The 114,377-nt window shown below is 68.8% G+C and carries 103 protein-coding genes and 1 rRNA gene (1 of these 104 running past the window's edge); 36 read left to right on the top strand and 68 right to left on the bottom strand.

Annotation, left to right across the window (positions count from 1 at the left end):
• Positions 1 to 1,432, bottom strand: the 5' portion of a protein-coding gene (locus tag ACIA8G_RS07330) for a discoidin domain-containing protein (RefSeq protein ID WP_396417429.1). It extends 272 nt beyond the left edge of the window; the window shows 1,432 of its 1,704 coding nt (coding positions 1-1,432); the start codon lies at positions 1,430 to 1,432; the stop codon falls past the left edge of the window.
• A gap of 305 nt (positions 1,433 to 1,737) precedes the next feature.
• Between ACIA8G_RS07330 and ACIA8G_RS07325 the strand changes: the two genes are divergently transcribed.
• The gene (locus ACIA8G_RS07325) at positions 1,738 to 2,574 is read left to right on the top strand and encodes a DUF1996 domain-containing protein (RefSeq protein WP_396417428.1); all 837 of its coding nucleotides are present in this window, start codon (positions 1,738 to 1,740) and stop codon (positions 2,572 to 2,574) included.
• Positions 2,571 to 3,029, top strand: coding sequence for a hypothetical protein (locus tag ACIA8G_RS07320; protein ID WP_396417426.1), 459 nt, complete (start codon positions 2,571 to 2,573; stop codon positions 3,027 to 3,029). Before ACIA8G_RS07325 ends, ACIA8G_RS07320 begins: the two co-directional genes overlap by 4 nt.
• Before the next feature lie 4 nt (positions 3,030 to 3,033).
• Here ACIA8G_RS07320 and ACIA8G_RS07315 read toward each other — a convergent pair whose 3' ends face one another.
• Genes ACIA8G_RS07315 through ACIA8G_RS07305 form a run of 3 tightly spaced genes read right to left on the bottom strand, consistent with a single transcriptional unit; the run spans position 3,034 to position 4,930 of the window.
• Complete coding sequence (locus ACIA8G_RS07315; protein ID WP_396417425.1) at positions 3,034 to 3,693, bottom strand: hypothetical protein; 660 nt, start codon at positions 3,691 to 3,693, stop codon at positions 3,034 to 3,036.
• A complete protein-coding gene (locus ACIA8G_RS07310) occupies positions 3,690 to 4,565 on the bottom strand; it encodes an ATP-binding cassette domain-containing protein (protein ID WP_396417424.1) in 876 nt (291 codons plus the stop codon). The genes ACIA8G_RS07315 and ACIA8G_RS07310 overlap by 4 nt, the downstream gene beginning before the upstream one ends.
• The gene (locus tag ACIA8G_RS07305; RefSeq protein ID WP_396417423.1) at positions 4,565 to 4,930 is read right to left on the bottom strand and encodes a GntR family transcriptional regulator; all 366 of its coding nucleotides are present in this window, start codon (positions 4,928 to 4,930) and stop codon (positions 4,565 to 4,567) included. Before ACIA8G_RS07305 ends, ACIA8G_RS07310 begins: the two co-directional genes overlap by 1 nt.
• Positions 4,931 to 4,994: 64 nt before the next feature.
• On the opposite strand from ACIA8G_RS07305, the gene ACIA8G_RS07300 reads away from it, so the two are divergent.
• Positions 4,995 to 5,813, top strand: coding sequence for a hypothetical protein (locus ACIA8G_RS07300; RefSeq protein WP_396417422.1), 819 nt, complete (start codon positions 4,995 to 4,997; stop codon positions 5,811 to 5,813).
• Positions 5,810 to 6,490 carry an SDR family oxidoreductase gene (locus ACIA8G_RS07295; RefSeq protein ID WP_396417421.1) on the top strand — a complete coding sequence of 227 codons (681 nt, stop codon included), beginning with the start codon at positions 5,810 to 5,812 and terminating at the stop codon, positions 6,488 to 6,490. Before ACIA8G_RS07300 ends, ACIA8G_RS07295 begins: the two co-directional genes overlap by 4 nt.
• On the opposite strand, the gene ACIA8G_RS07290 is transcribed toward ACIA8G_RS07295, so the two are convergent.
• The 9 genes from ACIA8G_RS07290 to ACIA8G_RS07250 form a co-directional block, all read right to left on the bottom strand.
• On the bottom strand, positions 6,480 to 6,674 hold the full coding sequence (locus tag ACIA8G_RS07290; RefSeq protein WP_396417420.1) for an MbtH family protein: 195 nt from the start codon (positions 6,672 to 6,674) through the stop codon (positions 6,480 to 6,482). The two genes, ACIA8G_RS07295 and ACIA8G_RS07290, sit on opposite strands and share 11 nt — an antisense overlap.
• 13 nt (positions 6,675 to 6,687) lie before the next feature.
• On the bottom strand, positions 6,688 to 7,947 hold the full coding sequence (locus ACIA8G_RS07285) for a lysine N(6)-hydroxylase/L-ornithine N(5)-oxygenase family protein (RefSeq protein ID WP_396417419.1): 1,260 nt from the start codon (positions 7,945 to 7,947) through the stop codon (positions 6,688 to 6,690).
• A 210-nt stretch (positions 7,948 to 8,157) separates the two neighbouring features.
• Positions 8,158 to 9,492: a GH1 family beta-glucosidase gene (locus ACIA8G_RS07280; protein ID WP_396417418.1), complete on the bottom strand. Its 1,335-nt coding sequence runs from the start codon at positions 9,490 to 9,492 to the stop codon at positions 8,158 to 8,160.
• Positions 9,485 to 10,441 (bottom strand): ABC transporter ATP-binding protein, encoded by a 957-nt coding sequence (locus ACIA8G_RS07275; RefSeq protein ID WP_396417417.1) that lies wholly within the window; start codon positions 10,439 to 10,441, stop codon positions 9,485 to 9,487. Before ACIA8G_RS07275 ends, ACIA8G_RS07280 begins: the two co-directional genes overlap by 8 nt.
• On the bottom strand, positions 10,438 to 11,256 hold the full coding sequence (locus ACIA8G_RS07270) for an ABC transporter permease (protein ID WP_396417416.1): 819 nt from the start codon (positions 11,254 to 11,256) through the stop codon (positions 10,438 to 10,440). The genes ACIA8G_RS07275 and ACIA8G_RS07270 overlap by 4 nt, the downstream gene beginning before the upstream one ends.
• A 7-nt stretch (positions 11,257 to 11,263) precedes the next feature.
• Positions 11,264 to 12,244, bottom strand: a complete 981-nt coding sequence (locus tag ACIA8G_RS07265) for an ABC transporter permease (RefSeq protein WP_396417415.1) — start codon at positions 12,242 to 12,244, stop codon at positions 11,264 to 11,266.
• The gene (locus ACIA8G_RS07260) at positions 12,241 to 13,146 is read right to left on the bottom strand and encodes an ABC transporter ATP-binding protein (RefSeq protein ID WP_396417414.1); all 906 of its coding nucleotides are present in this window, start codon (positions 13,144 to 13,146) and stop codon (positions 12,241 to 12,243) included. The genes ACIA8G_RS07265 and ACIA8G_RS07260 overlap by 4 nt, the downstream gene beginning before the upstream one ends.
• On the bottom strand, positions 13,147 to 14,790 hold the full coding sequence (locus tag ACIA8G_RS07255; RefSeq protein ID WP_396417413.1) for an ABC transporter substrate-binding protein: 1,644 nt from the start codon (positions 14,788 to 14,790) through the stop codon (positions 13,147 to 13,149).
• Between the two features lie 107 nt (positions 14,791 to 14,897).
• Positions 14,898 to 15,893 (bottom strand): LacI family DNA-binding transcriptional regulator, encoded by a 996-nt coding sequence (locus ACIA8G_RS07250; protein ID WP_396417412.1) that lies wholly within the window; start codon positions 15,891 to 15,893, stop codon positions 14,898 to 14,900.
• A 265-nt stretch (positions 15,894 to 16,158) separates the two neighbouring features.
• Here ACIA8G_RS07250 and ACIA8G_RS07245 point away from each other — a divergent pair, with 265 nt between their 5' ends.
• Positions 16,159 to 16,698: an MOSC domain-containing protein gene (locus ACIA8G_RS07245; RefSeq protein WP_396417411.1), complete on the top strand. Its 540-nt coding sequence runs from the start codon at positions 16,159 to 16,161 to the stop codon at positions 16,696 to 16,698.
• Between the two features lie 6 nt (positions 16,699 to 16,704).
• On the opposite strand, the gene ACIA8G_RS07240 is transcribed toward ACIA8G_RS07245, so the two are convergent.
• Positions 16,705 to 17,439 (bottom strand): alpha/beta fold hydrolase, encoded by a 735-nt coding sequence (locus ACIA8G_RS07240; RefSeq protein WP_396417410.1) that lies wholly within the window; start codon positions 17,437 to 17,439, stop codon positions 16,705 to 16,707.
• Between the two features lie 384 nt (positions 17,440 to 17,823).
• Between ACIA8G_RS07240 and ACIA8G_RS07235 the strand changes: the two genes are divergently transcribed.
• From ACIA8G_RS07235 to ACIA8G_RS07225, 3 genes are all read left to right on the top strand, one after another.
• Complete coding sequence (locus tag ACIA8G_RS07235) at positions 17,824 to 18,723, top strand: anti-sigma factor RsbA family regulatory protein (RefSeq protein ID WP_396417409.1); 900 nt, start codon at positions 17,824 to 17,826, stop codon at positions 18,721 to 18,723.
• 61 nt (positions 18,724 to 18,784) lie between these two features.
• Positions 18,785 to 20,074 (top strand): wax ester/triacylglycerol synthase domain-containing protein, encoded by a 1,290-nt coding sequence (locus ACIA8G_RS07230; protein WP_396417408.1) that lies wholly within the window; start codon positions 18,785 to 18,787, stop codon positions 20,072 to 20,074.
• Positions 20,075 to 20,095: 21 nt separating this feature from the next.
• On the top strand, positions 20,096 to 20,803 hold the full coding sequence (locus ACIA8G_RS07225; RefSeq protein ID WP_396417407.1) for an HAD family hydrolase: 708 nt from the start codon (positions 20,096 to 20,098) through the stop codon (positions 20,801 to 20,803).
• A gap of 217 nt (positions 20,804 to 21,020) precedes the next feature.
• On the opposite strand, the gene ACIA8G_RS07220 is transcribed toward ACIA8G_RS07225, so the two are convergent.
• The 4 genes from ACIA8G_RS07220 to ACIA8G_RS07205 all read right to left on the bottom strand — a co-directional run bounded on the left by ACIA8G_RS07220 (position 21,021) and on the right by ACIA8G_RS07205 (position 24,695).
• Positions 21,021 to 22,265 (bottom strand): protein kinase, encoded by a 1,245-nt coding sequence (locus ACIA8G_RS07220; RefSeq protein WP_396417406.1) that lies wholly within the window; start codon positions 22,263 to 22,265, stop codon positions 21,021 to 21,023.
• A 69-nt stretch (positions 22,266 to 22,334) separates the two neighbouring features.
• On the bottom strand, positions 22,335 to 23,573 hold the full coding sequence (locus ACIA8G_RS07215; protein ID WP_396417405.1) for an ATP-grasp domain-containing protein: 1,239 nt from the start codon (positions 23,571 to 23,573) through the stop codon (positions 22,335 to 22,337).
• A 97-nt stretch (positions 23,574 to 23,670) separates the two neighbouring features.
• On the bottom strand, positions 23,671 to 24,288 hold the full coding sequence (locus ACIA8G_RS07210; protein WP_396417404.1) for a ScbR family autoregulator-binding transcription factor: 618 nt from the start codon (positions 24,286 to 24,288) through the stop codon (positions 23,671 to 23,673).
• Positions 24,285 to 24,695, bottom strand: a complete 411-nt coding sequence (locus tag ACIA8G_RS07205) for a nuclear transport factor 2 family protein (protein ID WP_396417403.1) — start codon at positions 24,693 to 24,695, stop codon at positions 24,285 to 24,287. Before ACIA8G_RS07205 ends, ACIA8G_RS07210 begins: the two co-directional genes overlap by 4 nt.
• A gap of 253 nt (positions 24,696 to 24,948) precedes the next feature.
• On the opposite strand from ACIA8G_RS07205, the gene ACIA8G_RS07200 reads away from it, so the two are divergent.
• The 4 genes from ACIA8G_RS07200 (at position 24,949) to ACIA8G_RS07185 (ending at position 30,603) form a co-directional block, all read left to right on the top strand.
• The gene (locus ACIA8G_RS07200; RefSeq protein WP_396417402.1) at positions 24,949 to 25,257 is read left to right on the top strand and encodes a helix-turn-helix transcriptional regulator; all 309 of its coding nucleotides are present in this window, start codon (positions 24,949 to 24,951) and stop codon (positions 25,255 to 25,257) included.
• Between the two features lie 151 nt (positions 25,258 to 25,408).
• The gene (locus ACIA8G_RS07195; protein ID WP_396417401.1) at positions 25,409 to 25,939 is read left to right on the top strand and encodes a lamin tail domain-containing protein; all 531 of its coding nucleotides are present in this window, start codon (positions 25,409 to 25,411) and stop codon (positions 25,937 to 25,939) included.
• Positions 25,940 to 26,075: 136 nt separating this feature from the next.
• Positions 26,076 to 26,711 (top strand): lamin tail domain-containing protein, encoded by a 636-nt coding sequence (locus ACIA8G_RS07190; protein ID WP_396417400.1) that lies wholly within the window; start codon positions 26,076 to 26,078, stop codon positions 26,709 to 26,711.
• Between the two features lie 175 nt (positions 26,712 to 26,886).
• On the top strand, positions 26,887 to 30,603 hold the full coding sequence (locus tag ACIA8G_RS07185; protein ID WP_396417399.1) for a S8 family serine peptidase: 3,717 nt from the start codon (positions 26,887 to 26,889) through the stop codon (positions 30,601 to 30,603).
• A 7-nt stretch (positions 30,604 to 30,610) separates the two neighbouring features.
• On the opposite strand, the gene ACIA8G_RS07180 is transcribed toward ACIA8G_RS07185, so the two are convergent.
• Positions 30,611 to 31,567: a helix-turn-helix domain-containing protein gene (locus tag ACIA8G_RS07180; RefSeq protein WP_396418665.1), complete on the bottom strand. Its 957-nt coding sequence runs from the start codon at positions 31,565 to 31,567 to the stop codon at positions 30,611 to 30,613.
• 150 nt (positions 31,568 to 31,717) lie between these two features.
• Between ACIA8G_RS07180 and ACIA8G_RS07175 the strand changes: the two genes are divergently transcribed.
• From ACIA8G_RS07175 to ACIA8G_RS07160, 4 genes are read left to right on the top strand one after another with little or no spacing between them, the layout of a single operon-like run.
• Positions 31,718 to 33,142, top strand: coding sequence for a glycoside hydrolase family 28 protein (locus tag ACIA8G_RS07175; RefSeq protein WP_396417398.1), 1,425 nt, complete (start codon positions 31,718 to 31,720; stop codon positions 33,140 to 33,142).
• A 13-nt stretch (positions 33,143 to 33,155) separates the two neighbouring features.
• Entirely contained in the window at positions 33,156 to 34,544 is a 1,389-nt protein-coding gene (locus tag ACIA8G_RS07170) for a glycoside hydrolase family 28 protein (RefSeq protein ID WP_396417397.1), read from the top strand.
• Positions 34,541 to 36,916: a TIM-barrel domain-containing protein gene (locus ACIA8G_RS07165; RefSeq protein ID WP_396417396.1), complete on the top strand. Its 2,376-nt coding sequence runs from the start codon at positions 34,541 to 34,543 to the stop codon at positions 36,914 to 36,916. The genes ACIA8G_RS07170 and ACIA8G_RS07165 overlap by 4 nt, the downstream gene beginning before the upstream one ends.
• Before the next feature lie 49 nt (positions 36,917 to 36,965).
• Entirely contained in the window at positions 36,966 to 37,781 is an 816-nt protein-coding gene (locus ACIA8G_RS07160) for an intradiol ring-cleavage dioxygenase (RefSeq protein WP_396417395.1), read from the top strand.
• A gap of 7 nt (positions 37,782 to 37,788) precedes the next feature.
• Here the strand turns inward: ACIA8G_RS07160 and ACIA8G_RS07155 are convergent, their stop codons facing one another.
• The gene (locus tag ACIA8G_RS07155; RefSeq protein ID WP_396417394.1) at positions 37,789 to 39,861 is read right to left on the bottom strand and encodes a peroxidase family protein; all 2,073 of its coding nucleotides are present in this window, start codon (positions 39,859 to 39,861) and stop codon (positions 37,789 to 37,791) included.
• Positions 39,862 to 39,982: 121 nt separating this feature from the next.
• Positions 39,983 to 41,254, bottom strand: a complete 1,272-nt coding sequence (locus tag ACIA8G_RS07150; RefSeq protein WP_396417393.1) for a PucR family transcriptional regulator — start codon at positions 41,252 to 41,254, stop codon at positions 39,983 to 39,985.
• Between the two features lie 81 nt (positions 41,255 to 41,335).
• On the opposite strand from ACIA8G_RS07150, the gene gabT reads away from it, so the two are divergent.
• Both gabT and ACIA8G_RS07140 read left to right on the top strand, forming a co-directional pair.
• Positions 41,336 to 42,619: a 4-aminobutyrate--2-oxoglutarate transaminase gene (gene gabT, locus ACIA8G_RS07145; protein ID WP_396417392.1), complete on the top strand. Its 1,284-nt coding sequence runs from the start codon at positions 41,336 to 41,338 to the stop codon at positions 42,617 to 42,619.
• Positions 42,616 to 43,926, top strand: a complete 1,311-nt coding sequence (locus ACIA8G_RS07140) for an aldehyde dehydrogenase family protein (protein ID WP_396417391.1) — start codon at positions 42,616 to 42,618, stop codon at positions 43,924 to 43,926. Before gabT ends, ACIA8G_RS07140 begins: the two co-directional genes overlap by 4 nt.
• Here ACIA8G_RS07140 and ACIA8G_RS07135 read toward each other — a convergent pair.
• Positions 43,923 to 44,582, bottom strand: a complete 660-nt coding sequence (locus ACIA8G_RS07135; protein ID WP_396417390.1) for a S1 family peptidase — start codon at positions 44,580 to 44,582, stop codon at positions 43,923 to 43,925. The two genes, ACIA8G_RS07140 and ACIA8G_RS07135, sit on opposite strands and share 4 nt — an antisense overlap.
• 167 nt (positions 44,583 to 44,749) lie before the next feature.
• On the opposite strand from ACIA8G_RS07135, the gene ACIA8G_RS07130 reads away from it, so the two are divergent.
• The 3 genes from ACIA8G_RS07130 to ACIA8G_RS07120 all read left to right on the top strand — a co-directional run bounded on the left by ACIA8G_RS07130 (position 44,750) and on the right by ACIA8G_RS07120 (position 47,806).
• On the top strand, positions 44,750 to 45,712 hold the full coding sequence (locus ACIA8G_RS07130) for a LacI family DNA-binding transcriptional regulator (RefSeq protein ID WP_396417389.1): 963 nt from the start codon (positions 44,750 to 44,752) through the stop codon (positions 45,710 to 45,712).
• Positions 45,713 to 45,778: 66 nt separating this feature from the next.
• The gene (locus tag ACIA8G_RS07125) at positions 45,779 to 46,909 is read left to right on the top strand and encodes a glycoside hydrolase family 105 protein (protein ID WP_396417388.1); all 1,131 of its coding nucleotides are present in this window, start codon (positions 45,779 to 45,781) and stop codon (positions 46,907 to 46,909) included.
• A gap of 381 nt (positions 46,910 to 47,290) precedes the next feature.
• On the top strand, positions 47,291 to 47,806 hold the full coding sequence (locus ACIA8G_RS07120) for a CAP family protein (RefSeq protein WP_396417387.1): 516 nt from the start codon (positions 47,291 to 47,293) through the stop codon (positions 47,804 to 47,806).
• Between the two features lie 18 nt (positions 47,807 to 47,824).
• Here ACIA8G_RS07120 and ACIA8G_RS07115 read toward each other — a convergent pair whose 3' ends face one another.
• On the bottom strand, positions 47,825 to 48,295 hold the full coding sequence (locus ACIA8G_RS07115; RefSeq protein WP_396417386.1) for a hypothetical protein: 471 nt from the start codon (positions 48,293 to 48,295) through the stop codon (positions 47,825 to 47,827).
• A gap of 111 nt (positions 48,296 to 48,406) precedes the next feature.
• Between ACIA8G_RS07115 and ACIA8G_RS07110 the strand changes: the two genes are divergently transcribed.
• Positions 48,407 to 49,732: an amino acid permease gene (locus ACIA8G_RS07110; protein WP_396417385.1), complete on the top strand. Its 1,326-nt coding sequence runs from the start codon at positions 48,407 to 48,409 to the stop codon at positions 49,730 to 49,732.
• Here the strand turns inward: ACIA8G_RS07110 and ACIA8G_RS07105 are convergent.
• Positions 49,686 to 51,689 (bottom strand): NPCBM/NEW2 domain-containing protein, encoded by a 2,004-nt coding sequence (locus tag ACIA8G_RS07105; RefSeq protein WP_396417384.1) that lies wholly within the window; start codon positions 51,687 to 51,689, stop codon positions 49,686 to 49,688. The genes ACIA8G_RS07110 and ACIA8G_RS07105 overlap by 47 nt on opposite strands.
• Positions 51,686 to 54,544, bottom strand: a complete 2,859-nt coding sequence (locus tag ACIA8G_RS07100; RefSeq protein WP_396417383.1) for a glycosyl hydrolase family 95 catalytic domain-containing protein — start codon at positions 54,542 to 54,544, stop codon at positions 51,686 to 51,688. Before ACIA8G_RS07100 ends, ACIA8G_RS07105 begins: the two co-directional genes overlap by 4 nt.
• A 240-nt stretch (positions 54,545 to 54,784) precedes the next feature.
• Here ACIA8G_RS07100 and ACIA8G_RS07095 point away from each other — a divergent pair, with 240 nt between their 5' ends.
• Positions 54,785 to 57,085 carry a transketolase-like TK C-terminal-containing protein gene (locus ACIA8G_RS07095; RefSeq protein ID WP_396417382.1) on the top strand — a complete coding sequence of 767 codons (2,301 nt, stop codon included), beginning with the start codon at positions 54,785 to 54,787 and terminating at the stop codon, positions 57,083 to 57,085.
• Here the strand turns inward: ACIA8G_RS07095 and ACIA8G_RS07090 are convergent.
• From ACIA8G_RS07090 to ACIA8G_RS07080, 3 genes are all read right to left on the bottom strand, one after another.
• Positions 57,082 to 57,339 (bottom strand): helix-turn-helix domain-containing protein, encoded by a 258-nt coding sequence (locus tag ACIA8G_RS07090; protein ID WP_396417381.1) that lies wholly within the window; start codon positions 57,337 to 57,339, stop codon positions 57,082 to 57,084. The two genes, ACIA8G_RS07095 and ACIA8G_RS07090, sit on opposite strands and share 4 nt — an antisense overlap.
• Before the next feature lie 277 nt (positions 57,340 to 57,616).
• Positions 57,617 to 58,255 (bottom strand): UdgX family uracil-DNA binding protein, encoded by a 639-nt coding sequence (locus ACIA8G_RS07085; RefSeq protein WP_396417380.1) that lies wholly within the window; start codon positions 58,253 to 58,255, stop codon positions 57,617 to 57,619.
• Positions 58,233 to 58,412 carry a CsbD family protein gene (locus tag ACIA8G_RS07080; RefSeq protein WP_319971400.1) on the bottom strand — a complete coding sequence of 60 codons (180 nt, stop codon included), beginning with the start codon at positions 58,410 to 58,412 and terminating at the stop codon, positions 58,233 to 58,235. The genes ACIA8G_RS07085 and ACIA8G_RS07080 overlap by 23 nt, the downstream gene beginning before the upstream one ends.
• Positions 58,413 to 58,629: 217 nt before the next feature.
• On the opposite strand from ACIA8G_RS07080, the gene ACIA8G_RS07075 reads away from it, so the two are divergent.
• Entirely contained in the window at positions 58,630 to 58,974 is a 345-nt protein-coding gene (locus tag ACIA8G_RS07075; protein ID WP_396417379.1) for an ANTAR domain-containing protein, read from the top strand.
• On the opposite strand, the gene treZ is transcribed toward ACIA8G_RS07075, so the two are convergent.
• From treZ to ACIA8G_RS07035, 8 genes are all read right to left on the bottom strand, one after another.
• The gene (treZ, locus tag ACIA8G_RS07070; protein ID WP_396417378.1) at positions 58,893 to 60,581 is read right to left on the bottom strand and encodes a malto-oligosyltrehalose trehalohydrolase; all 1,689 of its coding nucleotides are present in this window, start codon (positions 60,579 to 60,581) and stop codon (positions 58,893 to 58,895) included. The genes ACIA8G_RS07075 and treZ overlap by 82 nt on opposite strands.
• Positions 60,578 to 62,656, bottom strand: coding sequence for a malto-oligosyltrehalose synthase (treY, locus tag ACIA8G_RS07065; protein WP_396417377.1), 2,079 nt, complete (start codon positions 62,654 to 62,656; stop codon positions 60,578 to 60,580). The genes treZ and treY overlap by 4 nt, the downstream gene beginning before the upstream one ends.
• Positions 62,656 to 64,761 (bottom strand): glycogen debranching protein GlgX, encoded by a 2,106-nt coding sequence (gene glgX / locus ACIA8G_RS07060; protein ID WP_396417376.1) that lies wholly within the window; start codon positions 64,759 to 64,761, stop codon positions 62,656 to 62,658. The genes treY and glgX overlap by 1 nt, the downstream gene beginning before the upstream one ends.
• Positions 64,762 to 64,796: 35 nt before the next feature.
• Positions 64,797 to 66,218: an IS607 family element RNA-guided endonuclease TnpB gene (gene tnpB, locus ACIA8G_RS07055; RefSeq protein WP_396417375.1), complete on the bottom strand. Its 1,422-nt coding sequence runs from the start codon at positions 66,216 to 66,218 to the stop codon at positions 64,797 to 64,799.
• Positions 66,219 to 66,359: 141 nt separating this feature from the next.
• On the bottom strand, positions 66,360 to 66,662 hold the full coding sequence (locus tag ACIA8G_RS07050; RefSeq protein ID WP_396417374.1) for a hypothetical protein: 303 nt from the start codon (positions 66,660 to 66,662) through the stop codon (positions 66,360 to 66,362).
• Between the two features lie 95 nt (positions 66,663 to 66,757).
• Positions 66,758 to 68,584 carry a 4-alpha-glucanotransferase gene (locus tag ACIA8G_RS07045; protein WP_396417373.1) on the bottom strand — a complete coding sequence of 609 codons (1,827 nt, stop codon included), beginning with the start codon at positions 68,582 to 68,584 and terminating at the stop codon, positions 66,758 to 66,760.
• A 104-nt stretch (positions 68,585 to 68,688) separates the two neighbouring features.
• Positions 68,689 to 69,114, bottom strand: coding sequence for a RidA family protein (locus tag ACIA8G_RS07040; protein WP_396417372.1), 426 nt, complete (start codon positions 69,112 to 69,114; stop codon positions 68,689 to 68,691).
• A gap of 5 nt (positions 69,115 to 69,119) precedes the next feature.
• A complete protein-coding gene (locus tag ACIA8G_RS07035) occupies positions 69,120 to 70,034 on the bottom strand; it encodes a LacI family DNA-binding transcriptional regulator (protein ID WP_396418664.1) in 915 nt (304 codons plus the stop codon).
• Between the two features lie 31 nt (positions 70,035 to 70,065).
• On the opposite strand from ACIA8G_RS07035, the gene ACIA8G_RS07030 reads away from it, so the two are divergent.
• Positions 70,066 to 70,530, top strand: a complete 465-nt coding sequence (locus ACIA8G_RS07030) for a peroxiredoxin (RefSeq protein WP_396417371.1) — start codon at positions 70,066 to 70,068, stop codon at positions 70,528 to 70,530.
• On the opposite strand, the gene ACIA8G_RS07025 is transcribed toward ACIA8G_RS07030, so the two are convergent.
• From ACIA8G_RS07025 to ACIA8G_RS06970, 12 genes are all read right to left on the bottom strand, one after another.
• Positions 70,517 to 71,011 carry a hypothetical protein gene (locus tag ACIA8G_RS07025; protein WP_396417370.1) on the bottom strand — a complete coding sequence of 165 codons (495 nt, stop codon included), beginning with the start codon at positions 71,009 to 71,011 and terminating at the stop codon, positions 70,517 to 70,519. The genes ACIA8G_RS07030 and ACIA8G_RS07025 overlap by 14 nt on opposite strands.
• Before the next feature lie 41 nt (positions 71,012 to 71,052).
• Positions 71,053 to 71,622, bottom strand: coding sequence for a TetR/AcrR family transcriptional regulator (locus ACIA8G_RS07020; protein WP_396417369.1), 570 nt, complete (start codon positions 71,620 to 71,622; stop codon positions 71,053 to 71,055).
• Position 71,623: 1 nt separating this feature from the next.
• Complete coding sequence (locus ACIA8G_RS07015; RefSeq protein WP_396417368.1) at positions 71,624 to 72,574, bottom strand: LLM class F420-dependent oxidoreductase; 951 nt, start codon at positions 72,572 to 72,574, stop codon at positions 71,624 to 71,626.
• A 53-nt stretch (positions 72,575 to 72,627) separates the two neighbouring features.
• Positions 72,628 to 73,821: a cytochrome P450 gene (locus ACIA8G_RS07010; RefSeq protein WP_396417367.1), complete on the bottom strand. Its 1,194-nt coding sequence runs from the start codon at positions 73,819 to 73,821 to the stop codon at positions 72,628 to 72,630.
• A gap of 3 nt (positions 73,822 to 73,824) precedes the next feature.
• On the bottom strand, positions 73,825 to 74,481 hold the full coding sequence (locus tag ACIA8G_RS07005; protein ID WP_396417366.1) for an O-methyltransferase: 657 nt from the start codon (positions 74,479 to 74,481) through the stop codon (positions 73,825 to 73,827).
• Between the two features lie 13 nt (positions 74,482 to 74,494).
• Positions 74,495 to 75,253 carry an L-tyrosine 3-hydroxylase gene (locus ACIA8G_RS07000; protein ID WP_396417365.1) on the bottom strand — a complete coding sequence of 253 codons (759 nt, stop codon included), beginning with the start codon at positions 75,251 to 75,253 and terminating at the stop codon, positions 74,495 to 74,497.
• Positions 75,250 to 76,773, bottom strand: a complete 1,524-nt coding sequence (hutH, locus tag ACIA8G_RS06995; RefSeq protein WP_396417364.1) for a histidine ammonia-lyase — start codon at positions 76,771 to 76,773, stop codon at positions 75,250 to 75,252. The genes ACIA8G_RS07000 and hutH overlap by 4 nt, the downstream gene beginning before the upstream one ends.
• Before the next feature lie 180 nt (positions 76,774 to 76,953).
• On the bottom strand, positions 76,954 to 77,679 hold the full coding sequence (locus ACIA8G_RS06990; RefSeq protein ID WP_396417363.1) for an SDR family NAD(P)-dependent oxidoreductase: 726 nt from the start codon (positions 77,677 to 77,679) through the stop codon (positions 76,954 to 76,956).
• Positions 77,679 to 79,181 carry an AMP-binding protein gene (locus tag ACIA8G_RS06985; protein ID WP_396417362.1) on the bottom strand — a complete coding sequence of 501 codons (1,503 nt, stop codon included), beginning with the start codon at positions 79,179 to 79,181 and terminating at the stop codon, positions 77,679 to 77,681. Before ACIA8G_RS06985 ends, ACIA8G_RS06990 begins: the two co-directional genes overlap by 1 nt.
• A gap of 52 nt (positions 79,182 to 79,233) precedes the next feature.
• The gene (locus ACIA8G_RS06980; protein ID WP_396417361.1) at positions 79,234 to 80,004 is read right to left on the bottom strand and encodes a M23 family metallopeptidase; all 771 of its coding nucleotides are present in this window, start codon (positions 80,002 to 80,004) and stop codon (positions 79,234 to 79,236) included.
• Positions 80,005 to 80,464: 460 nt separating this feature from the next.
• The gene (locus ACIA8G_RS06975; RefSeq protein ID WP_396417360.1) at positions 80,465 to 82,546 is read right to left on the bottom strand and encodes a transglycosylase domain-containing protein; all 2,082 of its coding nucleotides are present in this window, start codon (positions 82,544 to 82,546) and stop codon (positions 80,465 to 80,467) included.
• Between the two features lie 131 nt (positions 82,547 to 82,677).
• Positions 82,678 to 83,706, bottom strand: a complete 1,029-nt coding sequence (locus ACIA8G_RS06970; RefSeq protein WP_396417359.1) for a carbohydrate kinase family protein — start codon at positions 83,704 to 83,706, stop codon at positions 82,678 to 82,680.
• Between the two features lie 69 nt (positions 83,707 to 83,775).
• On the opposite strand from ACIA8G_RS06970, the gene ACIA8G_RS06965 reads away from it, so the two are divergent.
• Positions 83,776 to 84,480, top strand: coding sequence for an alpha/beta fold hydrolase (locus ACIA8G_RS06965; protein WP_396417358.1), 705 nt, complete (start codon positions 83,776 to 83,778; stop codon positions 84,478 to 84,480).
• Here the strand turns inward: ACIA8G_RS06965 and shbA are convergent.
• The 5 genes from shbA to ACIA8G_RS06940 form a co-directional block, all read right to left on the bottom strand.
• Positions 84,443 to 85,045: an RNA polymerase sigma factor ShbA gene (gene shbA, locus ACIA8G_RS06960; RefSeq protein WP_396417357.1), complete on the bottom strand. Its 603-nt coding sequence runs from the start codon at positions 85,043 to 85,045 to the stop codon at positions 84,443 to 84,445. The genes ACIA8G_RS06965 and shbA overlap by 38 nt on opposite strands.
• A gap of 230 nt (positions 85,046 to 85,275) precedes the next feature.
• Positions 85,276 to 86,508, bottom strand: coding sequence for a class I SAM-dependent methyltransferase (locus ACIA8G_RS06955; protein ID WP_396417356.1), 1,233 nt, complete (start codon positions 86,506 to 86,508; stop codon positions 85,276 to 85,278).
• A complete protein-coding gene (locus tag ACIA8G_RS06950) occupies positions 86,505 to 87,185 on the bottom strand; it encodes a DUF1365 domain-containing protein (protein ID WP_396417355.1) in 681 nt (226 codons plus the stop codon). Before ACIA8G_RS06950 ends, ACIA8G_RS06955 begins: the two co-directional genes overlap by 4 nt.
• Entirely contained in the window at positions 87,182 to 88,474 is a 1,293-nt protein-coding gene (locus ACIA8G_RS06945) for an NAD(P)/FAD-dependent oxidoreductase (protein WP_396417354.1), read from the bottom strand. The genes ACIA8G_RS06950 and ACIA8G_RS06945 overlap by 4 nt, the downstream gene beginning before the upstream one ends.
• Complete coding sequence (locus ACIA8G_RS06940; RefSeq protein WP_396417353.1) at positions 88,413 to 89,084, bottom strand: alpha/beta hydrolase; 672 nt, start codon at positions 89,082 to 89,084, stop codon at positions 88,413 to 88,415. The genes ACIA8G_RS06945 and ACIA8G_RS06940 overlap by 62 nt, the downstream gene beginning before the upstream one ends.
• A 300-nt stretch (positions 89,085 to 89,384) precedes the next feature.
• Here ACIA8G_RS06940 and ACIA8G_RS06935 point away from each other — a divergent pair, with 300 nt between their 5' ends.
• From ACIA8G_RS06935 to ACIA8G_RS06925, 3 genes are all read left to right on the top strand, one after another.
• The gene (locus ACIA8G_RS06935) at positions 89,385 to 90,512 is read left to right on the top strand and encodes an IS30 family transposase (protein WP_396418663.1); all 1,128 of its coding nucleotides are present in this window, start codon (positions 89,385 to 89,387) and stop codon (positions 90,510 to 90,512) included.
• Between the two features lie 130 nt (positions 90,513 to 90,642).
• Positions 90,643 to 91,467 carry an alpha/beta fold hydrolase gene (locus ACIA8G_RS06930; protein ID WP_396417352.1) on the top strand — a complete coding sequence of 275 codons (825 nt, stop codon included), beginning with the start codon at positions 90,643 to 90,645 and terminating at the stop codon, positions 91,465 to 91,467.
• 36 nt (positions 91,468 to 91,503) lie between these two features.
• Positions 91,504 to 92,079: an NTP transferase domain-containing protein gene (locus ACIA8G_RS06925; protein ID WP_396417351.1), complete on the top strand. Its 576-nt coding sequence runs from the start codon at positions 91,504 to 91,506 to the stop codon at positions 92,077 to 92,079.
• Here ACIA8G_RS06925 and ACIA8G_RS06920 read toward each other — a convergent pair.
• Positions 92,054 to 92,662, bottom strand: a complete 609-nt coding sequence (locus ACIA8G_RS06920; RefSeq protein ID WP_396417350.1) for a C39 family peptidase — start codon at positions 92,660 to 92,662, stop codon at positions 92,054 to 92,056. The genes ACIA8G_RS06925 and ACIA8G_RS06920 overlap by 26 nt on opposite strands.
• 225 nt (positions 92,663 to 92,887) lie before the next feature.
• Between ACIA8G_RS06920 and ACIA8G_RS06915 the strand changes: the two genes are divergently transcribed.
• Positions 92,888 to 93,835 carry an ArsR family transcriptional regulator gene (locus ACIA8G_RS06915; protein ID WP_396417349.1) on the top strand — a complete coding sequence of 316 codons (948 nt, stop codon included), beginning with the start codon at positions 92,888 to 92,890 and terminating at the stop codon, positions 93,833 to 93,835.
• Here ACIA8G_RS06915 and ACIA8G_RS06910 read toward each other — a convergent pair.
• Positions 93,832 to 94,014, bottom strand: a complete 183-nt coding sequence (locus ACIA8G_RS06910; protein ID WP_396417348.1) for a hypothetical protein — start codon at positions 94,012 to 94,014, stop codon at positions 93,832 to 93,834. The genes ACIA8G_RS06915 and ACIA8G_RS06910 overlap by 4 nt on opposite strands.
• A gap of 102 nt (positions 94,015 to 94,116) precedes the next feature.
• On the opposite strand from ACIA8G_RS06910, the gene ACIA8G_RS06905 reads away from it, so the two are divergent.
• The 3 genes from ACIA8G_RS06905 (at position 94,117) to ACIA8G_RS06895 (ending at position 98,085) form a co-directional block, all read left to right on the top strand.
• Positions 94,117 to 94,857 carry an SIS domain-containing protein gene (locus tag ACIA8G_RS06905; RefSeq protein WP_396417347.1) on the top strand — a complete coding sequence of 247 codons (741 nt, stop codon included), beginning with the start codon at positions 94,117 to 94,119 and terminating at the stop codon, positions 94,855 to 94,857.
• A gap of 147 nt (positions 94,858 to 95,004) precedes the next feature.
• Complete coding sequence (locus tag ACIA8G_RS06900; RefSeq protein ID WP_396417346.1) at positions 95,005 to 96,495, top strand: penicillin-binding transpeptidase domain-containing protein; 1,491 nt, start codon at positions 95,005 to 95,007, stop codon at positions 96,493 to 96,495.
• Between the two features lie 390 nt (positions 96,496 to 96,885).
• Entirely contained in the window at positions 96,886 to 98,085 is a 1,200-nt protein-coding gene (locus ACIA8G_RS06895; protein WP_396417345.1) for a DUF222 domain-containing protein, read from the top strand.
• 20 nt (positions 98,086 to 98,105) lie between these two features.
• Here the strand turns inward: ACIA8G_RS06895 and ACIA8G_RS06890 are convergent, their stop codons facing one another.
• The 4 genes from ACIA8G_RS06890 to ACIA8G_RS06875 form a co-directional block, all read right to left on the bottom strand.
• Positions 98,106 to 99,986 (bottom strand): ABC transporter ATP-binding protein, encoded by a 1,881-nt coding sequence (locus ACIA8G_RS06890; protein ID WP_396417344.1) that lies wholly within the window; start codon positions 99,984 to 99,986, stop codon positions 98,106 to 98,108.
• A 99-nt stretch (positions 99,987 to 100,085) separates the two neighbouring features.
• The gene (locus ACIA8G_RS06885; RefSeq protein WP_396417343.1) at positions 100,086 to 100,901 is read right to left on the bottom strand and encodes an enoyl-CoA hydratase/isomerase family protein; all 816 of its coding nucleotides are present in this window, start codon (positions 100,899 to 100,901) and stop codon (positions 100,086 to 100,088) included.
• 58 nt (positions 100,902 to 100,959) lie between these two features.
• Positions 100,960 to 101,169, bottom strand: a complete 210-nt coding sequence (locus tag ACIA8G_RS06880; RefSeq protein ID WP_030473247.1) for a helix-turn-helix domain-containing protein — start codon at positions 101,167 to 101,169, stop codon at positions 100,960 to 100,962.
• 175 nt (positions 101,170 to 101,344) lie between these two features.
• The gene (locus ACIA8G_RS06875; protein ID WP_396417342.1) at positions 101,345 to 102,973 is read right to left on the bottom strand and encodes an ABC-F family ATP-binding cassette domain-containing protein; all 1,629 of its coding nucleotides are present in this window, start codon (positions 102,971 to 102,973) and stop codon (positions 101,345 to 101,347) included.
• Between the two features lie 147 nt (positions 102,974 to 103,120).
• Here ACIA8G_RS06875 and ACIA8G_RS06870 point away from each other — a divergent pair, with 147 nt between their 5' ends.
• Positions 103,121 to 103,885, top strand: a complete 765-nt coding sequence (locus ACIA8G_RS06870; RefSeq protein ID WP_396417341.1) for an SDR family oxidoreductase — start codon at positions 103,121 to 103,123, stop codon at positions 103,883 to 103,885.
• A gap of 1 nt (position 103,886) precedes the next feature.
• Here the strand turns inward: ACIA8G_RS06870 and ACIA8G_RS06865 are convergent, their stop codons facing one another.
• The gene (locus tag ACIA8G_RS06865) at positions 103,887 to 104,762 is read right to left on the bottom strand and encodes a LysR family transcriptional regulator (protein ID WP_396417340.1); all 876 of its coding nucleotides are present in this window, start codon (positions 104,760 to 104,762) and stop codon (positions 103,887 to 103,889) included.
• A gap of 79 nt (positions 104,763 to 104,841) precedes the next feature.
• On the opposite strand from ACIA8G_RS06865, the gene ACIA8G_RS06860 reads away from it, so the two are divergent.
• Positions 104,842 to 105,720 carry an EamA family transporter gene (locus ACIA8G_RS06860; protein WP_396417339.1) on the top strand — a complete coding sequence of 293 codons (879 nt, stop codon included), beginning with the start codon at positions 104,842 to 104,844 and terminating at the stop codon, positions 105,718 to 105,720.
• Here ACIA8G_RS06860 and ACIA8G_RS06855 read toward each other — a convergent pair.
• From ACIA8G_RS06855 to ACIA8G_RS06835, 5 genes are read right to left on the bottom strand one after another with little or no spacing between them, the layout of a single operon-like run.
• Positions 105,714 to 106,178: a GNAT family N-acetyltransferase gene (locus tag ACIA8G_RS06855; protein WP_396417338.1), complete on the bottom strand. Its 465-nt coding sequence runs from the start codon at positions 106,176 to 106,178 to the stop codon at positions 105,714 to 105,716. The genes ACIA8G_RS06860 and ACIA8G_RS06855 overlap by 7 nt on opposite strands.
• Before the next feature lie 49 nt (positions 106,179 to 106,227).
• Positions 106,228 to 106,707 carry a hypothetical protein gene (locus ACIA8G_RS06850; RefSeq protein ID WP_396417337.1) on the bottom strand — a complete coding sequence of 160 codons (480 nt, stop codon included), beginning with the start codon at positions 106,705 to 106,707 and terminating at the stop codon, positions 106,228 to 106,230.
• Positions 106,707 to 107,210, bottom strand: coding sequence for a SigE family RNA polymerase sigma factor (locus ACIA8G_RS06845; RefSeq protein WP_396418662.1), 504 nt, complete (start codon positions 107,208 to 107,210; stop codon positions 106,707 to 106,709). Before ACIA8G_RS06845 ends, ACIA8G_RS06850 begins: the two co-directional genes overlap by 1 nt.
• A 10-nt stretch (positions 107,211 to 107,220) precedes the next feature.
• Positions 107,221 to 107,622, bottom strand: a complete 402-nt coding sequence (locus tag ACIA8G_RS06840) for a hypothetical protein (RefSeq protein WP_396418707.1) — start codon at positions 107,620 to 107,622, stop codon at positions 107,221 to 107,223.
• Between the two features lie 31 nt (positions 107,623 to 107,653).
• Complete coding sequence (locus ACIA8G_RS06835; protein ID WP_396417336.1) at positions 107,654 to 108,334, bottom strand: acVLRF1 family peptidyl-tRNA hydrolase; 681 nt, start codon at positions 108,332 to 108,334, stop codon at positions 107,654 to 107,656.
• Between the two features lie 376 nt (positions 108,335 to 108,710).
• Between ACIA8G_RS06835 and ACIA8G_RS06830 the strand changes: the two genes are divergently transcribed.
• On the top strand, positions 108,711 to 109,613 hold the full coding sequence (locus tag ACIA8G_RS06830) for a hypothetical protein (protein ID WP_396417335.1): 903 nt from the start codon (positions 108,711 to 108,713) through the stop codon (positions 109,611 to 109,613).
• A gap of 68 nt (positions 109,614 to 109,681) precedes the next feature.
• Here ACIA8G_RS06830 and ACIA8G_RS06825 read toward each other — a convergent pair whose 3' ends face one another.
• The 3 genes from ACIA8G_RS06825 to rrf all read right to left on the bottom strand — a co-directional run.
• Positions 109,682 to 112,474 carry a S8 family serine peptidase gene (locus tag ACIA8G_RS06825; protein ID WP_396417334.1) on the bottom strand — a complete coding sequence of 931 codons (2,793 nt, stop codon included), beginning with the start codon at positions 112,472 to 112,474 and terminating at the stop codon, positions 109,682 to 109,684.
• 146 nt (positions 112,475 to 112,620) lie between these two features.
• The gene (locus ACIA8G_RS06820) at positions 112,621 to 114,162 is read right to left on the bottom strand and encodes a deoxyguanosinetriphosphate triphosphohydrolase family protein (protein ID WP_396417333.1); all 1,542 of its coding nucleotides are present in this window, start codon (positions 114,160 to 114,162) and stop codon (positions 112,621 to 112,623) included.
• Between the two features lie 117 nt (positions 114,163 to 114,279).
• Positions 114,280 to 114,377: ribosomal RNA gene (gene rrf / locus ACIA8G_RS06815) — 5S ribosomal RNA — on the bottom strand; the annotation flags it as partial.

The following is a 114,377-nucleotide window of genomic DNA, read 5'->3' as shown; positions in this document are numbered from 1 at the left end:
GCCCGAACCCGCCCGCGCCGTTGTACGCGGGCGCGTGCAGGGTCGAGTACACCCGGTTCGGCTCGCGGCCGACGTGCTCCATGACGTCGATCTCGCCGCAGTTGGGCCACGGCGTGCGCTTGTCGAAGAAGTCCGCGCCCAGCAGCCAGAACGCGGGCCACAGGCCCTGGCTGGTGGACACCTTGATCCGCGCCTCGACCCGGCCGTAGGTGAAGCTGAACTTGCCGTGCGTGTTGAGCCGCGCCGACGTGTACTGGCACGTGGTGCTGCCGCTGATCGGGTCCGGCGGGCAGGCACTTCCCGGGGTCACCTCCCGGCGCGCCTGCAGGACCAGGTTGCCGTTGCCGTCGTGCCGGGCGTTGTTGTTGTTCGTGTAGTACTGCAGTTCGTTGTTCACGCCCGGTCCGGTTTCCGGTTGCCACTTCGCGGCGTCCGGTCCGCTGCCCGCGGGCGCGTTGAACTCGTCCGCCCACACCAGCCGGCCGGGGAACGACGGGTTCGGCGGCAGTGGCGGTGCCGGTGTCGGGTTGCCCCCGGTGCCGTAGACCTGGAACTCCCACAGCGAATAGCCGTAGCCGTTCGACCTGGCCGTGCCGAACATCCGCACGTACCGGCCGGTCCCGCTGACCGTGAGCGTTTCCTTGAAGCCGCGTCCCGTCGTGGTCTGGTAGAGCTGGCGCCAGTTCGCGTTGTCGTCCGACACCTCGAGCCGGTACGCGGTGGCGAACGCCGGATCCCACTGCAGCACGACCTTGGAGATGGTCGCGGGCGCGCCGAGGTCGACGGAGATCCAGCCGGGATCGACCCAGCCGGTCGTGGAGCTGGTCGCCCAGCGGGTGGCCGGGTCCCGGTCGAACGCCTTGGCCGGCAGGCACTGGCCGCAGTTCGCGTCGTCCTGGGAGGTCGACGCCGCTCCTGCCTTGCCGTACGAGAGCAGGGTTTCGGCGTTCCCGCCGTCGCGGGTGCCGAACACCTGGAACTCCCACAGCGAGTAACCCCACTGAGTCGCCCGCGCGGTGAGGTCGAGCCGGACGTACCGGCCCGTGCCGGTGACCGGGAGCGTCTGCGTGCCGCCGGGACCGGTCGTGGTGCTGTGCAGGTCCTGCCAGGTGTTGCCATCCGCGGAGATGCGGAGGGTGAACGATCTGGCGTGCGCGGTTTCCCACGCGAGGGTCACCTGGTCGACCCTGGCCGAACCGCCGAGGTCGATCTGGATCCACTGCGGGTCACCGAACGCGCTGGACCAGCGGGTGCCGAGGTCGCCGTCCACCGCCGCGGCCGGCACGAACACGGCGTTCTCGCTGGTGGAGGCGGTGACCGGGCGGTTCTGGGAGAGCAGTGGACCGGCGGCCAGGGCCGGCGTGATCGTGGCGGCCGCGAGGACCGCGGCGACGAGGAGTGGGAGTCTTCCGCGTTGAAGGCTTCCTGACATGGGTGCTCCTGGGGCTGGAGAACGGACGGCGTAAGAGCGCTCTCTCCCCTTGGGGCACGACCGAGCGTCGCCGCAGCAAGCCTGCCGTGTCAAGAAAACCGGTACTACTGAACGTTTCTTGCGGATTGACTGCAGATTGCGGCCTGGGCCATGCTCGAATTGCGTGAGAGCGCTCTCCCAGACCCCTGCATTCCCGGTCCGCCGCCCGAGGGTCCTGTCTCCACCTCACCGCGGGCCGAAGGCGTCCGTGCGTACCGCGGTTGGGCGGTACGCACGGACACCCCAACAGCGGAGAGGAAGCTTCAATGAGGAAGCCTCTGTTCCACATCACGGCCGCCATCGCGCTGACAGCGGGAATGCTCAGCATTCCCGTTGCGGCGCAAGGAGAACCAGTTCGGGTCGCCGAGTTCCTCGCGGAGTGCCCGCTCAGCCACCGGCTCCCGGACGACCCGATCGTCCTGCCGAACCTGGCCGGCGCCTCGCACCTGCACGACTTCTTCGGCAACCACTCGACGAACGCCCGCTCCACCCAGCAGTCTCTGGAGGGCCAGACGGGCAACTGCAACCCGGTCTCGGACATCTCCTCGTACTGGGTGCCGACGCTGTACCGGAACAACACGGCGATCGCCGCGACCGGGGTCACCTTCTACTACCTCGGTGAAGGCGTGAACAACCCGGGAGCGATCCAGCCGACGCCGTACGGGCTGAAGATCGTCGCGGGCAACTCGAAGGCCACGGGTGATGCCGACAGCATCGCGCGCTGGTCGTGCCTGCACGCGGGGCACGTCAACCCGTCGAAGAACTTCGTGGTGTGCCCGGCCGGCACGATGCTGGAGACCTACCTGGACTTCCCGCAGTGCTGGGACGGCCGCAACCTCGACTCGGCCGACCACAAGTCCCACATGACCTACCCGGTCGCGGGCGGCTGCCCGTCGAGCCACCCGGTGTCGGTGCCGAAGCTGCGGATGGTGCTGCGGTATCCGGTGAACGGCAGCACGGCCGGACTCAGGTTGTCCTCCGGCACAGGACAAACGATGCACGGCGACTTCTTCAACGTGTGGCCGCGCGCCGAGATGGAGCGCCGCGTCCGCAACTGTCTCAACGTGGTGATCAAGTGCGACCACGCCGGCAATCACGGGTGACAGTCCTCCTGCTGGCAGGCCTTCTCGCGGCCTGCCAGCAGGAACCTCCCCCGGCCGCATCACCTCCGCAGGCCCAGAACTCCTACGGCGCAACGGAACGCGCGTTCGTCGAGCTGGCGATCGCCACCGACGAGCAGGCGCTCAAGCTGCTGGAGCACGCGGGCAGGCCGGAGCTCACCGCGAACCGGAACACCGAGCTGGCGGAGTTGCGCAAGCTGCTGGACGCGCCGTACGTGAACCAGCACGCCGGGCACGACATGCCGGGCATGCCGACCGACGCGGAGATCCAGCTGGCGGCGACCAGCCCGGACGCGCTGGACCAGTTCGTGCGCACGCATCTCACCGAGTCGCTGGAGGTCGTCCGTTCCGCCCGCACTGCGATCACGCACCCACCTACCGCCGAGGTCGTGGCGCTGATGGAACGTCACCGCACCGCGGAGCTGGCGGGCAGCTGACCTGTCACGCGGCTCGGGCACGAATCGGCATGTCCCGTGCGATCGCCCACGTCCCCGCCAGCGCGACCAGCCAGGCCAGCAGCGACACCGCGTACCACCCGGTGCCGAGCACGGCCGGAATGGTGCGGATGAACGGCAGCTCGCCCGACCCCGGGATCAGCACGCCCGTCGTGACCACCAGCACCAGGCCGATCGGCACCGACAGGAGTCCGCCCGCGCCGAAGCGGTCGAACGCCGCCGCGATGAACGCGCCGACACCGCACCACACCAGGAACATCAGGAAGATCCCGGCCAATGAGCCGTGTTCGTCGGCACGCCAGTCCATCAGCGCGTAGAGACCGCCCTCGACGACGAACCCGAGCCACGCGAGGAGCGCCATCGCCGCGGCGACCACGACGGTGAAACCCGCTGTGGCGGCCAGGAACTCGCGGCGGGTGCGGCCGTGCGCGACGGCGATCGGCAGCACGTTGTGGATCACGTAGACGCCCACGAAGAGGAGATACCAGCGGGCGATCTGCGCGATGACCAGGTTCCAGGCGCTGATCTCGATGCCGCGGAAGGCCGAGACGGCGAACGTGACCACGAGGGCGAACACGAACACCCCGGCCGCGACCATCGCGCTGAACAGGACGAGCGACGCGGTCAGCAAGCGGAAGATCTTCACCGCAGTCCCCCAACAGGTTCGGTGAGGTGCACGAACAGGTCCTGCAGCGCGATCGGGCCGAGTTCGAGCCCGAGCTGCCGGGCGCGGATCACCTGCGCGTCGCCGAGCGCGCCGTAGACCATCGCGGCTTTGGTGCCGCCCAACGACTTGTGGCTCAGCACCGTCAGCCCCGCGGTGAACTCGTCCACATCGGACGCCGGGCCGGTGACCTCGGTGCCCCGCGACCGCAACGTGTCCGCGTCCTCCTGCAGCACCAGCCGGCCCTGGTCGATGATCACGACCTCCTCCAGCAGGGAGCCGAGCTCCTCGATGAGGTGGGTGGAGATCAGGATCGTGCGCGGGTGCGCCATGAAGTCGTGCAGCAGCGTGTCGTAGAACGCGTACCGGGTCGGCGTGTCCATGCCGAGGTGCGACTCGTCGAGCATCGTCAGCGGCGACCGGCCGGCGAGGCCGATCACGACACCGAGCGCGGACCGCCTGCCCAGCGAGAGCTCGCCGACCTTGCCCTTCAACGGGATCTTGAACAGCTCGGCCAGCTCCAGCGCGTACGCGTGGTCCCAGCTGTCGCGCCACGCTTTGCCGTAGTTCAGCACGTCGCGGACCCGGTCGCCCTTGTCCGCGGCATCGGGGCTGTGCCGGACGAGGCAGACGTTCTGCATCGTGCGCGGGTTCTCGAAGACCGGCTCGCCGTCGACGCGGACCTCGCCGATCGGCCTGCGGAAACCGGCGAGCGCGGACATCAGGCTGGTCTTGCCCGAACCGTTGCGGCCGAGCAACCCGTAGATCTTGTTGCCGGACAGGGAGAAGCTCATGTCGTCGATCGCGGTGACGCTGCCGTAGCGCACCGTTAAACCCTGGACGTCGACGCGCATCACACGGCTCCGTTCTCGTGTTGCTCGATGCGGCGGATGACCTCGGCGAGCGGAATGCCGATGGCGCGCGCCTCCGCGACCATCGGGTCCACGACCTCACCGAAGAAGGTCTCCCTCCCCTGTGCCCGCAGCATGTCGCGAGCCTGCGTGCTCACGAACATCCCGATCCCCCTCTTCTTGTAGAGCACTTCTTCGTCCACGAGCTGCTGAAAGGCCTTCGCCGCGGTGGCCGGGTTGATCCGGTAGTAGGCGGCGTACTGGTTGGTCGACATGACCTGCTCGTCCGCCTTCAACGCCCCGCTGAGCACGTCCGCCTTGATCCGGTCGGCGATCTGCCGGTAGATCGGGCTCCGGTCGTCGAACATGACTTACTTCCTTGGTTCGTTACTCATGTAATGAACCATAGCACCATCGGCGTACGCTGAGCACGTGGTCGGGATCGCGATCCTGTGCGCAGTGCTCGCCGCCGGGTGCAGTGCCCTCGGCGCGATGTGGCAGCACGCCGGCGTGCGTGAGCTGGCCGGCCTGAAGCTGACTTCCGCGTACCGGCTCGTGTCGTCACCGCGGTGGGTCAAGGGGTTCCTGGTGCTGTTCGCGTGCGCGATCCTGCAGATCGTCGCGCTGGCACTGGCACCCGTGTCGGTGGTCGCGCCGTTGAACGCACTGGCCATCCCGATCATCGCGGTGGCGCGGGCGCGCCGGCTCACCGGGCTGCTCGCGGTCGCGGTGCTGGTGGCCACGGCCGGGATCGTGGTGTTCGTGACGATCACCGCCGGCGAGGCCGTGCCGACCGAGGTCTCACCGAAGGTGGCGCTGCAGGCCGGGCAACTCGTGGTCGCGGGCGTGCTGGTGTGCACGGTCGTGGCGACGTTCTCAGCCGGTGCGGTGCGTGCACTGGCGCTCGCCGTGGGCGCCGGAGTCGCGTACGGGCTGGTCGCCGTGCTGGTCCGCGACGTCACGACCACACTGCCCACGATCGAATGGCTCTCCCTGGCCGGGCTGGTGATCGCCTTCCTGGCGGGGGCGTGGTTCATCCAACTCGGCTACGCGGCCGGGCCACCTGATCTCGTGGTGGCGGGGCAGACCGTCGTCAACCCGATCGTCGCGGCCTGGATCGGCATCAAGCTCCTCGGCGAGGGCACCGGGATGAGCGGGCTGAGCCAGGCCGGTCTCGTGATCAGCGCGGTCGCCGCGGTCACCGGAACCGTGGTGCTGGCCTACTACCACCGGATCCGGGTGGAGGTATGACCTTCGTCGTCACGGGCGGCAGCGGCGCACTCGGCCGGCACGTGGTCGCCGCGCTGCCGGGAGCGAAGGCCGTCTCCCGCTCGACCGGCACGGACCTGTTGCGCGGCACGGGTTCGGGCGCGCTGCGGGCGGACGTGGTCGTGCACTGCGCGACGTCGTTCCGCCGCGAGGTCGACATGGCCCGCGCGGTGCTGGCGGCCAAGCCCGCACACCTGGTCTACATCTCGATCGTCGGCTGCGACCGGGTTCCGCTCCCCTACTACAAGCAGAAGCACGCGGCCGAGCGGCTGATCGTGAACTCCGGTGTGCCGCACACGATCCTGCGGGCCACGCAGTTCCACTCCTTGCTGCTGCGCATGTTCGACAACTCGTCGAAGCTGCCGCTGATGCTGGTGCCGGCCTTCCGGTTCCAGCCGGTCGACGAGGCCGAGGTCGGCCTGGAGCTCGCGGCACTGGCTCAGGCCGCACCGGCCGGCATCGCCGGGGAGATGGGCGGCCCCGAGGTCCGCGAGGCGATCGACCTGGCGCGGATCTACCTCGATGCCAAGGGAAAGCGGCGCACGCTGGTGCCGTTGAAGGCACCAGGGGCGACGTACCGCGCCTACCGCGCGGGCGGGAACCTGACTCCCGGCCGCGCGGTGGGAAAGCGCACTTTCGCCGACTACCTCAGCGGATAGACAGCGGCCGCATGTCGGTCCAGTTCGCCTCGACGTAGGACAGGCACGCCTCGCGGCTGTCCTCGCCGAAGACCTTGGTCCACCCGGCGGGCACCTCCGCGAACACGGGCCACAGCGAGTGCTGCTGCTCTTCGTTGACGAGCACGAAGAACCGGCCCTGCGGGTCCTCGAACGGGTTGGTCATGACAGCGGTCCTCTCACTTGATCTTTTCGAGCTCGGGCACCACGTGCCGCTTCGGTGCCACCGCGGGCCTGCGCAGAACGGAGTCCAGGATCTCTCCGACGCGCACCGCGGTGTTCGACAGCAGCGACGACGTGATGCCGTGCGTGTGTTCCGTGCCGCCCTGCAGGTAGATCCCGCCGCGGATCTCCTTGGTCGTGACCACGCGGTAGTCACGGGTCACCTGCAGCCGGCCGTGCTCGTCGCGCTCGCAGTGGGCGGCGAGATCACCGAGCAGCCTGACCGGGTTCGCCGGCCGGTACCCGGTCGCGTAGACGATCACGTCGGCGTCGATCGGCAACTGGCCGCCGTCCGCCAGCGACTCGATGACGCACTTGCCGTCCGGGTTCACGTCCGTGAGCCGGGAAGTGTTGTGCAGCAACAGCCTCTGCTTGCCGAGGACCTTCTCGCGGTACACCCGCCGGTAGAGCTCCTCGATGAGGTCCTGGTCGACCACGCCGTAGTTCGTGTTGGCGTGGTAGCCCATCAACTTGCGCTTGACGTCCTCGGGCGCCTTGTAGAACTCGTCGACCGCCTCGGGGTCGAAGATGCGGTTCGCGAACGAGCTGTCGTCGGCCGGGCTGTACCCGTACCGCGCGAACACCCCGTGCACCTCGGTCTCGGGGAACCGGTCGTGGAAGAACGCCACCGCCTCGGCCGCGCTCTGCCCGGCGCCGACCACGACGACGTGGCGCGGGTCCCGCAGGCTGCCGACGCGCGTGAGCAGGTCGCGGTTGTGCCAGATCCGCTCGCCGGTCTCGATGCCGTCCGGCAGGCTCGCCTCCAGCCCGGTCGCCAGCACCAGGTTGCGGGCCTTGACCCGCTCCTCGCCCACCGTGATCTCGAAGCCGTCGCCGTCGGCGCGAACTTCACCGACCTCGGCGCCGTAGGAGACGTGGTGCCCGACCCGTTCGGCCGCCCACTCGAAGTAGTCGTGGAACTCCTTGCGCAGCGGGAAGAGGTTCTTGTGGTTGACGAAGTCGACCAGCCGCCCGCGGTCCCGCAGATAGCACAGGAAACTGAACGTGCTCGTGGGGTTGCGCAGTGTGACGAGGTCCTTGAGGAACGAGACCTGCATCGTGGCGTCCTCGAGGAGCATCCCCCGGTGCCAGCCGAACCGCGGCTGTTTCTCGAAGAACCGGGCCCGCACCGGCCGCTCGTGCTCCTCGACCGCGATCGCGAGAGCGAGATTGGACGGGCCGAAGCCGATTCCGGCCAGGTCTAACACCGGTTCCATCGCGGTCCTCTCGTGGCACTGGCGGGCGGCGTAAAGTAACCCTAACTTAACTAAGGTATGCCTTAGCTAGTACATTCGGACGTGATCTACGCCGCTGCGGGTCACTCCAGTGCCACTCGAGCCATCACCCCTGGACATGGAACCGGCCCGATCGCTGTGGGGGCGCAGAAATCCACAACGACCGGGCCGGAAGACTTGCGACGAACCGCGTTACAAGCGGGACCTGGTGATGAGCTCCCGGTACCACTGCGCGCTTTGCTTCAGCGTGCGCTCCTGCGTCTCATAATCGACGCGGACGATGCCGAAGCGCTTGTCGTACCCGTAGCCCCACTCGAAGTTGTCCATCAGCGACCAGGCGAAGTACCCGCGCACGTCCGCACCCTTGCGCACCGCCTCGGCGACCGCCGCGATGTGCGTGGTCAGGTAGTCGACCCGATCCACGTCGGCGACGTACCCGTCCTCGACGGCGAGGTCGTCGAACGCCGCCCCGTTCTCGGTGATGACCATCGGCACGCCGTAGTCCTGGTGCAGCCGCACCAGCAACGAGGTGAAGCCCTCGGGCACGATCTCCCAGCCCATCGCGGTGACCGGCAGGCCCTGCGGCACCACCTCGGGCGCGGCCGGGTCATCGGTCGCCTTGAAGACGTGCGAGGAGTAGTAGTTCACGCCGACGACGTCCATCGGCGTCGAGATGATCTCCAGGTCACCGGAGCGGACCGGGATCTCGGCACCGCGCGCGGCGATGTCGACCAGCACGTCCTCCGGATACCGCCCGTGCACCAGCGGATCCATGTAGATCCGCGTGCCGAGGCCATCCGCGCGGCGGGCCGCGTCGACGTCGCGCGGGTCGTCGGAAGCCGGCGTGGACACGCCCATGTTCAGCGTGATGCCGAGCGAGGTGACCCCGCGTGAGCGCAGCTCCTGGGAGGCCAGGCCGTGGGCGAGCAACAGGTGGTGGACGGCGCGCATGGCCTCGCCGAAGTTCTTGCGGCCCGGCGCGTGCCTGCCCGTGTCGTAGCCGAGCATCGCGGAGCACCACGGCTCGTTGAGGGTCGTCCACATCGGCACGCGGTCACCCAGCGCCTCGTGCACCAAGGCGGCGTACTCGGCGAAGCGGTAGGCGGTGTCGCGGTGCGGCCAGCCGCCGGCGTCCTCCAGTTCCTGCGGGAGGTCCCAGTGGTAGAGCGTGAGCCAGGGGTCGACGCCCTTCTCCAGCAACTCGTCGACGAGCCGCGAGTAGAAGTCCAGTCCCTTGGCGTTGGCCGGGCCGCGGCCACCGGGCTGGACGCGGGGCCACGAGATGGAGAAGCGGTACTTGTCGACGCCCAGGCGCGCGATCATCGACACGTCGGAGGGCATGCGGTGGTAGTGGTCGCAGGCGATGTCGCCGTTCTCGCCGTTCGCGACCGCGCCCGGCCGCCGGGAGAACGTGTCCCAGATGGACAGAGTGCGGCCGTCCTCGTCGTGGGCACCCTCGATCTGGTAGGCCGAGGTCGCGACGCCCCAGAAGAAGTCGGCCGGCAGCCCGGCGGTCACCTCAGACATGGGCCTCCTCCAGCCAGCACGCCACGCGACGGCGTGCCTCGACGGAATCGAGCGACGGCATCTCCTGGCCGCAGACGTCCAACGCCTGGGGACAACGGGGGTGGAACGGGCAGCCCGACGGCATCGACCGCAGGTCGGGAGGCGAGCCGGGAATGCCCTTGAGCTCACGGCGCGGGCCGCGCAACGCGGGGAAGGACGACAGCAGGCCCTGGCTGTACGGGTGCTTGGCGGCGCGGTAGATCTCCGCCGCCGGCGCCTCCTCCACGATCCGGCCGCCGTACATGATCGCGATCCGGTCGGAGAACTCGACCAGCAGCGAGATGTCGTGCGTGATGAAGATGATCGAGAAGCCCAGCGTCTCGCGCAGCCTCATCATCTGACCGAGGATCTGCCGCTGCACCACCACGTCGAGCGCCGTGGTCGGCTCGTCCATGATGACGATCTCGGGTTCCAGCGCCAGCGCCATCGCGATCATCACGCGCTGCCGCATGCCGCCGGAGAGCTGGTGCGGGTACGACGACAGCCGGTCGACCGGGATGCCGACCAGAGACAGCAGTTCGCGGCCGCGCGCGGTCCGCTCCTGCCGGTTCATCCCCGGCCGGTGGGTGCGCAGCACGTCGTCGATCTGCGTGCCGACCGAGATCACCGGGTTCAGGGCGTTCATCGCGCCCTGGAACACGATCGCGATCTCGTTCCAGCGCAGCACCTGCAGCTGCTTGTCGGTCAGCGTCAGCAGGTCCTGGCCCTTGAAGAGAACCTCGCCGGACGGCACGCGTCCCGGCGTCTGCAGCAGCCTGGTCGCGGCATAGGCCAAAGTGGACTTGCCGCTGCCGCTCTCCCCCGCGAGGCCGAGGACCTCGCCCGAGTTCAGCGAGAGCGACACGTTGTGCACGGCTCGCAGATTGCCGTAGTCGACCGAGAGATCGCGGATCTCCAGAACCGGGCTCATGCGCGCACCTTCCGCAGCCGGGGATTCGCGTATTCGTCGATCCCGAAGTTGATCAGTGCCAGTGCCGTGCCGAGAAGAGCGATGCACAGGCCGGCGGGGACGAACCACCACCACGCGCCCAGGCCAAGCGCCTGGTTGCTCTGCGCCCAGAACAGGATCGTGCCCCAGTTCCACGTCGACAACGAGATGACGCCGACGAACGAGAGCGTGATCTGCAGCATGACCGCGAAGATCACCGTGCCGACGAAGCCGGAGCCGATGACGGCCAGCAGGTTCGGCAGCACCTCGAACACGATGATGCGCCAGGTCCGTTCACCGGACGCCCGCGCGGCCTCCACGAAGTCCCTGCGCCGCAACGACATCGTTTGCGCGCGCAGAATCCGCGCGCCCCACGCCCACGCGGTCAGGCTGATCACCGCGGCGATCAGGACCGTGTCCGCGGAGGGCAGCATCGAGGCCACGATGATGATCAGCGGGAGCGCCGGGATCACCAGGAAGACGTTGGACAGCATGGACAACGCCTCGTCGGCCGCACCACCGAGGAACCCGGCGGTCACGCCGACCAGGATGGACAGGAAGGTCGCGAGCAGCCCGCAGACCAGCCCGACGACCATCACGCCCCTGGTGCCCACGAGCACCTGGGAGAAGATGTCCTGCCCGGTCATGGTCGTGCCGAACCAGTGCGCGCCCGACGGCGGCGACAGCAGGTCCTCGCTCATCTGGGACGGGTCGTACGGCGCGACCCACTCGCCGATCACCGCGATCAGCGTGAAGAAGGCCAGGATGCCCAGGCCCAGTTTCGTCTTGAAGTTCATCGGAGTCTCAGCCCTCCCGCCGCGTGCGCGGGTCCAGCAGCAGGTAGCCGATGTCCGCGAGCAGGTTCGCCACCAGCACCGCCAGTGTGATCACCAGGAACACGCCCTGCATCAACGGGTAGTCCTTCGCGCCGATGCCCTGGAACAGCACGTATCCGAGGCCGGGGTAGGAGAACACCATCTCGACCAGCAGCGCGCCGCCGACGATGAAACCCAGTGACAGCGCGAAACCGGAGATCGACGGCAGCACGGCGTTGCGCGCGGCATAGGCGAACATGATCCTCTTCTGGGTGAGTCCCTTGGCCCGCGCGACGAGCACGTAGTCCTCGGCCGTCACGGTCACCATCATGTTGCGCATGCCCAGGATCCAGCCGGCCACCGAGCTCACGACGATCGTGACGCCGGGCAGCACGGCGTGCTCCAGGACGCTGCCGATGAACTCGCCGGAGAACTCCGGCACCAGACCCGGCGCGTAGCCGCCGGACGCGGGGAACAGCGGCCACGTCACGGAGAACAGCGAGATCGCGATCAGCCCGAGCCAGAAGTACGGGATCGACGACAGGAACGTCGTGACCGGGATGAGGTTGTCCATCCACGAACCGCGCTTCCACCCGGCGTAGACACCCAGCAGGGTGCCCAGCAGGAACGCGATGACCGTGGTGACGCCGACCAGCCCGAGCGTCCAGGGCATCGACTGCGAGAGCACGTCGGCGACCGGCGTCGGGAAGAACGTGAACGACAGCCCGAGATCGCCGCGCAGCAGCGAGCCCCAGTAGTCGATGTACTGCTCCCAGATCGACTTGTTGTCGTCCAGCCCGAAGAGGATGTACAGGGACGCCATCGCGTCGCTGTTCAGCCGTCCGCCGAGCTTGGTGATCATCGCCTGCACCGGGTCACCGGGAAGCAGGCGTGGCAGCATGAAGTTCGCCGTGATCGCCGCCCAGAGCGTGATCAGGTAGAACACCGCGCGCCGCAGGAGGAACGTCATGCCGCCGCCTCCACGTACAGCCAGCAGGCCGCCCAGTGCCCGTAGGAGTCGACCTCCGTGCGCGGCGGTGCGACGGTCCAGCAGCGCTCCTGCACCTTCGGGCAGCGCGCCGCGAACTGGCACCCGGTCGACACCGCGGCGACCTCCTCCAGCGGGGCGTCCAGCGCGATCACCGACCGTTCCGGGTCGGGCGCGGACTCGATCAGCAGCTGCGTGTACGGGTGCGCCGGCCGTTGCGTCACGGACTCGCTGTCGCCGCCCTCGACGATCTGGCCGCCGTACATCACGAACGTCTCGTCCGCGAAGTACCGCGCCGACGCGATGTCGTGCGTGATGTAGAGGACCGCGAGCTTGAGCCGTTCCTTGAGGTCCAGCAACAGGTTCAGCACGCCGAGCCGGATGGAGACGTCCAGCATGGACACCGGTTCGTCGGCGAGCAGCACCTCGGGGTGAGCCGCCAGCGCCCGCGCGATCGCGACGCGCTGCCGCTGACCGCCCGACAGCTCGTGCGGGTACCGGGCGGCGAAGTCGGCCGGCAGGTTCACCCGCTCCAGCAGCTCCTCCACCGTCTCCGTCCGCTTGTGGATCTTCAGCGGCCGGGTGAGGTGGTAGCGGATCGTGTGGATGGGGTTGAGAGAGGCGAACGGGTCCTGGAACACCATCTGCACGTAGCGCCGGTATTCCCGGACCCGTCGCACCTTCCTGCCATCCAGCAGGATCTCCCCCTCGGTGGGCTCCACCAGCCGCGCCAGCAGCTTCGCCACCGTCGACTTCCCGGATCCCGATTCGCCGACGAGGGCGGTCACGCGCCCGCGGCGCAGGACGATGGAAACGTCCTGCACCGCGCGCACGCGCTTGTAGGTCTTGACCAGACCTTTCGCTTCAAGCGCGACTTCGTTCATTTAGGACCCCGCGGGCTTCAGCTTCATGACGATCTGCAGGGCGTTGGGCAGGGTGGCCTGCGGCGGACCGTACGGGTCCTCCTCGGTCGGCCAGCCGACCCAGCTCTTCGTGCTGTACTCCGCGCCGATCGGACCCGCGGAGGTCGGGATCATCGGCACCTGCTCGACCATGATCTTCTGCAGCACCGCGAGGGCCTTGGCCCGCGCCGCGTCGTCCGCCGCGTTCGCGTACTCGGCCAGCGCCGCGGTCGCCTCGGGGCTGTTGTAGCGCCCGAAGTTGACCGCCGCCGTCTGCCCGACCGGCTTGATCTCCGCGGCGTCCATGATGTTCTGGTACATCTCGTACGGCGTCGCGCCGGTGTTGGTCCAGCGCAACGAACCCTGGAACGCACCGTTCGCGAAGTCGGTCGTCCACGCGTCCGCGGTCTGCGTGCGCACGGTCGCCTCGATGCCGATCTTCTTCAGGTCGCCCTTGATGATGTCGAGCACCGTCAGGTAGTCCGACCAGCCGGACGGGTTCGTGAGCTCGATGGTGACCGGCTTGCCGTCCGGAGCCTTGAGCACGTCGCCTTCGAGCTTGAAGCCGGCCGCGGCGAGCTTCTGCTTCGCCCCGTCCACATCGATCTTGAACTTCGCGTCCTTGTACTCCGGCGCGAGGAAGGAATCACCGGCGGGCAACGGCATGCCGGTCTTCGACTCGAGCTTCGGGAAGAGCTTGGCCTCGCCCTTGACGAAGATCGCCTCGCGGTCGATCACGTCGCTCATCGCGGAGCGCAGCGCGGCGTTGTCGAACGGCGCGATCGTCGTGTTCAGCCACAGACCGTGGATGCCTAGACCGGCCGGGAACCAGAGCTTGTGGTTCGCCGGGTCCTTGTCGACGTAAAGCTTTTGGTAGTCCGGGATGAAGACGTACGACCACTGGCTCGCACCCGACGCCAGCGCGGTGGTCTGCGCCGTGTTGTCGTTGTACGAGGTGTACTGGATCTCCGGAACCTTGGGCAGTTCCTGCCAGTACTCAGCGCGCCGCGCGATCGTGACGGTCTGCGAGGTGAACGACTTCAGCTCGTACGGCCCCGTGCCGACGGGCTTCGGGTTCGTGTAGGTCGTCGGGTCCGGGACGGTGCTCCACACGTGCTGCGGAATCACCATCGCGCTGATGACCTTGTTGCGGTTCACGAACTGCGGGCTCGCGAACGAGACCTCGACCTTGCCGTCCGGCGTCGCCGCCGCGGTCTCGACCTTGAGCGAGTCGCGGTTGTTGAGCGCCGGCCACTTCTTGAGGATCTCGTACGAGAAGGCGACGTCAGCCGCCGTGAGCGGCTTGCCGTCGGACCACTTCACGTTCTCCCGGATCGTGAAGGTGACCTTCTTGTAGTCGGGCGTCCAGTCCCACTTCGTGGCGAGCCACGGCACCGGGTCCTGGGCGGGGCGGGTGTTGTTGACGAACGCGAGCGGCTCGTAGATCTGGTAGCGGTACCCGAGAGAACCCGCTGCCGACGTCGGCAGGAACGGGTTGTGGTTCTCGGTCAGCGGCCCGTTGGGCATGCCGACGGTCAGCACGCCGGCAGCCTTTGTAGCGCCGCCAGACGAGCATCCGGTCGCCGCGAGCGCCAGTGCCAACGCCACGATGACTGTTCTGCGCATGGGGGTATCTCCCGATACGACGGTGTATGAGAGCGCTCTCGTACACGGGTACGGCGAACTCGCCAGACCGCGGGTGCGGCCTGGCGGATCCGTTCAGTTGTGGTGGGTCAGGGCGCGGATTCGCGCACGATCAACGAAGTCGGCAGCACCAGCGGGTGATCCGGCATCGGCTGTCCTTCGAGCGTGGAGAGCAGCATCCGCGCGGCGGCGGCACCCATCTCCTGCAGCGGCTGGCGGATCGTCGTCAGCCGAGGTTCGGTGTGTCCCGCTACCGGGACGTCGTCGAAGCCCACCACGGACACGTCGTCGGGGACGATCCGGCCGGACTCCCGCAGTGCCCGCAGCACGCCGACCGCCGAGAGGTCGTTCTGCGCGAAGATCGCGTCGAACGGGATGCCACTGGCGACGAGCTTGTCGACAGCGACTTCACCACCTTCCGTGGTGAAGTCGCCGTCGACAACGAGGTCCGGGTGCAGCGTCAGGCCCGCTTCCGCCAAAGCGAGCCGGAACCCGTCCAGCCTCGCCTGAGTGCACCCGAAGTGCGGTGGTCCGGTGACGACGGCGAACCTGCGGCGGCCTGCCGCGACGAGATGCCTCGCGACATCTGCGCCTCCCTGCCGGTTCGTCGTCGTCACCGAAGGGAACTCCGGGTGCGAGCCGCGATCGTCGATCATGACGACCGGCAGGCCCGCCCGGTAGAGCGTGGAGATGTAGTGCAGGGCGTCCGGCGGCTCGACGACCAGCAGGCCGTCGAAAGCGTTGGCGGACACGTGGTTCGCGAACTGGTTCAGCGACTCCGGCCCGCGGTTCAGCGTGTAGAGCAGCAGCCCGTACCCGTCGGCCTCGAGCGTGTCGACGATGCCCTGGAGGACCTCGCCCATCCACGGCCACGTGAGCGACGGCGCGAGCATGCCGACCGTGCGGGTACGACCCCGCGCCAGACCGACGGCACGTGCACTCGGCACGTAACCGATCTCGTCGATGACCTTGCGAACTCGCTGCGCGGTGGAGGCGTCCACGTCGGGCTTACCGTTCAGCACACGTGACACGGTCGCTTTGGACACCTGGGCGCGTTGGGCGACCTCCGCGATCGTGACACGCATGCCGAACTTCCTTTCCGCCGCCTCCTGAAACCGGTTTCGGTACCGGTTCCGACGAGGTGTGACGGAGTCAACAGCCTGACCTGAGGATTAGTCAAGAGTCCAGACGGAAGTTCGTGGGAGCGTTTCCACGGTGATGACCATCATCGCAGGTAGGGCCCGATCGGGCGGCCCGAATTGAGATACCCAACCACACATCTGCATGCCCTATCAGCTCCTCCGAACGGAGCAACGACGTGCTGCCGCACCATCCTGCACAATCGGAGGCATGGGGGTTGTCACAGCGGTCAGCCGCAACGAGGAGTACACGTTCACCAAACCGGTCCGTGCCAGCATCACGCTGCTCGCCGGCCTCGGCGTCGAAGGCGATGTGCACCAGGGTGTGACGGTGAAACACCGCTCGCGCGTCGCCCAGGATCCGACGCAGCCGAACCTGCGCCAGGTGCACCTGATGCACGCCGAGTTGTTCGACGAACTGCAGGGCAAGGGTTTCCCCGTCGAGCCGGGTGAGATCGGCGAGAACGTCACCACCCGCGGCATCGACCTGCTCGGTCTGCCCACCGGCACGTTGCTGCACCTGGGCTCCGAGGCCGTGGTCGAGGTGACCGGCCTGCGCAACCCGTGCGTGCAGATCGACAACTTCTCGAAGGGCCTGCTCAAGGAAGTGGTCCACAAAGGTCCGGACGGCGAACTGGTCCGTCGCGCAGGGATCATGTCCGTGGTGCTCGTCGGCGGCGTTGTCCGTCCCGGTGACGAGATCCGGGTCGAGCTGCCGCCGCAGCCTCACAAGCCGCTGGAAAAGGTATAGCCACTGCTACTCGTCGAAGTGGCCGTCGAGGATCACCGAGATCGTGCGCGGTGCCTCGACCACGGCCAGATGGGCGGCGTCGCCCACGATGTAGAGGTCTGAGTCCGGCAGCTCGTCGGCGATGTGGCGCGCGAACTCGGGCGGGGTCGCGTGATCCTGCGCGGCGGCGATCACCACGGTCGGCACGTCGATCTTCGCGAGATCGGCCCGCAGGTCCATGTCGCGGATCGCCTCCGCGCACGCGAGGTACGAGGGCACGTCCACCCGGAGCAGTGACGCGCGGAAGTGGGCGACGACGGCCGGCGAGAAGGCCGGGGTGAACCAGCGCGAGACGATCGTGTCCGCCGCGGGCTCCATGCCGAGCGTGCGCAGCGTGGTGATCCGTTCGTCCCAGCCGGACTTGTCCGGATACCAGGCCGCGGTGCAGATCAGGGCCAGCCGGGAAACGCGGTCGGTGTGCGCGGCCAGCCACATGCCGAGCATGCCGCCGAGTGACACGCCGCAGTAGTACACCTGGCGCAGTTCAAGGTGGTCCAGGAGTTCCACGACATCGGCCGCCAGGTCCTCGATCGTGCAAGGACCCGCTGTGGCGGCAGAAGAGCCGTGGCCGCGGTGGTCGAAGCGCAGCAGCCGGAACGGGAGCGTGAACTCGCGCCACAGTTCGGTGGTCGTGCCGAGGGCGTTGCCCAGCACCAGCACCGGTGCGTCGTCCGGTCCGGTCAGCGTGTAGTGCGGGATCACGGTGCCACCTCCCTCAATGGCGGTACGTTCGACCAGCGCACAGCGACCGGTGCACGCATGATGCGCCGCTGCGCCGACCGCACGCAAGAGCCACTGCGCGCCCGAGTCTGCCTGGCGTTTTGCCGGCCCGCACCCCGAATCCACTGAGGACACGAGAGGCCGCGACCCTGGCCGTCCCGGTGACGAGACGGCGCGAACATCCAGCGGCCCAAACGAGACGCGCGGAGCCGGTGACAGCTGTGTGACAGCCTCCCGGCGCATTTCACGTTCACTTGTGGACGTCCGCGTGTTCGCCGACAAACCACCGGGCTGGCCCCCGCCGAAACGGTGTTACGGGGAGCAGAATGAGGGCTTGCTTCAGCCATCGACCTTTCCGGGAAGCCGATGAACTCCGCTGCTCCGTTCGCGCACGAGGCCCTGTTCTACCGAGATGAGGACGACTTCCTCGCCGGTACGGCCAGATTCGTCGCGGACGGCGTGGACAGAGGCGAGCCCGTGCTCGTGGCTGTGCCGGAGCCGGGCATCGCACTGCTGCGCGAGTCGCTGGGCGACCAGGCCGACCAGGTCCACTTCATCGACATGACCGAGGCGGGCCGCAACCCCGGCCGGATCATCCCCGGCGTGCTGATGGCGTTCAGCGCGAGCACGCCGCAGAGCCGCGTCCGGATGGTGGGCGAGCCGGTCTGGCCGGGCCGCACCGACCTCGAATATCCGGCGTGCGTCCAGCATGAGGCGTTGATCAACACGGCCTTCGAGGGCAGACGTGGCACCCTCATGTGTCCTTATGACGCGAGCGCGCTGCCCGACCACGTGCTGGAGGACGCCAAGCGCACGCACCCGGTGGTGATCGACGGCGCCCAGCGCGTCGCCAGTGAGTGGTACACCGACCCCGCCGGCCTGGCCGACATCTACAACGTGCCGCTACCGCCGCCGCCCGCGAGCTTCGAGGAGCACGGCTTCTCCGTCGGCACGCTCGCGCACATGCGCAAGCTCGTCTCGGCGTACGCGACCTGGCTGCGCCGCGAGCAGGTCGAGGATCTGGTGCTCGCCGTGAACGAGCTCGCGACCAACAGCATCCTGCACGCGTCCGGCCGAGGGGTGCTGCGGATGTGGCGCGAGGGCGACACCGTCGTGTGTGAGGTGAGCGACTCCGGAGCGGGTTTCCCGCCCTCGTTCACCGGCCTGTCCGGCTTCGGAATCGTGATGGTGAACCTGTTGTGTGACCTGGTTCGCACCCACACGAGTCACAGCGGTACCACCGTTCGAGTGTACTTGGGGCGTTAGACAGTCACCGCCATCTCACTGCAATGCGCAGGACACGCGGACCTGGTTGCCTGGCACACCTATGACAGAGCAACTCTCCCCCCTCGACATCGCTTTCCTCGCCATGGAAGGCAACAGCAACCCGCTGCACCTCGGCGCGGTTGCCACGTTCGCACCTACAACGCCGGTGCACCCAGCCCGCATCGCGGCCGTGTTGTGCGAACGCGCACAGGAGATCCCACGCCTGCGCCAACGCGCCCGCACCTCGTTGCTGGGCGGCGCCCGCTGGGTCGAGGACCCCGGTTTCGTGCCTGAGGACCACGTCTTCACGCACCACGTGCGCGGGCGGGATCGGTTCGCCACCTTGGTCTCCCACCTCATGGCGCAGCCGCTCGACCTCGCGCGACCGCCGTGGGAGCTGCACGTAATCACCGGCCTCGCAGGCGGCCGGTTCGCGGTCGTCGCGAAGCTGCACCACTCGTTGTGCGACGGCATGAAGGCCGTTGGCCTGGGACTTCAGCTGTTCGACGCCTCCCGGCTGTCCATTCCGGACGCTCTGCCGGTGCAGGCCAGGTCGATCATCCCGTCGCTGCGCGGGATCAAGGACACGATCGACATCGCGTCCTCGGTGCTGATGAACACCCGCCCGCCGACGTTGAACTCGCCGGTGCTCACCGCCTCGTCCCGGCCACGCCGCGTGGTCATGTCGCGGCTGGATCTCGCGGACGTGCACCGAATCCGGCGCGCGCACGGCGGCACGGTGAACGACGTGCTGCTCGCCCTGGTCACCGGTGCGTTGCGGCACTGGCTTTCCGCGCACGGCAGCGCGGGCCCCGACTCGGTCGTGCGGGCGTTGATCCCGGTTAACCAGCGCTCACGCTCCGGCGACGGCGCCGCGGGCAACCAGATCTCCGGCTTCCTGGTGTCGCTGCCGGTGGGCGAGCCGGACCCGCTGGAACGCCTGCGGTCGGTGCGCGAGCAGATGGAGACGGCGAAGGCGGCCGGCCCCGACCGCGGCGCCGGCGCCCTGCCCTTGCTGGCCGACAAGGTGCCACCGTTCGTGCACCGCCTGGCCGCCCCGGTCGCCTCCCGCTGCGCACCACTGCTGTTCGACACGCTGGTGACGTCGGTGCCGCTGCCGTCCGTACCGCTGTCACTGGACGGCGCCGCGTTGTGCGAGATGTACCCGGTCGCCCCGGTTGCCCCAGGTCACGCGGTGGGCATCGCACTGTCCGTGTACCGCTCGTCGGTGCACGTCTGCCTGAACACCAACCAGTCGTGGATGTCGGACGCCCAGTGGCTCGACGGCGTGCTGCGACGCGAGCTGGCGGCGCTGCAGGACGCCCGCGAGCTGGTGGGTTTGCCGAGGTAGACGACCGGGCAAACCTCGCGCATGAGCAACACCGTGGTGCTGGACGTGGACGGCACGCTGGTCGACACCAACTACCACCACACCGTCGCCTGGCTGAGAGCCTTCCGCAGCGTGGACGTCACCGTCCCCGCCTGGCGCGTGCACCGCGCGATCGGGATGGGCGGCGACAAGCTGGTGGCGGCCGTGGCCGGCGACAAGGTGGAGCAGGACCACGGCGACGAGGTGCGGCAGGCGTGGGAGCGGCACTTCGACGAGATGCTGGACGAGGTGCAGCCCCTGGAGGGCGCGCACCGCCTGGTCCGCGCCGCGACCGACCTGGGCCTGACGGTGGTGCTGGCGAGCTCCGGCAAGCGCAAGCACGTCGAGCACTACCTGAAGCTGATCGATCCCGGAGACATCGCCTGGACGTCGGCGGACGACGTCGAGGACACCAAGCCGGCGCCGGACCTGATCGAGGTGGCGCTGCGGCAGGTCAGGGGCTCTCGCGCCGTGGGTGAGGGCACTCGCGCCGTGGGTGAGGGCTTCCGCGCTGTGGTCGTGGGCGACTCGGTGTGGGACTGCGAGGCCGCGGGCAGGGCCGGGCTGCCGTCGATCGGGCTGCTGACCGGCGGGTTCGGCGAGGACGAGCTGATCGACCGCGGGGCTTCGGCGGTGTACGCGGACCTGGACACGTTGCGGGCCGAGCTGGCGGATCTGCCGTTCGGGGAGGTGGCGGAGCCGAACGCCTGAGGCTGTCGGCCCTGCTCAGTACGATCGAATTTGGGGGTACCCGGCCTGCCCCGTGTGTGTGGTGCGCGCCTGCGGCTTGGGAGCGAGCGACGGACGTGGTACCGAAGCCAGCCCCGGTGTGTGGTGCGCGAAGCCAGCCCCGGTGTGTGTGGTGCGCGCCTACGGCCTGGAAGCGGGGACGGACGCGGTTCCGAAGCCAACCCCGAGTGGCGCGCGCCTACGGCTTAGGAGCAGGCGAGGGACGCGGTTCCGACGACTTCTTCCGATCCTTGTCCCGCTCCTTGCTGGGCCGAGTCGACTCAGTCGGCTCAGCACTCTCCCCCGCGCCCGACGAGGTAGGCGTAACAGACCCGGGCAACACAGCCCCAGGCTGCGGCGCCCCCGGCCCAGCCTCCGGCGTCTGCACCACGGTCACCGTAGAAGGCGTCACCGTGACCACGTGGGTCCGCGGATCCGGCACCACCACGGGCTGGTCAGCGGCCGGAGCCTCTCCCCCGCCACCGCCGAAGTTCGCCACCGCGACAGCCACCGCGGTCACGGCCGCCGCAGCCGCGGCGGAGATCGCCAAACGCTTGCCACGACGTGGCCGCGGCACCTCCGGGTCAGCGGCCACGGCCGCGTCCGGGAGCAGGGCGGGCAGGCCGCGGCTGGCCTCGTAGGCGGCTTGCAACGAACGGGAGCACTGCGCGGCGGTGGGACGGCGCGCGGGATCCATGTCCGTCATCGCTGACAGCAGCGACACCCAGGCCAGCGGCAGGTCGATCGGGATCCGCGGCGACCGGGCCAGGCGGGCCAGCGCGGCCTCGGCGTCGCCGCCGGGGTACTCGGCTCGGCCGGTCAGGCACTCGAGCAGCACCAGGCCCAGCGCGTACACGTCCGCCGCCGGTCCTACGTCCTGGCCGCGGACCTGTTCCGGGGCCAGGTAGCCGGCGGTGCCGACCAGGACTCCGGAGGTGGTCACCCGCGTCACCTCGGCGACCAGTGCCAGGCCGAAGTCCGCCAGGTACGCCTGCTTCTCGGCGTCGTCGAGCAGGATGTTCGACGGCTTGATGTCGCGGTGCACCACGCCGAGGCTTTGCACGTGGTCCAGCACGGCGGCGATCTGGCTGCCGATCCGCGCCACGAACCGGGGCGGCAGGGGCTCGCGCATGCGCTGGCGCAACGTGCCGCCGGTGATCTCCCGCATCACGAAGTACGGCCGGCGCGACACCGTGCCGGACGAGTAGACCGGGATGATGCCGGGGCAGTCGAGCGAGGTCAGCATGGTGGCCTCGCGCTGCAGCCGGAGCTCGTCGTCGGGCAGGCCGGGGCCGGTGAAGATCTTGATCGCGACCGAGGACGTCGTTGACCGGTCGTACGCGCGGTAGACCTCGGCCATGCCACCTGAGCCGATGAGGGTTCCCACGACGTAGCGGTTGTCGATCACCGCGCCGGTCAGGTCGCCGTCCCAGGGCTCGCTCATGGGCCTCCGCTCGTTGCGCAGCAACCTAACGGGTCGCGTGGAATTCCGGCTACCCAGGCGGCCGGAAGATCAAACTACCGTCAGTTCCATTTCGATCTCACGCACCAGTGCCTCATCGCGCTCCAGCTGCTCGAGGTCGGTCGTGGCCAGCACGACGCAGCCGAGCGAGGTCCACAGATCATCCGTGCGCGGCACCGTCGCACCCTCGCGGTACGGCAGCTCGGCGCGCAGGAGGCTCGGAAGCAACGACTCCAGCTCGTCTAGCCGCGCCGCGTTGCCCAGCACACCGGCCGCGGGCGACGACAGGTACACCGACTTCACCTGCTGGTGCTGGGTGTAGCGCGCCACCGACGGGTCGCCATCCACGCGGTGGCGAACCATCCGGGTGATCTGACTCTCCTGCGCGCCCACCAGCGTCAGCTCCTGCTGCTGGGCACCGGCCAGCCGCGCGCCGATCTCGATCAGCCGCGGGCCGTCCTCGGTGATCATGACCTCCACGTGCGCGGGGCCGTTGCGCACGCCGGTCGCGTCCAGCACCTGGCACACGTACTCGAACAGCACGTCCACCACCGGCTCGGACGGCGAGACCAGGGTGTTGGACAGGTAGATGCCGAGCCGGTCGCCGCGGCGTTCCTTGGCGTAACGCCAGACCGCGGACAGGCCGTGCCGGCCGTCGACGGAGTAGGTGTCGACCTCGTACTCGGTGCCGACCGCGAGTTCTTGCACGAGCACCTTGTCGTTGCGAAGGTTCAGCTTGTTAACAGATCCGAAGATCCGGTGGAACTTCTCCCGCCAGTCGTCGCCGGGCATCGAGACGAACACGTCGTCGGTGCCGCCGCTCTCCTGCGGCTTCAGCACGATCGGCGAGTTCTCCAGGCCTTCGCGGCGCAGCCACCCGGCGACCTCGTCGGCCGAGTCGGAGCTGATCTGACGCAGGTGCGGGACGTCGGCGGTGCGCAGGGCCACGGCCATCTGCCACTTGTCGCGCCGCGCGGACGAGAGCGTCAGCACGTTCGACCGGCCCGGCGCGATCAGCTCGGACAACGCCTCGGCGGTCTCGACGCCGGTCTCGGTGCCCGGCACGACGGCGACCGGGTCGTGCTCGGTGAGCTTCTCCGCGAGTTCGTCGAGGCCCGCCAGCACGTGGACCTCGCGGTAGTTGTCCGGGAACCACGTCCTGGCGAGGCCCGCCGGTGGCTCCGGGGTGGTCAGCACCGCGATCGCTTCGACGCCACGCTCGGCGAACGCGGGCGCGATGCCCTTGCCCGCGGAGTAGGGATCCACCACGACGATGCTGCGACCCGCCACCACTGCTCCTCTAGATCGTAAAGTTAATTACCGAACGAGGAGCACAACAGCGCGGCCGCCACCAGGCATTCCTGTCTCGATTGGGTCGAGACGATCGTCACTCGAAACGCAACGTCTCGTAGACGGCAGCTGTCACCAGACAGCCAGAACTGGCCCGCCACACCCGCGCCAGCCGCACGCGCAGGTCGGTGCCGCCGCTGAGCGCCTGCGCCACGAACTGCAGCCCGAGCAGCTCCGCCACGAGCTGCTCGGCCGCGTGCCGCACGTTCACGCCCTTCCTCAGCTCGCCGCGTTCGTCGGCCAGCGCCAGCAGGTCCCGCACGACCGCGACCCAGCCGACGACCTGCGCCGCGGCCGCGACGTCGAAGAACACCGCCTCCCGCAACAGCTTCGCGCTCACCCGGACGGTGAGGTCGGCCTCGAGCCTGCGGGCGAACTCGAACGACATCGCGATCAGCGCCTGCACGGGCGAGGGTTCGACGGCGAGCTGATCGTCGCGCAACCGGTGCCACAGCAGGGACTGCTCCTCGATGATCGCGACGCCGAGGGCCTCCTTCGAGCGGAAGTGGCAATAAAGCGCGCCTTTAGACACCTCGGCCCGCGCGCACACGTCGGTGATGCTCGCTCCCGCGAACCCGTTCCGGTCGAACACCTCGGCCGCCGCACGCAGGAGCCTGGCCCTGGTGTGCGTCGCCCGCTCGCGTTTGACGCTCATCCCTCGGCCCGGGCGGCGCCGGTCGCCACGGCGACGGCGAGCGTGTCCGGCATCTGCCAGTACTGCTCGATCTCCCCCAGGTGCACCGAAAGCACCGCCGAGAAGCGCACGTCCACCGGTTCCTCGGTGGCACGGACCCGCCAGCGCGCCCAGCCGACCACGGCCGCGTCACCTCCATCGACGATCACCTGGCGCACCGAGAGCTGCTCCAGGTCGAACGTGGCGAACAGGATCAGGAACTGGGACTCGACCTCACGGCGGGTGCGCGGGCCGAGCATCCATCTGGCACCGTTGGGGTCGGGCGCCTCCCATTCCACGGTCGGTGCACACAACCGCGCGATGCCGGGTGCGTCCTGCGCGGCGAGTCGGGAGAGGAACACCTGCACCACTTCGACCGTCGAGTACATTTTCCTCACCTTCTCATCCCGGTCATTGCGGCGGCAACGATCCGGTGCAGGTCACACTAGCGACGGGCAGACAAAGGGAGTGCGCACACCCCATTGGCCCAGCTCTGTTTCCCCCAAACATCCGATCGGGCGATTCCAGAGGTACGCGAACTTTCAACGACCGCCGGTATCACCGCAATGCACGGACCGGTGATCCGGGCTTTGCGGCATGGTGGTCGGCACACCCACCTTCACACCGAAACGGAGCAGAACCGTGCTCAAGGCAGTCCAACCAGCCCACGAGCACCAGGATGTGCCGCCCATTACCGCGCTGATTCCGCAGGCGAGGCGAGAGCAGGGCCTCACCCAGCGCGAACTTGCGGACCTGTTGTGCGAGATCTCACAAAACGACAGCGTCACCCGTGAAGAAGTCTCAAGATGGGAACGCGGGAAACGCATTCCCGGCCCCTACTGGCGCGCCTTCCTCAGCACGGCACTCGACGTGCCGCACGCTGCGGTCGACAAGGCGGCGATGATCGCGCGTGAGACACGCAGGGGAACCAGGGAAGACCACTCCGCTTAGCGGAGCGCAGGCGAACTGCAGGGGGCCTGCCCACCGGCCGGGACAGCGGTGCACCGCCCAGACCTCGCGGCCACCGACCTCCCACAAGTCCCAGGCAGAGCGGGCCTTTGGCCCCCTGCGGCAGCCCCCGCGAGCGCGCCAGACTGCGATCGTGACACCCTCAGGAAACACCGTCGCAACGTGTCTGCTCCTCGCCGGCGCCGCGTTCGGCAGCACACCGGGGGTCTCTCCGGTGAAAGTGAACGAGATCACGCTCGGTTCGAGCGGATTCGTCGAGCTGCGCAACACCGGCTCCACCGAGGCAGACGTCGGAGGATGGTCGGTCCAGACCTGTACCGGTCCCACTCCGCGAATCCTCGCCACCATCCCACCGAACACCGTGCTACCTCCGGGTGAATACTTCGTGATAGTCGGTAGCGCGTTCAGCGGAACAGTGCCGAACGGCCTGATTGTGGACACCGTGGACGGAAGTGGCGTAATCGCCAGGAACCGGCACGGCGCACACACCGACAGCGTCGGGCTCACGTCCTCCTCACCCTGCCGGGAAGCCGGTCCGGCGATCCCCTGCCCAAATTCTGGACAAGGTCCCTCGCTCGGCCGCGACAGCGCCTCGCGGGACACCGATCACAACTCGACCGACTTCAGCTGCCAAATTCCTTCTCCCGGAGAAACCAATCAGTAGCGAACATTGAATGGCCCCTTTCGACTCACCGAAAACCGGAGCAAAGTCAGTCCCGACGGCAAGACAGGCCATTGCACGAGGCCACCGGCCGTCTACGAGAAATACCTTGAATTAATCTCTCGAAGGGACTGGAACAATGCGCCGACTGCTGAGCGGAGCCACTGCTCTCGCATTCGCGAGCACCATCGCGTTCGCGGGTCTGGCCGCCGCCGCCGAAGAGCCTCAGGGCCCTGAGGTCATGGCATTGCCGGCCGTGCTCGTCAACGAGGTCTCCACGATGGGGGCGAACGGACCGCTCGACGAGGCGATCGAGATCGTCAACACGACCGACCAGCAGCTCGAGCTCTCCAACTGGGTGATCAAGATCTACAACCAGCAGAACCAGGTCATCCAGTCGATCCCGCTGGTCGACACGACCGGTTCGCCGATCGTGCTGGCGCCCAAGAACAACGTCGGCAGCACCCTCGTGCTGACGGGCGCCGAGTTCTCCGGCACCACCTCCACGCCGCACGTGATGCCGGTGAACTTCCTGGGTGCCGAGGGCATTCCGGTGTTCGGCGGGGTCGCGATCTTCGGCAGCAGCGCGCCGACCGCTTTCAAGATCGACGGTGTCGCGTTCTCGGCGAGCGCGATCACGCCGAAGGAAGGCACGAACGCTGCTCCGGAAACCGCGCAGACCGCCGCGCTCAACGGCTCGAACACGCGCAACATCCTGAGCCAGGACACGAACAACAACCAGCGTGACTTCTCACTGCAGGAACGCACCTTCTAGAGATCCCCACTCCACGGGTGCACCGAGGTGCCCTGGCCGTCGCCCCTCGACGGCCAGGGCACCTCGCCGCGTGTGGCGCGAAGTCGCCAACGGCGACTAACCGCCGCTTCCGCCTGTTTCCCAACGTATTCCGGCCCCTCATCCTGCTGTGAACTGATCACCGGAGGAGGGCGCCGTGATACGACATCTGCTGGCACTCGTCGTCGCCGCAGCAACGCTCGACGCACCACCCACGTCCGCAGCACCCGGGGCACCGCCGGAGCAGACCTCCGAGGCCTCGCACCAGATCACCCTCATCACCGGTGACGTCGTCGACTACACCGAATTTCCGGACGGCCGGAAGCTCGCGCGGATCCACGCCGCGCCAAGGGATGGCGAGCCGCCGATCTTCCACACGATGACGACCCGTGACGGTCTGCACGTCTACCCGTCGGACGCGATCGGGGCGATCACCTCCGGCACCGTCGAACGCACCCTCTTCAACGTCACCGAGCTCGTCCGCACCGGCCAGTCCGACGACCGCGCGGCCGCTGTGCCCGTGCTGATGACCGGTGGCCACTCCGCCCAGGCCCACACCAGGATCAGCAGCCTCAACGCGTCCGGCATCCACGTGCAGAAGGCGCAGGCGCAGGAGTTCTGGCGATCGCTCGACGTCTCGGCGAAGTCCGGGGTGAAGCTGAAGTACGACCGCCCGATCCGCGTCACGCTCGACCAGACCACCCGGCAGATCGGCGCCCCTGCAGCGTGGCAGGCCGGCCTCGACGGCGCCGGTGTCACGGTCGCCGTCGTCGACACCGGGATCGACGCCGGGCACCCGGACGTCGCCGCGAAGCTCACCGCGGTCGAGAACTTCTCCGACGAACCGGACGCGATCGACCGGCACGGCCACGGCACGCACGTCGCCGCGACCATCGCGGGCACCGGCAGCGCGTCGGGCACCAAGTACAAAGGCGTTGCCCCGGCGGCGAAACTGGTGATCGCCAAGGTGTTCAACGGCGCGGGCGAGGCCGACACCTCGCAGGTGCTGGCGGGCATCGAGTGGGCGGCGCGATCCGGCGCGAAGATCGTGAACCTCAGCCTCGGCGGCGACGTCACGGACGGCACCGACGAGCTGAGCACCCTCGTCGACCAGCTCGCCGCCGAGACGGGTGTGCTGTTCGTGGTGGCTGCGGGCAACAACGGCCCGGCGAACCGCTCGATCACCACCCCCGGCACGGCCGCCTCCGCGTTGACCGTCGGCGCTGTCGACCGGCAGAACAAGCTCGCACCGTTCAGCAGCACCGGCCCGCGCATCGGCGACGCGTCGGTGAAGCCCGAGATCAACGCGCCGGGCCTCGGCGTCGTGGCCGCCCGCGCGGCCGGCACGTCCATGGGCGCGCCGGTCGACGACCGCTACACCGCCGCTTCCGGCACCTCGATGGCCACGCCGCACGTCGCGGGCGCGGCCGCACTGCTCGCCCAGCAACACCCGGACTGGTCCGCGCAGACGTTGAAGAACGCGCTCGTGACGAGTGCCGCCGACGTCGGAATGCCGTGGTACCAGCAGGGTGCGGGGCGGCTCGACGTGGCTCGTGCCGTCACGCAGAAAGCCACGGCCACCGCCGCCGCGAGCTTCGGCCGTTATGAGCGCGGCACCGGCGGCACTCTCACCCAGGAACTCAACTACACCAACGACTCCGAAGCGCCCCTGACCCTCGACCTGGCCGCCGCCTTCAAGGGCTGGGACGGCAAACCCACGACCGCGTTCAGCCTCAGCACCACACGCCTGACCATCCCGGCCCGTGCCAAGGCCTCTGCCACCCTCAGCCTCGACCCCGAAGCGGGCCCGGCGGGCGTGTACGGCGGCCTCGTCACCGCCACCGGCCCCGGCACCACCCTGCGCACACCGGTCAGCGTTTACGAGGCACCACAGACCTTTCCGGTGTCGGTCCACGTCCGTGACGTCGCCGGCCGGCCACCGGGCCCGGCGTTCGGTCAGCTGATCGACGACTCCAACGGCAGCGATGACCTCAACGACCCGTTCGACGACACCACCAGCTACTACTTCGACGTCGTGAACGGCGAAGGTGTCGCGAACGTGCCGAGCGGCCGCTACTCCGCGGTGAGCTGGGCGACCGAGAACACCGCCGGAGTGCGCCGCTGGTCCGCACTGGCCGCACCGGAGCTGACCGTCACCGGTGCCGCGGACGTCTCGCTCGACGCGCGCAAGACCGTGCCGGTCGAGGTCGTGCCACCGGGCCCGGCCGAGCAACGCGACCGCACCGTCACCATGCGCCGCGTGCTGCCCGAGGAAGGCGAGAAGCTGCCGCTGATCATCGAGACCGCCGCCGTGCTGGGCGGAGCTCCGTGGGAGGTCCGCGCCACCCCGGCCGCGGCCGCGAAGAAGGGCGCGATCTCGTTGCAGGACAACGTGACCCTGCAGACCGCCACGGTCACGCTGACCGCCGGTGGCCGGACGCTGAAGACCGACGGCGACATCACCGCCCTGACCGCGAAGTGGCCCGGCGAGCTGACCGACGGCATCAAGCTGGTGAAGATCAAGCCGGACACCCCGGCGAACATGGTGAAGGCCGCCAACGCCGCGGCGACCGCGGCGGCACAGGAAGGCAAGAAGGCACTGCTGTCCTATGTGGACGAGCCGAACGCGCTGCCGCTGACCGGGCTCGCGAGCACGGCGTTGCCCTCACTCAGCCTCAGCAACGCAGACGGCCAGTTTGCCGAGAAGAACGCCGTCAAACTCAGCATCAAGCCGGCACCGGAGGCCGTGTTCAACCTGAGCTTCCTGGACGCCAACGGCATTCCGGCGAACCATCGCCAGGTCGTCGATCCGCAGAAGCTGGTCATGCGCAAGACGGCGTACCACGCCGACAAGCCCGGCCTGACCGTGCAGAAGACCTGGTACCCGTACCCGACCGGGCTGTGGCAGTCGCAGATCCTGCGCGGCACCACGTTCACGCCGCCCCAGGCGTGGACCGAGTACATCGGGCCCGGCGACGACCGGATCGTGTGGAAGCGCTCGGTCACGTTGAGCGGCACGGACGCCAAGGGTCAGCGCGCGGCCGTGGCGATGTACCAGGAGAACGTGTTCAGGGCAGGCCAGGCGGCGGCAGTCGAACGCTGGTTCGCGGGCCCGATGCACAGCACGGCGATCGACCTGCCGTCCGACCACCCGGCCCGCTACCCGGCCGCCGGCGGATCGTGGCGCCAGCTCTGCTCGAACTGCCGCACCGGCGACACGTTCGTCCCGGCTCTGCAGTGGACGGACGGCAACCCCGGCCACTACACGAACCCGTACCAGAACAGCAAGTTCTTCACGACGACCAAGGTCAGGCTCTTCCGGGACGACCGGGAGATCCCGGCGGACCAGGACCCGCTCGCGTTCTACCCGACCTTCCCGATGTCCCCCGAACAGGCCACCTACCGCCTCGAAGCCACGGAGACGCACGCTCCGGGAGCGGTGGCGGGCGCGGTCAACGCGGTCCTGTTCACCCTAGCCCCGCGCACCGACACGACGTGGACGTTCCAGTCACGCCGTTCGCTCAACCCACCGCCGCGCGGCTACTCGTGCCACAAGGGCGAAGCCACCTGTCAGTTCCAGCCGCTGATCGCACTCCGGCACGACCTGCCGCTCGACCTCACGAACTCCGCCCCGGCCGGCAAACCGTTCGTCTACCACGTGCACGCGACGAACAGCACGCCCATCACCGTGGTGAAGGTGCAGTGGTCGGCGGACGGCGTGACGTGGCGGCCCGCCCAGATCCAGCCGGCGAACGACCGCTGGCAGGTCACCATCGACAACCCGGCCGGTGAGATCTGGCTGCGCACCGAGGCCAGGGACGGCGCCGGGAACACCGTCACGCAGACCATGCAGAAGGCTTTCCGCACCCGCTGAGCACGCGTCACTGAGACGGAGGCAGCAGCGATCCCGCACCACGAGCCGCGGCGCGCAGACCCGCCTGGAACCGGGTCTGCGCGCCGAGCTCCGCCATCAACCGGTGCAGCCGGCGCTGGTAGGTCCGGTAGCTCAGCCCGAGCTGCTTCGCGATGCTGCGATCCGGCAACCCGGTCGCCAGCAACGCGAGCAGCCGCGCGTCCCCGATCGAGACCTCGTTCGACGCGGGCTGGCCAGGCAACGTGAGCGGCACCGCGTCCTCCCACAGCCGCGAGAACAACGCCCCGAGCGAGTCGAGCAACGCCGAGCGGTGCACGATCACCGCGCTCTCCAGCGCGGTTTCGGTGCTGTGCAACGGGATCAGCCCAAGATGCGCGTCCGCGAGGATCATCTTCGTCGGCGCGACCGCCACCACCCGCGCCTCCTCCCCCAGCGACAGCCCCATCTCCAGGTCGGCCCGCAGGTCGTGCAGCTCCAGCGCCCGGCGCTCGTAGATCCCGCGGAACCGGATGCCGCGGTTCAGCAGCTCCTCCTCCACCGGGTGCAGCGCCGAGGGCGGCGTGGCGTACGGCGGCTTGTCCACGAACCGCACCTCCTGCCGGGCCGTGCGCATCACCTGGTCCACCCGCCGCGAGATCGCCTCGGGCCCGTGCACCACCTCGACCAGGTCCGCGGGGGCCCGCACCCCCGCCGCCCGTTCGTACCGGGCCTGCAACTCCCCCGCCAGCAGCCTGTCCCGCCGCAGTTCGTCCTCGCGGTGCAGGAAGTACGTCGTCAGCGCGACATCGGGTGCCATCGCCGTGTGCAGGCCGTTGATCTGGTGCACGAAACCCAGCTCGGTCAACGACCGCAGCGCCGTGCGCACCGCGCGCTCGGACAGGTCCGTCGCGAGGCACAGCTCCACCACACCCAGTTGGTACGAGTCGACGAGCGTCTCGTACACCGCGAGTTCCGCCGGACGCATTCCGAGCACGGGAGCCAGTATGCCGACTTCGGGCAGGCGTTGACGCGGGGCCGGAAACGGGTGTAGACATCGGTTGAAAAGGTTTACAACCTCTTCTCATTGCCGCCGCCGCAGCTGTTGTAGCAACGCATGCGTGCGAAAGGACGGCCAATGGAGACCAACCGCCGCGACTTCCTCAGGGTCGCCGGTGCCACCGCGGGTGTCACGATGCTGTCCGGGTCGTTCCTGTCCGCGCCGGTCGCGTCGGCGCAGGACCACGCGGCGATCCCGATGGCCGAGTCGCCGTGGGACCAGGTGCCCGCGATCCTCGCGAAGATCGTCCCGCCGACCTTCCCGGCCGCGAAGTTCGACATCACCGCGTACGGCGCCAAGGGTGACGGCAAGACCAAGAACACCGAGGCGTTCCGCAAGGCCGTCGAAGCGTGCAACAAGGCGGGCGGCGGACAGGTCGTCGTGCCCCAGGGCAGCTTCCTCACCGGCGCGATCACTCTGCTGAGCAACGTGAACCTGCACGTCTCGGCGGGTGGCGTGATCAAGTTCTCCACCGATCCCAAGGACTTCCCGCTGGTCTACACCCGGTGGCAGGGAATCGAGTGCATGAACTTCTCGTCGTTCATCTACGCCCGCAAGGCCGAGAACATCGCGATCACCGGCCCCGGCCTGATCGACGGCCAGGGCCCGTCCGGTCCGTGGTTCGACTACGACGGCAAGCGCCAGCCCGACTGGGAACAGCTGCAGAAGTGGGCCGTCGACAACAGGCCGGTGACCGACCGGAAGTTCGGCATGGGCCACTACCTCAAGCCGAACATGATCACGCTCTACGAGTGCCGCAACGTCCTCGTCGAGGGCGTCCAGCTGCGGAACTCCGCGATGTGGAACGTGCATCCCGTGCTGTGCACGAACGTGACGATCCGCGACATCTTCGTCTACAGCCGCGGTGGCATGGTCGACGGCTGCGACCCCGAGGCCTCGCAGTACGTGCACATCACCGGCTGCCGGTTCGACTGCGGCGACGACGGCATCGCGATCAAGGCCGGCCGCGACATCGACGGCCGCCGGATCGGGGTGGCGAGCGAGAACATCGTCATCGAGAACTGCTCGTTCGAGGGCCGCTGGGGTGCGCTGACGGTCGGCAGCGAGATGTCCGGCGGCGTGCGCAACGTCTTCTTCCAGGACTGCACGGTGAAGAAGGGGTCGAGCTACAAGCCGTTCCACGTGCTGTACATCAAGACGAACAAGCGGCGTGGCGGCACCGTGGAGAACATCCACGCCCGGCGCATCAAGGCGACCGACGTCGACCGCGAGGCGATCATGGTGACGCTGAACTACAGCCTCACCGGCCCCGGCTTCGGCCCGATCGTGAACCCCAAGGTGCAGAACATCACCGCCGACGGCTTCACCGTCAACGGGGTCAAGAAGACGGCCGTCACCCTGGACGGCCTGGCCGAGTCGCACATCAAGAACGTCGCCGTCTCCAACAGCACGTTCACCAGCGTCACGACCGCCAAACCGTCGATCAAGAACGCGGACGGCACCACGTTCACGAACGTCACCATCAACGGCAAAAAGGTCTGAGGAGAGCATCCCCGTGTCCTTGTCACGTCGTGATTTCGCGCGTGTGTCCGGCCTGACGGCCGCCGGTCTCCTGCTCCCGGCAGGCGTTGCGGCCGCAGAACCCGCTCTGGGCCGGGACCCGTGGCGTGAGGTGCCTGCGATCCTCGCCCGCATCTGCCCGCCACGCTTCCGCAGGAAGGACTACGACGTCACCGCGTACGGCGCGAAGGGTGACGGCCTCACCAAGAACACCGAGGCGTTCCACCGCGCGATCACGGCGTGCCACCGCGCCGGTGGGGGACGTGTAGTCGTTCCCGCGGGCACGTTCCTCACCGGCGGCATCAGACTTCTGTCCAATGTGGAGCTCCACATCCGTGAGGGCGCCACGCTGAAGTTCTCCACCGATCCCACCGACTACCTGCCGCTCGTGCTCACCCGCTGGGAGGGCACGCTCTGCTACAACTACCAGCCGTTCATCTACGCGTTCGAGCAGCGGAACATCGCCATCACGGGTCGCGGCACCATCGACGGTGACGCGCCCAGTGGCAAGTGGTCGAGCTGGGGCGCCGGTTCCACGGCGTTGCTGCGGCAGTGGGGCGAGGAGGGCAAGCCGGTCGAGGAACGCATCATGGGCCCCGGCAGGAACATGCGGCCGAACATGATCCAGTTCTTCCGCTGCCGGAACCTGCTCGTCGAGGACGTGCTGATCAAGAACCCCGCGATGTGGTCGCTGCACTTCGTGTTCTCGCGCAACATCACCGTGCGGCGGATCGAGATCTACTCGACGAACTCGCAGGGTGACGGCGTCGACCTCGACTCGTCTTCGTACGCCCACGTGCACGACTCGAAGTTCAACACCAATGACGACTGCGTCGTCATCAAGTGCGGTCGGGATGCCGACGGACGGCGGGTCGGCATCCCGTCCACCCACATCGTGGTCGAGCGCTGCAAGTTCTCCGGCCGCTGGGGCGGGATCACGGTCGGCAGCGAGATGTCCGGCGGTGTGTCGAAGGTCTTCTGCCGCGACTGCGAGATCAACGCGCCGGACTTCCCCGGCCGGTACCCGATCAAGCACGCGCTCTACGTCAAGACCAACCAGGACCGCGGCGGTGTCATCGACGGGATCCACCTGCGGAACGTGTTCGGGCAGAACGTCGAGCGCGAGATCCTGTACGTGTCGATGTTCTACCAGAACGGCGGCACGAAGGGCTTCTTCCCGCAGATCAACAACCTGACGATCGACCGGATGCGGATCAACGGCGGCCGGATCGCGGCGACCTTCCGCGGGTTCCCGCAGTCGCACATCAAGAACGTGCTGATCTCCAACTCCACGTTCACCGGGATCACCGAGCCGAACCTGATCGAGAACACCGACAATCTGGTGTTCCGCAACACGACGATCAACGGGGTGGTGCCGGCGTGAGATACCTGCTGGCACTCCTGTTGGTCGCTGCCGGGCTCTCCGCCGGCACCCCGATCGCGACCGCGCACGCGGGTCTCTCGTGGAAAGCCGTGAACAGCCCGTTCTCGCTGGACTTCCAGGACGGCGGGCGGGCGTTGACCGGGCAGCGCGAGACGTTCTACCGGCTCGCCGACGGCGCGCAGCACTCGTTGACGAAGGTTGTTGCGCAGAAACGGGTTCCGCGTGGCGTGCGGTACGTCGTGGCGACCACGGAGGCGTCCAGGACCGCTTCCGTGGTCGTCACGCGGACCGAACGCGGGCTGCGGGTGGGCTGGACGCTGGAGCCTTCCGCCGGTGTCGCGCAGGTTTCGGCGAACCTCACCGGGTCGCTGGAGGAGCACTTCCTCGGCGGCGGCGCGCACACGATGTTCGTCGACGTGCAACGAAAGGTCTTGCTGAACAAGGCTGTGTTCGTCGGCGCGTCGAACTTCGGCAAGTGCAACAAGAACGGCGCGCCTTCGACGTTCTTCATGTCCAGCGCGGGTTACGGCGTGTACGCCGACACTCGGGCGATCGGGCGGACCGCGTTCCCCGGTGCGGTGGCCGACGACCACTGCGCGGACAAACCTGCTCCCTGCCCTGTCGCTGTCGGCGTGCCGGACCGGATCCAGTTGTGCTTCAAGACCTCCCGGCTCGACTACGAGGTCTACGCCGGATCGCCGGAGAAGGTCAACTCGGCGTACTTCCAGCGCGTCGGCACCCCGACACTGCCGCCCGCGCGGCAGTTCGCGCTGACGAAGTGGCGGGACAAGTACAACCACTCCGACGAGATCGTCGAGGACGTCACGCAGTTCCAGGCGCGCGGCGTCCCGCTCTCGACTCTGTGGGTCGACAACCCGTGGGAGCAGGGTCCTGTCGGCGCACGGCCGACTTACGCGTGCATCGGCGCGTTGAAGTTCGACAAGACGATGTACCCGGACGCACAGGGCACGATCGACTGGATGCGCTCGCGTGGCGTCAACCTGGGCGTGTGGGTGGCGCCGTTCCTGAGCAAGATGTCGGACGGCAAGGTGTGCCCGCACGACTACCCCGCCGGGTCCTTCGCCCAGTCGGACCGCACGAACGTGTGGGACATCGACCTCACGAACCCGGTGGCACGAGCCCACTACGAGGCACGGCTCGAAGCCGTGTTCCGGATGGGGGTGAACTTCGTCAAGGGCGACAGGGGCGAGGAGCACAACTTCGAGGAAACGACGTTCGCCGGCGGCCCCGGCACGCTGATCCACAACGAGTACCCGTTGCTGTACGCCGAATCCGTGGTGAAGATGCTGCGGAAGGTGCACGGCGACAACTACACGACGTTGTTCCGCGCGGGCGGCGACGGCATGCCCACGCTCCTGCGCGGGTTCTGGCAGGCCGACGCGGACATGAGCTTCGACGGGCTGCGCCTCACCACCCGGCGGGGCATCAACTCGTGGATCTCCGGCCACCCGGTGCACGGCTCGGACATCGGCGGCTACCGCAACCTCGGCGGCGGCCCGTCGGAGTCGCTGTTCGTGCGGTGGGCGCAGCAGTCCGCGGTGACGCCGGTGTTCCAGGTCGGCAGCTCCGGCCGCAACTCGACGCCGTGGGTGTACGACGCGGCGACGTTCGAGCGGTTCCGGAAAGCCGCGGTGCTGCACTACGAGCTTTTCCCGTACCTCTACGAGCAGGCACGGCGCGCGGCGCGCGACGGCACGCCGATCACGCAGCCGATGGCGTTCCGCTATCCCGGTGAACAAGCCGCGTGGCAGGCGGACCAGCAGTTCATGGTCGGGCCGGACCTGCTCGCGGCTCCCGTGACGGCGGACAGGGCCGAGGCCGACGGTGCCGCCGGCAAACCGACGCCGGTGACCGTGTGGCTGCCTCCCGGCGAGTGGATCGACCTCTACTCCGGAGCACGGGTAACCGGCGGCAGGACCATCACCCGTGAGACCACCTTGGACGAATCCCCGCTGTACCTGCGCGCTTCCTCGGCCATGCCGTTCAACTTCCGCACGCCGGACATCTGGTCCAAGCCGTGGGGTGTGAACGACCTCGACCGCCAGGACCGCAAGGGCTGGCTGGTGTCGCCGGACGCCGACGGCAGGTTCGGCGATCTCCAGGCCGACTCGTTCGGCAACCACCTCCTCGTCCGGCTCCAGGACGCGCCGAAGGAGTCGCAGCTGATGATTCCGGCCGGGGTGAAGCGGGTGGTGATCGACGGGAAGCCGCTGCCGGAGTCGACCGTCGAGGAACTGCGATCCAGGACGACGGGCTGGGCGTCTCTCTCCTCAACGCCCGGCACGTTCGGCGGCACGGTGCTGAAGCTGCTACCTCGACACGGCTCCAGCACCGTGCTGCTAACCCTCTAGACAGCTGTTCCACAGGCGGCTCACAGGAAACGGCCGCAGTCTGGTTCCCATGACGGACAACCACGACCGCGGCCTCCAGTTCGACCTCGCCACGCTGTTCGGGCGCAGGCGGGCGTTGTCGCTGCTCGGCGGCGCGGGCCTCACTCTCGTGGCCTGCACCCCGTCGACCACCACAACCTCGAACTCGACCTCTCCCACCACCGGTTCCAGTTCCACCTCGTCCTCCGCCGCGGCCGGCACCGCGCTGGAGGAGATTCCGCAGGAGACCGCCGGACCGTTCCCCGGCGACGGCTCGAACGGCCCGAACGCGCTCACCCAGAGCGGCATCGTGCGCTCGGACATCCGCTCGAGCTTCGGCTCCTCGACCCGCACGGCCGAGGGTGTGCAGCTCACCATCGAGCTGACCGTCCAGCACCCCGACGGCAAGCCGTACACCGGCGCCGCCGTCTACCTGTGGCACTGCGACATCAACGGCGACTACTCGATGTACTCCGACCGCGTGAAGAACGAGAACTTCCTGCGTGGTGTCCAGGAGGCCGACGCGTCCGGCAAGCTGAAGTTCGTCAGCGTGTTCCCTGGCGCGTATTCCGGGCGCTGGCCGCACATCCACTTCGAGGTCTACCGGAACCTCTCCGAGGCGACCAGCGCCGGAAACAAGATCACCACCTCCCAGCTCGCGTTGCCGGAGTCGACCTGCAAGGAGGTCTACGGCACAACCGGGTACACGCAGAGCGTCCAGAACATGTCGCGGACCTCCTTGAAGAGCGACATGGTGTTCCGGGACGGGGTCGACCGGCAGCTGGCGACCACGTCCGGGAACGTCCAGTCCGGCTACACCGCAGCCCTCACGTTCGCCGTCGAGTAGGCGCCGCTTAGGTGACCAGCCGCCAGAGTGCCGGCGTGACCGGAGGCGTCCAGTCCAGTTGCGACCGGTGCGCCTGGCGGCACACGTAGGTCCGGCCCTGGTAGACGATCACGTCGTCGATGGCGTACGCCGTGGCGTTCGCCCACGAGGGCAGGATCGGGATGTCGGACAGGAACACGTTCGACTCCACTTCAGCCTCGGTGTTCAACTCGATGATCTCGCCCAGGGTGCGCCGGTACGAGATGCCGTACCGGTTCTGGATCTCGGTCAGGGCGGGATCGTTGAGGTAGAAGAACCTGTCGCCGTCGCGGAGGTTCTCGAACTGCTTCTTCCAGATCGCCTCCTGCAGCTCCCCGAGCTCGTGGCCGGGGCGATGCGGTTCGGCGGACATCCCGGTGAACGCGTCGACGCGGTTCACGTCGCTGTAGAGCGCACGCAGCCGGGCTGCGTCGGAAGAGCGGCGGACACCGGTGACGCCCATCGCGTCGGCCGCGGCCGGAACGTCGAGCGGGACCACGTTGCCCGCGCCGTCACGCAGGCGGACGAAGTCCAGGATGTCCGGGTCGTTGATCGGGTCGGCCGGGTTGACCAGCGGGTCGTTCGGGAACGAGCTGCTGGACTCACCGGTTATCGCCGTGAAGCTGGTCTTCGCCGGCAACCCGTACGCACGGCGCAGTTCGTTGTAGTACGGCATGCCGTGATCACGGCCGCGTGCCACGTCGATCGCGCCGAGGTCCGTCACGCCGCGGAAGCACTGCGGCAGCTGCGGACCGTCGAGACAGGCGGGGTTGCCCGGTACCGGAACCTGGAACAGGACGCTGCGCAGCTGGTTGTCGATCTGCGCGTCGTTCTTGTACTCCGGCTCGGCGCCGATGCCCTTGAGCACCGGACCCAGGCCGATGCCCTTGAGCAGGTCCGGGTTGAAGAACGCGACGTTCAGCGGCACGACCAGGACGACCTCGCCGTCCTCGTGCTCGACCTCGATGCCCTGTGCCTCGAAGGCTTCGAGCTGTTCCTCGGTGTAGGTGCCTTCTGGCGCGATCGGCTCGAGCTCACCGTGGATGAAGCTGTGGGCCCGGTAGCCGACAACGGCGAACTCGTTGGACAGCGAGGCGTTCACGTTCGGGTTGTAACCGCGGTACGGCGCGAGCTGCACACCGAGCGCGGGCAGGAACTCCTGATAGGTGATGTACTGCTGCTCCGCTCCTACCACTCGCCGCGCGATCTCGAACGCGGTCTGCGCGGGCAGGGTTCGAGGCAGGGCGTTGACGATCCTGTTGTGCTCCAAGGCGAACAACGCGTGCGTGGAGGTGAGCGCGACGTTCTCGTTCGCCCGCACGTCCCCCGCCACCATCGCCTTGGCGGGGTTTGCCCGGAGGTGGCCGTCCGCGGCCATCACCGGTGCCCTGGCCGGGTCACCACGGGTGTCCCGCCTCGGCAGCAAACCGTTGTCCAGCAACAGACGCGCGCCGTTGTTGGCGAGGTTGCCGTCGACCGGGCCTTCCAGCATCCACTCCAGCCGCGTCGCGTCCGGGCCGTAGACACTGGAACCGTCGATGTAGCTGTCCACGGTGTTGAGCTGCTGGCGCACGGCGTTCCCCGCACCCGTGCCGGGAGCTGCCGGCGTGCGCATGAACCCGATGGAGCCCAGGTCGTTGCGGAACTCCTCCAGCGCGTCAGCTCGGTTGAACGGCAGGGGAGCGTTCTCGCCGCCGGCTTCCTGGCGGAGGCCGAAAGTGTGGTCCATGAACTGGCCCCACACGAACCCCCACTGGGAGACACCGCGTTCGGAGAACAGGTTCTGCGCGGTGTCGTTGAAGAACCGGTTGCTCACGTACCTGGGACTAGGCCCGGATATCGGCCGGGCTATGCCGTCTGCGTAGCGCGCTGGGGCGACGCGCAGATACTCGGTGTTGGTCTTGCCCCACTCGGGATGTGCCAGGTTGTTGCAGCTGCCGTCCAATGTGCGCACAACGGGATTGGTGCACGCCAGAACGTCGATCGGCTTCGCGGCGGAGACGCCTGTCGCACTGGTGAGCACCAGAGCGGCAGCGGCGACCACGGGCAGCCATCTACCCATGTCGAATAGCCTTCTTCCGGTCCCTTCTGTTGTGCGGCGGCTTTTCCGGCCGAGGGGGACTAGCACGGCCAATGACGCAGGTTACGCGCGTCGCGGTGTCCCGGATAAGGACACAAAACTCTTAGGTCCTGCTGAGGGCGAGCCACAGCTCCGCGCGCAGTCCGGGTGAGTCCACCGACCGGCCAAGTGCTTGTTCTGCTTTGCGCACACGGTTTCGCAACGTGTGCCGGTGCACGCCGAGCTCGGCTGCGGCGGGATCCCAGGCGCCGTGATGCGCGAGCCAGACCCTGAGCGTTTCCCGCGTCTCCTGGTCGAGGGGCAGCAGCAACGAGTCGGCGAACCCGTCCGGGAGAGCGAGCCTGCCCGCGAGATCTTCGAACCTCCGGACGCCCGCTTGCCTGGCCTGGCGTGCCTCGCGCAGGCCGCGGGCGATCTCGCTCGTGTCCACTTCGGACGATGCGAAGCCGTCGGCCTCCGCGGCCAGCACCACGACGTCGCCGTCGATCTCGGCGCTGAACGCGTCGCCCGGCGGTTCGTCCACGAGGAACACCCGGAACCGCGGCGGCAGCTCCACGGTCTGGTGCCCGGCCAGCAGCAGGCGGAACTGCCCGGTGCGGAGCTCTCGCTGGGCGGCGTCGACGGCGTCGTTCTGCGCCAGGCCAAGGGCGAGCAGCGAAGCCGCGGTGTTGACGATGCTCAGGTCAGCTGCGTCGAGCGGACCGGCCGTGCCCACCGCGAGCACGCCGCGGGCGCGGCTGCCTAGGGCCTGCATGAACACCTGGCTGCCGTCGATCTCGAACGCCGCGCTGGCAAGGCCTCCGGCGGTCTTCAGCCGGGCCAGCTCGGCGGTGAGGTCCGGGATGTTGCGCGGGTTGTGGGTGTGGGCGGGGTGCCCGGTGGCGTCGAGGAGCACGACCCAGCCGTCGATCCACTGACCGAGCCTGCGGACCACACCGGCGACGCCCGCCCGCACGGCCGCGCGGGTGAGGGCGCGCTGGGCCTCGCTGGTGCGGGTCAGCGCGGCGTACTCGTCGGCGGCGACGGCCTTCGATACGGCCTTGCTGATGGCGATGAACGGGACCTCGCGCGGCACCTCGACCAGGCCGAGGCCGGCGGCTTCGGCGGCTTTCACCAGAGCCGCGGGCACCTTGGCGTGGCCCAGTCCCGTGCCGAAGCCGAGGCCGACGACCCCGGCGCGCACGAGCCGGTCGACGTACGCGCGTGCTTCGGTGACACCGCCCAGCCCCGTGGTCAGCAGCAGCTCGCCTCCCTCCAGGAACGGCGTCGGATCGGCCAGCTCCGTCCCGTGCACCCACCCCACCGGCCGCGACACGTCCCCGGCGAGCACCGGCAACCGCAGCGTCCTGGCGAGTTCCCGCAGCGTGATGGGCATGTGCCAGTTTGTACAACCTGAGGCCCGTAGATCGCCATTTCAGACACTGCGCAGGCCGCTGACCAGGACCATGCTGAGCGCATGACCCGACTGCGCACCGCGATCCCCGGTCCGAAATCGCTGGAACTCCAGGCGCGGCGAAAGCAGGCCGTCGCCGCCGGTGTCGGCTCGACGCTGCCCGTCTACATCGACTCGGCCGACGACGGCCTGCTGGTCGACGTCGACGGCAACCAGCTCATCGACCTCGGCTCCGGCATCGCCGTGACGAACGTCGGCAACCCGGCGCCGGCGGTGGCCGAGGCGGTGCACGCGCAGATCGACAGGTTCAGCCACACCTGCTTCATGATCACCCCGTACGAGGGCTACCTCGAGGTGTGCGAGGAGCTCAACGCCCTCACGCCGGGCGACCACGAGAAGCGGTCGGTGCTGTTCAACTCGGGTGCGGAGGCCGTGGAGAACGCGGTCAAGATCGCGCGGCACGTCACCGGCAGGCAGGCCGTCGTGGTGTTCGACCACGGCTACCACGGCCGGACGAACCTCACGATGGCGTTGACCGCCAAGAACATGCCGTACAAGCACCGGTTCGGGCCGTTCGCGCCCGAGGTCTACCGGGTGCCGACGTCCTACCCGCTGCACGACGGCCTGACCGGCGCCGAGGCCGCGCAGCGAGCCATCGCGGCGATCGAGAAGCAGGTGGGCGCGGACAACACCGCCGCCGTCGTGATCGAGCCGATCCAGGGCGAGGGCGGGTTCATCGCGCCCGCCGAGGGGTTCCTGCCCGCGGTCGCCCAGTGGTGCCGTGAGCGTGGCGTCCTGTTCGTGGCCGACGAGATCCAGACCGGCTTCTGCCGCACCGGTGACTGGTTCGCCTCCGACCACGAAGGCGTCGTGCCCGACCTGATCACCACGGCGAAGGGCATCGCGGGCGGGCTTCCGCTGGCCGCCGTGACGGGTCGCGCCGAGATCATGGACGCCGTCCACATCGGCGGGCTCGGCGGCACCTACGGCGGCAACCCCGTCGCCTGCGCCGCTGCTCTCGGCGCCATCCGCACGATGCGCGAGCGCGACCTCAACGCCGCCGCGCGCCGCATCGAGGAGACGGTCCTGTCGCGCCTGCGTGCCATCGCCGAGAAGACCGACATCATCGCGGACATCCGCGGCCGCGGCGCGATGCTCGCGATCGAGTTCACCGAACGCACCCCCGATGTCGCCGCGCGCGTGGCGAAGGCGTGCCACGAACAGGGTGTCGTCGTGCTGACGTGCGGCACGTACGGCAACGTGATCCGTCTGCTGCCCCCGCTGGTCATCCCGGACGACCTGCTCGCCGAAGGCCTCGACGTGCTCGAAGGAGCTCTGCTCGCATGATCCCGTTCACCACCCCCGAAGACGTCGAGACCGCGGTCGCGAAGGCCGCGGCGGTCGCGCCCGAGTTCGCCGCGCTGCCCGCGCACCGCAAGGCCGCCGCGCTCGACCACGTGTCACGGCGACTGGCCGAGCGTGCGGAGGAGTTCGCGCAGGCCATCAACGACGACTCCGGCAAGCCGCTGAAGTGGGCGCGCATCGAGGTGACGCGCGCGATCTCCACGTTCCGCTGGGCTTCCGAGGAGGCGCGCCGGTTCTCGGGCGAGCTGCAGCGCCTCGACACCGACCCGTCCGCCGAAGGCCGCCTGGCCCTGGTGCGCCGGGTGCCGCGCGGGCCCGTGCTGGGCATCGCGCCGTTCAACTTCCCGCTGAACCTGGTGGCGCACAAGGTCGCTCCGGCCCTCGCGGCCGGTGCGCCGATCGTGTTGAAGCCCGCGCCGGCCACGCCGAAGGTCGCGTTCCTGCTCGGCGAACTGCTGGCCGAGACGGACCTTCCGGACGGCGCGTGGGCGGTGCTGCACCTGTCCAATGAGGACACCGCGCGCCTCGTCGAGGACCCGCGGCTGCCGGTGGTCTCGTTCACCGGTTCCGGCCCGGTCGGCTGGGGCATCAAGGAACGCGTGCCGCGCAAGCACGTGACGCTGGAGCTCGGCGGCAACGCGGCCGCGATCGTCGCCCCCGACTGGCAGGACGTCGAGTTCGCGGCGCAGCGCATCGCCACGTTCGCGATGTACCAGGCTGGTCAGTCGTGCATCTCGGTGCAGCGCGTCTACGTGCACACCGACGTCTACGACGCCGTGTCCGAGGCCGTCGTGCAGCACGTGCGGAAGCTCGACGTGGCAGGCGATGTCGGCCCGCTGATCAACGACGCCGCGGCCGACCGGGTCGAGGCGTGGGTGGCCGAGGCCCAGGCCACGGTCCTGACCGGCGGCACGCGGGACGGCCGCACCTACGCGCCGACCGTGCTGACAGACGTGCCGGAGGACGCGAAGGTGAGCGCCGAGGAGGTGTTCGGCCCGGTCGTGACGCTGACGAGAGTGGACAGCGTCGAGGAGGCGTTCGACCGCGTCAACGCTTCCCGCTACGGCCTGCAGGCCGGGCTGTTCACGAACGACGTGCGGCTGGCTTTCCGTGCCGCGCAACGGCTCCAGGTCGGCGGCGTGATCGTCGGCGACGTGCCCAGCTACCGCGCGGACCAGATGCCGTACGGCGGCGTGAAGGAGTCCGGTATCGGTCGCGAGGGACTCCGCGCGGCCATGGACGACCTCACGGAGCCCCGCGTGCTCGTGCTGACGGGCCTGGAGCTCTAAACGCCCGCTGTGGCGCGGATCCAGCCGCGGTAGTGCGCAACGCTCGCGTACTGCGTCTTCACGTAGTCGCCGGTCGAGCACACGCCCACCTGGACGCCACCGTCGAGCTGAGGACCGCCGGAGTCACCGTATCCGGCGGTCCCGGTCTCCCACCGGGTCTCGACGGCGACACCGCCGTAGTAGTCGCGCGCCAGGCCGATCACCTTGACCGCGCCCCGTTTGAGGATCGGCGAGATGGAGTCGCAACACTCGTAGTCGGTCGTGCCCCACCCGTAGATGTGGTTCGTGCGCCCGACCGCCGGTGCCTCGTCGGCCAGCCGCACGTACTCGGTGTCCACTCCGGACTCGAGCCGCAGCAGCTGCATGTCGGCCTGCGGGTTCGCGACCGCCTCCGCGACCGCGCGGCGCTCTCCCCTGCCGAGGTTGATGTCGCCGACCCGCACGCTGTCCCCGGAACAGTGCTTCGCGGTCAGCACCCACTCCGGCGCGATGATCGAGCCGGTGCAACCGAACGAACCACCGTTCTCCAACTGGACCGCCCACGGCGCGCTGGCCACGAACTCGCCACCGACGATGTACGGCTTCACGTCGGCGCGCGCCACCGCCGTCGTGCCGGTGACCATCAGGAGCGCGAGGGCGAGTGCTCTCAACTTCATGGCAACCCCTTCGAAGTTCGTCGGCGGCGGCGAACTCGAGGCTGGCACGGTTTACTGACTGACGGATCAGTCGGATATTCGGATGCAACCGCCCGCAGATCACTTCCGTCTAGCCGGATACATCGGATGAATGGGTCGATCGTGACCTTGACTGCGATGATTCACGAGTGGCCGTCACCATCAGGGATGTCGCTCGCCAAGCTCAGGTCTCCGTCTCGACGGTCTCGCGCGCGTTGAGCGCGCCGGGCCTCGTCAAGGAGGCCACCCGGCAACGGGTCCTGGACGTCGTGCGCGGGCTCGGCTACCAGCCGAACCGCGCCGCGCGCAGCCTGATCACCGGCCGCACCGGGAACCTCGGCATCGTGGTGCCCGACCTGGAGAACCCCTTCTACCCCGCCGTGCTGCGCGGCGTGCAGACGCGCGCGGGTGAGGCGGGGACCTCGGTGTTCTTCTGCGACAGCAGGGAGAACCCGGACGCCGAGGAGGAGCTGGTCCGCACGATGGCGGGCCAGGTCGACGGCGTGGTGCTGTGCGCGTCACTGCTGTCCGGCGAGCAGATCGCCGAACTGGCCGCGCTGACACCGTTGGTGCTGATCAACCGCGCGGTGCCGGGTGTCTCGTCGGTGCTGATGGACAGCGGGTCCGGCATGGACCAGGTCGTCACCCACCTCGAATCACTGGGCCACAAGGAATACGTCTACCTCGGCGGCCCGGCGCACGCGTGGTCGCACCACCGCAGGCTGCAGGGTCTGCGTGACCGAGCGCGGATGCTCGGGCCGTTCGAACCGAACTTCGCCGGCGGGGTCGCGGCGGCCGAACAGGCGCTGCAGACCGGCGCGACGGCGTTCATCGCCTACAACGACCTGATGGCGCTGGGCGTGCTGAGCCACCTGGCATCGCGCGACATCAAGGTGCCGCAGCAGATCAGCGTGACCGGCTTCGACGACATCCTGTACGCGGCCATGTGCTCGCCCGCGCTGACGACCGTCGCGATGCCGACGGAGGAGGCCGGCAAGGTCGCCGTGGATCTGCTGGCCGACCTGCTCGACGGCGGACCGGCCGAGAGCCGCGAGCTTCCGACAAAGCTCGTGATCCGCGCAAGCACGCTCAAACATCCGATGTTCGCTTGACGCCGTAACGACGACCGGGAATGCTTCACCTCACCCCGCCGCCTGGGCCCGTAGGAGGAGCAGGTAGTGAGGACAGCACGTTTCCTCGGCATTCTCGCCGTGTCGTTGGCGTTGATAGCCCCCGCAAACGCTGCAGCAGCACCAGCCGACTGGTCGAAAGCCGTCGTCGACTCGACCATGAAGCGCTACACCCCGGACAAGCTCGGCGGCTGGGGCTACACGCGCGGTCTGTACCTGTACGGCCAGTACCTCGTCTACAAGCGCACGGGCGAGAAGAAGTACCTCGACTACATCAAGGCCTGGGTCGACCGCTTCGTGAAGTCCGACGGCAGCATCGACAACGGCTTCACCAACCTGGACGCGATGCGGTCCGCCACCCTGTTCATCGTCCTGCACCAGGAGACGGGGCAGACGAAGTACAAGAAGGCGGCGGACAAGGTCCGGTCGCGCTTCAGTTCCTACCCGCGCACGTCCGACGGCGGCATGTTCCACGCCACCAGCAAGGTCGGCCAGTTGTGGGCGGACGGCGTGTACATGGCACAGCCGTTCATCGCGATGTACGCGAAGGCCTACAACCAGTCGTACGGCTACGACGAGGCTGTCCGCAACATGAAGGCGTACTTCACGCACCTCAAGGCGGACAACGGTCTGCTTTGGCACGCCTACGATGCCGACGGCTCCGAGTCGTGGGCGAACAACCCCGGCAAGCACTCCTCGGAACACTGGGCACGCGCCATCGGCTGGTTCGGGATGACCGCCACAGACCTGTTGGAGATCCTGCCCGCCGACCACCCCGGTCGGACGGACCTCGTCAACATGGTCAAACACCTCGCCGTGGGCTACACGCGCTACCAGGACCAGGCGACCGGACGGTGGTGCCAGATCGTCGACAGGTGCTCGAACTCCAAGAACTGGACCGAGACATCAGCGTCGTCGATGTACACCTTCATGCTGTCGCGCGGCGTGGAACGCGGCTACATCGACGCGTCCTACGGTGCCGTCGCGGCAAAGGGCTACCAGGGAGTGCTCGCGAAGGCCTCGGTCGGCTCTGACGGCCTGACCAACATCCGCGACATCTCCGAGGGCACCAACGTCGGCAACGCCGACTACTACTACGCCCGTCCGCGAAACACGAACGACTTCCACGGTCTGGGCGCATTCCTCATCATGAACGAGCAACTCGCTCGGACCGGCTAACCACTCCCAGCCGCGGGGGAGTGACTTCGGGTGACTCCCCCGCGTGCGGCTGTGGAGTGCTCTCTAGTCGTAGCCGCGAATGTGGCCGTCTTCGTCGGCGAGAATTTCGTGGCGATCCATCTCGGGCTCCTTCCGTCGTGGCTGACATCACAAAGGTAGAGGGTCAACGTCGTCCTGTGGAGTGAATTTGCACCGCAACCGGGGTAGTTGGGACTAACCCAAGGGGGTCGTAGGGGTGACCCCGATCACCTGCCCCTGCTGTGGCTTGCGTCACACCCAAAGGCTAGCTCACGGCTACACAGCGCCTATCAAGACGGGAGATTTGACCCAACGGGTTGCTTCGCATGACCCATATGGGGGACAAAACCTGTCATGCGAACGATGCTCACCGTAATCGCCGTGGGTGCAGCCCTACTGGTCCCGGCGACCCCTGCACTGGCCGCGGACCCCGTTGCCAAGACGGTAGAACTGCTGAACTCCTACCGCGCGAAGCACGGCGTAGCCGCTCTCTCGCTCGATTCCGAAGTGTCAAGGAAAGCTCAGGAATGGGCAGATCACCTGCACGAATCAGACGCTTTCGAGCACCGTCCCGACAACCCGTACAGCGAAAACCTGTACTGGACCAGCAGCCGCACGCGCGCAATCGATACAGTCGCCACAAAGGCGCTGCAGAGCTGGTACGGCGAATCCCGCGGCTATGACTACGCCAAAGAGATGACGCAGGACAACGTCGACTACAGCGTGCTGCACTTCACCGCGATGGTCTGGAAGTCGTCCGACCGCGTGGGCGTCGGCCTGAAGCAGGGCGTCAACGGCACGTACGTCGTGCTCAACTTCGCCGAGCGCGGCAACACACTCAACCGGTTCGTGGCCAACGTGCTCCCGCCGTGTTGTTGACGAACACCGAAGCACTACTCAGCGCAGTCCCGCGGTCTCCGTGACGGCCCGCAGCGCGGCCACGACGGCCGAGTACGGCGGCAGGAACGGTTTCTCCGCCGGCGGGTCGCCGAGCCACCCCACCCCGCCGCGGTCGATGCGTGACGGCGGCAGCGGCACGAGGGTCCCCAGCCGGTGGGTCAGCGCGCCGCGCGCCCGCAACCGGATCAGGTTGACCTGCGAGGCCTCGTCGGCGGACGTCGTGAGGACGAGCCAGCGCCCCGGCGCGCCGGGCAGCGCCACCACGGGCCCGCCGAGCATCCGCACCGACAGGTAGTGCTGCACCTCCCCGCCGATGCCGGCCGCGAGCTCGACGGCGGAGACCTGGTGGTCAGTTGTCAGCAGCAGCCGGTTCTCCGAGCGCAGCACGAGCCAGCCCCAGTCCGAGTAACGCTCGAGGGCACTGGAGAACGTGTCGAGTTGCGGCAATACTCCCTTAGGCGAGTTCATCGATCTCACCCTCACTTGATTAGATGTAACTCCGATCACATGATTTGACTCTCCGCCGCCATGAACTCACTATCGGGCCGCCATCGGCACACTTGAACGGGGCTTGAGAGCGTGACTCACCTGCAACAACGTCATGTCACCATGATCGCGCTGGGCGGCGTGATCGGCGCGGGTCTGTTCGTCGGGACAGGTGCGGGCATCGCGGTCGCCGGACCGGCCGTACTCATCTCATTTGGTCTCGCCGGAATTCTCGCGCTGCTCGTCATGCGCATGCTCGGAGAAATGGCGGCAGAACACCCGAGCGGCGGCGCGTTCTCCGTGCACGCGGAAAAGGCGATCGGGCCGTGGGCGGGCTTCACGGTCGGCTGGGTCTACTGGTCGACCGTCGGCGTGGTGCTCGCGGTCGAGGCGACCGGGGCCGCGAAGATCGCCGCGGGCTGGGTGCCCGCGGTGCCGCAGTGGATCTGGGTGCTGCTGTTCATGTCCGTGCTGACGGCGGTGAACCTCGCGCAGGTCAGCAACTTCGGCGAGTTCGAGTTCTGGTTCGCCGGTCTCAAGATCGCCGCGATCGTGCTGTTCCTGGCGCTCGGCGCCGCCGCGATCCTCGGCCTGCTGCCCGGCGTCGACTCCCCCGGCCTCACGAACCTCCAGGACTTCCTGCCCAACGGCTGGGGCGGGGTCATCGCCGGGTTGATGGCCGTGGTGTTCGCGTTCGGCGGCCTGGAGGTCGTCACGATCGCCGCCGCGGACGCCGAGGACCCGAAGCACGCCATCGGCAAGGCCGTGCGCACCTCGATCACCCGGCTGCTGGTCTTCTACCTCGGCTCAATGGCCGTAGTGGTGACCCTGCTGCCGTGGAACGACTCCAAGGTGGGCGCCAGCCCGTACGTGGCGGTGCTCGACCGGATCGGCATCCCCGGCGCCGGGCAGATCATGAACGTCGTCATCTTCGTCGCGCTGCTCAGCGCCATCAACGCCACCCTGTACGGCGCCGCCCGCATGCTCTGCTCGCTCGCCGAACGCGGCGAGGCGCCGAAGGTGCTGCTGAACAGGAAGAACGGTGTGCCGCGCAACGCCGTGCTGACGTCGGTGTCGTTCGGCTTCATCTCGGTGCTGCTGAACTACCTGTGGCCGGACACGGTGTTCCTGCTGCTGCTCAACGCCGCCGGCTCGGCGCTGCTGGTGGTCTGGGGGTTCATCGCGGTGTCCCAGCTGAGGATGCGCCGCACGATCGCGAACCCGACGGTGCCCATGTGGGGCTACCCGTATCTCACCTGGCTGGCGCTGGCCGGGATCGTCACGATCATGCTGCTGATGCTGCGCGACGAGCAGGCCCGCGTGCAGATCCTGTCCACGGGCGTGCTCGTCGCCGTCATCGCGGCGGTCGCGGTCAGCAGGTCAGCTTTGCGGCGGCGTAGTCTCCACGATCGAATCTGACGCCGTCACCGCTGTCGTTGACGACGAGCCGCAGGAACCGGGCCCCCTTCAACGATCCCGAGATGTGCACGGCGTCGTCCTTCCAGGTGCGCAGGCCGCTGTCGGCGACCTTCGTGCCGTCCGCCCACACCTCGAAGATCGCCGAGCCCAGCTGGTTCACGTCGCGCTCGTCGTCGATGCCGACGTCGGACGAGAACGTGGTGCAGCGCCCACCGAGGTAGAGGATCAGCTCGGCGTTGGCGTGCGCGCCGAGCCCCTTCTCGTAGGTCTTGCCGTTGATGGTCAGCGTCTTGCCGTCGCCACCGACGTAGCCGCCGTTGGACCGGTCGCGCTCGACCGGTCCGTAACCGCTGCGCTCCTTGGCGAACTGGACGTCGCTGGCCCACAGCTCACCGCCCGACGGTGGCGCGACGGGTACGAGCACCCCGGCGTCCACGGGGCGCGTCAGCTTGCCGTGCCCCGCCCACGTGACGCCCAGCGAGCCGTTCAGCAGGTGCTCGCCGGGTGTCACGCCCGCCGGTGGCGTCACCTTCCACTTTCCCTGCACGGACTGGGAGGTCAGCAGCACCGGCGCCCGTTCCGACGAGAGCTGCTCGACCTGCCAGCCCGCGGGTGCCCGGAACGTCGTGGCGGCGTTCAGGACCGGGATCGGCGCCTGGTTGGTCGCGGTCACGGTGGCGACGAACGGCTCACCGGCCGGGGTGATCGTGCTCGGGATGCCGGCGTGCCGCGGCGCGATGTCCAGCTGGGCGTCGATCGCGGGCTCGTGCCTGTACCAGTCCCGTGACGCCTTGACCCGGAAGATCGCGGTGCCGTGCGGCGGCAACGCGGCCGAGATCTGGCCGGCGGACTGAAAGTTCTTGTGCTGCCACAGGTCACGCACGGTGTAGCCGGTGCTGCGCGGCAGCCCGAGGTCGCGGGCCGTCGTGGAGATCGTCGCGTTCACCTCGGACTCGTTGAACAGCGCCACCGCCTTGTCGCCGTTGGCCAAGGGCTTCACGAACACCCAGTGCCCGTCCTTCTGGTGGATCACCTTGCCCTGGACGCCGAGCCGGTCCTGGTTGATCGCGATGATCTCCTTGTTGCGCAGGACGTCGAAGTGTTCCTGCGAGACCTTGCGCAGGTCCGCGCCGATCAGCAGCGGGGCGGCCATGATCGACCACAGCGCGAAGTGACTGCGGTACTCGGTCGTGGTCTGCCGGCCGTTGCCGACCTCCAGCATGTCGGGGTCGTTCCAGTGGCCGGGACCCGCATAGGCGTCGAGCGGCGCGTTGAGCTTGATGATCTCGACGGTCTTGGACCACGTGTCGTTGATGTCACCGGTGGTGCGCCACAGGTGACCGACGCCCTTGCCCCACTCCCACGGCTTGTTCTGGCCCCACTCGCAGATCGAGTAGACGATCGGGCGGCCGGTCTTCTTCAGCGCGTCCCGCATCTTCGTGTAGCGCTCCAGCGCGGGACGGCCCTGGTTGTTGCAGTTGTCGTACTTGAGGTAGTCGACGCCCCAGTCCGCGAACGTCTGCGCGTCGATCTCCTCGTGGTCCAGCGCGCCCGGCATCGTCTTCGCGCACGTCTGCGTGCCGGCGCTGGTGTAGATGCCGAACTTGAGGCCGCGGGCGTGGATGTAGTCGCCGAGCGCCTTCATGCCGCTGGGGAACCGGACCGGGTGGTTGCGCAGCCGCCCGGTCGCGGGGTCGCGGGTGAGGTCCGCCCAGCAGTCGTCGACGTTGACGTACTGGTAGCCCGCCTCCTTGAGGCCCTTGGACACGAAGATGTCCGCCATGTCGCGGATCATCTGCTCGTTGATGTCGCAGCCGGTGGTGTTCCAGTTGTTGAAGCCCATCGGCGGCGTCAGTGCCAGCGTCGGGTCGGCGGCGGGTTCCGTTGCGGTGGCAGGGAGGACGGGCACGGTCACGCAGGCGGCGACGAGCGCCAGCGCGGTGAGCAGTGATCTCACTTCGGTTTCTCCAGGGTGATCGCGAAGACGTGCAGGCGCGGCCCGCCCGCCTTGGGGAGAGTGACGGCGGAGAGCTCTTTCGCGGCGTCCAGCACCAGCGTCTGGTGGAAGATCGACACCTGCTTCTGCACCGGGCCGGACGGCGTGTGCATCAGAGTCGTGGCAACGGGTTCCGACTCACCGAACTGCGGCCGCTGCTGCCACGCCGTGACCCGGAACCGCGCGGTCGCGGTGCCGTCGGCGTAGGTGAGCGTGCCGTCCGCCTCGACGTTGCCGGTGTCCGCGGCGGCGAGCAGGTGCAGCTTCACGTACTTCCCGGCGGGCAGCGCCAGCGTCTGCCCGTTGGCGATGATGTTGTTCTTGCTCGCCTCGTCGCCGTTGTGGAACTCGAACAGGACGCCGTCGTCGGTCACCGATCCCGTCTGCGGCAGCTGCGCGGCCGGGTAGGTGTTGCCGAGGCCGTCGAAGTTCCCGTCACGGCTGGTGAACTCGTTGGACAGCCCGTCGTTGTCGAGCGCGGCGCTGAGGTCCACCGGCACCGAGCTGCCACCGGGAGGCAACGCGGGCAGCCCCCAGCGCCTGCCAGGCTCGGTGATCCGGACCGGCGCGATGGTGAAGTCGCGCTCCCCCTTGGCGTGGATGATCGCTTCCTGACCGCGCTGGAGGTGCAGCTCGACCACCCCGTTCGCGACGCTCCACCGGGTGCAGCCGCGCACCTCGATCCGGCCCTCGATGCCGGTGCGCACCCGGCACGGCGCGCCGGCCTCGCTGAAGACCCGGACGAACCGCGTCTTTCCCCGGCGCCGCACCGCGCTCACCAAGAACGCGCCTTCGGTCCTCGTGTCGTGGACCGTGACGTCCTGCCAGACCGCGGGGACGGCCGGGAAGATCCGGATCAACCCTCCCCAGCTCTGGATCAGCATGTCCTGCAACGACTTCGCGGCACTCAGTGGTGTTTCGATGACCGGACCCGCCTCGAAGTACATGGTGTTCGGCTGCGCGAATCTGGCCACGAACTCGCGCAGGTGTTTCAGCGCCTCGTCACCGCGCGCCATCTGGGCCGCGATCGACGCGGCACCGGTGAAGGTGAAGCCGCGCAACGATCCTTCGAAGCTCAGCCAGTGCTTCAGCGAGCGTTCGATGAGGTCGCGGCGTTCCGGTTGCTCCCAGTTGACCTCGTGCAACGGGTAGACCGCGAGCATGTGCGAGTAGTGCCGGTGCGACTTCGCGAACGGCACCCCCGCGCCGATCATGAACCCGCCCGCGTCGGCGGGGTACTCGACGAGCTGGTCGAGAACCTCCTGCCACCGCACCGCGAGCGGGTCGGCGATCTGGAGGACCTTCGCCGACTCGAGGAGCGTCCGGCACGACCACCGCAGCAGGGCGAGGTCGTAGTTGCAGTCCGGTGCCACGCCGTACTCGGGCGAGTAGGTGGGCAGCAGGTGCAGCTTGCCGTCGTTTCCCTTGCGCAGGAAGTGCAGGTAGTAGTTGGTGGAGCGGCGCAGCACCGGGAAGACGGTGTCCCGGAGGATCCGCTCGTCCATGGTGTGCCGGTAGTGCAGCCACGCGTTGTGCAGCAACCACGGCAGGTTCCCGATCTCCGGGTCCGGCGAGGGATGCAGCGGCGAGCCGACGAAGCCGGCGTCCTGGAACGTGGGGTCGGTGCTGCGCCGCAGCCCCATGGAGTCCGCGCGGAACTCCGGGCGCAGCGCGTCGATCAGGATCTGCTGGTGCTGCGCGATCGTGCGCGGGATCGGGTCGAGTTCGAGGTGGTTGGACGCGAGCACCGGCCAGTACTCGAGCTGGGCGTTGAGGTTGAACCACACCGACGGCCACGGCGTCGGCTCCAGCCACGGCCCGCTGGTGGGCATGATCGGGGCTGCCTGGCGTGCTCCCGAGGCGAGCTTGTACAGCTGGATCCAGTAGAAGCTCTGCGTCAACGCGTCCGGCACCGACACGAAGCTCTTGCGGTAGAAGCGATGCCACCACTGCCGGTGCTGGTACCGCAGCATCTCGGGGAACGACGCCGCGGTGACCGCGTCGCGGACCGCCGCCTCGGCCGTGCGGTCCGGGAACGAGTGGGCGGTGGAGAGCAGGAAGTCCTTGCGCCCGTGGAACTTCCTGATCCGGTACGCCGTGGCCGTCTGGCCGCCCGCGACCATCTCCTGGGTGACGAGTGTGAGCCCGTTCTCGGTGCGGGTGGCAGGTTTGGGGTTGGGCGGGAACGTCGCGGGCGGTGGTTCGCGAATGGTCCGCGGGCTGACCGCGTCGAGCGCCTGGAACGCCAGGGTGAAGTCGCGCTCACCGCTGGTCGGCCGCACCTCCAGGTGCAGCAACGACTTCTCGGCGTGCACGAACGTCCTGACCGCCAGCTCGCCCCTGTCGGTGGTGATCGTGCCGCGCAACTCCGCGTTCCACAGGTCGAGCCGCAGGTCGACGCCGGTGATCCTGCCCTGCGGGGTCAGCAGCACGCGGCCGACCGGCAGCCGGGCCACTCCCCACTCGTTGCCGAACTGGGGCCGGTGATCCTGCACCTCGGCGTGGTCGACGGTGAACCTCAGGGCGTTCGCGCCCGGTTCGCGGTAGACGGCGGTGGCGAGAAAGCCGTTGCCCAGGAACGGACCCTCGTACCAGGCCCGCGGGATCCGCTGCCAGACGAGATCCTGCTCGCCGAGGAACTTCTCCCAGTCGATCCGGGTCCGCACGCCGGCCGCGCTTTTTCCCGGGCTCTTTCCCGGGCTGATTTCCAGGCCGTTTTCCGGGCTGTTCGCCGGGTTCGCCATCGCCCTGGCCGCCGGCCACGCCGTGAGCCCCGCCACAACTCCACCGAGCAATCCACGCCGCGACAGATCCACAGAACACCTTTCAGGTCCGCGGCGGCGGCGACCAAAGATCGGAGGTGTAACTCGATCGCAGCCTAGGACGACCCAATCTGCCGGTCAAGGTCGGTCAAGCCTCGGATGAAACCGTTTGCCGTCAGAAGCGGGCCAGCCGACGAAACATTGGTCGGGAATCTTCCGGCCGAGCACGAGCGGTACGCCAGAACCCTCGACTTGATCCTTGCTCGCGCAACCCTGGAGCGGTGTACTGCGAGCATGACCGCAGTACACCTGACGCAGCTCGACACCATCCGCGCGGTGGAGCAGCGCGTGCTGTGGCTGTCGACCGCGATCGTCGACCACGCCAACCGGGTCCGGCCCAACACCACCGGTGTGAAGGTGGGCGGGCACCAGGCTTCCAGCGCGTCGATCACCAGCATCATGACCGCGCTGTGGTTCGAGCACCTGCGCCCGCAGGACCGCGTGTCGGTCAAGCCGCACGCTTCCCCCGTGCTGCACGCGATCGAGTACCTGCTCGGGCTCCTCGACGACGAGCAGATGACGACTTTGCGCGCCTACAAGGGTTTGCAGAGCTATCCCTCGCGCACCAAGGACCCGGTGCCCGCCGACTACTCCACCGGCTCGGTCGGAATCGGGGCCACCGCGCCGATCTGGGGCGCGCTGTCCCGCCGGTTCGTCGGCGGCCACTTCGCCGAGCAGCCGCTGGGACGTCAGTACTCGTTGGTGGGCGACGCCGAACTGGACGAGGGTGCGTGCTGGGAGGCGATCCTCGACCCGATGGTCGCCAGGCTGGGCGAGATCGTGTGGATCGTCGACTTCAACCGCCAGTCGCTCGACCGCGTGGTCCCCGTCCTGGGCGAGGACCGGATGCGGGCGCTCTTCACGGCCGCGGGCTGGCAGGTCATCACCGTCAAGTACGGCGCCGCGCTGGAGGAGTTGTTCACCCGGCCCGGCGGCGCGGCGCTGCGCGACCGGATCGACACGATGACCAACGCGGAGTACCAGCGGCTTCTGCGCCACACGCCGGACAAGCTCCGCACGTTGTTGCCCGGCACGGACAGCAGCATCACCGCGTTGCTGGACGGCCTCGACGACGATCAGCTCACCACGGCGTTCCGCAGCCTCGGCGGCCACGACCACGCGGCGCTGCGCCAGGCGTTCGAGGCCATCGACGACACCCGGCCCACGGTGATCATCGCCTACACCGTGAAGGGACACGGCCTGCCCACCGCGGGCCACCCGCAGAACCACTCGGCATTGCTGTCACAGGCCCAGTTCGAGGAACTGGCGACACGCTGCGGAACGTCCGCTTCGCAACCCTGGCAACGGTTCGAGCCCGGCACCGCCGAACACGAGCTGTGTGAACGCACCGCCGACCGGCTGCGCCGCGACCCCGTCCCGGCCGCGGAACCTCTTGCCGTGCCAACGGATCTCGGCCGCACGCCGTCCGGAACCGCGACCACCCAGTCGGCACTCGGCCGCACCCTGCTCGACCTGAACCGCGCCGCACCGGCCGTGGGCGCGCGCGTCGTCACCGTCTCCCCGGACGTCAGCTCCAGCACGAACCTCGGTGGCTGGGTCAACAAGGTCGGCATCTGGTCGACCATCGAGGGCGTCGACTGGTTCGCCGACGACGCCGAGACGATCCTGCACTGGCGCGAACGCCCGACCGGCCAGCACATCGAGCTCGGCATCGCGGAGACCAACCTCGTCGGACTTCTCGGCGAGCTCGGCGCGACGTGGAGCCGCTGGGGCCAGCCCTTGCTGCCCATCGGCGTGCTCTACGACCCGTTCGTCACCCGCGCGCTGGAGCCGTGGTCGTTCGGCATCTACGCGGGCGGCCAGTCGATCCTGGTCGGCACCCCGTCCGGCGTGACCCTGGCACCGGAGGGCGGCGCGCACCAGTCGATCATCACGCCGTCCATCGGCATCGAACAACCAGGTTGCACCACCTGGGAACCGGCGTTCGCACTCGACACCGAGTGGTGCCTGCTCGCCGCACTCGGGCAGCTCGGCCGCCCCGGCGGCTCGTCGGCCTACCTCCGGCTGTCCACGCGACCGGTGGACCAGCGGCTCGCGGCCGTTCCGACCGACCCGGCCGCCCGCGAACGACGGCGGCGGCACGTGGTGGCCGGCGGCTATCCGTTGCGCCGCGCCAAGGGAACGCCGACCGCCACCATCGTCACGATGGGCGCTCTCGTGCCGGAAACCCTGCAGGCCGCCGAACGTCTGGCCGGCGTCGGGGCCGACACGGACGTCATCTGCCTGACCAGCCCAGACCTGCTGTTCCGCGCGGTGCAGGCCCGGCGTGGCCGTGGCGAGGCACCGACCTGGATCCTCGACTCGCTCTTCCCGGCGGACCGCGCGGCACCGCTGGTCACCGTGCTCGACGGGCACCCGCACACGCTTGCGTTCCTCGCCGGCCTCACCAAACGCGGCGCGATCCACCTGGGTGTCACGGAGTTCGGGCAGTCAGGCGACCTGGACAGCGTCTACCGCGCACACGGCATCGACACCGACAGCATCATCACCGCGGCACTGGACGTGAGCAGCTAGGCCGATCGGCTCTGGGGCGCCAGCAGCTCGTTGATCGCGTCCAGCGAGATGCCGAGCGCGCCCGCGAGTGCGGCGATGGTGAAGAACGACGGTGTCGGAGCGCGCCCCGTCTCGATCTTGCGCACGGTCTCGGCCGACAACCCGGCGCGGGCCGCGATCTCGACCATGCTCTCGTCGCCGCGGGCATCCCGCAGCAACTGTCCGAGCCGCCGGCCGCGCTCCCGTTCCAGCGACGTCAGGGGGATGCGCACCATACCTGCGGATTCTACGCGAATCCCACAAGTCGAAACGCGCCGAAAACTCCGTTGCGACGCCAGTCGGCCCCGGATTAGGTTCGCTGTACACACGAGAGGAGGTGGTCCGAAGTTGTATAGCTACAGGACTCGTGAGGTGGCTGTCCGCTAGGACCGCCCTCGGTGACGCCTAGCGCAGAACCAGGCAGCCACCCGGCCCCCGGACTTCGAGCGTTGGTCCCGCTCGGCCCGCTTCGGCGGGAGTCGTCCGGGGGTTGTCCCGTTTCCAGGCCCGTTTCTAGGCGTAGGCCTTCAGATCCTTGACGAACGCCGCGTAGGCCTTGCGATAGCTCTCGGCACGCAGCACCGCCGACGGATGCACCGTCACGCCGATCCGCAGCCCGTCGTGCTCCAGCACCTCACCTCGGTGCTCGGTCAGCTTGAACGACGGCCCCAGCAACGCCTTCGCCGCGACCGCCCCCAGGCACACCACCAGCCGCGGCTTCACCACGCGGATCTCCTCGCGCAACCACGGGAAGCACGCCACGACCTCGGAGCGCCGCGGCTGCTGATGAATCCTGCGCTTCCCGCGCTCGGTGAACCGGAAGTGCTTCACCGCGTTCGTCAGGTACAGGCCGGAACGGTCGAGCCCGGCATCGGCCAGCGCCTTGTCCAGCAGCCGTCCGGCCGGCCCCACGAACACGTGCCCCTCGGCGTCCTCGCGGTCGCCGGGCATCTCCCCGACCATCATCAGCCGCGACGACCGCACCGGGCCTTCGCCGAACACGGTCTGCGACGCGTCCCGGTAGAGCTCGCACCCCTGGCACTTCGCCGCCGCCGAACGCAACGCCGCCCAGCCCGCCCCCTCGGGGACGAACCGGGCGGCGCCGGTGTTCTCAGCAGTCCGCGTCGAACTACTTGTCGGACCGGAAGGCATCCTTGACCTTCTCGCCCGCCTGCTTGATGTCGGCCTTGGCCCGCTCAGCGCGGCCCTCGGCCTGCCACTGCTCGTTGTCCGTGGCGTCACCAACGGCTTCCTTGGCGCGGCCCTTGAGTTCGTCGGCCTTGTTGCTGAACTTGTCGTCAGCGCCCATGGTCTCAGGCTCCTTCGGTAGAGGTCAGCGACCTCCATCGGTTACCCGGCGAGCCCCGTCCGAAACAGTTGATAAGGTGATCACTCGCGGTTGAGAACCCAGCCGCAAGCCGATGAGACGGCTTGCTCTGGGTGTGTCCCGCCCCTTCGAGAGCTCCCGAGCACCGTCGTCGCACCGGCATGCCGCTGTGACCATGACGACGTGAAAGGAGCCGGCGGTGTCGTCCGCGAGAATCACCGCCCTCGAGGCCGAGGTGGCGGGGCTGCGCAAAGCTCTCGCTTCCCGGACCGTCATCGGGCAGGCCACGGGCCTGATCGCCGCACGCAAACCCTGCACACCCCCGCAGGCGTTCCAGTTGCTGGTGCGCATCTCCCAGCACCACAACATCAAGCTGCACGTGGCCGCCGACCGGCTGGTGGCGGCGTTCGTGCACTCGCTCCTCGGCCGGCGGGTCCTACCGGCCGACCAGGTGCTGTGGGATCACGTCGACGCGACGACCGCGAACGACTCCGGCGACAGCGACGACGGGTTCGCCGAGGAGGTCAGCAGCACGTCTCCCTGAGGCAGCGGGACGGGGGTCGTGCCGAGGTTCACCACCACGCGGGTCGTGCCGCGGTGCAGGACGAGGCACTCCCCGTCCTGCTCCACCACGAACCTGTCCAACCGCGGATCGGCCAGCTCCGGGCGGGAGCGGCGCAACGCGATCAGCGCGCGGTAGGTCTCCAGCACCCGCGCGTGCTCACCCCCGGACGGCTCGTCCCACCGCAGCCGGGAGTTCTCGACCGTGGCGGGCGACATCGGGTCCGGTACGTCCGACTCGCCCCAGCCGTGCCGGGAGAACTCACGCCGCCGGCCCGTCCGCACGGCCTCGGCCAGCTGCGGGTCCGGGAAGGACGCGAAGAACTGCCACGGCGTGGAGGCCGCCCACTCCTCCCCCATGAAGATCATGGGCGTGTACGGCGAGCAGAGCACGATCGCCGCCGCGCACAACAACTTCCCGGTCGGCACGGACGCGGGCAGCCGGTCGCCGGTGGCGCGGTTGCCGATCTGGTCGTGGTTCTGCGTGTAGGCGAGGAACCGGTGGCCGGGGATCAGCGCGGTGTCGACCGGTTTGCCGTGGTGCTTCCCGCGGAACGACGACCAGGTGCCGGCGTGGAAGAAGACCTTCTCCAGCGTGTTCTTCAGGGCGCCGGGTGCCGCGAAGTCCTCGTAGTAGCCGAAGGTCTCGCCGGTCAGCGCGACGTGCAGGCAGTGGTGCAGATCGTCGGACCACTGCGCGTGCAGGCCGTAGCCGCCGCCTTCGCGTGCGGTCACGAGCTTGGCGTCGTTCAGGTCGGACTCGGCGATCAGCGTCAGCGGCCGCCCGACAGCCGCCGAGAGCGCGTCCACCTCCACCGACAGCTCTTCGAGGACGTGAGTCGCGCGCTGGTCCGCCAGGGCGTGCACGGCGTCGAGCCGGAGCCCGTCGACGTGGAAGTCCCGCAGCCACTGCAGCGCGTTGTCGATCACGTACCGGCGCACCTCGTCGGAGCCGGGCCCGTCGAGGTTCAGCCCGGGGCCCCAGTCGTTGCGCCCGGCGAAGTACGGCCCGAACTTGTCGAGGTAGGCGCCGGACGGGCCGAGGTGGTTGTAGACCACGTCGAGCAGGACAGCGAGCCCGCGCGCGTGACACGCGTCCACGAACCGCTTGAAGCCGTCCGGCCCGCCGTACGGGCTGTGCACCGCGCCCCACAGCACGCCGTCGTAACCCCAGCCTTCGACGCCGTCGAAGCTGTTGACCGGCATCACCTCGACGAACGTGATGCCGAGGTCCACCAGGTGATCCAGCTTCCCGATGGCGGCGTCGAACGTGCCCTCCGGCGTGAAGGTGCCGATGTGCAGCTCGTAGATCACGCCACCGGGCAACGCCCGGCCGGTCCAGCTGTGGTCGGTCCACTCGAACGAGTGGTGGTAGACCCGGGATGCCTCGTGCACCCCGTTGGGCTGCCACAGCGACCGCGGATCCGGATACTCCTTGCCCTCGATGAGGAACGCGTAGTCCGTCCCGGCGGCAGCCAGATCGATTTTGGCGGAATGCCACCAGTCGCCGTCGCGCTTCATCTCGTGGTCGAAGCCGTCGACGCGCACGTGCACCGACTCGGGGGTCGGTGCCCAGACCGAGAAACTCACGATTCCCCTCGCACCAGCAGTGCCACCGGATAGCGGTCGAGCAACGACGCCAGGTCCTGCGACGCGGGACGTCCGGTGAGCACGTCCGTCCACTCCGGACCCGGCAGCGGCAGAACCGTGTCCTGCCAGCCCTTCTGCGCCAGCGTCACGGGCAACCTGGTCGCGACCGTGATGATGTCCGTCCGCTGGAACGCCAGCACGTGCCCGGCGGCCGGGCCCTCGGCGCGCAACGGCCGGTAGCCCTGAAAGCCACGCCTCTTGGCGTGCAACGCCCGGTGCACCACCAGCATCTTCGCCGCGCCGGAGTCGTCGATCTCGGGCAGCCACCCGGACTCGATGCGTTCCAGCAACTCGCGGCGCACCCTGTAGTCGACCGGCCGGCGGTTGTCCGGGTCGACCAGCGAGAAGTCCCACAGCTCGGTGCCCTGGTAGATGTCCGGCACGCCGGGCGCGGTGAGCTGGACCAGCTTCTGCCCCAACGAGTTCGACCAGCCCGGCGCCTTGATCCGCTCGGCGAACGCGGCGACCTCGGGCTCGCCCAGCACCTTCGCGGGCCACGCGGCCACCTCGGCGTCGAACTCGGCGTTGCGGTCGACCCACGACGTCGCGATCTTGGCCTCACGCGAGGCCTTCTCCAGGTACTGCCCCAGCCGTTGCTCGGTGATCGGCCACGCGCCGAGGAGCGACTGCCACGCCAGCCCGTTCAATGACGGCTCGGAGAGCCCGTGCCGCTCGCTCATCGCGGCCTCGAACGCCAGGTACTCGTCCGGGATCTCGGCCAGCACCGCGAGCCGTGCCCGCACGTCCTCGGACCGCTTGGTGTCGTGCGTCGACAGCGCGGTCATCGAGAGCGGCCAGCTCGCCTCTCGTTCCGTCGCCCGCCGGTGGAACTCCGCGACCGGCAGCCCGAACCGGTCCGGCGAGCCGCCGACCTCGTTGAGCGCCACGAAGTTCGTGTACCGGTAGAACGCGGTGTCCTCGGTGCCCTTCGCGACGACCATGCCGGACGTCTGCTGGATCCGCGTCGCCAGTTCGCCGTGCGGGTCGGCGCGGACCTGCTCGTCCAGCGCGTGCACCGCGGGCGACTTCGAGAGCCGGACCGCGGTGTCCCAGTGCTCCAGCCCCTCCGGCAGGTACGAGCGGTACACCGGGAAGTTGACCATCACCTCGGCGACCGCCGCGCAGGCGTCCTCGAACGGCACCCCCTGCACCAGCCGGGCGATCCGCCGCACCTCGGCAGCCAGGATCGAGTCGGCGACCTGCTGCCGTGCCGCGTGCTCGACCTCGTGAAAGTCACCGGAAAAGGCGTCCGTCGGCGCGACGAACACACCGCAGATCTCGCGCAACGCGTCGTAGCCCGTCGTGCCGTCGACCGGCCAGCTCTGCGGCAGCGTCTCGTCCGGCCCGAGGATCTTCTCGACCACGAGCCAGCCGTCGAACCGCTCGCGCAGCTGCCGGAAGTAGCCGCCGGGATCGGCGAGGCCGTCCGGGTGGTCGATGCGCAGGCCGTCGACGCCCCACTTCAGCACCTCGTGGTGGGTCGCGTCGAACACCTCGGGGTCCTCGACCCGCACCGCCGCGAGCTCGGTGATGTCGAAGAACCGCCGGTAGTTCAGCTCGGTGTTGCCGCGCCGCCAGTTGACCTTGACGAAGTGCTCGCCGGGCTCGTCCTCGGCGTCCTCCGCCAGCACGGGCAGCAGCACGCGGCCCGACGACCAGTCGATGTCGAAGTACCTGGCGTACTTCGACTCCTGGCCGTGTTCGAGCACGTCCTCCCACCACGGGTTCGGCACCACCATGTGGTTCGGCACGATGTCGACGACCAGCCCGACACCCAGCTCGGTGAGCCGCTCCTGCAGTGCCTCCCGCGCTTCTTCCCCGCCCAGCTCGGGCCGTGCCCGCGTCGGGTCCACGACGTCGTAGCCGTGCGTGGACCCTTCCCGCGCGTCGAGCATCGGTGAGGCGTAGAGCGCGCCAACGCCGAGGCGCGCCAGGTAGTCAGCGATGCCGGTGGCGTCGGCGAAGGTGAAGGACGGGGTGAACTGGACGCGATACGTGGAGTACGGCGCGCCCATCAGCCCACCCGCTGCAGCACGACGAGCGACCGCGCGGCCAGCGTCAGTTGCCCGGCCGCGACGATCGCCTTCTGGCCGTCACCGACCTGGCCGGTCACCGTGTCGACCACGACCGTCCACTCCAGACCGTAGGACACGTCCGGCAGTGTGATCTGGATGTCCTCGTGGTGGCCGTTGAACGCCATCAGGAACGAGTCGTCGACCACCCGCATGCCGCGCGTGTCGAGGTCGGGAATGCCCTCACCGTTGAGGAAGACGACGACGCACTTGCCGAAGTGGTCACCCCAGTTCTGCTCGGTCATCTCCTCGCCGGACGGGGTGAACCACGCGATGTCGCGCAGCTCGTCGCCCTTGCGGATCGGCCGGCCGGCGAAGAAGCGCTTGCGCCGCAACACCGGGTGCGCCTTGCGGAAGGCGGCGAGCGCCGAGGTGAAGTCCACGAGCTCGGCGTTGGTGTCGAGCAGCGACCAGTCGACCCAGGAGACCTCGTTGTCCTGGCAGTAGGCGTTGTTGTTGCCGTGCTGCGTGCGGCCGAACTCGTCGCCGTTCGTGATCATCGGCACGCCCTGCGACAACAGCATCGTCGCCATGAGGTTGCGCCGCTGCTGCGCCCGCAGCGCGAGAATGCCCCTGTCGTCGGTCGGCCCCTCGACGCCGCAGTTCCACGACCTGTTGTGGTCCTCGCCGTCGCGGCCGTCCTCGCCGTTGGCCTCGTTGTGCTTCTCGTTGTACGACACCAGGTCGTTGAGCGTGAAGCCGTCGTGCGCGGTGACGAAGTTGATCGACGCGTACGGCCGCCGGCCGTCGTCCTGGTACAGGTCGCTGCTGCCGGTGATGCGCGAGGCGAACTCGCCGAGCGTCGCGGGCTCACCGCGCCAGAAGTCCCGCACGGTGTCGCGGTACTGACCGTTCCACTCAGTCCACAGTGGAGGGAAGTTGCCGACCTGGTAGCCACCGGGACCGACGTCCCACGGCTCGGCGATCAGCTTGACCTGCGACACCACCGGGTCCTGCTGCACGACCTCGAAGAACGTGGCGAGGCGGTCGACGTCGTAGAACTCGCGGGCCAGCGCCGAGGCGAGATCGAAGCGGAACCCGTCCACGCGCATCTCGGTCACCCAGTACCGCAGCGAGTCCATGATCAGCTGCAGGGTGTGCGGCGTGCGCACGTTCAGCGAGTTACCGGTGCCCGTGTAGTCCATGTAGAACTTGGGCTCGTCGTCCATCACCCGGTAGTACGCGAGGTTGTCGATGCCGCGCATGGACAGCGTCGGCCCGAGGTGGTTGCCCTCCGCCGTGTGGTTGTAGACCACGTCGAGGATGACCTCGATGTTCGCCTCGTGCAGGGCGCGGACCATGCCCTTGAACTCCTGCACCTGGTTCAACGGCAACGCCGAGTACCCGTCGTGCGGCGCGAAGAAGCCGATCGTGTTGTATCCCCAGTAGTTGGAGAGACGCCGTTCGGCGAGCGTGTGATCGCTGATGAACTGGTGCACCGGCATCAGCTCGACCGCCGTGACACCGAGCTTGGTCAGGTGGTCGATCATCACCGGGTGCGCGAGGCCCGCGTACGTGCCGCGCAGCCTCGGCGGGATCTCCGGGTGGTCGATGGTGAGACCGCGGACGTGCGCCTCGTAGATGACGGTCTCGTTGTACGGCGTGCGGGGATGCCGGTCGTTGGACCAGTCGAAGAACGGGTTCACCACCACGGACTTCGGCACGTGCGCCGCCGAGTCGGTGTCGTTGCGCTCGTCCGGCGAACCGAACTTGTACCCGTACAGCGCCTCGTCCCACGTCAGGCCGTTGGAGATGGCCTTCGCGTACGGATCGATCAGCAACTTGTTCGCGTTGCAGCGCAGCCCGCGTTCCGGGTCGTACGGTCCGTGCACTCGGTACCCGTACTGCTGCCCGGGTCCGACGCCCAGCAGGTAGCCGTGGTGGACGAAACCGTCCACCTCCGGCAGTCTCACGCGCGTCTCGGTGCCGTCCTCGTCGAAGAGGCAGAGCTCGACGAAATCCGCGACCTCGGAGAACAGGGCGAAATTGGTGCCTACGCCGTCATAACCAGCACCAAGCGGGTACGGCGTTCCAGGCCAGGGTCGCACAATGCTCCTCACAGCAAGTAGCTACCGACGAGACCTTATCCGGGTATCGGCGTGGTAGCACCACGCCGCATGCTCGGCGGCCGGTCCCCGTCTGACCCGGTTTTCCGGTGCGGGGTGGACGCTTCATGGCCACCAGCCCGCGTTATGCGGGTCTTACGGTCGGCTCCACGTCCGTTCGAGCCTTGCGACTCCAGGTTTCCAGCCTCTCCGGTACCTGTTGTGCTTCTCCCCACGAGTGTGGCGAGGTTGCGAGCGGCGTTCAGATCGCGATCGGACTCCAGCCCGCAGGACTCACAGCGGAACACCCGGATGTGCAGCGGCAGCTTGGCTTTCACCGCGCCACAGTCCGAGCAGGTTTTCGACGACGGGAACCAACGATCGGCCACAACCAGACGGCTACCCCGCCACCGCGTCTTGTACTCCAATTGCCGCCGGACCTCAGCGAACCCCGCGTCGGCGATCGACCGGGCCAGCCTGCGATTGCGCAGCATCCCGGCCACGTTGAGATCCTCGACCACGATCGTGCCGAACTCGGTCGCCAGCGCTGTCGTGAGCTTGTGCAAGCCCTCACTCCGCAGGTTGGCGACGCGGTGGTGGAAGCGGTTTCGGCGCTGGTTCGCACGTTTCCACCGCTTCGACGGCCGATCGCCGGTGCGCCTGTCCGGCCCACGCCGCCGCGACACCGTGCGGGACGCGCGACGTAGCGTCGCTGACGCACTCGCCAGGTGTTTCGGGTTGGGCACGCACCCGGCCGCGTCGGTGGTGCCGAGGATCGACCGGGACAGCACCGCGAGATGGGTTATTCCCAGGTCCACGCCTACAACCGCATCCGGCTGGGCAGGTGGAAGGTCCGCACGCTGCACCTCACAGGTGAACGCGCAGAACCACCGGCCACGCTCATGACTGACCGTCGCCGACAAGAGGCGGGCCGTGCCCGCTTCGATCCGGCGGGCCAGCTTGCGAGTGGACTCATGTGTCCTGATCCGCCCCAATTTCGGCAGCGTGACGTGGTGACGGTCAGGTTCGACGCGGATCGCACCAGTTGTGAACTGGCAGGCTCGCCTTGCGCGCCTCTTGGACTTGAATCGCGGAAACCTCATCGCCGGCCCCGCTCGTGTGCCGGCGCGCGACTGAGCCCAGTTCTTCAACGCTCGCGCGAGATTGGAGAGGCCAGAGCTGTACGCCTCCTTGGAGCACTCCGCCCACCACGGCGCAACTTCGCTCTTGGCCTTGTTCCAGTCTCGCCGGAGTGCGGGCAGTGACCATTGCAGCGCCGGGGTGAGATCGTAGGCTGAGATGCCGTAACTGGCCTCGGCCTTGCGTTGGTCCAGCACCGCCTTGACCAGCGCCAGGCCCCAGTTGAACGCGAACCGCGCGGCACCGCAGTGCGCGGACAAAGCCCGTGCCTGTGCCGGGGTCGGGTCCAGCGCGAACCGGTAGGCCTGGTGGACGATCACACCTGAACCCTACGAGCGGGCCCCGACAATTCCGGGCCCGTTACGCGGAGGTTCTCACGAGAGTGGGAGCGGCTTGATTCGAACGTGTGATCGCCGCCGATCGGCGACTACCGGGCGTATCGACCCCGGCAAAGTCAGCAGTCACACCCTTTCGTGCGCCAGCACCAGCTGCCCACGTGCGGCCGTGAGCAACGTGCGGGCTTCCTGGATCTCGCAGTACTTCAAGTGCTCACATGCGGCTTCCGCGCACGCCAGCGCGTGCTGCAGCGCCTCGTTGTCGTCCACGGGACCTGCGTCCCGCAGCGCGTCACGCAGCGATTCCTCCGCGCGCCGTGCCCCGACCACCGGGTCGCCGAGTGCGGCCGGCCTCACCGAAGCGAGAACCTGCTCGACGGCCAGTTCAAGCACGCCGGTTGGTGTCCGCGTGCTCACGGCTGAGCTCATCTGGTACGCCACCTCCAAAACAGGGTTGTCGTCCGCCGTCGGGTGACGGCCTTACAGTACTCCGCAGGCGCATGACCTGCCGTTACGCGAAAGTTTCATCTTTCCCGGCTGCCGGCGCGGCGGCGCAGCGGCCGCGTGATGTCCCTGACCCGCGGAAACAAATCGTCCAATGCCACGGGCAGGGGAATTCTCCAGTTCGGGTGCTCGTCGATCGTGCCCGGCACGTTGGGCTGCCGGGTTTCCCGCAGAGCGTCCTGAGGTGAAGTCAGGACCAACGCGCAGGGAGCCTGCGCGAGCAGCTCGTGGGCGCCCGCGACCCGGTCACGTGGGTCGATGCCCTCCTGGCGCATCAACGCGTCGAAGTCCGGCCCGTCCGGCCCGGCGAAGAACGTGGCCGCGGTCGGCAGGTCGTGCGTGGAGATGCTGGCCATCGCCCTGGGGTTCCACTGACTCGGTGGGATCAGGGGGTGACCCTCCGCGTAGTAGTCGCGCTGGAAGTACAGAACGGCGCTGGTCAGCATGCCGTTCTCCTGCAAGGTCTTCGTGACGACGGGCTCGACCGTGCCGAGGTCCTCTCCGACCACGACCGCGCCGGCCCGGTACGCCTCGAGCGCGAGCACGCCGAGCATCGCGTCGGCGTCGTAGTAGACGTAGGTCCCGCGCGAAGGCGGCTCGCCCGGCGGGATCCACCACAGCCGCCACAGGCCCGCGACGTGGTCGATCCGGATGCCGTCCGCGTGCTTGAGCACGCTGCGCAGCACCTGGCGGAACGGCCGGTAGCCGGTCTCGGCGAGCTTGTCGGGGCGCCACGGGGGCAGGCCCCAGCCCTGGCCGTCCGCGCTGAACGCGTCCGGCGGTGCGCCGACCGTGACGTCGATGGCGAAGACCTCGGGGTCCGCGAACGTGTCCGCGCCGCCCGGATAGACCCCCACCGGGAGGTCGTGGATGACGCCGATGGCCATGCCCGCCTCGTGCGCGGCCAGCCGCACGTCCTGGAGCTGGCGGGTGCAGAGGTGCTGGAGCCAGGCGTGGAACGCGACCCGTTCCGCCGGCGCAGCCTCGCGGTCCCGCGGCCACTCGCGCCAGTCCCGGCCGTGGATCTCGGCGAGGGCGCAGTACGTGGCGAACTTCTCGAGGTCGGCGTCCATCTCGATGTCGCCGCCGGGGAAGAGCAGTTCGAGAGCCTGCTTCTTGGCGTCCCAGATCGCGTCGTAGTCGATCAGGTCCTGGTTCTGGGGTCTCAGGTCGCGGATGAGCTGCCGCGTGCGCGGGCAGGCCTGCAGGAACTCGGCGGTGTCGGTGACGCGCAGGTACAGCGGGTTCGCGAACCGGCGGCTCGTCGGCGAGTACGGCGAGCGCTCGACCGGGTGCGTGGGGCTCGGCGCCTGCACCGGGTTCACCAGCACCACGCCGGCGTCGAGCTCGAGGCTGCTGCGCCGCGCGATCGTGGCGAGGTCGGCGAAGTCGCCCATCCCCCACGACTCCTTCGACCGGGCCGCGTAGAGCTGCAGCATCCAGCCCCAGGCGCGCGGAACGTCCGGCAGCGTCCTGGGCGCGACGGCGAGGGTGATGGTCTGGGTGGCGGTGCGGATCCGGTGCCAGCCGAGCGGGAGGCTGTCCGGCACGTGCCGCTCGGTCGTGACCGAGGTGCCGTCCTCCAGCTCGATCGTCGCGGGACCGCGCAGGTCGTACGTCTCGTACTCGCGCATGACGATCGTGGGAGGGAGAGCCTGGAGTGCCCGGCGCCGCTCGATCTGCTCGAGCTCGCGGGCGACGGAGTCCTCAGTGGACGCATCGACGCCGAACTGGGCGAGGACCTTGACGACGACCTCGGTGTCGACCGCGACCTCTTGCTGGTCCGCGTTTTCGTACCGAGTGGCAACGCCCCAGGCGTCCGCCAGCCGCGCCACCAACTCCTCCACAACTACAAGCTATGTCACAGCTCGGTCCGCATTACCAGAGCAAATGGTCCCTGGTCACCCGAAGGGTGCAGGCCAGTTGGGACGTGGTCTACCCGATCAATTACTTAGACATCCGATGCTTCGTCGGGAATCGCCACGACCGCTTCCACCTCGACGAGGAAATCGGGCCCGAACAACGCGGCGACCTGAACCAGCGTGCTGGCCGGATTGCGCACTTCTCCGAGCGCGGGCCGAAGAATCGCGTCCCGCACATCACGAATGGTCTGAACCTCTGACGCATCAAGCACATACCAGGTGAACTTGATGACATCCGACCAGTCCGCACCAAGATTTTTGATCACGTGATGAAGATTGCGCAGGGCCTGCTTCGTCTGAGCGCCCAGGTCGTCGACGCCCACGACACAGCCCTGCGCGTCGACCGCCACCTGCCCGGAGATGAACGCGAGCCGCCCGCTCGCGGTGACCGCGTGCGCGTAACCGGGCGTCGTCGGCAGGTCGGGCAGTTCGGTCAAACGCGCTTCGGCGGGCATGCGACTCACAGTACGGGCGGCCCGCTGGAGTTGCGCACGACCAACCGCAACGGATGCTCGGCCGGCTCGATCTCCCCGCCCCTGACCAGCGTGAACAGGTCAGCAACCGCCCGCTCCCCCTGCTCCTTGGCAGCACCCTCGACAGCGGTCAGCCCGACCACGCGGGTGAGCTCCTGCCCATCGAGCGACACGATCGACACCTCGTCCGGCACCGCCCGCCCATCACGCTGCATCCGCAGGAAAATCCCCAGCGCGGCCGCACCGTTCGAGCTGATCACGGCGGTGGGCAGCCGTTCGCCGTCGAGCAGCACGTCGACCACCTGCTCGCCGCCGTCGACCGTCGGCGAGCACCACACCGTCCACTCGGGACGGACCGTCAGCCCCGCCTCGGCCAGGATCTCGTCGTACGACTCGTCGATGCCGTCGGCGAGCACCAGCGCGACGTCCTTGTGGCCGAGGGCCTGCAGGTGGTCGACCGCGGTCTGCAATGCGCGGCGGAGATCGGTGTCGTCGACGGTGAGGTGCGGGACCTCCAGGGTCTCCAGCGCCGTCTGTTCGGCCTCTGTCATGGATATGGACAGAAGAAGCACTCCGTCGACGCGGCGGCCCAGCGGCAGCTCGTCGAAGAACTTCGCGCGCGCGGCCGCGTCGGCGAGAACGTAGAGCAGCACGTCGTAGCCCGCCTGCCGCAGCGCACCCTCCGCGCCCGCCAGCACCGGGCTGACCTCGGACGTCAGGACGGCGATCGCGTAGCGGCGGCCACCGGCCAGGGACGAGGCGTCGCGCGCGATCGCGTACTTCATGCTCCGCGCGACTTCGCTGACGTGTTGCCTGGTGGCCTCGGACACGCCCGGTTCGCCGCGCAGGGCCCGCGATACGGTCGCAGCCGACACCCCTGCGGCCTTGGCCACATCGGACATGCTGGTCACGGCCCGAGCGTATTGGAGATCCATGAAGCCCGGCGACCTCGCCCCCGACTTCTCCCTGCCCGACCAGGACGGAACCGACCGCACGCTGTCCGAGCTCCTCGAGCACGGCCCGGTCGTGTTGTTCTTCTACCCCGCGGCGATGACGGCCGGCTGCACCGCGCAGAGCTGCCACTTCCGCGATCTGGCCGCCGAGTTCGCCGAGGTGGGCGCGCAGCGGGTCGGGATCTCCACCGACGACGTCGCGAAGCAGAAGCAGTTCGCGGAGCTGAACAGCTTCGACTACCCGCTGCTCTCGGACGTCGGCGGCGAGGTCGCCGAGCAGTTCGGCGTGAAGCGGCGGCTCGGGCCGATCCCGGTCAAGCGGCACACGTTCGTCATCGACACCGACCGCGAGGTCATCGAGGTCATCAAGAGCGAGTTCTCGATGAACTCCCACGCGGACAAGGCGCTGGCGGTCCTGCGGAAGACGGCGTCTAGCGATCGGTGAGCGTCAGCACGCCGTAGGGGCCGGAGGCCTTGCCCTCGCGGACCGTCGTGCCGTCGATCGTGTACTTGCCGTGCACCTCGGCACCGTCGGGGCCCGCCACCACCACGAGCAGCACGGACTTGGACAGCTCGTCGGCGGGCACCTCGACGGTGCGCGACCACGGCAGGCGAACGCTCGCCTCGTTCTGCACGGACGTGCCGACGGTGGCGGTGATGTTGAACGCCGGGCCGGTGCCGGTCACCTCGAACACCACCACGCGCGTGGCCGGGGCGACAGACGACGTCACCGGCGCCAAAGACTCCACCGTCGTAGCCTCCCCGCCGCCCATCTGCCGGAGCGTTCCCACCAGGCTGGCGCCGAAGAGCGTGGCACCCGCGATGATCAGCGCGGAGATCAGCACCAGCACCCAGGGCCACTTCGGCGACCTGGGCGGTTCGTACAACGGCTGTGCGACGCCGTACTCCGGTGGCAGCTGCGACATGAGGCCCCCTGCCTGGAGGGTCGACCTGCGCGGGCCCGTCGTTACCGCAGGCCCGCCAGCACGAAGTCGGCGATCTCCCCGGCCAGCACCCCCGGAAGCTTCTGCCCGTCCGGCCGGTACCACATGGGCAGCTGGTTCACGACGCCCAGCGCGATCCGCACCACCGTGTCCGCCGGCACCAGCGAGCTGAACTCGCCGTCGGCCTGGCCCTTCTCGACGACCGCGAGGAACGTCTCGTGGTACCGCCGCCGCTCGGCGCGGAAGTCGGTCATCCGCTCCTCACCGAGCCGGTGCAGTTCCCGGACGAACACGGCCGTCTCGTCGACCCGTTCCGCGGTCGAGACGACGAGCGACACCAGGATCTCCCGCACCGTCTCGGCGGCGGGCAGCCCGAGGCCGATGATCCGGTCCATGTCGGCGGACTGCGACGTGATCAGCAGCCGGTAGATCTCGAAGAGCAGGTCGTCCTTCGCGCGGAAGTAGTGGTACAGCGCGCCTTTCGTGACCTCGGCGGCGGCCACGATCTCCTGCACCGAGGTCGCGTCGTAGCCCTGCGACGCGAACAGGCGCACGGCCGCGTCGATGATCTTCTGCTCGGTCGGGGTGGGCACGTCAAGCCTTGGGTGCCAGCGCGCGTACCTGCTCCACCTGGTCGCCACCGGTCGGGAGCAGGGCGATGATCGGCGTGTCCACGCCCGCCGCCTGGTACTCCGCGACGCGCGCACGGCACTGATCCAGCGAGCCGTGCACGACCAGGGCGTCGACCACCTCGTCCGGAATGGACTTCGAGGCCGCCTTGCGGTCACCCGCGGCCCACGCCTCGTGCATCGGGCGCAGCGCCTCGCCGCGGCCCAGCCAGTCGTGGAACGCCGCGTACGCCGGCACGGTCAGGTAGGTGCTGATCAGCATGCGGCCCAACGCGCGCGCGGCGTCGGCGTCCTCGGTCGGGCACACGAAGATCCGCGCGGCCAGCTCGGCGTCCCCGAGCTCCGAGCGCACCTTCGCCACGTCGCCGGCGCCCAGCCAGTTGGTGATCGCGCCATCGGCCTCGCGCCCGGCCAGGCGCAGCATGTTCGGGCGCAGCGCCGCGAGCATGATCGGCACCTTCTCGGCGGGCGGGCGCTCCAGCTTGAACCCGGAGACGGCGAACGTGTCGTACTGAGCGGTGACCTTCTCACCGGCCAGCGCGGCCTTCAGGAAGCGCAACGTGTCGCGGGTCCGCTTGAACGGCTCCTCGAACGGGATCGCGTTCCAGCGCTGCACGATCGCGGGCGACGACGAGCCGATGCCCAGCACGAACCGGCCACCCGTCACCTCGGCCAACGTCGCCGCGGTCATCGCCAGCGTGGCGGGACCGCGGGTGTAGACGGGTGCGATCGCCGGGCCGAAGCGCAGCTCGGAGGACCACTGCGCGGCGAGCGCGAGCGGCGTGAACGCGTCCGTGCCGGTCGTCTCGGCCGACCACACGTCGGTGTAGCCGAGCCCGGCGAGCTCGGACACCAGCGCGCGGTGCTCCAGCACCGGCACGCCGATCAGCGGCAGCGTGATTCCCCAACGAGCCATGAACGCCTCCAAGTCAGCGACTTCGAGACCACCCTACCGACCGGTCGGTATGCTCACAACCTCACCCGCAGCCCGCCCAACCGGCGCATGAACAACCCCGGCAGCCACACCGGCTCCTCCTCCAGCCCCGCGGCCGGGAAGCGCTCGAAGAACAGCCGCAGCGCGATCCGCGTCTCCAGCCGCCCCAGCTCCGCGCCGAGGCACCGGTGCGCGCCGTGCCCGAACCCGAGGTGCCCGCGGGTGTCCCGCCGCACGTCGAAGCTGTCCGGCGAGGAGAACCGCAGCGGGTCCCGGTTGGCCGAGCCGGGCGAGAGCAGCAGCAGCTCCCGCGCGGGCACCTCCACGTCGTCCACCACCGTCGCGTCCGCCGAGAACCGCGGCGGCAGCATCCGGAACGGCGCCTCGTACCGCACGATCTCCTCGACGCAGTTCGGCCACAACGCCGGCTCGTCCAGCACGGCCCGCAGCTGCGCGGGATGCCGCAGCAGCAAGGAGAGCCCGGACGTGATCGCGCTGGCCGGCTCCGACCCGCCGATCAGCAGCACGATGAACGTCGACGCGAGCTCGTCGTCGTCGAGCACGCCCTCGTCCCGCAGCCCCAGCAACATCGTGCAGACGTCGTCACCGGGCTCGGCGCGCTTGCGTTCGACCAGCCGCAACGCCAGCGCGTACAGCTCCCGCCCCGCCTCCTCGACCTCGGCGATCGACGGCGCCGTGAGCATCGCGGTCTCCCACACCGGGAACATCGCCCGCTCGTCCTCAGGCACGCCGACCAGGTCCGCGATGGTCGTGGCGACCAGCGGCCGGACGTAGGAGGTCAGCAGCTCGACCGGCTCCCCCACCGGCAGCCGGTCGAGCAACGCCGACGCCCGCCGCTCGATCTCCGGCTTCAGGACCGCCAGCCGGGCAGGGCTGAACACCCCGGCCAGCGCACCGCGCAGCCGGCGGTGGTCGTCGCCGTCGCGGTCGAGCAGGCTCCGCCGGGACGCTGCCGGGAGGCGGGCACGCCTCGACGGGTCGACCATCGAGCGCGGCACCAGCTCGCGCCGCTGCCCGACCAGGTCCTTGCCGACCTCGCGGTCGGCCAGGATGCGCCGCACGTCCTCGTACCGCGTGACCAGCCACATCCGCAGTCCGCCAGCCTCGACGACCGCCGCCGGCATCGAGTCCCGCAACGACGCGAGCGCCGGGTACGGGTCGTGCATGAACCGTCTGGACGCCAGTCTGACCGGGCACTGCGGATCCAAGTTCTACTTCTTCCTGGCGAGGGTCAGGCCGTCCGCGATCGGCACCAGCACCGACTCCACCCGCGGGTCGTTCAGCACGAACTTGTTGAACGCGTCGATGGCGGCGGCGTTGCCCTCCGGCTGCTCGGCCGCGGCGTCGCCGTAGTAGAGCGTGTTGTCGGCGAGCAGCAGGCCGCCCTGCCTGACCCGCGGCACCAGCAGGTCCCAGTAGTGGACGTACCCGACCTTGTCCGCGTCGATGAACACCAGGTCGATGACGGCATCGTCCGGCAGTTCGGCCAGCGTCTGGGCGGCCGCTCCGAGGCGGAGGTCGATCCGGTCGCGCACGCCCGCCGCCTGCCACGCCTCCTCGGCGATCGCGGTCCACTCGGTGGAGATGTCGCAGGTGATGACCTTGCCGGACGGGGGGAGGGCCTGCGCGAACGCGAGCGTGGAGTACCCGGTGTAGGTGCCGACCTCGAGCACGGTCTGCGCACCGGTGAGCCTGACCAGCAGCGACAGCAGCACGGCCTGCTCGTGCGGGATCTGCATCTCCGCCGAGTCGCCGAGCTCCAGCGTCCGCGCGATCAGCTTCTCCTGCACCGCACTGGGCTGGCCTGCCTGTTTGCGCACGTACTGGTAGATCTGCGGGGTCATGACCACGGTCTTGAAGTCGTTCACGCGCGGCCTTCTCTCATAGTCGGGTGAGGAACGTCCTGAGTGTGTCGCCGTACTCGGGCCGCAGCGGGTGTTTCGCGAGGTCACGGCCGATGGCCGACAGGACGGCCGCCCGGTGCGCGCGGTAGCGGCTCACGCACACGTTCTCACGGCTGACCAGGAAGAACTCGTCGAACCGAGCACGTTCGGCGTCGGTGGTGGGCACGCGGGTACGCCCCGACTCGCGCAGCAGCGAAGGACCGCCGGGCACGAGTCTGCGCATGACCTCCATGTGTGCCACCAGGTTCGCCTTGCTCGCGGAGTGCAGCGGTGCGGCCGCCGCAGGCCCCAGTGCGGTACGTGCCTGGCGCAACAGGCCTGGCAGGGGCTCGTAGTCACGTGCCCACCGCCCGCTGAACGCCGGGTCGAACGACATCATCATCGGCCGGATGACGTCCTCGTACACCTCACGGGAACAACTGCCCGAATAAGCCAGCATCACCGAGTACGCGTCGTATCCAAGCGCAGCGACGCGGACTAGTTGCGAATCAGGCTCGCGTATCAACCGATCGAGTGAATCCGCAAGAAACCTCCACACCATAAATGCGCCGTGGTGGCCGAGAAACCACCGGTGCACGGCGAGGCCGGCCGGATCTTCGGGGGTGCCGATCTCGATCGGAATCTGATAACAGCCGTGCGAGCACGGAATCAATTTCGCACCCGGCATCGGCATCCGCAGCACCGGCAGGTCGACCCACGTGTGGCCCCACGCGGGAGCGAAGGCGGGAGCGCTCATCGCACACACTCCACTTCGGACACCACGGTGTCGAGGAGGTCGGCCACCCGGCCGAGTGTGCTGTCCAGTGGCCGGTCCTGGGTGATCGGCGGCACCTCGGCGGCGATCCGGTCGAACACCTCCGCGAGCCGGGGCGCCTGCGGCCGGCGCGCGCCGACGTGCACGGCCTGGCGCAACGCGATCGCGACGCCGGCGTGCAGGTAGCGCAGCAGCCCGGCCTGGTCGAGCGCGGTGAACGCGGCCTGGGTGCCGAACGGGACGACGTCCTGGTTGTGCAGGTTCGTCGGCAGGCTCTGCACCGAGGCGGGCATGGCGGCGCGGCGCATCGCGGCGACGGTGGCGGTCGCGCTGATCTGCACGCCCTGCAGCGCGTGGTGCTGCCCTGGCGCCGGGCTGAGCATCGGCGGCAACCCGCCGTTGCGGTGCGGATCGACCAGCAGGTCGAGCTGGCGTTCGGCCAGGTTGCCCAGCTGCACCAGCGCGACGTTGAGCTGGTCGGCGGCGAAGGCGCTGGGCTGACCGAAGAAGTTGCCGCCGTGCGCGATCTCGTTCGTCTCCGGGAAGAACAACGGGTTGTCGCTCACCCCGTTGAGGTCCCGGCGCACCACGTCGTCCGCGTGCTTCACGCTCGTGCCGGCCGCGCCGATCAGCTGCGGCGTGCAGCGAATGCTGTAGGGCTCCTGCAACGGGCGCTCACCGGACGGCGTGCTGCCCTCGAGCCACGTCCTGATCGCGGCACCGGCGTCCGCGACGTCCGGGTGGCCGAACGCGGCGAGCAGCCCGACCGACGCGAATTCCGTGCCACAGCCCAGGACGTCGGCCATCAGGGCGGCCAGCAGCTGTGCCGTGCTGTGCGAGCGGGTGGCCTGCGCGACGGCGAGACCGAGTGCCGCGGCGGTGACCGAGATGCCGTTGACCAACGCGAGCGCGTCCCGCCCGTCGAGCTCGAGCGTCCCCAGCCCGGCCCGGCTCAGCGCGTCGCCCGCCGGGAGCAGCTCATCCTGGAAAAAAGCTTTCCCGTTGCCGCGCAACGCATGCGCGACGTAGGCGAGCGGCTGGAGATCACCGCTCGCGCCGACCGAGCCGAGCCGGGGCACCGCGGGGGCGAATTCCGTGTCCAGCATGGCGATCAGCGCGGCGACGACCTGCTCGGACACCCCGGATCGCCCCTGCGCCAACGAGAACAGCCGCGCCAGCACGGCGGCCCTGGCCACCGCGGGTGGCATCAGCTCACCGTGGCCGACGATGTGGTGGATGATCGTGTTGTCGCTCTGACCCGCGCCGTCCGCGCGGCCCTCGAACTCGACCAGCGGACCGAAACCCGTTGTGACACCGTAGATCGCACGTCCCGAGCGGCTGATGTCGAGCACGAACTCGCGGCAGCGCGCGACGCGCTCCCGCACGTGGCCGGGCAGTGCGACGTGCAGTGGTCGCCGCGCGAGTTCGAGGTGCGCGGGTTCGAGGGGCGCGGCGAGGTTCACCGCGAACTTCACGGCAGCGGAGGATGTTCCGACAGGCACGACGCCTCCTTTTGGCGCGGCACGAAGCCGTGTCGCGCCAACGAGTTTTGGGAGCTTCCCGCGACGATCCCCGTTGACCTGCCGGCGAGGAAGGGCCTTACGCACTTACCCCGAAGACTTATCCGGTCTCCGTTCATACTCGTGGACGAAGTTGTTGCCTGTTGACAGTGAGTGGCGTTTTCATGCGTCCTTCGGCGTGATCAGGCCACCGGAGCGGTGATCGAACTCTCCGCTCACGATTCGGGCCAAAAGACCAGCTGATTGCTCCACCGGGGTGAATCTGCCGTCGGCGCGCTGAGATCTGGCCCACCTGCCGATGCGCCAGAGGTCCGGATCGTCGGTGTCCGCGTCGCAGCCGCGGCCCATCAGGCCGATGTCGACCATGCCGGGGTCGTAGCTCAGCACCGCGATCGGCCGGTTCTTCAGCTCCACGGCGAGGTTCTCACCCAGCTTGATCACCGCCGCCTTCGACACCGAGTACGCGGTGACGTAAGGCCATCGGTGCACGCCGGCATTGCTGACCACGTTGATGATCCGCCCACTGGTCATGGTGCGGATCGCGGCGTTCGCGGCGAACGCGGTGCCGCGCAGGTTCACCTCGAACGTGTGCCACCAGTCGTTCTCGTCGACCTGCCACGTCGGCCCGATCGGCCCGCCGAGCGCGCCGTTGTTGACCAGCACGTCGATCCCGCCGAGGCTCTCGATCAGTTTCGGCGTCGCGCCGGGGTCACCGAGGTCGGCGACGTGGGTCTCGACGTCGACCCCCTGCGCGGTGAGCTCGGCCTCCGCGGTGGCGAGCGCCTTCTGGTCGCGGCCGGTGATGACGAGCTGATGTCCTTGCGCGCCAAGGGCATCGCTGAACGCCCGGCCCAGTTCCTTGGCGCCGCCGGTGACCAGGACGCGCACTAGAGTCCGTCCTTGAGCAGCCGGCGAAGGATCTTGCCGGAGACGGACCTCGGTATCTCTTCCACGAACTCAACCTGGCGCACCTTTTTGAAGGGCGCCACCTCCGCCGCCACGAATGCCATGACCTCCGCCGCGGTGACGTCGCCTTGCGTCACCACGAATGCCTTGGGCACCTCACCGTTAGCCCGATCGGGCGTGCCGATCACCGCCGCGTCTCGAATGGCGGGGTGCCGTCGTAACAGGGCCTCCAACTCGGCCGGCGCGACCTGATAACCCTTGTACTTGATCATTTCCTTGATCCTGTCCACGACGAAGAACCGGCCGTTGTGGACGCGGACGAGGTCGCCGGTGCGCAGCCATCCGTCCACGAAGGCCTGACGCGTCGCCTCTTCGTCGTCGACGTAGCCGGCCATCAGCTGCGGGCCGCGCAGCAGCATCTCCCCCGGCTCACCTTCGGCCACGTCGGTGCCGGTACCGGGCTCGACGATCCGCGCCTCGGTGCCGGGGCAGAGCACGCCGATGCTCGTGGGGTCAGATTCCAGGTCGTCGTCGAACGTCTGGTGCGTGCCGCCCGCCTCGGTCAGGCCGTAGCCCTGCCGGATGGGTGCCCGCAGCCGGCGTTCTGCCTCCTGGCGGACGCCTTCGTCGAGCGGGGCGGCGCCGCAGAGGGCGAGCTTGAGGTCGGCGAGAGGCTGGTGCCGGGGGTGGTCCGCGATCGAGGCGGCGAGTGGCGGCACCAGGAACGCCCGCGTGACGCGGTGTTCGGCGAGGCGGCTCAGGTACGTGCCGGCGTCGCTGCGGGGCATGGTCACGAGCGTCGCGCCGCCGAGCAGGCCGGAGTTGAGGATGACGGCGAAGCCGTAGATGTGGAAGAACGGCAGGTTCGCGGCGAGGACGTCGGTCTCGTCGATGCGCCAGCCCGGCCGGTGCTGCTCCAGGTTCGCGACGAGGGCCCGATGGCTCAGCTTGACGGCCTTGGTGAGCCCGGTCGTGCCGCTGGAGAAGAGAACGGCCGCAATCCCGGCGGGATCCGGTCGCGGCAGCGTCTCGGTGGTGCCCGCGGGGAGGTCGTCGAGGTCGAGCGTCGCCTTGACGTTCGCGAGGACCTTGAGCCGCTCGATCTCTCTCGCGGTGAGCACCGGGTTGATCAGCGCGGCGGTCGCGCCCGCGGCCATGACCGCGTGCAGGGCGACCGCGTACCTCGGCCGGTTGAGGGCGACGATCGCCACCGTGTCACCGGGCTCGATCCCGGCGGCGACCAGGCCTCTCGCGGTGCTCTCGACCTGCTCGGCCAGTTCGGCGTAGGTGAGCGACTCACCCGTCACGGCGTCCAGCAGCGCGACCTTGTCCCGCTGCCGCGCCTCGGCGAGGACGTGCTCGGGGACCGTGCGCTCAGGAACTGCCACCGCGGGCAGGGGGCTGCGGTAGATCACGTGCTCGACTCCGGTGTTCCACGCCGCCGGACCTGGATGCCCGGCGGCGTGATCGGAGGCTATCGGCACTCCACGTGATCATGCGACTACCTGTGGTGCCAGTTGAGACGGTGAAGTCGTTTTACAGCGTGACGCCGCGGGCCGCGAGCCAGCCCACCGGGTTGATCTTCTGCGAGCCACCGGCCCAGACCTCGAAGTGCAGGTGCGGCCCGGTCGACTGACCGCGGTTGCCGATCGTCGCGATCTGCTGCCCGGCCTTGACCTTCGCGCCCTGCGGCACGTCGATCGTGTTCATGTGGCCGTAGACGGTGATCGTGCCGTCCGCGTGCTGCACGCGGACCCACAGCCCGAACCCGGACGCGGGGCCGGCCTCGATCACGGTGCCGTCCATGACGGAGACGATCGGCGTGCCGATCGCGTTGGCGATGTCGACACCGTTGTGGCTGGTGCCCCACCGCGCGCCGAACCCGGACGTGAACGAGCCCTGGGCGGGCTTCACGCACTTGGGGCGCTTGGCCTCTTCCTCGGCGGCGATGCGCGCCTGCTCGGCCTTGGCGGCCTCCTGGCGCTTCACGTAGGCGCCCTCGGCGGTCTTGAGCGCCTCGCGGACGTGGAACTGCGCCTGGATCTGCTCGGCCTGCAGCAGCTTGCGGGTCTCCGAGCCGGCGTCCACGGCGTGCACCGTGAGGATGCCGGCGGGCTCCTGCTGCTGGGTCATGGCCGCGGCCAGGTCCTTGGTCGCCGCCACGGGGACGATGCGGTCGACCGGGGTCATCGTGGCCATCGCCTGGGTGAAGCCCGCGCCGGCGAGGGCGCCTGCGGCGACTACCGCCGCAACGGCCTTCTTGCGGTCCAGGTCCACTCTGCCGACGAAGTCGACGAGTGGTCCCATCGCTCGATGCCGTGCCAAAACTGCCTCCATGCACTCGGGGGAGTTCGACAACCGCTGTTCGCGGGCTTCGGGGGCCCTGGTCGGACTGGACCGTTTCGGGGGGTGATCCGTGTCCTGGCGGTTATCGAACCGTGACATGCGGCGCAGAACGTAACCTCGCGTCACCGGCCCGAGCAAGCCAAGTGGGGGTTCAGGTGACAAGGCCCACTCGCGGTAACGCACAGTAGCGAGACCGAAGTGGGCTTGATTAACCCAATTTAGACCAATCCCAGACTTGGTGTTTGTACTGGTCAGTCGCTTTATCGTGAAAGGGTCACGGCTTGGTTTCGAGGGACGCTCACCTGGGGATGGTCACGAGGCGTGGTCGCGGCCCAGGAGTGGTCCAGTCGGCCCTGCCCGCCCCAAAGCAAAGGGCCGCCGGACGCACCTGGCGTCCGACGGCCCCTTCAGAGGTGAGGCTCTACTTGTACTTGTTCGAGGCCGGCGGCAGCGGGGCCACCGGCAGGCCCTCGTGGATCACCTTCATGGCGTTGAACCACGTCGGCGCGGCCACCTGGCCACCGAACACGCCCTGGCTGCTGCCGGGGCAGAAGCGGATCGGGTTCGCGCAGATCACCTCGGGCCGGTTGCCGTCGGCGTAGGTCATCACGGCACCCGCGTACTGCGGGGTGGCGGCCAGGAAGGCGACCGACTTGTGCTCCTCGGTCGTACCGGTCTTGCCGATGGCCGGACGGTTCCAGCCGGTGGACGAGGCCGCGGCGGCCGCGGTGCCCGAGCCGGAGGTGTCGTGGGACATGCCCTGGGCCAGCGAGTTCGCCAGATCCGTCTCCACGGCCTGCTCGCAGGGCTTTTCCTTGAGCGGGAGGTCCTTGCCGTAGCGGTCGACGACCTTCTCCACCGGCGTCGGCGGGCACCAGGTGCCGCCGGAGACGATGGTGGCGGCCACGTTGGCGAGCTCCAGGACGCTGGTGGCGCCGGGGCCGAGGGTGTACGAACCCGCGTTGTTCTGCTTGGTCCAGTCACCCTGCGAGGGGCCGTTGGACTTGTCTTCCTTCAGTTCCTCGCCCGCGCGGTTCACGCCCTGCAGCGTCTCGCGCATGCCGAGGCGGTAGGCCATGTCCACGACGCTGTCGAGGCCGGTCTTCTCCTGCAGGATGACGAAGCCGGTGTTCGGGGAGGTCGCGAGGGCCTGGGTCAACGTCATCTTGTCGTTGTACTTGCCCGCGTTCTCCACCTTCCACGGCGCGCCGCCGTTCGGGTAGACCCTCGAGTAGTAGGTGGCGGGCACGTCGATCGTCTTGTCGATGCCCGTGACCCGCTTCTCCAGCGCGGCCGCGGCGGTGAAGACCTTGTTCACCGAGCCGGGGCCGAACGGCAGGACCTCGGCGGGCACCGGGCGGGCGACCTGACCGAGCTCGGCCTTGTTGCCGTAGTCACGGGAGGCGACCAGCGCGCGGACGCGGTGCTTGTCCTTGCCGGGCTGGACGACCGACATGACGTTCGAGATGCCGTTCTGGGTCTTGGGCACCTGCTGCTCGGCCGCCGTCTTCGCGGCCTTGGTCGCCTTCGGGTCCAGGGTGGTCTGGATGGTGAGGCCACCGCGCTGGAGCTGCTTGTTCGTGATGCCGGACGCACGCAGGTAGTCGAGCAGGTAGGAGCAGAAGAAGCCGTAGATCGGGCCGTCACCGGCGCCGACGCAGCCCTTCGGCAGGATCTGCAGGTTCTCGACGACGCCCAGCGGCGCGGCCTTGTACTCGTCGGCCTTCTTCTGGGCCTCGGCCTGGTCGGTGCCGAACGCGCCGTTGTCCTTCATCATCGAGATGACGAGGTTGCGGCGTTCGAGCGCCTTGTCGGGGTTCGCGCCGGGGTTCAGCGACGACGGGCGGTTCGCGATCGCGGCGAGCAGCGCGGCCTGCGGCACGGTCAGCATGTCGGCGGTCGTGTTGAAGTACGCCTTGGCCGCGGCACCGACGCCGTAGGTCTGGTTGCCCAGCGGCACGATGTTCAGGTAGCCGGCGAGGATCTCGTCCTTGGACATCTGCTGCTCGAGCTGCAGCGCGACCCGCGCCTCGCGGAGCTTGCGGCCGACGGTCGCCTCGGTGGCCTTCTCCCAGGCTTCCTGCTCGTTGTCCGCGCCGAGCACGAACGCCATGTAGTTCTTCACGTACTGCTGGGTGAGCGTCGACGCGCCCTGCGTCGCCCCACCGTCCACACCGGCCTTGGCGGCGGCACGGGCGATGCCCTGCCAGTCGACGCCGCGGTGCTCGTAGAAGCGCTTGTCCTCGATCGCCAGGATCGCGGCCTTCATGGTGTCCGAGATCTGGTCGAACTCCAGCGGGACCCGGTACTGGTCGTAGAGGTAGGCGATCGTGTCGCCGTTCATGTCCGTGATCTTGGTGACGAGCGGCAACTCGCCTTTGGCCAGGTCACCCGACGTCTGGTCGACGGTGTCGGCGGCGCGGTTGGACGCGAGACCGAGACCTCCGACGAACGGGAACACCATCGCAGCCAGGAGCACGCCCGCCGTCAGGCACAACCCCATCAATTTGACCAAGCCTGACGCGCGTGCGGCGAACAACCCGCAACTCCTTCCGAGCAACACCCCAGAGATCCCTACATATAAGTCGCGCGGGAGGCCTAGGAGGTTGCGTCCGCTGATCGACTGATTTCAACCTACCGGAGCAACCGGAGCCCGATCGTCGGACTGGCCCTTCGCACCTCGACGCCCGCGTGGTCGGGCAGCACGTCGTCGAGGAATCCGTACCGCGACAACTCCTCGTCCGGCCGCCTGCTCACCGTCCGCCACCAGACCGCGATGTCTCCCCAGCCGGGAGCGGACAGCGAGCCACCGAAGTGCTGCACCGACAGCGCCGCGCACAGGTTGGCGAAACGCACCCGGTGCTCCAGCGGCCACCCGGCCAGAGTGCCCATCACGAACCCCGCCCCAAACACGTCACCGGCACCTGTCGCGTCCAGCTGCGCCACGTTGAGCCCCGGCACGTCCGCGACCTCGCCGGTCGCGCTGTCCACCGCGACCGCTCCCCCGCCGCCGCGGGTGACGACCACCACCGGCACGTGCTCGGCGAGCCGGCGCGCCGCCGCCTCCGGGGTGTCCGCGCGGGTGTAGCCCTGGGCCTCCACGTGGTTGGGCAGGAACACGTCATAACCGTCGAGCCGGCGCAGCAGCTCCGGCGACCACGCCCCGGTGCGGTCCCAGCCGATGTCGGCGAAGAGCTTCGCGCCGTTCTCCTTCGCCGTGCGCACCCACTGCTCGTCCTCGGCCTGGATGTGCACGAAGCAGGCCCGCGTGCTCGGCGGCGGGTCGAGGAGGTCGTCCGCGCCGACGGGCGCTCGATGGCCGTGCGTGACCATGCTGCGGTCGCGGTCCATCGCCATGGACACCGTCACCGGCGAGTGCCACCCGTAGAAACGACGGCAGTAAGAGAGGTCGACCTTCTCCTGGTCGGAGAGCACGTCCCAGCAGAAGTCGCCGTACGCGTCCTCACCGAAAGCCGCCGCCAGCGCGGTGTTCAGGTCCAGCCTGCGCAATGCCACCGCGAGGTTCGCGATGCCCCCTGGACACGATCCGAGCCCTTCCGCCCACACCTCGGTGCCCGCCGCCGGTGGGCGGGGCAGGCCGGTGAAGATGATGTCGAGGAAGACCGTGCCGGTCAGCAGCACGTCGTAGTCCGGATCAGCCATGCGTAAACCTTGCCACTCAGCGGAAGCCAACGCTTCCGGTGAGGCCTGTCAGGACGTCCACTGAGGAACATGACCGAACGCCCCGCTTTGTTGCTCGTGCACGGTGCCTGGCACGGCCCCTGGTGCTGGGAACCGCTGAAGGCCCTGCTCGAGAACGACGGCTGGCGGGTCGGCACCGTCGACCTGCCCAGCGTGGCCCCCGCCACCGCACCCCGCCACGGCATGTACGACGACGCGAGCGCCGTACGAGCGGCAATCGAGGAGATCGGGGGTCCGGTCGTCGTGGTCGCGCACTCGTACGGCGGCATCCCCGTCACGGAGGGCGCGGCCGGCCTGCCCGGCGTCGAGCACCTCGTCTACGTCGCGGCGTTCCAGATCGACGTCGGCGACTCGCTGCTCAGCACGATCGGCGGCACTCCCCCGCCGTGGTGGCAGGTCGACGGCGAGGTGATCCGGCCGCTGACCCCGGAGACCGTCTTCTTCAACGACGTCGGCGACGCCCCCGTCGACAGGCTGGAGACGCAGAGCTACGCGGCGGTGACCGACAGGCTCACGCAAGCGGCGTGGCACACCGTCGGCAGCACGTACGTGGTGTGCGAGAACGACAACGCCATCCCGGTGTTCGCCCAGGACGCGATGGCGCAGCGGGCGACCAGCGTGCAGCGCCTGCCGCCCGGGCACTCGCCGTTCCTGTCGCGCCCGGCGGAGCTCGCCGCGATCATCACGACCGCAGCGGTCACCCTTCCTCGGCGATCATCTCCCGCATCCGGGTGAGCGCACGGTGCTGTGCGACCCGCACGGCACCCGGCGTCGACTCCACGGCCATCGCGACCTCCTCGGCGGAGAGCCCGACGGCGACCCGCAGCACGAGGATCTCGCGCTGGCGTGACGGCAGCTTGTGCAGCAACCGCGTCACCTGGGCCATCATCTCGCCGTTGACCGCGTGCTGTTCGGGACCGAGGTCGAGCGACGGGCAGTCCGGCAGCTCCGGCACGACCTCGGCGCGGTTGCGGACGGCGCGGCGGCGGGCGTCGGCGACCTTGTGCGCGGCGATGCCGTAGACGAAGGCCAGGAAGGAACCCGGCTCGTAGCGGTACTTGGACAGCGCGCCGAGCACCGCCACGCAGACCTCCTGCGCGATGTCCTCGGCCGAGACCAGCGTGCGTTCACGGCCGCCGACCCTGGCGCGGCAGTAGCGCACGATCAGCGGCTGGATCCGGCCGAGCAGGTGCTCGACCGCCCGTCTGTCTCCGGCAAGAGCGGCATCGACGAGGTCGGCGAACTCGGCTTCGGCGAGCCACTGGTTGGAGACCGGTGCCTGGTGCACCCGACGGCGCATGGGCACCGTTGGCTGGTTCCAAGCCTCCTCCGGTGAGAGGACGCCTACACCGCCACCGGTCCGCACGGCTGTGGGTTGGACCATCCCGGCGACCTCCTCCACTACAGCGACACTTGGGGCTTCACTGAAGAAGAGAACGCAGCGAGCCGTTTGATACCGCCTGCTTCCAAGAGGACCACGAAGTCCTCCAAGGTGGGGCAAGCAGCACCCTTTTGGGGTAGAACGTGGTCCTAATGGCCCAGTCTTTCGGCCATGGCGAACTGCTGCACGCCGAGGTACTCGACCCGGAATCCCGCCTCCGAGTAGGCGAGGTAGAACTCCCACATCCGGCGGAACGTGTCGTCGAACCCGAGCCGTTCCACCTCGTCCCACCGGGTGAGGAACGTGTCGCGCCAGCGCCTCAGGGTCTCGGCGTAGTCGTGCCCGAACGAGCGCGTCTCGACGATCCGCAGCCGGGTGTGGTCGCGCAGCGACTCCTCGATCGCGCGCACCGACGGGATGAGCCCACCTGGGAAGATGTACTTGTGGATCCAGGTGTAGCTGGCCTTGCTCGCGATCATGCGGTCGTGCGGCATGGTGATCGCCTGCAGGCCCACCCGGCCGCCGGGCGCGAGCACGCGGTCGAGCATCGAGAAGTACGCCGGCCAGTACTCCGCGCCGACGGCCTCGATCATCTCGACGCTGACGACGGCGTCGTACCGCCCTCGTTCCTCCCGGTAGTCCCGCAGCTCGACCGTCACCCGATCGTGGAAGCCCGCGTCCCTCACCCGGTCCAGCGCGAGCTTCCGCTGTTCCGCGGAGATGGTCAGCGACGTGACGGTGGCACCCCGTTCGGCGGCGCGGATGGCCAGCGCGCCCCAGCCGGTACCTATCTCCAGCACGCGCGTGCCCGCGCGCACGCCCGCGTAGTCGAGGACGCCGTCGATCTTGCGCAGCTGGGCGGCGTGCAGGTCGAGGTCCTGATTTTCGAACAAAGCGGACGAATAGGTCATCGTCTCGTCCAGGAACGCCGCGAACAGCTCGTTCGACAGGTCGTAGTGCCGGTGGATGTTCTGGCGTGAGCCCGCCACGTCGTTGACCTCGGACGCCGGGTGCCTCCGCTCGGCCCACCGCCGCATCGCCTGCAGCCGGGGCGGGATCAGCGTCGTCAGCCGGGCCGCGAACGCCGACAGCACGTCGGCGAGCTCGTTCGACGTCCAGTCACCCACCATGTAGGCCTCGCCGAAGCCGATCTTGGCGTCGGCGCCGAGCCGGTGGAAGAACGCGGCGGGCCGCACCAGGTGCATGACCGGACCGCCCGCGCCCCACGTCGTGCCGTCGGGCAACTGGACGGTGACGGGGAGCGTGCGCACGGCGCTGCGGAACAGCGACTCGGCGATCCGCGCGCGCAACGGCGAACGCGGCGTGGTGAACAGTCCCGGCCAAACGCCCTGGGCGGGACGGGGCAGCGACAGCGTGGTCATTCACTACTCCTGGGGACGATCGGCAGGCGCCGCAGGTACAGGGCGATGCCATGACGGCGGATCAACGCGGACACGCGCTGGGGCATCAGCGGCCTTCTGAGGAGCAGGCGCAGCCCCGAGCTGCGCGTGCCCTTCATGGAGGCGCTGAAAGTCGTCTTCCCGTTCTGCCGCAACGCGATGGTCACGGACAGCTGGTTTCCCGGTTTCGGCAGCCGCATCACGTAGTGGCCGTCGACCTCGAGGAACGGGGAGACGTAGAACTCCTTGTCCACCGACGCCCTGCCCTCGTCGTCGGTGCGCAGCAGGTAGCAGTGCCGTCCGCCGTAGGTGTTGTGGACCTCGGCGACGACGCACTTGAGCTCGCCGGCGGCGTCGTGGCACCAGTAGACGGACAGCGGGTTGAAGACGTAACCGAGCACACGGGCGTTGGCGAGCATCAGCACCTGCCCGCCGTCCAGCGCGATCCCGTGACCGGCCAGCCACTCGTCGAGGTTCTCCCGAATGGACTTCCCGGGCGACCCGAGGTGATCACGGGACTCGAACCGCGCGAACGGCTTCACGTACCAGGGCAGGCGTGGCAGCTCGTCGAGGTCGACGAGCCACAGGTACGCGCGGTTGCTGAACGATCGCTCGACGCGGTCGCGGCGGGTGTGCGTGATGACGACGTCGTAGATCACCAGTCGACCCCGAAGTGCCTGGCCGCGCGCACTCCGGACGCGCAGCCGTCCTCGTGGAAGCCCCAGCCGTGGTACGCGCCGGCGTAGGCCGTGGTCTTTCCGTTGATCTCAGGCAGACGTCGTTGAGCCGCAACTGATTCCGGCGTGTAGATCGGATGCTCGTAGACCATGCGCGCGAGCACCCGCTTCGGGTCGACGTCGCGCGGGTTGAGCGTGACGACGAAGTCGCGGGGCTCGTCCAGGCGCATCAGCCGGTTCATGTGATAGCTGACGAGCACCTGGTCGTCGGCCTGCCGGCACGCTCGCTTGTAGAGGTTCCAGGACGCCTTCGCCGCGTTCGCGCGCGGCAGGATCGACGCGTCGGTGTGCAGCCAGGTCTCGTTGCGCGAGTACTGGAACGCGCCGAGCACCTCTTTCTCTTCGCGCGTCGGGTCGGCGAGCAGGCCGAGCGCCTGGTCGGGATGCGTGGCGATGACGACGTGGTCCGCGATGTGCAGCACGTTGGCGTCGTCGCGGATCTCCACGCGGCCGCCGGTGCGGGTGACGGCACGGATCGGCGTCGCGACGTGGACGGCGTGCAGGCTCTGCACCGCGCGGTCGACGTACGTGCGGGAACCGCCGACGACGGTCTTCCACTGCGGCGTGCCACCGATCGACAGCATGCCGTGGTTGGCGAGGAACTCGAACAGGTACCAGGCGGGGTACTTCATGCTCAGCGCCGCGCCGGACGACCACACCGCGCTGACCAGCGGAATGATGAAGTGGTCGACGAAGTACCTGCTGTAGCCGCCGATCGCGAGGAACGCGCCGAGCGTGACGTCGTGCGCCTCCTCGTGGTCGAGCACGCGTTGCGCGTGCCGGTAGAAGCGCGTGATCTCGGCGAGCATCCTGACGTAGCGGCCGTTGACGGTGTTCTTCGGCTGGGCGAAGAGACCGGGCAGCTTCCGCGCCCCCGCGTACTCCAGGCCGCAGCCGTCGCAACGCACGCTCATCGACATCTCGGAGTCCTGAGTGGACACCCCCAGCTCGCGGAAGAGCCGGATCAGGTTCGGGTAGGTCCGTTCGTTGTGGACGATGAACCCGCTGTCGACGTGCACGCCGCCGATGTCGTGCGTGTGCGCGTGGCCGCCGAGCCGGTCGTCGGCCTCGAACAGCGTGACGTCGTGCTTGCGTTGCAGCACATAGGCCGCGGTGAGCCCGGCGACCCCAGCTCCGATGACGGCGACCTCAGCCACGCGAACCTCCCAAAGGCACGTCGAGGCCCCGCAGCGAGGCCTCCCGCATGGCATTCGCGATGTCCGGTGCCACCGGTTCGAGCCCGAGTTCACCGTGCACGAAGTCGACGACGAGCCGCGTCCAGTCGCGCGCCCGTTTCAACATCGCGTGGCCGTCGCCTTGGACGCTGAACCGCGCCACCCTGCTCGTCACGGTCTTCGCCTGCTGCGCGAACCACAGCGACTTCGCCGGGTCGGTAGTCCGCTCCTGGTCACCGTGCGCGATGAGCAAGGACTTGCCCTTCAGCTGCGCGAACGGCTCTCCGGGCACGATCCACGGCGCGAGCGCGCACACCGCCCGGACGCTCGGATGCCCGGCCACCCGCAGCGCCGTCCGGCCGCCCATGGAGTGCCCGACGAGCACGACGGGTTTGCCGGGATGCAGCTCGGCGATCTTGCCGAGCGCCCACCCCGCGTCCTTGACCGGGTCGAGGCTCGGCGCGTTCCAGCCGCGCACCCGGTAGCGCAGGTTCCAGACCTCGAGACCGGGTGCCCGCAGCGCGCGGGCCAGCGGAACCATCCGCAGGTACGCGAGGTTGTGGCGCCTGACCGGTCCTTGGCCGTGTTCCCGGCCGCCGTGCAGCACGAGCACAACGGCGTTCGTACCGGCCGGCGGTTTCAGCACGTCGACATGCGGATGCACACCAGGTGTTCGTGGGACCACGCCTTTCGGCTCGGCCGTTGAGAGCCAGGTCACACAGGCACTGCTGTGGCCGTCGGCCTTCGCCCCGTCTTTCGGTGGTCAGACGGGTGCATCGTGGTGCCGGCCCCGCGTCCTCGTACTGGTCTTGGGTTCTAGTGGTCGTTGCAACACCTCAGTTGAGGGGTTGCGGTGGACTTCGAGATCCGGGACCGGTCGGTCGTGCAGGTCGGTCGTCGTCTGACGCGTGAGCGCGAGGCCTACCTTGCGCTCGTGGGTCAAGGCGTGAGCAGTCGGGAAGCATGCAAGATCGTCGGGGTGAACGTCCGGACCGGTAAACGCTGGCGTAACGGCACCAACCCGACGGCTGGCAGGAAAGGGACGCCGCCGATCACGTCGGCGGCGTCTTCTGTTGTGCGGGGCCGGTTTCTCAACGAGGACGAGCGCATCATCATCGCCGACCGGCGCCGGGCGGGCACCACCCTGCAGCAGATCGCCGAGGAACTGGGCCGCCACCGGTCAACGATCAGCCGGGAGCTGCGGCACAACGCACACCCGGTGTCCGGGGACTACCGGCCACACGCCGCCCAGGCCCGTGCCCAAGCACGCCGGCCCCGCCCGAAAACCGGCAAGATCGCCGCGAGCCCCGCACTGCGCCAAGCCATCCAGGACGGTCTGGACCTGCGATGGAGCCCGGAACAGATCGTGGCACGCTTGCGCCGGGACTTCCCCGACCGGCCGGAGCTGCACGTGGTCCACGAGACGATCTACCAGGCCCTCTACGTCCAAGGACGCGGTGAGCTACGCCGCGAACTCGCCTCGGCGCTGCGCACCGGCCGGGCGCTGCGCCGCCCGCGCCGCCAAGCCCAGCAGCGCTCACCGCGCATGGCCACCCCGATGGTCATGATCAGCGAACGTCCCGCCGAGGCCAACGACCGCGCGATCCCAGGCCACTGGGAAGGCGACCTGATCATCGGCAAGGACAAGAAATCCGCCATCGGCACCCTGGTCGAACGCACCACCCGCTACATCATGCTCGTGCACCTGCCCGACGGCCGCACCGCAGACGTCGTCCGCGACGCCCTCGTCGACACCGTCCAGACCCTGCCCGCCCACCTCTGGAGGTCGCTGACCTGGGACCAAGGCACCGAGATGTCCGGCCACGCGACGTTCACCGCCGCCACCGACATCCCGGTCTACTTCTGCGACCCGCACAGCCCCTGGCAGCGCGGCAGCAACGAAAACACCAACGGCCTGCTACGCCAATACTTCCCCAAAGGCACCGACCTGTCCGTCCACAGCCGCGAACACCTCAACGCCGTCGCGGTCCAGCTCAACGGCCGCCCACGCGAAACACTGGGCTGGGACACCCCAGCCGAACGCCTCGCTAAACTCTTGACCAAAGCCAGTTGATCACCTGTGTTGCAACGACCCCTGGAATCCGCCGGTTGTACGGGGGCGCGGGGCCGGTGCCGCGAGGCGCCCTGCTGAGCGCCGGAAGGCGCGGTGAAGGTCGGCGGCCACGGCAGTATTGTTCGAACTCGTGATCGAGCACCTCAGCATTCCCACCGAGGCAGGCACCTTCGACGCCATCGCGTCCGGCCCGGAGGACGGCCGCCCGGTGCTGCTGCTGCACGGGTTCCCGGAGGCCGCCATCGAGTGGGAGCACCAGGTCGCGGTGCTCGGCGTGAACGGTTTCCGCGCGGTCGCCCCCGACCAGCGCGGCTACTCGCCCGGCGTCCGGCCGGAGCAGGCCTCCGAGTACACGGTCACGCACCTGGTCGGCGACGTGATCGCGATGGCGGACGCACTGGGCTGGGGCACGTTCGACCTGGTCGGCCACGACTGGGGCGGCGCCGTGGCGTGGTGGACCGCGATCGACCACCCGGACCGGTTGCGGACCCTGAGCGTCTTCTCCACCCCGCATCCCGGCGCGCTGAAGACGGCGCTGCAGACCGACGAGGAACAGCGGATGCGCTCGCAGTACATGCTCGACTGGCGCGAGCGCAGCACCGAGCGGCGGATGCTGGAGAACAACGCGCACGCGCTGCGGCAGATGTTCGAGTGGCGTGTGCGGCCCTCACACGTCGACGAGTACATCCAACGGCTGTCCGAGCCGGGCGCGCTGTCAGCGGCCCTCAACTGGTACCGCGCGGGCAAGCCGTCCGGTGCCGCGGACAAGGTCAGTGTCAAGACCATGTACGTGTGGAGCACCGAGGACGTCGCGTTCGGGTCGATGGCCGCGTTCGAGACCGAGCAGTGGTGCACGGGCGGGTACCGGTTCGAGATGGTCGAGGACGTCAGTCACTGGATCCCCGAGGAGATCCCCGAAGCGGCTTCCTCGATGCTCCTGGAACACCTCGCGTAGCTGTCTGAGCGGCCCGGGACGCGGTAGTTTCGAGGCATGCGCGTGGCCGGTCTCCTGCTCGCCGCGGGGGCCGGCCGCCGGTTCGGCTCCCCCAAGGCTCTCGTTCCGTTGCACGGCAAGCTCTTCGTCGACTCGGCCGCCGAGGTGCTGCGAGCGGCCGGGTGCGACCCGGTCGTCGTCGTGCTCGGCGCGGCCGCCGCCGAGGTGCGGGCACAGGCCTCTTTGGACGGCGTGACGGTGGTCGACAACCCGGACTGGGCGTCCGGCATGGGCTCGTCGCTGCGCACGGGGTTGCACGCCGTGGGCGTCGCCGACGCGGTCGTCGTGCTCCCGGTGGACACTCCCGGGGTCACGGTCGCGGCGCTGCACCGGTTGATGGCGCTGGCCGAGCCTAAAGCGTTGGCACGGGCGGTCTACGACGGTGTCGTGGGCCATCCGGTGCTGATCGGCGCCGATCATTTCCCCGGCGTGATCGCGTCGGCCGCCGGTGACCAGGGCGCGCGGGATTATCTCCAAGCGAACACCGTCCGCCACGTCGAATGCGCTGACGTGGCGGACGGTGCGGACGTGGATCGACCTGAGGACCTCAGGCCACGTAGCGGCGGAGCTTGATGCCCGACGAGACGTTGGAGGCGCTCAGCCAGTGCAGGCCGCCGCCCGCGTAGGCCGGGTCGGACACGGCGAACTCGTTGCCACCGGCGCGGTAGCCGACGATCGTGGCGTAGTGGCCGCCGGAGTAGTTGCGGCCGTTCAGGCGGATCACGTTGATCACGACGGCGTGGCCGCGGTTGGCATTGTAGACGACGTCGGCCTTGAGTTTCTGCAGCAGCTGCGCGTCCGTCGACCACTGCTTGACCTGGTAGTAGGTCGAGCCGGTGTAGTGGTCGAGTGCGCTCTCCAGGTTCTTGATGTTCGGCAGGCCGTTGGTCGTGACCTTCATGTACGAGGCCAGTGTGGACTGCTCGACGTACTTGCCGCGGGCGGTGAGAGCGATGCGGGCGGCGGCAGCGGAGCACCAGTAGCCGGTCTTCTGCACCTGGAACTGGTGCGGCAGCACGCCTTCGCCCTGGATGCCGAGCTCGGAAACGGCCGGGATGACGGTCTCGCCGGGAGCCGCGAACGCGACCGGCGCGGTGAGGATGGTCATCGCGACACCGGCGGCGGCGACCGCTCCGGTGATCTTCGCAAGCTTCATGTTCAGGTCCCCTCAGTGGTGGCGCCGCCCCCTGATGCGGCGCTCGGCGAAAGCTTGCTGGCAGGGCTCACAGGGCCGCCACCACATTCGGCCAAGACCTAAAGAAGCAGGTAGAAGCACTTAGGGCGAGGTAGGGGACCCACTCTGCGTGGGCGAGATAGACCGTTCGGGTCAGTCGCGCCGAACCCCGTACAGGCCCCGTGCCGCTGTGCCAGTCTGCTTGCCGTGTTGCGTGTCCACTTCACGGCGGAGGACCTGGCGAGGGTGCGTGTCGCCCCTGGTCCTGACCCGATGTGGGAGATCCTGCTGAGCCTGCACGTGCTGCGGCAGCGCTCGGCGACCCCGACGTTCGGCACGTGGCGTGCGAACGTCCGGACGACGTTGCCCGACGACACGCGCTGGCTGATGCAGCTGGCGCCACCTGTCGGCTACTCCCCCGACTTCCTGACGCCCACCGCGGGCGCGTGCGCGCTGGACGACGGCATCGACGCGGTGCTGTCGACGCCGGTGGAGTCGTTGCGCTCGGACCTGGCGCAGTTGGACGGTCACCGCCTCGACCCGCGCACCCACCTGCTGGCCAGCGGCGATGTGGCCACTCTGGACTCGCTCGGCGACGCGTTGCGCGCCTACCACCAGCACGCGCTGGCGCCGATCTGGGCCGAGGTCCGCGCCGTCGTGGACGCCGAGCGCGCGGTTCGGGCCCGTTCCTTTCTGGACGGCGGCTGCGAGGGCATGCTTTCCGCTCTGCACCCGACGATCTCGTGGGCGCCGCCGGTGCTGTCGATCGAGTCCCGCTTCCCGCAGCGCGACGTGCACCTGCGCGGCCAGGGCCTGGTGCTCCTGCCGTCGTACTTCTGCTGGGAGCGCCCGATCATGCTCCGCGACCAGCGCCTCTGCCCGGTCCTGGTCTATCCGATCGCGCGGGACATGCACGTGACGAGCGCCGGGAAACGTTCCCTGGAGGCACTCCTGGGGCGCACCCGTGCCGCCGCGCTGGTGGTGATCGCGGGTGGCTGCACGACCACGGAACTGGCTCGCCGCCTGGGGATCTCGGCCGCCTCGGCCAGCGCACACGCGTCGGTGCTGCGCGACGCGGGCCTCGCCGTGGCCCAGCGGCACCGCAACTCCGTGCTGCACACCGCCTCGGCGTTAGGCGTCGAACTGCTGGCCTAGGGGCGGGCGAACACGGCGGCGCGAGCGCAGGCACCGGCCACGACCAGAAGCACCAGCGCCACCCAGACCGGCCACAGCTCGGAGTAGGTGATCGCCAGTGCGATGTGTGTAGCCCCCGCGGCGGTGAACACCGCCGTGAGCACCACCCAGAAGTAGAAATGCAGCCTGATCCAAACCACCCCCGTCCGCCAACAGCTGGTGCGCCTGTTATCGCGCGTATCGGGCTTTGTGGTGCGCGGGTTACTGGTGAGGTCACCGCACATCCGGTACTACTGAGCCGCATGACGACCGACACCGTGACCGGCTCCGACTACGGCAACCTCGTGCGCACGCACCTGACGCGCGTCGAACAGCAAAACGCCTCCGCGCTCGACGACGTGGCCGAGCTCGTGCTGGCCGCCGTGCAGGCCGACGGCACGATCCTCACCGCCGGCGCCGGGCACTCGCTCGCGGCGGTCGCCGAGACCTTCTACCGGGCAGGCGGCCTGGCCTGCGTCCGCCCGATCTACCACCCCGAACTGCTCCCGATGCACGGCGCGATCAGCAGCACGTCCGCCGAACGCCGTTCGGGCCTGGCCGGCGAGGTGCTGCGCGAAGCCGGCCTGGCACCACACGACGTCCTGTTCGTCTTCTCGACCTCGGGCGTCAACTACTACCCCGTCGAACTGGCCCTCGAAGCCGCCAACGCGGGCTGCCCCGTCGTAGCGGTGACGTCCGTGGCCTCGAGCGCCCAGGCCCCGCGCCGTGCGGGCACCACGCTCGCCGAGGTGGCAACGGTCGTCCTGGACAACCTGGTGCCGCCCGGTGACTCCACCTACCCGGCACAGGCACCGGTGACCGCGGCCATCTCGACGCTGGCCACGACGTTCCTGTGGAACCTGCTGATGGTCCGCCTGGTCGACAAGGCCACCGAGACCGGCGTGCAGCTGCCCCTGTGGCGTTCCGCCAACGTCGAAGGCGGCGACGCGGCCAACGCCGAGATGCTCAGGCACTACCAGACCCGCATCCCGCAGCTCGGCTGAGTAGAGATACTCAGAGGTTTTTCAGCGAGTTCGCGTTAGTCTCCCACCGGGGTAGGACCTTCCTGGGGGGAGAGTTTCACAGTGCACGAAAAGACGCGTAGATGGGTCTTGGTAGGCGGCGCGCTCGCCACGTCGACCATCGTCGGCGTGGCGGCCGTCCTGCTGTTCCGCGGCGGACCAGCCGAGTCCAGCGAGCCACCGAAGCTGGTCGAAACGCCGGCGCAAGTGGCCCAGTCGTTCGTGAACAAGGCGTTCTCCGGCGACGCGGCAGCCGCCGCTGCTCTAACTGACGCACCACCCGCGGCGACCCAGATGCTGGCCGCCACCAAGACAGGCATGGCCGAGTCGGCCTACCAGGCCCGCCTGACCCCGGCCGAACCGCCAGGACCGGACGCCACCACCACGGAGATCGTCGCGTCGGTGACGTGGACGATGCCGAACTCGAGCCTGCTGAAGTACGACGTGAAGATCGGCCTGCAGCGCGCCGACAGCACGTGGAAGGTCCGCTGGGCACCCACGATCATCCACCCGCAGCTGACCGAAGGCGCGTCCCTGACCTACCGCAAGGCCATCGCCGACGGCGCACTACTCGGCCGCGACGGCAAGCCACTCGTCCAGGCCACGATCCCGGACGGCCTGTACAAAACGATCACCGGCCAAGCAGGCGACCTGAAGGGCACCGACGGCTGGGAGGTAGGCATCGCCTCAGGCGCCCAGTTCACCGTCCTGGACGGCAAGAAGCCCGAAGCAGGCGAGAAGATCACCGTCACCATCGACCCGGCTCGCCAGGCAGCCGCCCAAGCCGCCGTGGACGCACTGCCACAGGGCGCCGCAATCGTCGCCATAGAACCCAAAACCACCGAAATCCTGGCCGTGGCCCAGAACAAGGCCATGACGGGCACCAACCCGTTCGTAGGCCGCTACGCCCCCGGCTCGACGATGAAGATCGTCACCGCGGCCGCCGCCATGGAAGCGGGCCTGGTGTCAGCCAACGCCGCCGTACCGTGCCCCGCCCGCGCCACCATCGGCACCCGAACCGTGAACAACGCGGGCTTCGGCCACGACTCCATCCCGTTCCACACGGCCTTCGCCCTCTCCTGCAACACCACCTTCGGCAAACTGGGCTACGAACTGCCACCGAACGCTCTGCCGACCATGGCCAAGCGCTTCGGCCTGGGCGCCGACTGGGCAATGCCGGGCGCCGAGACCAACACCGGCAAGGTCCCGCCCGCGTCCGGCGACCAGCAGGTGGAGAACAGCTTCGGCCAGGGCAACGTGGTGGCCAGCCCGTTCGGCATGGCCTTGGTGGCCGCGACCGTGGCCTCGGGGCGCACTCCCACGCCGACCCTCATGCGCGGCCGCGCTGCCACTGCAGGGGATGTCGGTTCTGCTCCGCCTGCTGCTGTGTTGCCGGCGTTGCGGCAGATGATGGGTGAGGTTGTTACCGGTGGGACTGCTCGGCAGTTGGCCGGGTTTGGTGGGCTGGCTGGGAAGACCGGTACTGCCGAGGCTGGTGGCGGTAGTGCGCATGGGTGGTTTGTTGGGTATCAGGGTGGGGTTGCTTTTGCTGTGTTTGTGGAGGATGCCGGGTCTTCGCAGAGTGCGCTCAATGCTGCTGCCGCGTTTCTGAAGGGCTGACCGCTTGGGGACTGGAGCGCGGACCGCGCACTGACACCCTTGATGCGCCCCGGCGCTTCCCTCCGGGGAGTTCACCGCTCATGCTCCGGTTACTCGTGAACAAACACAGCGGCGGTTGCGTTGGGGCGGCACGGCTTCGCCTTTCGCCGACCCGGCACATGCCCTCCTTCGTCGGGCGTGTGCCGGAACGAATTTCCGTGGTCGGCCTGCGTAGATGGTTGCGGGGCGTGGTCCGGTGGCGTGCGTTGGCGTCTGGTGCGTACGTGGTTCATAGGCGCGTGTTGCGTTGTCTAGAGAGAACAGTGCGCACGGTGCCATATGCCGTCTGACCTGGGGTTTCACTCGATCGTGCAATAGAATTCGAACACGTGTTCATGCCATGATGGACGCATGACAGTGACGGCGTTGGGGCTTGCTTCCCCGCTTGAGCTCCTCGACGAGCTCAAGCGGAAAGTCCGCGCGCTGCAACAACTCCAGCACCAGGTGCTGACGATCGTCGGTGCGCTCGAACAGCAGGGCGCGGCGGAAACGTTGGGATACAAGGATCTCGTCGAAGTGTTCAAGCACGTGCTGCGCTGGGATCCGAAGACCACCCGTCGCAAGCTCAAGCAGGCGCAGGCACTCTGCCCCACGGTCACACCCACCGGTTCGACAATCGAGCCGGCACTACCGGGTGTTGCGGCTGCGATGGCCGCGGGCGAACTGTCCGAAGACCACGTCGACGTGCTTGCCGAAGCCATGGCGGGGCTGCCCGCTGCGGCGGAGACCCATGTCGTGGAGTACGCGCGGCAGCACGAACCCCGCTCCGCCAAGGCGTTCTGCAAAGAGCTGGCCTACCGGCTCGACCAGGACGGCCCCGAACCCGCCGAACCCGAGCCGGTGCAGCCACGCAATGTGCTGCGGCGCAAGTGGCAGGGCGGCCGGTATCAGTTGTTCGCCGATCTCGATGCGGAGACCGGGGCGAAGCTGGACGCGTTGATCGACCCGCTGGCCAAACCCGAACCCGAGGATCTGCGGTTCGCGCCGGAACGGGAAGGTGACGCGTTCTGCGACGTCGTCGACCTCGCCCTGCGCGCCGAACGGCACCCCGGCTTCCGCAAGCACTGCCACGGCGGCGAACGCGTCCAGCTCACCGTCACCGTCAACTACGACGAACTCCGCGCCGGGATCGGCGCGGCCCGGCTCGACAACGGTGAACGCCTACCGATGCGACAGGTCCGCAAGATCGCCTGCGACGCCGGCGTCATCCCGATGCTGCTCGGCTCCCGCTCCCAGATCCACGACGTCGGCCGCAAGACCCGGGCCATCAACGCCGGACTACGTCGCATCCTCGTCGCCCGCGACCGAGGCTGCGCGCATCCCGGTTGCACCAGACCACCCAGCCACTGCGAAGCACACCACATCAAGTCATGGGCCGAAGGCGGCGAGACCAACGTCAAAAACCTCGTGCTCCTGTGCCGCAGACACCACGACCTGCTCCACCACTCCGACTGGCAAGTCCAAATGATCGGTGGAGTGCCCATGTTCCGACCGCCCGCCTTCATCGACCCCCAACGAAAACCACGACGAAACCCACTCCACGCCGCATGATCACGCGCCTAGTAAAGGGGTCAGTTCGTTTGCGCTACTTCCGTTCGCTCGCTGAACTTCGGGGTCGGGTACACGGCGACGACGGGCGGTTCGGCGAACTGGGTGTTGTAGAGGCTGGCGTAGCGGCCGTCGGCCTCCATCAGCGCGGTGTGGGTGCCGCGCTCCACGATCGTGCCGGCCTCCAGCACCAGGATTTGGTCGGCGGCGCGGATGGTCGACAAGCGGTGGGCGATCACCAGCGCTGTTCGGCCGTCCAGGGCCTCGGTCAGGGCCTCTTGCACTGCGGCCTCGGACTCCGAGTCCAGGTGGGCGGTTGCCTCGTCCAGGATCACCACGCGTGGCTTGGCCAGTAGGAGGCGGGCGATTGTCAGGCGTTGGCGTTCGCCGCCGGACAGGCGGTAGCCGCGTTCGCCTACCACGGTTTCCAGCTGGTCTGGCAGGGACGTCACCAGGTCCAGCAGCCTGGCTCGGCGCAGCGAGTCCCAGATGTCGTCGTCGGAGGCGCCTGGCGAGGCGTACTCGAGGTTTGCGCGGATCGTGTCGTGGAACAGGTGGCCGTCCTGGGTCACCACGCCGACGGTCGAGCGGAGGGAGTCGAAGGAGAGATCGCGGACGTCTTCTCCTGACAGGCGGACCGCGCCCGAGTCCACGTCGTACAGCCGCGGGACCAGCGAGGCCAGGGTCGACTTGCCGGCGCCGGACGAGCCGACCACGGCTACCAGCTGGCCTGCTTCGGCGGTGAAGCTGATGCCGTGCAACACTTCCTCGCCGCCGCGAGTGTCCAAAGTGGCCACTGCCTCCAGCGAGGCGAGCGATACCTTCTCGGCTGACGGGTAGGCGAAGCGCACGTCGGCGAACTCCACCGACACCGGGCCGGCGGGGACCGAACGGGGGTCAGGCCGTTCCTTGATCATCGGGTCCAGGTCCAGGACCTCGAAGACGCGCTCGAACGACACCAGTGCGGTCATCACGTCGACGCGCGCGTTCGCCAGGGCGGTCAGCGGGGCGTACAGGCGGGTCAGCAGCAGGGCCAGCGACACCACGGTGCCCGCCGCCAGGTGGCCGGTCAGTGCCAGGTAGCCGCCCAGGCCGTAGACCAGAGCTTGCGCCAGCGCCGACACCAGGGTCAGGCCGGTCATGAACCACCGGGTGGCCATCGCGGTGCGGATGCCGATGTCGCGGACCTTCGCGGCCTTGTCGCCGAACTCCTGGTCTTCGCGTTCTGGGCGGCCGAACAGCTTCACCAGCGTCGCGCCCGGCGCCGAGAAGCGCTCGGTCGACTGGGTGACCATCGAGGCGTTCAGGCCGGAGGCCTCGCGCTGCATGTCCGCCATGCGCCTGCCCATGCGCTTGGCCGGCAGCACGAACACCGGCAGCAGCACCAGGGCGAGGGCGGTGACCTGCCACGACAACGTGAACATCACGGCCAGCGACAGCACCAGCTGGATGATGTTCGTGACGAAGCCGGACAGGGTGGAGGTGAACGCGCGCTGTGCGCCGATCACGTCGTTGTTCAGCCGCGACACCAGTGCGCCGGTGCGCGTGCGGGTGAAGAACGCGACGGGCATCTTCTGCACGTGGCCGAACACGGCGCGGCGGAGGTCGTAGATCAGACCCTCACCGATGCGCGTCGACTGCCATCGTTCGACGACGCCCAGACCGGCGTCCACGATCGCGACCAGTGCGATGACCACGGCGAGCCACACCACGACGGAGGGCGCGGAGCCGTTCACGATCGCGTCGACCACGCGGCCTGCCAGCAGCGGCGTCGTCACCGCCAGCACCGACGAGACCACCGTCAGCAGCAGGAACACCAGCAGCTTCGCCCTGTGTGGCCGGGCGAACGCCAGCACGCGCCGGAAAGTGCCTCGGCGCACCTTCGACGGCGCGTCCGAGGTCACACCCACCATGAATCGCCAGGAGCTGTAACCGTCCACGTTGACTAGAACAGCACAGGGGTCTGACAATTCCGCTCGAGGCGCCTACCAGCGCAGAAAAGTTCAGCTTTGAGCGGAAAGGGCCGCAGCCAGCGATCCCAGCCGGCGCAGTTGCGCGGCACGCTCGATCGCGAGCTGGTCGGCCAAGGACACGCCAGATGCCGCCGACGCGATCAACGCCAGCGTCTCCGAGACAGCGCCCGGCAGCGGCTTCAGCACGGAGGCCACCAGCTCCGAGACCGCGGTGTCCAGATCGGAAACGGGCACGACGGAGTTCGCGAGGCCGATCTGCAACGACTCGGCAGCGCCGACGCGCCGTGAGGTCACGCAGATCTCGGCCGCGCGCGAGTAACCCACGAGCCGCACCAAGGGCAGCGTTCCGCCGAGATCGGGCACCAGTCCCAGCCCGGTCTCGGCCATGCAGAACTGCGCGTCCTCAGCGAGCACGCGGAAGTCGCACGCCAGCGCCAACTGGAAGCCCGCGCCGATGGCATGCCCCTGCACCGCGGCGATCGTCACGCGTGCGGGGTCGCTCAGCCAGGTGAACCCCGCCTGGTACGAGGCGATCTTCGCGTCCGCCTCCGCGGCGGGCAAAGACAGCAGCGCACCCAGGCCACCGGGTTCGCCGTCGACGGGCTCGCCGGTGAACATGCGCCGGTCCAGCCCCGCCGAGAAGGCGCGGCCGGAACCCCGGACGACCACGACTCGGACGTCCGGGTCCAGCTGATCACCGATGTGCCGCAACGCCTGCCAGGTGGCAGGCGTCTGTGCGTTCAGCACGTCGGGACGATCGAGCGTGAGAGTGGCGACCGGTCCGGCAATCGCGAGCCGAACGCCACCGCGCTCGAGCAAGCCAGCGTCGATAGCGGGCACTGGCATGATCATTACCTCCGGCCACTAAAAGCTAGTTACCGGAGAGTAGCAGTCTGGGTTCGGGTTACTTCTTCTTCGTCCGGGTGGCGCCACCGCGACCGCGCAGCGTGACGCCGGATTCCGACAGAACCCGGTGCACGAAGCCGTAGGAACGCCCGGTGCTCTCGGCCAGAGCCCGGATGCTCGCGCCCTTTTCGTACTTCTTCTTCAGGTCAGCGGCCAGCTTGTCCCGCGTGGCGCCGGTGATCCGGGCACCCTTCTTCAGGTCAGCCACCTTGTCCCGCCTTCCGTACGAGCAGGTCGGGCCGTTCTACGGCCCCTGTCGTCGCAATGATCGAACAGGATGCGGCAGAACGCCAGGTGATCAAGCAAAGAGATCGCCGAACGGTCGATTCGATCACGCACAGTTGATCAAAGGGTGCGCTCGGTAATCCTTTGAGGGGTGGAGATCACGCCAGCTGCACGAGGTCCAGGTAGTCCTCTGACCAGTGATCCTCGGTGCCGTCGGGCAGCAGGATGACCCGCTCGGGCTCCAGCGCCTCCACCGCACCGGGGTCGTGCGTGACCAGCACGACCGCTCCCTCGTAACGGCGCAACGCGTCGAGAACCTGCTCGCGCGAGGCCGGGTCGAGGTTGTTCGTCGGCTCGTCGAGCAGCAGCACGTTCGCGGCCGACGACACCAGTCCGGCCAGCGCCAGCCTGGTCTTCTCGCCACCGGACAACGTGCCGGCGGGCTGGTCGAGCTGCTCGCCGCTGAACAGGAACGTGCCGAGCAACGACCGCAGCCGCTGCTCCTGCTCGTCCGGCGCCATGTGGCGGATGTTGTCCCACACCGACGCGTTGTGGTCGAGCGTCTCGTGCTCCTGCGCGAAGTAGCCGATCTTCAGGCCGTGACCGGGGACCACGCCACCGGCGTCCGCCTTCTCGCTGCCGCCCAGCAACCGCAGCAACGTCGTCTTGCCGGCACCGTTGAAGCCGAGCACGACGACGCGGGAGCCCTTGTCGATCGCGAGGTCCACGCCGGTGAAGATCTCGAGCGATCCGTAGGACTTGCTCAGACCCTCTGCCATCAAAGGGGTCTTGCCGCACGGGGCTGGCGACGGGAAGCTGATCTTCGCGACCTTGTCGCTCTGGCGCACCTCGTCGAGACCGTCGAGCAGCTTCTGGGCGCGCTTCGCCATGTTCTGCGCCGCAACGGCCTTCGTGGCCTTCGCACCCATCTTGGCGGCCTGCGTCATCAGCGCGCCGGCCTTCTTCTCGGCGTTGGCGCGCTCACGGCGACGACGCTTCTCGTCCGTCGCACGGGCTTCGAGGTACTTCTTCCAGCCGAGGTTGTAGATGTCGACCTCGCCGCGCATCGCGTCGAGGAACCACACCTTGTTCACGACGTCGTCGAGCAGTTCCACGTCGTGCGAGATCACGACGAGCCCGCCGTCGTGGGACTTGAGGAACCCTCGCAACCACGTGATCGAGTCGGCGTCGAGGTGGTTCGTCGGCTCGTCGATGAGCAGGATCGTGCTCGACTTCGCGCCGACACCGGCCTCGGAGGCGGCGAACAGGATGCGCGCCAGCTCCACGCGGCGGCGCTGACCACCGGAGAGCGTCTGGAGCTGCTGCTCCAGCACCCGGTCCGGCAGGCCGAGGTTCGAGCAGATGCGGGCGGCTTCGGACTCGGCGGCGTAACCACCGAGCGCGGCGAAGCGCTCTTCGAGCTTGCCGTACTTGGTGACGGCGATGTCGAGCTCGCGCGGGTCGACCAGCTCGGCCATCTTCGACTGGGCCTTCTCCATGTCGCGGAGAAGCTGGTCGAGGCCTCGCGCGGACAGCACGCGGTCCTTCGCGATGACGGACAGGTCGCCCTCGCGCGGGTCCTGCGGCAGGTAGCCGAGTTCGCCCTTGCGCGTGACGGCGCCGCCGTACGGCTCGCCCTCGCCCGCGAGAACGCGCAGCGAGGTGGTCTTGCCGGCACCGTTGCGACCGACGAGACCGATGCGGTCGCCGGGCTGGATGCGCAGGTTGGCGCCACTCACGAGAATGCGTGAGCCCGCGCGCAACTCCATGTCAGTTGCGGTGATCAAGAGAAACTCCGAGTAGTGAAAAACTTCCGGGCACGGCAAAGGGCGGCACGTCCGGGCTGCCTACTCGAGGAGGATCACGGGACCCAGTCTACGGGGTCGCGACCATCGAATTTCCCACCTGTGTCCGGACGCATAGATTTGCCGACCATGAGCGAAGACTTCTCGGGCAAGGCGGCCCTGGTCACGGGCGCTTCCCGCGGTATCGGCCTCGGCATCGCACGCGAGCTGCTGTCCCGCGGCGCCGCGGTCACCATCACCGGCCGCAAGGCCGACCAGCTGGCCGAGGCGGCCAAGCAGCTGGAAGCCGACACCGGTGGCCGCGTGCTCGCGATCCAGGGCAACGCCGGCGACGACGCGTCCCGCGAAGAGGTCGTGGCCCGCACGGTGGAGAAGTTCGGCAGCCTCGACGTGCTGATCAACAACACCGGCATCAACCCGCAGTACGGCTTCCTGATGGACGCCGACCTGAACGCCGTCCGGAAGATCTTCGACGTCAACGTGGTGGCGGCGCTCGGTTTCGTGCAGCTCGCGTGGAAGGCGTGGATGAGCGAGCACGGCGGTGCGGTCGTGAACGTCGCGTCGATCGGCGGCATCCGGTCCACCGGCGTGATCGGTGCTTATGGAGCGTCCAAAGCGGCGTTGATCCGCCTCACCGAGGAACTGGCGTGGCAGCTCGGCCCGAAGGTGCGGGTCAACGCCGTCGCACCCGCGGTGGTGAAGACGAAGTTCGCCGAGGCGCTGTGGACCGGCCGCGAGGAAGAGGCTCAGCAGCAGTACCCGATGAAGCGCCTGGGCACCCCGCAGGACGTCGCCTCGCTCGTGGCGTTCCTCTGCTCGGACGGCGCGTCGTGGATCACCGGCGAGACCGTTCGCGTCGACGGCGGGATGCTCGCGACCGGCACCCAGGGGTAGCTCAGTCCGCGGCGACGCCCAGCACGTCGAGGAACGCGGCCGCGGCCGGCGTCAGCCCGGCCGCGTTCCACACCAGGTGCTCGACCCGGGAAGGCCCGTTCGTGATCGGCACGGTCGCGACCCCGCTGAGCCGCGGCGTGTAGCCCGACGGCAGCACGGCGACCCCCAGCCCTTCCCGGATGAGCCCTGCCACCAGCTCCGCGGTCGTCACCTCGAACGCGACCTCGCGGTGCAGCCCGGCCGCGGCGAAGGCCTGGTCGGACTGCAGGCGACCGGGTGAGCCGGCGGGGAAGTCGACGAACAGCTCCTCCGCGAGCTCTTTCAGGTCCGTCTCGGCGTGCCCGGCAAGACGGTGGTCCGGCGCGACAACGGCGACGTGGTGGTCGCGCGCCAGTTCGTACGCGCGCACCCCCTCAGGCCGTGCGTTCGGCGGCAGCCCGAGGAACGCGACGTCGAGCACGCCCTGCCGGACCTGGTCGGCCAGCTCGTGGCTCGGCAGCATCCGCAACGCGACCCGCACCTGCGGGTACCGCCCGCGAAACGCCTTCAATGCGGCGGGCAGGTCCACCGCGGCCACCGTGGGGATCACGCCGACCACGAGCCTGCCGCGCACCTCCCCGACGGCCGCCGCGACCTCGGCCGCCGCCCGTTCCGCGAAGTCGAGGCACTGCCGGGCGGACGGCAGGAACACGGTACCGGCGGCGGTGAGCCGGACGCTGCGGCTGGTGCGGTCGAACAGCCGGGCGCCGAGTTCGCGTTCGAGGCGGGCGATCTGGTGGCTGAGCGCGGACTGCACGACGAGGCACCGCCGGGCCGCCTGCGTGAAGCTGCCGGTCTCGGCGACCGCCACGACGTACCGCATCTGCTGGAGCTCCATCCATCTATCTTGAATCACGATGGATCACGTGACAAACATGTGTTGGACTCATTGATCCCGCCGCCCAACACTGGATGACGTGACCGAGAACCTGTCCCGCACCGCACTGGCCGCGTTCGCCCCGGTGGTCTGGGGATCGACCTACGTCGTGACGACCGAACTGCTCCCGGCCGGCCACCCGCTGTTCGCCGGCCTGCTGCGGGCGCTGCCCGCCGGTCTGATCGCGTTGGCGCTGACCAGGACGCTGCCCCGCGGTTCGTGGTGGTGGCAGGCCGCGGTGCTGGGAGTGCTCAACATCGGCCTGTTCTTCCCGTTCCTGTTCATCGCGGCCGAGCGCCTGCCCGGTGGCGTCGCGGCCACGCTGGGTGCCGCGCAACCGCTGGTGGTCGCGCTGCTGGCGGTGGGGGTGCTGAAGGAGAACCCGTCGGCGTGGCGGTTCGCGTGGGGCGTGGTCGGCGTCGTGGGAGTCGGGCTGGTGGTGCTCGGACCGGCCGCCGGGTTCGACCTGATCGGCGTGTTGGCGGGACTGGGTGGCGCCGCCACGATGGCGCTCGGCGTGACGCTGACCAAGAAGTGGGGCAGGCCGGCCGGGGTAGGCCCGACCGCGTTCGCGGGCTGGCAGCTGACGGCGGGTGGTCTGTTCCTGGTGCCGGTGACGTTCCTGTTCGAAGGCCCTCCGCCCGCGATCGGCCTCACCGCGCTGATCGGCTACCTGTGGCTCGGTGGCGTCGGTGGTCTGCTCGCGTACGTGCTGTGGTTCCGCGCGATCACCACGTTGCCGGTCACCTCGGTCTCGATGCTCGGCCTGCTCTCCCCGATGGTCGCCGCGCTGCTCGGTGTCGTGGTGCTCGGCCAGACGCTCGACCCGGTGCAGCTCACCGGTTTCGCCCTCGCTCTCGCCGCGATCGTCGCCGCCCAGCGACCGGCACCTGTTCTCGCCAAAGGGGTTCTTCAGTGAAGATCGAGCTTCAGCACGATCTCGCCGTCCTCGATGTCGCCGGTCGGGAGGAACCCGTACCCGAGGTAGAACGGTTCCGGGCAGCCCTCCCCCGGCACGTAACTGGTGAACAGCTCTTCGGCACCGTCCGCGCGGATCAGCGCGACGACTTCGTCCAGGATCGCCGTGCCGTAGCCACGGCCCTGGTGCCGAGCGCCGATGAGCAGCCGCCACAGGTAGAACGGCCCGAGCAGGCCGGGCCCCGGCACCAGGTTCCAGCTGAGCATGACGAACCCGACCGGCTCGTCACCGGCGTAGACGGCGCGGTACCAGGGTTTGCCTTCCGGCTCCCGTTCCGCATCGAGAAATGACTTCTCGACAGACGCGACGAACCGCTGCTGGTCGGGGCGCACCCGCACGGCGAGCACGGCGTCGCGGTTCTCATCGGTGACCTCGACCAGGCGGATCTGAGCAGTCATGCCCGCATTCTGGGTGCGCCCATGACGTTGCGCCGACCCGTTGATCCGCTCAGCGGGACGTCGGCGGCATCGACGCCACGTGGCTGGACGAGGAGGTCGGGTTCGCGGACGTCTCCGGCTGGGTCGACGGTGGCGCGCCGGGCGTCGACGGCGTGCCGGGCGCGGTCGTCGACTGGAGCGGTGGAACCTGCGGCGGGATCGAGTGGGGCGACGGCACCGAGGTCGGCGTCGACTCCACCGAACTCGGCGGCGGAGTGGGCGAGATCTGCGAGGACGACGGCGGTGACGACGTCGAGGTGGAAGGCGCCGGCACCGCCGGGCCCGGAGGCGTCTGGGCGGGCAGCACGGCGAGCGCCACGGCCACGACGCCCACGGTCGCCAATCCGGTGCCGACCACGGCGATGGCACGCCGGCGGGACCGCACGGCCTCGCCGCGCTGGATCAGGTCGGCGGCCGTGACGGCACGCGGCGGCGCCTCGTCGGAACTCAGCGCGGAAAAAGTCGCCCTCAGGTCGTCTTCGCGAACCATCACACCTCCAGCCTCAGCTGATCGAACTCCGGACCCAGCTTGCGCCGCAACGTCTCCAGACCCTTGCTGCTCTGCGACTTGACCGTGCCGGTCGAGCAGTTGAGCGCCACAGCGGTGTCTTCGACGCTGAGATCGTGCCAATAGCGCAGCACGAGGACAGCGCGTTGCCGTGCGGGCACGGCGGTGAGCGCCTGCCACACCACGAGCCTGTCCTCCGCCCCTGCGGCGGAGGACAGGCCCTCTGGTGGTGCGTCAGTCAGCTTCTCCCTGCGCCAGCGCACCTTCCGGCGTTCCGCGAGGAACGTCCGGACGACGATCTGCCGCAGGTACGGCTCGAGCCCCGACCGGTCGCTGAGCTTGGGACCGGCCAGGTACAGCTTGAGGAACGCCGACTGCATCACGTCCTCCGCCTCGTGCCAGTTGCCGCACAACAAGTACGCGGTGAAGCGCATCGAGTCGGCGCACCGGTCGAAGCAGTCGGTGAACTCGGCCTCCCAGTTCAGCGGTAACTCCTCAGCGGCCCGGGGTCGACGAAACCGGCGGCTGCGTCGGGGGCGGGGTCCAGGACGTGGGCGGGTGCGCCGGCGTGCTCGGCACCGAGGTAGGCGGGTACGGAGCGGAGGTCGGCGCCGAGGTCGGCGGGTACGGCGGGGTGCTCGGTACCGACGTCGGCGGCTGGGTGGGCACCGTGGAAGACGGATGCTGCGGAGCCGAGCTCGTCGGCGGGTATTCCGGCATGGAGGGCACCGACGACGTCGGCGGCAGGGTCGGTGCCGTGGACGACGGCGGTTGCGGAGCCGAGCTCGTCGGCGGGTGCTCGGGCGTGCCGCCACCGTTCAACGCCAGCGCGGGCACCGCGATGCCCACGGCCCCCAGCGCGACAGCTCCCGCCACGATCACCATTCGTTTGCGCACTTGCGACTCCAGCAGGTCAGTGGTGCCTCGGTCAGGCACCCTCACCCGTATCCATGCGGTCGGGCTCAGCTCCGGTTGCCCCTGTGTCCTGGATCACGATCTCCACGCAGCGGGCCCGTTCGGCGGCCTCGTCCAGGATCGCGCGCCGGGGTTCCGGGACGTCCAGGACGCGGTCCTCCGCCTTGGCGAAGACGTCCGAGAGCCTGCGGTCGTTGCGCAGGACGTCCAGCGCCTGCCAGTCGCCACCGAGCACCACGCCGTCGAGTTCGGCGATCCTCGGCACGAGGACCCGGAACACGTCGTCCGCGGCCGCCTGGAGCGCGACGCGGGCCTGACCCTCGCGGCGCCGGGCGAACCGCTGCTGCGACCACCCGCCGGCCCTGATGCGGCCGTGCACCTGTTTGCGGTCGGTCGCGGACAGCTCGACCTTCCCGCCGAACGCCACCCCGACGCTGTGCCCGCCGAGCCGCACGAGGACCAGGCCGATCCGGCGCGGTGCGGTCAGATTTGCAATCACCTCTGCTACCGAGGCACCGCCACGGGTCGTGAACGTGGCCGACGCGCCGTCCGCCGCGGTGATGACGACCTCGTGTTCGCCGACTCGGGTCTGCACGGCGCCGTGGCGGGTCGCGAACCGGGCGATCCAGCCCTCGACGCGTTCCGGCTCGACCTCGACGGCCCGTCCGCCAGGAACCGGACGTACCCGGCTCACGCGCGTTCCACCCACCCGCGGGTACCCCGCACCGGCGAAACGACCTCCAGGTCGCGCGTCAGGCCGCCGGAAGCCCGGTTCCAGAGCCTCACCGCACACACACTAGAACCAACCCGATACGGGGTGTGTGCAGCACAGAGATGTTACTGATCGGTTCGAAACGCTTGACAGATGAGACTCGAAAGCGTGAACTCATCAACCGTATGGATTAACCATTGACTCCATCCGGCGCCGACCAGCGACGTTCACGGACGGGTAGGGTCACTGGGGCGTGATCTTATGACAGCGGGGAGTCACCATGACCACTGCTGCCGGTCGACCAACACTGACCGTTGACGACACTGACTCAACGGGCCACGGCAGCCTCACCCAGCTCTTGACCACGGGACCATTCCCGGAGGCTCTACGAGCTGCGATCAAGGCCAGCCGACTCAGCCTCGACCGCATCCAGCACCGGTTGGCACTGCGCGGCGTGACCATCAGCGTCGCGACGCTCAGCTACTGGCAGTCCGGCCGTCGAAGGCCGGAACGCCCTGAATCGCTGGAGGCACTGAGGCACCTCGAGTCTGTCCTGGGCGTACCCCAATCCGGTCTGTCGGCGCTGCTCGGCCCACCTCGTCCGCGAGGCCGCCGTTGCCGCCCGACGACCATGATGCCGATCGACGCGCTGTGGGCGCGGCGTGAGCGGGTCGCGAACCTGCTCTCGAAGGTCGACACGACCTCCGACCTGAAGCTCGGCCGCATCAGCCAGCACGACCGCATCGAGATCTCTGCCGACGGCGGGCAGAAATCCGTGTGGGTGCGCCAGATCCTGCGTGCGGAGCAGGACGGGCCCGATCGCTGGGCGCTCGTGTTCGAGACCGAGGAGTCGGACGTGCTCCCCGAGATCGTGAACGTGCGCAACTGCCACCTCGGCCGCATCGCCCGTGACCACGAAGCCAACATCATGGTCGCGGAGATGATGTTCGAACGGCCGCTGACCCGCGGCGAGACGCTCATCATGGAATACCAGCTGGTGTTCCCGGAGGGCCACGCTCCCAAGGGCAACAACACCTTCGCCCGGAAGTTCCGGCTGCCGGTCCGCGAGTACGTCATCGAGGTCCGGTTCGACGAGACGAACCTGCCTTCGCGCGTGCAGCAGTACAGCGTGCCCGCGGGTGACGAGACGCCGTCGCGGCGGCGCAACCTGACCCTGGACTCGGGCGGCGGCGTGCACGCCGTGGCTCTGGGCTTCGGTCCCGGTGTGTTCGGCATTCGCTGGGAATGGCCGAACCGCTAGTTCTTATGCCGCAACGGAAAGGCCCCCGGCTCGCGAGCCGGGGGCCTTTCCGTTGTCAGTTCAGCTCATCACACCCAGCCGGCGACGTGCAGCGTCACGGAGCGGATCGAACCGCGGTCCGTGCCGACGACGTCAGCGACCTTGAACGTCCAGTTGCCGTCCGCCGAATCCACCAGCAGCGCCGACAACGGGGTCCCCGCCGTCCACGAGCCCGTGAACGGCGCGTCGCCGCTCAGCACCGACGAGAACGAGCGCGTCGCCGAGTCGGTGAACACGGCCTGGCAGATGTTGTTGCCACTGCTGCCCGCCCGCGAGAACAACGTGACGGACTTGCCCGCCGGCGAGGTCAGCGTGCCGACCAGGTCACCGACGAAGGTGTGGTCGATGCCCACCGTCGTGGCACCGTCCGCTGCGGAACAGGTCGCCCCGTCCACCGAGAACTTCAGGTTCGACGCACCGCCGACACCCGTGACGGGCACCGAGATCGACACACCGGTCTGGTCGTTGTCGGGGATGGCCACCGGCGCACCGCTGTACGCGAAGGTCTTGAACTCGCGCGACGGCTCACCGACGCGGTAGCTGAACGACGCCGTGGTCGGCGAGGTCGAGCCCGCGTAGGTCACCCGAGCGTCGAGCCGCACCGCCGAACCGAGCGCGGCGGAAGCCGGCACGGTCACCTTGTAGGTGTTGCTGACGGTCTGGCCGACGTCGATGTTGCCGTAGTACTTCGACCGCGGCGCGATGGTCACGCCGGCGCTCGGGGTCGTCAGCACGACCGAGGTCGACGCGGCAGAGCCGTCGCCGCCGTTGGTCACCGGCACCGTCACCGTGGCGGTCGTGCCCGGCTTGAGGTACTGGCTGCCGTCGTTGTCGTTGACGATCGTCGGACGCTGCGCACGAGCCAGCGCCTGCGGCGACGCACCCGTGTACTGCAGGGCGCGGTCCGCCATCACGATGCCGGCACCGGTGCGGTTGTCCACACCGGCCTCGACGATGTCGATCGCCGTGGCGACAAGGGCTTCCTTGACGTCGGCGGGCGACAGGGTCGGGTTGCCGGACAGGATCAGACCGGCGATCGCGGCCGCGTTCGGGGCCGAGGCCGACGTGCCGAAGAACGGCGCGAAGCCCGGCACCGACGTGGTCACGCCGTCGGCCGCGGTGATGTCCGGCTTCTGCCGGGTCTCGGCCAGCGGCGAGCCGTCGGGCGCGAAGAACGTCTTGCGCGGCCCGTCGGAGGTGAAGCGCTCCGGCTTCTGCGTGCCGTCGAACGCGTTGGGGAACGGGCCCTTCGGGTTCGCCGGGTCACCGGGGTGCAGGTCGAACGGCAACGCAGCGGCGGCCGGGGCGGCCGCGACCGAGATCGCGCCCTTGGCCGCCGAGTGGCCGCGGGTCATGCCGGGCGAGACGAACTTCTTGAGACCGTCGTTGGAGTCGGCGAACCGGCCACCGAACAGCGACAGCGCGAAGTACTTGTCCTCACCGCGGAACTTCACGACCGCGAGCCGCGTGCCCGTGGAGGTGCTCGGGGTGTTGAGCCGCTCGAACGGGTCCTGCGCACCGTCCTGGTTGTTCTGGCTGAACGTCACGACGTTGCCCTGGGCGTTGACCAGGTAGAGGTCGTAGTCGTTGAACGACTGGCCCAGCGGGTCCGCCCAGTGCAGCGTCACCGGGGTGTCGCCGGAGAAGTTCGACAGCGGGTTGAACAGCTGCTTGGCGTTCGGGTCCGGGTTGAAGTCGTGCGCGGAGCCCGCGAACTTGCCGACACCGACACCGGAGTCGACGAACTGGCCCTCGTAGTGGCCGGCGGTGCCGTCCGCGACGTTGCCCTGGTTGCCGGCGCTGGAGAAGAACAGAGCGCCGTCCGCGGCCACCGCGTCGACGGCGCGCGCGATGATGCCGTCCTGGAACGGCGACTCGTTGAAGTAGATGACGTCGTCGACGATGACGTCGCAGCCGAGCTGGAAGCGCAGCTTCTTGATGTTGTCCGCGAAGCTCGCGTCGCCGTTGAACGCCGTGGCGAAGCCGAGTTCGGCGTTGGGCGCGAGGTCGTGGAGGATCTCGAGCATCGCGGTGCCCTCGTCACCGGAGCCCGCCTGACCCGGCAGGACGTCGACAGCGGGCAGCTCGCCCGCGGCCTGCGACACGGCCAGCGAACCGACACCGTCGGAGAGCGCGCAGAGCTTCACGCCGACACCGGTCACGTGGAACGACCCACGCGCCGCCTCGGCGCTGTGCGCCTTGTCGCTCTCGGCGACCTTGGCCGCCTGCACCGACATCTGCTTCTCGGCGAGCCTGCGCTCGATCTCCCGAGCCTTGTCCTCTTTGGACGGAACCTGCTTGCGGCTCTTGTTGTCCCGCTTGTTCTTCACGTCCTGCGTCATCGCGTCGCTGCCGGCCTCGACGCGGGCGACGTCGTCCCGGCCGGCGATCTCCGCGATCTTCGCGACGGGGACCTCCGCGCGCACGGTGCGGTGCTCGGGGGACACTGCCCGGATCTGTCCGCCCGCCGCGCGGACAGCGTTGACCAGGTCCTCGGAGTACTGCTTGGCACGGATGTCCACCAGGGTGGTGGACTGCGGCGTCACGGCAACGCCGGTCTGCACCTGCGGAAGGGCGCTCGTCGTCCCCATCTGGGTGCGCTTGCGCGCCTCCACCACGAGCGTGCTGTCTACCTTGGACTCAGCTGGAGTGAGCGACTTCTTGATGCTCTGCAGCGCGGCGATCTGGCCCGCGGTGCGGTCGTTGATGGTCTTCGAAGCCTTGACCGGGTCAGCGGATGCCGGCGAGACCGCGGTGAGCGCGGCCAGCAGTACGGCGGTTCCGGCTGTGACTAAGGTCGTGCCTCTTCGAGATCGGCGCACAGGGCTTCTCCCCCGAACGTTGGCGTGCCCCCGAGCACGCGGCCTGCGGCCGGATGTTCCCGGCCGAGGCGTCAACGTATGGCGATCGACTGATCACAGTCAGCATCCTTTTGGGCTACTTCCCACTTAGCAGGCGCAATCACACTTCACAGAACAAACGCGTCCGTCCACAACTGACCCGTTCGCCCGGAAAGGGCTTCCAACAGCGCCGCGGCCTGATTGTCGGTCAGCGAGGCGATGAAGTCGACGACCGCTCGCCCCCGCGCGAGCCCCCGAATCACATCAGGACCAATCGGCATCTCACCCGTTGGACCGACCAATGTGGACGGCTCCGTCCGGGCGAGTCCCGCGTACTCCGTTTCGGCCAACTCGACCAGGTCGTGCAGCCGCCGCGGCAGGCGATCGGCCTCCGACCGATCGGTCACCCACTGTTCCAATGCGTCCACCAGCGAACTCAGCAACCGCGCCTGTCCACGTTGGTGCAACGCCAGATCCGGCCGCAGCAACACGAACCGCCGGTGCACGAACTTCAGCACCTGCACCTCGTGCCACTGCGCCACCGCGAGCACCACGTGCCCTGACCTCGGCGTCGGCTCCTCGATCACGCCGACCGCGTCGACGAGCCTCCTGGTCCACCGCGCGCTGAACCCCGCGACGGCCTGCTCGGCCTCGACCGACCCGTCGAACGGCACGGACAGCAGGCCGTCGACCAGCTCCTTGCTCACCTTCCGGACCGCGAGCGCGAACGCCTCGTCGTTCATCACCCAGGAGTCCTTGAGGTGCATCCTGCGCCTGAGCGTCTCGAGCGACCGGCCGGGCATCCGGATCTCCGCGCTGAGCTCGGCATCGCTCAGGCCGGCGAGGTCGAGCGCCTGCGCCAGCCACGTGCCGAGCTCAGCGGCGACCGTGGCGTGCTGCAGGACGCCGACCCGGTGGAAGTCCTCCAGGTCGTGGATCGCGTAGGCGATGTCGTCCGCGGTGTCCATGACGCTCGCCTCGACGGTCTGCTGCCACGGCTCGACCCGCCCCTCGAACGGCTCGCGCGCCTGCCTGAGGTCGTTGATCTCCGTGACGTACGCGGAGAACTTCGAGCTACCGGTCCCCGGCATGTCCTCGGGCTCGGCCGCGCCACGGGGAGCCACCGGCAGGTCGATCGCCTCGTGCCGGGTCCACGGGTACTTCAGCATCGCCGCCCGCACCGCCACCGTCAGGTCGAGCCCGAGGGCCCTGGGCCCGCGCACGTCCGTCGTCGTGACGATGCGGAACGACTGCGCGTTGCCCTCGAACCCGTCCGGCAACCCGAACCGGTGCCGCGCCAGCCGGTCCAGCACCTGCTCGCCGAGGTGCCCGAACGGCGGGTGGCCAAGGTCGTGCGCGAGCGCCGCGGCCTCCACCACGTCGGGGTCGCAGCCGCCGAGCTTCTCGAGCACCGCGACCAGCTCGGGCCGGCCGGTGAGCCGTTCCGCGATGGCCCGCGCGGCCTGCGCGACCTTGAGGCTGTGGGTCAGCCGGTTGTGCACGAGCAGGCCCGACCCCGTGGAGCTCACGACCTGCGTGACGCCGCCGAGCCGCGCGAAGAACGGGGAGCTCGCGACCCGGTCGCGGTCCACCCGGAACGGGTTGGTCGCGAGGTCGGCAGTGCGGCCCTTGCCGCCAGACCGGCGGGCACTGCGGTGCTCGTTGTGCATGGCAGAGAAGGTATACCGCCAGCCAGTCACAGATCCTGAGGAGCACGCCCGAAGACGCAGAAAACCCCCGAGGGGAACGCTTGTGGCGCTCGACCCTCAGGGGTTTTCTGTACGTAAGTTCGGCGGCGACCTACTCTCCCACACCGTAACCAGTGCAGTACCATCGGCGCAGAAGGGCTTAACTACCGGGTTCGGAATGGGACCGGGTGTTTCCC

The sequence above is a fragment of the Lentzea sp. NPDC051213 genome (assembly GCF_044455585.1).
Classification (GTDB): domain Bacteria; phylum Actinomycetota; class Actinomycetes; order Mycobacteriales; family Pseudonocardiaceae; genus Lentzea.
Note: the sequence above shows the minus strand (reverse complement) of the source record. Positions and strands in the feature narration are given on the sequence as shown.

Bases quoted from the DNA above. Each gene is read 5' to 3' on its own strand.
- treY (WP_396417377.1), bottom strand. From the start codon at position 62,656: ATGGGCGCGCCGTACTCCACGTATCGCGTCCAGTTCACCCCGTCCTTC.
- ACIA8G_RS07085 (WP_396417380.1), bottom strand. From the start codon at position 58,255: ATGCCTTCCGGTCCGACAAGTAGTTCGACGCGGACTGCTGAGAACACC.
- ACIA8G_RS07025 (WP_396417370.1), bottom strand. From the start codon at position 71,011: ATGTCGCAGCTGCCACCGGAGTACGGCGTCGCACAGCCGTTGTACGAA.
- ACIA8G_RS06920 (WP_396417350.1), bottom strand. From the start codon at position 92,662: ATGAAGCTTGCGAAGATCACCGGAGCGGTCGCCGCCGCCGGTGTCGCG.
- ACIA8G_RS07260 (WP_396417414.1), bottom strand. From the start codon at position 13,146: ATGAACGAAGTCGCGCTTGAAGCGAAAGGTCTGGTCAAGACCTACAAG.
- ACIA8G_RS07310 (WP_396417424.1), bottom strand. From the start codon at position 4,565: ATGCGCGTCGACGTCCAGGGTTTAACGGTGCGCTACGGCAGCGTCACC.
- ACIA8G_RS07225 (WP_396417407.1), top strand. From the start codon at position 20,096: ATGAGCAACACCGTGGTGCTGGACGTGGACGGCACGCTGGTCGACACC.
- ACIA8G_RS06965 (WP_396417358.1), top strand. From the start codon at position 83,776: ATGACCGAACGCCCCGCTTTGTTGCTCGTGCACGGTGCCTGGCACGGC.
- ACIA8G_RS06865 (WP_396417340.1), bottom strand. From the start codon at position 104,762: ATGGAGCTCCAGCAGATGCGGTACGTCGTGGCGGTCGCCGAGACCGGC.
- ACIA8G_RS07160 (WP_396417395.1), top strand. From the start codon at position 36,966: ATGACGGACAACCACGACCGCGGCCTCCAGTTCGACCTCGCCACGCTG.
- ACIA8G_RS07155 (WP_396417394.1), bottom strand. From the start codon at position 39,861: ATGGGTAGATGGCTGCCCGTGGTCGCCGCTGCCGCTCTGGTGCTCACC.
- ACIA8G_RS07150 (WP_396417393.1), bottom strand. From the start codon at position 41,254: ATGCCCATCACGCTGCGGGAACTCGCCAGGACGCTGCGGTTGCCGGTG.
- ACIA8G_RS07175 (WP_396417398.1), top strand. From the start codon at position 31,718: ATGGAGACCAACCGCCGCGACTTCCTCAGGGTCGCCGGTGCCACCGCG.
- ACIA8G_RS07095 (WP_396417382.1), top strand. From the start codon at position 54,785: ATGACCGCAGTACACCTGACGCAGCTCGACACCATCCGCGCGGTGGAG.
- ACIA8G_RS06895 (WP_396417345.1), top strand. From the start codon at position 96,886: ATGACAGTGACGGCGTTGGGGCTTGCTTCCCCGCTTGAGCTCCTCGAC.
- ACIA8G_RS06970 (WP_396417359.1), bottom strand. From the start codon at position 83,706: ATGGCTGATCCGGACTACGACGTGCTGCTGACCGGCACGGTCTTCCTC.
- ACIA8G_RS06945 (WP_396417354.1), bottom strand. From the start codon at position 88,474: ATGCCATGCGGGAGGCCTCGCTGCGGGGCCTCGACGTGCCTTTGGGAG.
- ACIA8G_RS07050 (WP_396417374.1), bottom strand. From the start codon at position 66,662: ATGAGCTCAGCCGTGAGCACGCGGACACCAACCGGCGTGCTTGAACTG.
- ACIA8G_RS06850 (WP_396417337.1), bottom strand. From the start codon at position 106,707: ATGGTTCGCGAAGACGACCTGAGGGCGACTTTTTCCGCGCTGAGTTCC.
- ACIA8G_RS06925 (WP_396417351.1), top strand. From the start codon at position 91,504: ATGCGCGTGGCCGGTCTCCTGCTCGCCGCGGGGGCCGGCCGCCGGTTC.
- ACIA8G_RS07090 (WP_396417381.1), bottom strand. From the start codon at position 57,339: ATGGTGCGCATCCCCCTGACGTCGCTGGAACGGGAGCGCGGCCGGCGG.
- ACIA8G_RS07190 (WP_396417400.1), top strand. From the start codon at position 26,076: ATGCGCCGACTGCTGAGCGGAGCCACTGCTCTCGCATTCGCGAGCACC.
- ACIA8G_RS07305 (WP_396417423.1), bottom strand. From the start codon at position 4,930: ATGTTCGACGACCGGAGCCCGATCTACCGGCAGATCGCCGACCGGATC.
- ACIA8G_RS07140 (WP_396417391.1), top strand. From the start codon at position 42,616: ATGATCCCGTTCACCACCCCCGAAGACGTCGAGACCGCGGTCGCGAAG.
- ACIA8G_RS07210 (WP_396417404.1), bottom strand. From the start codon at position 24,288: ATGAGCGTCAAACGCGAGCGGGCGACGCACACCAGGGCCAGGCTCCTG.
- gabT (WP_396417392.1), top strand. From the start codon at position 41,336: ATGACCCGACTGCGCACCGCGATCCCCGGTCCGAAATCGCTGGAACTC.
- ACIA8G_RS07220 (WP_396417406.1), bottom strand. From the start codon at position 22,265: ATGAGCGAGCCCTGGGACGGCGACCTGACCGGCGCGGTGATCGACAAC.
- ACIA8G_RS07030 (WP_396417371.1), top strand. From the start codon at position 70,066: ATGAAGCCCGGCGACCTCGCCCCCGACTTCTCCCTGCCCGACCAGGAC.
- ACIA8G_RS06855 (WP_396417338.1), bottom strand. From the start codon at position 106,178: ATGACTGCTCAGATCCGCCTGGTCGAGGTCACCGATGAGAACCGCGAC.
- ACIA8G_RS07040 (WP_396417372.1), bottom strand. From the start codon at position 69,114: ATGCCCGCCGAAGCGCGTTTGACCGAACTGCCCGACCTGCCGACGACG.
- ACIA8G_RS07235 (WP_396417409.1), top strand. From the start codon at position 17,824: ATGAACTCCGCTGCTCCGTTCGCGCACGAGGCCCTGTTCTACCGAGAT.
- ACIA8G_RS07280 (WP_396417418.1), bottom strand. From the start codon at position 9,492: ATGTCTGAGGTGACCGCCGGGCTGCCGGCCGACTTCTTCTGGGGCGTC.
- ACIA8G_RS07230 (WP_396417408.1), top strand. From the start codon at position 18,785: ATGACAGAGCAACTCTCCCCCCTCGACATCGCTTTCCTCGCCATGGAA.
- ACIA8G_RS07265 (WP_396417415.1), bottom strand. From the start codon at position 12,244: ATGACGTTCCTCCTGCGGCGCGCGGTGTTCTACCTGATCACGCTCTGG.
- ACIA8G_RS06980 (WP_396417361.1), bottom strand. From the start codon at position 80,004: ATGGGACCACTCGTCGACTTCGTCGGCAGAGTGGACCTGGACCGCAAG.
- ACIA8G_RS06975 (WP_396417360.1), bottom strand. From the start codon at position 82,546: ATGGGGTTGTGCCTGACGGCGGGCGTGCTCCTGGCTGCGATGGTGTTC.
- ACIA8G_RS07245 (WP_396417411.1), top strand. From the start codon at position 16,159: ATGGGGGTTGTCACAGCGGTCAGCCGCAACGAGGAGTACACGTTCACC.
- ACIA8G_RS07290 (WP_396417420.1), bottom strand. From the start codon at position 6,674: ATGACCAACCCGTTCGAGGACCCGCAGGGCCGGTTCTTCGTGCTCGTC.
- ACIA8G_RS07275 (WP_396417417.1), bottom strand. From the start codon at position 10,441: ATGAGCCCGGTTCTGGAGATCCGCGATCTCTCGGTCGACTACGGCAAT.
- ACIA8G_RS07015 (WP_396417368.1), bottom strand. From the start codon at position 72,574: ATGGCTCGTTGGGGAATCACGCTGCCGCTGATCGGCGTGCCGGTGCTG.
- ACIA8G_RS07120 (WP_396417387.1), top strand. From the start codon at position 47,291: ATGCTCACCGTAATCGCCGTGGGTGCAGCCCTACTGGTCCCGGCGACC.
- ACIA8G_RS06870 (WP_396417341.1), top strand. From the start codon at position 103,121: ATGAGCGAAGACTTCTCGGGCAAGGCGGCCCTGGTCACGGGCGCTTCC.
- ACIA8G_RS07285 (WP_396417419.1), bottom strand. From the start codon at position 7,947: ATGGAACCGGTGTTAGACCTGGCCGGAATCGGCTTCGGCCCGTCCAAT.
- ACIA8G_RS07080 (WP_319971400.1), bottom strand. From the start codon at position 58,412: ATGGGCGCTGACGACAAGTTCAGCAACAAGGCCGACGAACTCAAGGGC.
- ACIA8G_RS07295 (WP_396417421.1), top strand. From the start codon at position 5,810: ATGACCTTCGTCGTCACGGGCGGCAGCGGCGCACTCGGCCGGCACGTG.
- shbA (WP_396417357.1), bottom strand. From the start codon at position 85,045: ATGCGCCGTCGGGTGCACCAGGCACCGGTCTCCAACCAGTGGCTCGCC.
- ACIA8G_RS07325 (WP_396417428.1), top strand. From the start codon at position 1,738: ATGAGGAAGCCTCTGTTCCACATCACGGCCGCCATCGCGCTGACAGCG.
- ACIA8G_RS07135 (WP_396417390.1), bottom strand. From the start codon at position 44,582: ATGAAGTTGAGAGCACTCGCCCTCGCGCTCCTGATGGTCACCGGCACG.
- ACIA8G_RS07270 (WP_396417416.1), bottom strand. From the start codon at position 11,256: ATGAACTTCAAGACGAAACTGGGCCTGGGCATCCTGGCCTTCTTCACG.
- ACIA8G_RS06905 (WP_396417347.1), top strand. From the start codon at position 94,117: ATGACGACCGACACCGTGACCGGCTCCGACTACGGCAACCTCGTGCGC.
- ACIA8G_RS06820 (WP_396417333.1), bottom strand. From the start codon at position 114,162: ATGCACAACGAGCACCGCAGTGCCCGCCGGTCTGGCGGCAAGGGCCGC.
- ACIA8G_RS06885 (WP_396417343.1), bottom strand. From the start codon at position 100,901: ATGCCAGTGCCCGCTATCGACGCTGGCTTGCTCGAGCGCGGTGGCGTT.
- ACIA8G_RS07205 (WP_396417403.1), bottom strand. From the start codon at position 24,695: ATGTACTCGACGGTCGAAGTGGTGCAGGTGTTCCTCTCCCGACTCGCC.
- ACIA8G_RS06955 (WP_396417356.1), bottom strand. From the start codon at position 86,508: ATGACCACGCTGTCGCTGCCCCGTCCCGCCCAGGGCGTTTGGCCGGGA.
- ACIA8G_RS07250 (WP_396417412.1), bottom strand. From the start codon at position 15,893: ATGCGTGTCACGATCGCGGAGGTCGCCCAACGCGCCCAGGTGTCCAAA.
- ACIA8G_RS07255 (WP_396417413.1), bottom strand. From the start codon at position 14,790: ATGCGCAGAACAGTCATCGTGGCGTTGGCACTGGCGCTCGCGGCGACC.
- ACIA8G_RS07035 (WP_396418664.1), bottom strand. From the start codon at position 70,034: ATGTCCGATGTGGCCAAGGCCGCAGGGGTGTCGGCTGCGACCGTATCG.
- ACIA8G_RS07180 (WP_396418665.1), bottom strand. From the start codon at position 31,567: ATGCGTCCGGCGGAACTCGCGGTGTACGAGACGCTCGTCGACTCGTAC.
- ACIA8G_RS07115 (WP_396417386.1), bottom strand. From the start codon at position 48,295: ATGAACTCGCCTAAGGGAGTATTGCCGCAACTCGACACGTTCTCCAGT.
- ACIA8G_RS07000 (WP_396417365.1), bottom strand. From the start codon at position 75,253: ATGAGCGCTCCCGCCTTCGCTCCCGCGTGGGGCCACACGTGGGTCGAC.